Source organism: Vibrio sp. Of7-15 (assembly GCF_022347565.1).
Taxonomy (GTDB): Bacteria; Pseudomonadota; Gammaproteobacteria; order Enterobacterales; family Vibrionaceae; genus NORP241.
In genome coordinates, this window is sequence record NZ_JAKRGH010000010.1 from 1 (window position 1) to 115,343 (window position 115,343).

At 41.5% G+C, this 115,343-nt stretch carries 94 protein-coding genes, 2 tRNA genes, 3 pseudogenes and 1 riboswitch (1 of these 100 running past the window's edge); of the genes and pseudogenes, 47 read left to right on the forward strand and 52 right to left on the reverse strand.

The window, feature by feature from the left end; all coding sequences use genetic code 11:
- Position 1: 1 nt before the first annotated feature.
- The 4 genes from MHO82_RS12380 to treC form a co-directional block, all read right to left on the reverse strand.
- Positions 2-74: transfer RNA gene (locus MHO82_RS12380), tRNA-Gly, on the reverse strand.
- Between the two features lie 29 nt (positions 75-103).
- Positions 104-177: transfer RNA gene (locus MHO82_RS12385), tRNA-Cys, on the reverse strand.
- A 371-nt stretch (positions 178-548) separates the two neighbouring features.
- Entirely contained in the window at positions 549-1,022 is a 474-nt protein-coding gene (locus MHO82_RS12390) for a DUF2947 domain-containing protein (protein ID WP_239184266.1), read from the reverse strand.
- Positions 1,023-1,162: 140 nt separating this feature from the next.
- Positions 1,163-2,848: an alpha,alpha-phosphotrehalase gene (treC, locus tag MHO82_RS12395; RefSeq protein ID WP_239184267.1), complete on the reverse strand. Its 1,686-nt coding sequence runs from the start codon at positions 2,846-2,848 to the stop codon at positions 1,163-1,165.
- A gap of 335 nt (positions 2,849-3,183) precedes the next feature.
- Here treC and MHO82_RS12400 point away from each other — a divergent pair, with 335 nt between their 5' ends.
- Positions 3,184-4,332 (forward strand): DUF1887 family protein, encoded by a 1,149-nt coding sequence (locus MHO82_RS12400; protein WP_239184268.1) that lies wholly within the window; start codon positions 3,184-3,186, stop codon positions 4,330-4,332.
- Positions 4,333-4,479: 147 nt separating this feature from the next.
- Here the strand turns inward: MHO82_RS12400 and udp are convergent, their stop codons facing one another.
- The 8 genes from udp to torR all read right to left on the reverse strand — a co-directional run bounded on the left by udp (position 4,480) and on the right by torR (position 14,377).
- Complete coding sequence (gene udp / locus MHO82_RS12405; protein WP_239184406.1) at positions 4,480-5,244, reverse strand: uridine phosphorylase; 765 nt, start codon at positions 5,242-5,244, stop codon at positions 4,480-4,482.
- Positions 5,245-5,547: 303 nt separating this feature from the next.
- Positions 5,548-7,875 (reverse strand): zinc/cadmium/mercury/lead-transporting ATPase, encoded by a 2,328-nt coding sequence (locus MHO82_RS12410; RefSeq protein WP_239184269.1) that lies wholly within the window; start codon positions 7,873-7,875, stop codon positions 5,548-5,550.
- A 187-nt stretch (positions 7,876-8,062) separates the two neighbouring features.
- The gene (locus MHO82_RS12415; RefSeq protein ID WP_239184270.1) at positions 8,063-8,536 is read right to left on the reverse strand and encodes a response regulator; all 474 of its coding nucleotides are present in this window, start codon (positions 8,534-8,536) and stop codon (positions 8,063-8,065) included.
- The gene (locus tag MHO82_RS12420) at positions 8,523-9,878 is read right to left on the reverse strand and encodes an ATP-binding protein (protein WP_239184271.1); all 1,356 of its coding nucleotides are present in this window, start codon (positions 9,876-9,878) and stop codon (positions 8,523-8,525) included. The genes MHO82_RS12415 and MHO82_RS12420 overlap by 14 nt, the downstream gene beginning before the upstream one ends.
- A gap of 4 nt (positions 9,879-9,882) precedes the next feature.
- Positions 9,883-11,301 carry an SLC13 family permease gene (locus MHO82_RS12425; RefSeq protein WP_239184272.1) on the reverse strand — a complete coding sequence of 473 codons (1,419 nt, stop codon included), beginning with the start codon at positions 11,299-11,301 and terminating at the stop codon, positions 9,883-9,885.
- A 216-nt stretch (positions 11,302-11,517) separates the two neighbouring features.
- On the reverse strand, positions 11,518-12,990 hold the full coding sequence (locus MHO82_RS12430; protein WP_239184273.1) for an MATE family efflux transporter: 1,473 nt from the start codon (positions 12,988-12,990) through the stop codon (positions 11,518-11,520).
- Positions 12,991-13,069: 79 nt separating this feature from the next.
- Entirely contained in the window at positions 13,070-13,486 is a 417-nt protein-coding gene (locus tag MHO82_RS12435) for a CBS domain-containing protein (RefSeq protein WP_239184274.1), read from the reverse strand.
- A gap of 177 nt (positions 13,487-13,663) precedes the next feature.
- Positions 13,664-14,377 carry a two-component system response regulator TorR gene (gene torR, locus MHO82_RS12440; RefSeq protein WP_239184275.1) on the reverse strand — a complete coding sequence of 238 codons (714 nt, stop codon included), beginning with the start codon at positions 14,375-14,377 and terminating at the stop codon, positions 13,664-13,666.
- A 243-nt stretch (positions 14,378-14,620) separates the two neighbouring features.
- Here torR and MHO82_RS12445 point away from each other — a divergent pair, with 243 nt between their 5' ends.
- The 11 genes and pseudogenes from MHO82_RS12445 to MHO82_RS12495 all read left to right on the forward strand — a co-directional run bounded on the left by MHO82_RS12445 (position 14,621) and on the right by MHO82_RS12495 (position 26,237).
- Positions 14,621-15,223: a hypothetical protein gene (locus tag MHO82_RS12445; protein ID WP_239184276.1), complete on the forward strand. Its 603-nt coding sequence runs from the start codon at positions 14,621-14,623 to the stop codon at positions 15,221-15,223.
- A 219-nt stretch (positions 15,224-15,442) separates the two neighbouring features.
- Positions 15,443-16,090, forward strand: coding sequence for a molecular chaperone TorD (torD, locus tag MHO82_RS12450; protein WP_239184277.1), 648 nt, complete (start codon positions 15,443-15,445; stop codon positions 16,088-16,090).
- Positions 16,091-16,358: 268 nt separating this feature from the next.
- Positions 16,359-17,360, forward strand: coding sequence for a substrate-binding domain-containing protein (locus MHO82_RS12455; RefSeq protein WP_239184278.1), 1,002 nt, complete (start codon positions 16,359-16,361; stop codon positions 17,358-17,360).
- A gap of 210 nt (positions 17,361-17,570) precedes the next feature.
- A riboswitch (cyclic di-GMP riboswitch) is annotated at positions 17,571-17,673 on the forward strand.
- Positions 17,674-17,808: 135 nt separating this feature from the next.
- Positions 17,809-18,405 carry a TfoX/Sxy family DNA transformation protein gene (locus MHO82_RS12460; RefSeq protein ID WP_239184279.1) on the forward strand — a complete coding sequence of 199 codons (597 nt, stop codon included), beginning with the start codon at positions 17,809-17,811 and terminating at the stop codon, positions 18,403-18,405.
- Between the two features lie 315 nt (positions 18,406-18,720).
- A pseudogene (locus MHO82_RS12465) lies at positions 18,721-19,398 on the forward strand (TVP38/TMEM64 family protein); the annotation flags it as partial.
- Between the two features lie 118 nt (positions 19,399-19,516).
- Complete coding sequence (locus MHO82_RS12470; protein WP_239184280.1) at positions 19,517-20,665, forward strand: ABC transporter substrate-binding protein; 1,149 nt, start codon at positions 19,517-19,519, stop codon at positions 20,663-20,665.
- 59 nt (positions 20,666-20,724) lie between these two features.
- Positions 20,725-22,431, forward strand: coding sequence for a thiamine ABC transporter permease (locus MHO82_RS12475; protein ID WP_239184281.1), 1,707 nt, complete (start codon positions 20,725-20,727; stop codon positions 22,429-22,431).
- Entirely contained in the window at positions 22,397-23,050 is a 654-nt protein-coding gene (locus MHO82_RS12480; protein ID WP_239184282.1) for an ATP-binding cassette domain-containing protein, read from the forward strand. Before MHO82_RS12475 ends, MHO82_RS12480 begins: the two co-directional genes overlap by 35 nt.
- Positions 23,043-23,657 (forward strand): CDP-alcohol phosphatidyltransferase family protein, encoded by a 615-nt coding sequence (locus tag MHO82_RS12485; protein ID WP_239184283.1) that lies wholly within the window; start codon positions 23,043-23,045, stop codon positions 23,655-23,657. The genes MHO82_RS12480 and MHO82_RS12485 overlap by 8 nt, the downstream gene beginning before the upstream one ends.
- Before the next feature lie 1,139 nt (positions 23,658-24,796).
- On the forward strand, positions 24,797-25,864 hold the full coding sequence (locus MHO82_RS12490; protein WP_239184284.1) for a hypothetical protein: 1,068 nt from the start codon (positions 24,797-24,799) through the stop codon (positions 25,862-25,864).
- A gap of 10 nt (positions 25,865-25,874) precedes the next feature.
- Positions 25,875-26,237, forward strand: a complete 363-nt coding sequence (locus tag MHO82_RS12495) for a hypothetical protein (RefSeq protein ID WP_239184285.1) — start codon at positions 25,875-25,877, stop codon at positions 26,235-26,237.
- 119 nt (positions 26,238-26,356) lie between these two features.
- Here MHO82_RS12495 and punR read toward each other — a convergent pair whose 3' ends face one another.
- On the reverse strand, positions 26,357-27,259 hold the full coding sequence (punR, locus tag MHO82_RS12500) for a DNA-binding transcriptional activator PunR (RefSeq protein ID WP_239184286.1): 903 nt from the start codon (positions 27,257-27,259) through the stop codon (positions 26,357-26,359).
- A 100-nt stretch (positions 27,260-27,359) separates the two neighbouring features.
- On the opposite strand from punR, the gene punC reads away from it, so the two are divergent.
- The 3 genes from punC to MHO82_RS12515 all read left to right on the forward strand — a co-directional run bounded on the left by punC (position 27,360) and on the right by MHO82_RS12515 (position 29,988).
- On the forward strand, positions 27,360-28,568 hold the full coding sequence (gene punC / locus MHO82_RS12505) for a purine nucleoside transporter PunC (protein WP_239184287.1): 1,209 nt from the start codon (positions 27,360-27,362) through the stop codon (positions 28,566-28,568).
- Positions 28,569-28,856: 288 nt separating this feature from the next.
- Complete coding sequence (locus tag MHO82_RS12510; RefSeq protein WP_239184288.1) at positions 28,857-29,522, forward strand: Bax inhibitor-1/YccA family protein; 666 nt, start codon at positions 28,857-28,859, stop codon at positions 29,520-29,522.
- 136 nt (positions 29,523-29,658) lie between these two features.
- Positions 29,659-29,988, forward strand: a complete 330-nt coding sequence (locus tag MHO82_RS12515; RefSeq protein ID WP_239184289.1) for a TusE/DsrC/DsvC family sulfur relay protein — start codon at positions 29,659-29,661, stop codon at positions 29,986-29,988.
- 41 nt (positions 29,989-30,029) lie between these two features.
- Here the strand turns inward: MHO82_RS12515 and yccX are convergent, their stop codons facing one another.
- Entirely contained in the window at positions 30,030-30,302 is a 273-nt protein-coding gene (yccX, locus tag MHO82_RS12520; protein ID WP_239184290.1) for an acylphosphatase, read from the reverse strand.
- Positions 30,303-30,396: 94 nt separating this feature from the next.
- Between yccX and MHO82_RS12525 the strand changes: the two genes are divergently transcribed.
- Together MHO82_RS12525 and MHO82_RS12530 are read left to right on the forward strand one after the other, a co-directional pair.
- Complete coding sequence (locus MHO82_RS12525) at positions 30,397-31,812, forward strand: methyl-accepting chemotaxis protein (protein WP_239184291.1); 1,416 nt, start codon at positions 30,397-30,399, stop codon at positions 31,810-31,812.
- A 152-nt stretch (positions 31,813-31,964) separates the two neighbouring features.
- Entirely contained in the window at positions 31,965-33,155 is a 1,191-nt protein-coding gene (locus MHO82_RS12530) for a class I SAM-dependent methyltransferase (protein ID WP_239184292.1), read from the forward strand.
- 78 nt (positions 33,156-33,233) lie between these two features.
- Here the strand turns inward: MHO82_RS12530 and MHO82_RS12535 are convergent, their stop codons facing one another.
- The 5 genes and pseudogenes from MHO82_RS12535 to MHO82_RS12555 all read right to left on the reverse strand — a co-directional run bounded on the left by MHO82_RS12535 (position 33,234) and on the right by MHO82_RS12555 (position 36,020).
- Positions 33,234-33,692 (reverse strand): GNAT family N-acetyltransferase, encoded by a 459-nt coding sequence (locus tag MHO82_RS12535; RefSeq protein WP_239184293.1) that lies wholly within the window; start codon positions 33,690-33,692, stop codon positions 33,234-33,236.
- 115 nt (positions 33,693-33,807) lie between these two features.
- Positions 33,808-34,584, reverse strand: a complete 777-nt coding sequence (locus MHO82_RS12540; protein WP_239184294.1) for a nucleotidyltransferase domain-containing protein — start codon at positions 34,582-34,584, stop codon at positions 33,808-33,810.
- A gap of 108 nt (positions 34,585-34,692) precedes the next feature.
- Positions 34,693-35,163 carry a GNAT family N-acetyltransferase gene (locus MHO82_RS12545; protein WP_239184295.1) on the reverse strand — a complete coding sequence of 157 codons (471 nt, stop codon included), beginning with the start codon at positions 35,161-35,163 and terminating at the stop codon, positions 34,693-34,695.
- Between the two features lie 87 nt (positions 35,164-35,250).
- Positions 35,251-35,439, reverse strand: a pseudogene (locus tag MHO82_RS12550) (GNAT family protein); the annotation flags it as partial.
- Positions 35,440-35,502: 63 nt separating this feature from the next.
- Positions 35,503-36,020: pseudogene (locus MHO82_RS12555) on the reverse strand (GNAT family N-acetyltransferase).
- Positions 36,021-36,372: 352 nt separating this feature from the next.
- Here MHO82_RS12555 and MHO82_RS12560 point away from each other — a divergent pair.
- The 6 genes from MHO82_RS12560 (at position 36,373) to MHO82_RS12585 (ending at position 44,142) form a co-directional block, all read left to right on the forward strand.
- Positions 36,373-37,935, forward strand: a complete 1,563-nt coding sequence (locus MHO82_RS12560) for a PAS domain-containing methyl-accepting chemotaxis protein (RefSeq protein WP_239184407.1) — start codon at positions 36,373-36,375, stop codon at positions 37,933-37,935.
- A gap of 504 nt (positions 37,936-38,439) precedes the next feature.
- Positions 38,440-39,534 (forward strand): pyruvate dehydrogenase (acetyl-transferring) E1 component subunit alpha, encoded by a 1,095-nt coding sequence (gene pdhA / locus MHO82_RS12565; protein WP_239184296.1) that lies wholly within the window; start codon positions 38,440-38,442, stop codon positions 39,532-39,534.
- Entirely contained in the window at positions 39,527-40,510 is a 984-nt protein-coding gene (locus MHO82_RS12570) for an alpha-ketoacid dehydrogenase subunit beta (RefSeq protein WP_239184297.1), read from the forward strand. Before pdhA ends, MHO82_RS12570 begins: the two co-directional genes overlap by 8 nt.
- Positions 40,510-41,640: a dihydrolipoamide acetyltransferase family protein gene (locus tag MHO82_RS12575; RefSeq protein WP_239184298.1), complete on the forward strand. Its 1,131-nt coding sequence runs from the start codon at positions 40,510-40,512 to the stop codon at positions 41,638-41,640. The genes MHO82_RS12570 and MHO82_RS12575 overlap by 1 nt, the downstream gene beginning before the upstream one ends.
- A gap of 139 nt (positions 41,641-41,779) precedes the next feature.
- Positions 41,780-42,700 carry a LysR family transcriptional regulator gene (locus MHO82_RS12580; RefSeq protein WP_239184299.1) on the forward strand — a complete coding sequence of 307 codons (921 nt, stop codon included), beginning with the start codon at positions 41,780-41,782 and terminating at the stop codon, positions 42,698-42,700.
- Between the two features lie 224 nt (positions 42,701-42,924).
- Positions 42,925-44,142, forward strand: coding sequence for a NupC/NupG family nucleoside CNT transporter (locus MHO82_RS12585; RefSeq protein ID WP_239184300.1), 1,218 nt, complete (start codon positions 42,925-42,927; stop codon positions 44,140-44,142).
- Positions 44,143-44,197: 55 nt separating this feature from the next.
- Here MHO82_RS12585 and MHO82_RS12590 read toward each other — a convergent pair whose 3' ends face one another.
- Together MHO82_RS12590 and MHO82_RS12595 are read right to left on the reverse strand one after the other, a co-directional pair.
- Positions 44,198-45,136, reverse strand: coding sequence for an FAD-binding protein (locus tag MHO82_RS12590; protein ID WP_239184301.1), 939 nt, complete (start codon positions 45,134-45,136; stop codon positions 44,198-44,200).
- Between the two features lie 8 nt (positions 45,137-45,144).
- The gene (locus MHO82_RS12595; RefSeq protein WP_239184302.1) at positions 45,145-45,894 is read right to left on the reverse strand and encodes an electron transfer flavoprotein subunit beta/FixA family protein; all 750 of its coding nucleotides are present in this window, start codon (positions 45,892-45,894) and stop codon (positions 45,145-45,147) included.
- A gap of 163 nt (positions 45,895-46,057) precedes the next feature.
- Between MHO82_RS12595 and MHO82_RS12600 the strand changes: the two genes are divergently transcribed.
- Positions 46,058-47,674, forward strand: coding sequence for an electron transfer flavoprotein-ubiquinone oxidoreductase (locus MHO82_RS12600; RefSeq protein WP_239184408.1), 1,617 nt, complete (start codon positions 46,058-46,060; stop codon positions 47,672-47,674).
- A gap of 223 nt (positions 47,675-47,897) precedes the next feature.
- Here MHO82_RS12600 and MHO82_RS12605 read toward each other — a convergent pair whose 3' ends face one another.
- From MHO82_RS12605 to MHO82_RS12620, 4 genes are all read right to left on the reverse strand, one after another.
- Complete coding sequence (locus MHO82_RS12605) at positions 47,898-48,536, reverse strand: hypothetical protein (protein ID WP_239184303.1); 639 nt, start codon at positions 48,534-48,536, stop codon at positions 47,898-47,900.
- Between the two features lie 115 nt (positions 48,537-48,651).
- Positions 48,652-49,293, reverse strand: coding sequence for a hypothetical protein (locus MHO82_RS12610; protein WP_239184304.1), 642 nt, complete (start codon positions 49,291-49,293; stop codon positions 48,652-48,654).
- A 438-nt stretch (positions 49,294-49,731) separates the two neighbouring features.
- On the reverse strand, positions 49,732-50,361 hold the full coding sequence (locus tag MHO82_RS12615; RefSeq protein ID WP_239184305.1) for a hypothetical protein: 630 nt from the start codon (positions 50,359-50,361) through the stop codon (positions 49,732-49,734).
- Positions 50,362-50,371: 10 nt separating this feature from the next.
- Positions 50,372-52,570: a peptidoglycan DD-metalloendopeptidase family protein gene (locus tag MHO82_RS12620; protein ID WP_239184306.1), complete on the reverse strand. Its 2,199-nt coding sequence runs from the start codon at positions 52,568-52,570 to the stop codon at positions 50,372-50,374.
- Between the two features lie 832 nt (positions 52,571-53,402).
- On the opposite strand from MHO82_RS12620, the gene MHO82_RS12625 reads away from it, so the two are divergent.
- The 3 genes from MHO82_RS12625 (at position 53,403) to MHO82_RS12635 (ending at position 59,080) form a co-directional block, all read left to right on the forward strand.
- Entirely contained in the window at positions 53,403-55,577 is a 2,175-nt protein-coding gene (locus tag MHO82_RS12625) for a hypothetical protein (protein WP_239184307.1), read from the forward strand.
- Between the two features lie 830 nt (positions 55,578-56,407).
- Complete coding sequence (locus tag MHO82_RS12630) at positions 56,408-57,781, forward strand: EAL domain-containing protein (protein ID WP_239184308.1); 1,374 nt, start codon at positions 56,408-56,410, stop codon at positions 57,779-57,781.
- Positions 57,782-57,889: 108 nt separating this feature from the next.
- Positions 57,890-59,080: an aspartyl protease family protein gene (locus tag MHO82_RS12635; protein WP_239184309.1), complete on the forward strand. Its 1,191-nt coding sequence runs from the start codon at positions 57,890-57,892 to the stop codon at positions 59,078-59,080.
- Positions 59,081-59,163: 83 nt separating this feature from the next.
- Here the strand turns inward: MHO82_RS12635 and MHO82_RS12640 are convergent, their stop codons facing one another.
- The 3 genes from MHO82_RS12640 to MHO82_RS12650 all read right to left on the reverse strand — a co-directional run bounded on the left by MHO82_RS12640 (position 59,164) and on the right by MHO82_RS12650 (position 62,671).
- Positions 59,164-59,997 carry a DUF3626 domain-containing protein gene (locus MHO82_RS12640; protein ID WP_239184409.1) on the reverse strand — a complete coding sequence of 278 codons (834 nt, stop codon included), beginning with the start codon at positions 59,995-59,997 and terminating at the stop codon, positions 59,164-59,166.
- A gap of 226 nt (positions 59,998-60,223) precedes the next feature.
- Entirely contained in the window at positions 60,224-61,969 is a 1,746-nt protein-coding gene (locus MHO82_RS12645; protein WP_239184310.1) for a chromosome partitioning protein ParA, read from the reverse strand.
- A 264-nt stretch (positions 61,970-62,233) separates the two neighbouring features.
- Entirely contained in the window at positions 62,234-62,671 is a 438-nt protein-coding gene (locus MHO82_RS12650) for a GNAT family N-acetyltransferase (protein WP_239184410.1), read from the reverse strand.
- A 478-nt stretch (positions 62,672-63,149) separates the two neighbouring features.
- Between MHO82_RS12650 and pulA the strand changes: the two genes are divergently transcribed.
- Positions 63,150-66,797, forward strand: coding sequence for a pullulanase-type alpha-1,6-glucosidase (gene pulA / locus MHO82_RS12655; RefSeq protein WP_343299966.1), 3,648 nt, complete (start codon positions 63,150-63,152; stop codon positions 66,795-66,797).
- A gap of 93 nt (positions 66,798-66,890) precedes the next feature.
- Here pulA and MHO82_RS12660 read toward each other — a convergent pair whose 3' ends face one another.
- Entirely contained in the window at positions 66,891-68,801 is a 1,911-nt protein-coding gene (locus MHO82_RS12660; RefSeq protein WP_239184311.1) for a methyl-accepting chemotaxis protein, read from the reverse strand.
- 238 nt (positions 68,802-69,039) lie between these two features.
- Here MHO82_RS12660 and MHO82_RS12665 point away from each other — a divergent pair, with 238 nt between their 5' ends.
- Positions 69,040-70,497, forward strand: a complete 1,458-nt coding sequence (locus tag MHO82_RS12665) for a YdiU family protein (protein WP_239184312.1) — start codon at positions 69,040-69,042, stop codon at positions 70,495-70,497.
- Between the two features lie 104 nt (positions 70,498-70,601).
- Here the strand turns inward: MHO82_RS12665 and MHO82_RS12670 are convergent, their stop codons facing one another.
- Both MHO82_RS12670 and MHO82_RS12675 read right to left on the reverse strand, forming a co-directional pair.
- Positions 70,602-72,917, reverse strand: a complete 2,316-nt coding sequence (locus MHO82_RS12670) for a methyl-accepting chemotaxis protein (protein WP_239184313.1) — start codon at positions 72,915-72,917, stop codon at positions 70,602-70,604.
- Positions 72,918-73,214: 297 nt separating this feature from the next.
- On the reverse strand, positions 73,215-74,540 hold the full coding sequence (locus MHO82_RS12675) for a hypothetical protein (RefSeq protein WP_239184314.1): 1,326 nt from the start codon (positions 74,538-74,540) through the stop codon (positions 73,215-73,217).
- 262 nt (positions 74,541-74,802) lie between these two features.
- On the opposite strand from MHO82_RS12675, the gene MHO82_RS12680 reads away from it, so the two are divergent.
- The 7 genes from MHO82_RS12680 to MHO82_RS12710 all read left to right on the forward strand — a co-directional run bounded on the left by MHO82_RS12680 (position 74,803) and on the right by MHO82_RS12710 (position 81,199).
- Complete coding sequence (locus tag MHO82_RS12680; protein WP_239184315.1) at positions 74,803-75,489, forward strand: NAD/FAD-utilizing enzyme; 687 nt, start codon at positions 74,803-74,805, stop codon at positions 75,487-75,489.
- 121 nt (positions 75,490-75,610) lie between these two features.
- The gene (gene coxB, locus MHO82_RS12685) at positions 75,611-76,990 is read left to right on the forward strand and encodes a cytochrome c oxidase subunit II (RefSeq protein WP_239184316.1); all 1,380 of its coding nucleotides are present in this window, start codon (positions 75,611-75,613) and stop codon (positions 76,988-76,990) included.
- A gap of 58 nt (positions 76,991-77,048) precedes the next feature.
- Positions 77,049-78,809, forward strand: a complete 1,761-nt coding sequence (locus MHO82_RS12690; protein ID WP_239184317.1) for a cbb3-type cytochrome c oxidase subunit I — start codon at positions 77,049-77,051, stop codon at positions 78,807-78,809.
- The gene (locus tag MHO82_RS12695; RefSeq protein ID WP_239184318.1) at positions 78,809-79,486 is read left to right on the forward strand and encodes a cytochrome c oxidase subunit 3; all 678 of its coding nucleotides are present in this window, start codon (positions 78,809-78,811) and stop codon (positions 79,484-79,486) included. Before MHO82_RS12690 ends, MHO82_RS12695 begins: the two co-directional genes overlap by 1 nt.
- Positions 79,487-79,494: 8 nt before the next feature.
- Positions 79,495-80,166, forward strand: a complete 672-nt coding sequence (locus MHO82_RS12700) for a heme-copper oxidase subunit III family protein (protein ID WP_239184319.1) — start codon at positions 79,495-79,497, stop codon at positions 80,164-80,166.
- 9 nt (positions 80,167-80,175) lie between these two features.
- Positions 80,176-80,493: a cytochrome C oxidase subunit IV family protein gene (locus tag MHO82_RS12705; RefSeq protein ID WP_239184320.1), complete on the forward strand. Its 318-nt coding sequence runs from the start codon at positions 80,176-80,178 to the stop codon at positions 80,491-80,493.
- A gap of 28 nt (positions 80,494-80,521) precedes the next feature.
- Complete coding sequence (locus tag MHO82_RS12710; RefSeq protein ID WP_239184321.1) at positions 80,522-81,199, forward strand: SCO family protein; 678 nt, start codon at positions 80,522-80,524, stop codon at positions 81,197-81,199.
- Between the two features lie 49 nt (positions 81,200-81,248).
- Here the strand turns inward: MHO82_RS12710 and folE are convergent, their stop codons facing one another.
- Positions 81,249-81,902 carry a GTP cyclohydrolase I FolE gene (gene folE, locus MHO82_RS12715; RefSeq protein WP_239184322.1) on the reverse strand — a complete coding sequence of 218 codons (654 nt, stop codon included), beginning with the start codon at positions 81,900-81,902 and terminating at the stop codon, positions 81,249-81,251.
- A 267-nt stretch (positions 81,903-82,169) separates the two neighbouring features.
- Between folE and moeA the strand changes: the two genes are divergently transcribed.
- Both moeA and moeB read left to right on the forward strand, forming a co-directional pair.
- Positions 82,170-83,408 (forward strand): molybdopterin molybdotransferase MoeA, encoded by a 1,239-nt coding sequence (gene moeA / locus MHO82_RS12720; RefSeq protein ID WP_239184323.1) that lies wholly within the window; start codon positions 82,170-82,172, stop codon positions 83,406-83,408.
- 29 nt (positions 83,409-83,437) lie between these two features.
- Positions 83,438-84,190 (forward strand): molybdopterin-synthase adenylyltransferase MoeB, encoded by a 753-nt coding sequence (gene moeB / locus MHO82_RS12725; RefSeq protein WP_239184324.1) that lies wholly within the window; start codon positions 83,438-83,440, stop codon positions 84,188-84,190.
- A 62-nt stretch (positions 84,191-84,252) separates the two neighbouring features.
- Here moeB and MHO82_RS12730 read toward each other — a convergent pair whose 3' ends face one another.
- Together MHO82_RS12730 and MHO82_RS12735 are read right to left on the reverse strand one after the other, a co-directional pair.
- On the reverse strand, positions 84,253-86,376 hold the full coding sequence (locus MHO82_RS12730) for a sensor domain-containing diguanylate cyclase (RefSeq protein ID WP_239184325.1): 2,124 nt from the start codon (positions 86,374-86,376) through the stop codon (positions 84,253-84,255).
- A 284-nt stretch (positions 86,377-86,660) separates the two neighbouring features.
- Positions 86,661-88,292, reverse strand: a complete 1,632-nt coding sequence (locus tag MHO82_RS12735) for a methyl-accepting chemotaxis protein (RefSeq protein ID WP_239184326.1) — start codon at positions 88,290-88,292, stop codon at positions 86,661-86,663.
- Positions 88,293-88,840: 548 nt separating this feature from the next.
- On the opposite strand from MHO82_RS12735, the gene MHO82_RS12740 reads away from it, so the two are divergent.
- The 5 genes from MHO82_RS12740 to MHO82_RS12760 all read left to right on the forward strand — a co-directional run bounded on the left by MHO82_RS12740 (position 88,841) and on the right by MHO82_RS12760 (position 93,960).
- Positions 88,841-89,662 (forward strand): phosphate ABC transporter substrate-binding protein, encoded by an 822-nt coding sequence (locus MHO82_RS12740; RefSeq protein WP_239184327.1) that lies wholly within the window; start codon positions 88,841-88,843, stop codon positions 89,660-89,662.
- Between the two features lie 90 nt (positions 89,663-89,752).
- The gene (pstC, locus tag MHO82_RS12745; RefSeq protein WP_239184328.1) at positions 89,753-90,664 is read left to right on the forward strand and encodes a phosphate ABC transporter permease subunit PstC; all 912 of its coding nucleotides are present in this window, start codon (positions 89,753-89,755) and stop codon (positions 90,662-90,664) included.
- Positions 90,665-90,668: 4 nt separating this feature from the next.
- Positions 90,669-91,511, forward strand: coding sequence for a phosphate ABC transporter permease PstA (gene pstA, locus MHO82_RS12750; RefSeq protein ID WP_239184329.1), 843 nt, complete (start codon positions 90,669-90,671; stop codon positions 91,509-91,511).
- A gap of 24 nt (positions 91,512-91,535) precedes the next feature.
- A complete protein-coding gene (pstB, locus tag MHO82_RS12755; protein WP_239184330.1) occupies positions 91,536-92,285 on the forward strand; it encodes a phosphate ABC transporter ATP-binding protein PstB in 750 nt (249 codons plus the stop codon).
- Between the two features lie 649 nt (positions 92,286-92,934).
- A complete protein-coding gene (locus MHO82_RS12760; protein ID WP_239184331.1) occupies positions 92,935-93,960 on the forward strand; it encodes a hypothetical protein in 1,026 nt (341 codons plus the stop codon).
- A gap of 178 nt (positions 93,961-94,138) precedes the next feature.
- On the opposite strand, the gene MHO82_RS12765 is transcribed toward MHO82_RS12760, so the two are convergent.
- Positions 94,139-94,528, reverse strand: coding sequence for a hypothetical protein (locus MHO82_RS12765; RefSeq protein WP_239184332.1), 390 nt, complete (start codon positions 94,526-94,528; stop codon positions 94,139-94,141).
- A 386-nt stretch (positions 94,529-94,914) separates the two neighbouring features.
- Here MHO82_RS12765 and MHO82_RS12770 point away from each other — a divergent pair, with 386 nt between their 5' ends.
- The gene (locus tag MHO82_RS12770; protein WP_343299967.1) at positions 94,915-95,709 is read left to right on the forward strand and encodes a tyrosine-type recombinase/integrase; all 795 of its coding nucleotides are present in this window, start codon (positions 94,915-94,917) and stop codon (positions 95,707-95,709) included.
- Positions 95,710-95,774: 65 nt separating this feature from the next.
- On the opposite strand, the gene MHO82_RS12775 is transcribed toward MHO82_RS12770, so the two are convergent.
- Together MHO82_RS12775 and MHO82_RS12780 are read right to left on the reverse strand one after the other, a co-directional pair.
- Positions 95,775-96,593, reverse strand: a complete 819-nt coding sequence (locus tag MHO82_RS12775) for a hypothetical protein (protein ID WP_239184333.1) — start codon at positions 96,591-96,593, stop codon at positions 95,775-95,777.
- A 115-nt stretch (positions 96,594-96,708) separates the two neighbouring features.
- Complete coding sequence (locus MHO82_RS12780; RefSeq protein ID WP_239184334.1) at positions 96,709-97,092, reverse strand: hypothetical protein; 384 nt, start codon at positions 97,090-97,092, stop codon at positions 96,709-96,711.
- Positions 97,093-97,859: 767 nt separating this feature from the next.
- Between MHO82_RS12780 and MHO82_RS12785 the strand changes: the two genes are divergently transcribed.
- Positions 97,860-99,017, forward strand: a complete 1,158-nt coding sequence (locus MHO82_RS12785; protein ID WP_239184335.1) for an NHL repeat-containing protein — start codon at positions 97,860-97,862, stop codon at positions 99,015-99,017.
- Positions 99,018-99,107: 90 nt separating this feature from the next.
- On the forward strand, positions 99,108-99,353 hold the full coding sequence (locus MHO82_RS12790) for a hypothetical protein (RefSeq protein ID WP_239184336.1): 246 nt from the start codon (positions 99,108-99,110) through the stop codon (positions 99,351-99,353).
- Positions 99,354-99,666: 313 nt separating this feature from the next.
- Here MHO82_RS12790 and MHO82_RS12795 read toward each other — a convergent pair whose 3' ends face one another.
- Complete coding sequence (locus tag MHO82_RS12795; protein ID WP_239184337.1) at positions 99,667-100,356, reverse strand: putative adhesin; 690 nt, start codon at positions 100,354-100,356, stop codon at positions 99,667-99,669.
- Positions 100,357-100,958: 602 nt separating this feature from the next.
- On the opposite strand from MHO82_RS12795, the gene MHO82_RS12800 reads away from it, so the two are divergent.
- Positions 100,959-102,023 carry a putative phage abortive infection protein gene (locus MHO82_RS12800; RefSeq protein ID WP_239184338.1) on the forward strand — a complete coding sequence of 355 codons (1,065 nt, stop codon included), beginning with the start codon at positions 100,959-100,961 and terminating at the stop codon, positions 102,021-102,023.
- A 114-nt stretch (positions 102,024-102,137) separates the two neighbouring features.
- On the opposite strand, the gene MHO82_RS12805 is transcribed toward MHO82_RS12800, so the two are convergent.
- From MHO82_RS12805 to MHO82_RS12870, 14 genes are all read right to left on the reverse strand, one after another.
- Positions 102,138-102,611 carry a nuclear transport factor 2 family protein gene (locus MHO82_RS12805; RefSeq protein ID WP_239184339.1) on the reverse strand — a complete coding sequence of 158 codons (474 nt, stop codon included), beginning with the start codon at positions 102,609-102,611 and terminating at the stop codon, positions 102,138-102,140.
- A 391-nt stretch (positions 102,612-103,002) separates the two neighbouring features.
- Positions 103,003-103,200, reverse strand: a complete 198-nt coding sequence (locus MHO82_RS12810; RefSeq protein WP_239184340.1) for a hypothetical protein — start codon at positions 103,198-103,200, stop codon at positions 103,003-103,005.
- A gap of 1 nt (position 103,201) precedes the next feature.
- Entirely contained in the window at positions 103,202-104,833 is a 1,632-nt protein-coding gene (locus MHO82_RS12815) for a hypothetical protein (protein WP_239184341.1), read from the reverse strand.
- Positions 104,824-105,378: a hypothetical protein gene (locus MHO82_RS12820; RefSeq protein WP_239184342.1), complete on the reverse strand. Its 555-nt coding sequence runs from the start codon at positions 105,376-105,378 to the stop codon at positions 104,824-104,826. Before MHO82_RS12820 ends, MHO82_RS12815 begins: the two co-directional genes overlap by 10 nt.
- Entirely contained in the window at positions 105,375-106,268 is an 894-nt protein-coding gene (locus MHO82_RS12825) for a hypothetical protein (protein ID WP_239184343.1), read from the reverse strand. Before MHO82_RS12825 ends, MHO82_RS12820 begins: the two co-directional genes overlap by 4 nt.
- Positions 106,265-106,867: a hypothetical protein gene (locus MHO82_RS12830; protein ID WP_239184344.1), complete on the reverse strand. Its 603-nt coding sequence runs from the start codon at positions 106,865-106,867 to the stop codon at positions 106,265-106,267. Before MHO82_RS12830 ends, MHO82_RS12825 begins: the two co-directional genes overlap by 4 nt.
- A complete protein-coding gene (locus tag MHO82_RS12835; RefSeq protein WP_239184345.1) occupies positions 106,867-110,103 on the reverse strand; it encodes a phage tail protein in 3,237 nt (1,078 codons plus the stop codon). The genes MHO82_RS12830 and MHO82_RS12835 overlap by 1 nt, the downstream gene beginning before the upstream one ends.
- A gap of 2 nt (positions 110,104-110,105) precedes the next feature.
- Positions 110,106-110,702: a phage tail protein gene (locus MHO82_RS12840; protein WP_239184346.1), complete on the reverse strand. Its 597-nt coding sequence runs from the start codon at positions 110,700-110,702 to the stop codon at positions 110,106-110,108.
- On the reverse strand, positions 110,695-111,879 hold the full coding sequence (locus MHO82_RS12845; protein WP_239184347.1) for a baseplate J/gp47 family protein: 1,185 nt from the start codon (positions 111,877-111,879) through the stop codon (positions 110,695-110,697). Before MHO82_RS12845 ends, MHO82_RS12840 begins: the two co-directional genes overlap by 8 nt.
- 1 nt (position 111,880) lies before the next feature.
- Positions 111,881-112,204, reverse strand: coding sequence for a DUF2590 family protein (locus MHO82_RS12850; RefSeq protein WP_239184348.1), 324 nt, complete (start codon positions 112,202-112,204; stop codon positions 111,881-111,883).
- Positions 112,201-114,507 carry a phage tail tape measure protein gene (locus tag MHO82_RS12855; RefSeq protein WP_239184349.1) on the reverse strand — a complete coding sequence of 769 codons (2,307 nt, stop codon included), beginning with the start codon at positions 114,505-114,507 and terminating at the stop codon, positions 112,201-112,203. Before MHO82_RS12855 ends, MHO82_RS12850 begins: the two co-directional genes overlap by 4 nt.
- A 179-nt stretch (positions 114,508-114,686) precedes the next feature.
- Positions 114,687-114,947, reverse strand: coding sequence for a putative phage tail assembly chaperone (locus tag MHO82_RS12860; RefSeq protein ID WP_239184350.1), 261 nt, complete (start codon positions 114,945-114,947; stop codon positions 114,687-114,689).
- Position 114,948: 1 nt separating this feature from the next.
- Entirely contained in the window at positions 114,949-115,182 is a 234-nt protein-coding gene (locus MHO82_RS12865) for a hypothetical protein (RefSeq protein ID WP_239184351.1), read from the reverse strand.
- On the reverse strand, positions 115,164-115,343 hold the 3' portion of the coding sequence (locus MHO82_RS12870; protein WP_239184352.1) for a hypothetical protein. Its footprint extends 72 nt past the window's final position; 180 of the gene's 252 nt are visible here — the last part of the coding sequence; its start codon lies off the right edge, out of view; its stop codon occupies positions 115,164-115,166. The genes MHO82_RS12865 and MHO82_RS12870 overlap by 19 nt, the downstream gene beginning before the upstream one ends.

Sequence of the window (115,343 nt, forward strand, 5' to 3'; positions counted from 1 at the left end):
GAGCGACACACGAGGTTCGAACTCGTGACCTCAACCTTGGCAAGGTTGCGCTCTACCAGCTGAGCTAGTGTCGCAATATTCTTTAAGAGCTTAACTCTTAGAATGGAGGCGCGTCCCGGAGTCGAACCGAGGTCCACGGATTTGCAATCCGCTGCATAGCCACTCTGCCAACGCGCCATCTTTGTTACCATCATATAATCAAGAAGTTAATGTGCTTCTCTCTGGTACGCGGTGAATTCTACGGATTCAGAGGGGTGAGTCAACATAAAAAATGAAGTTATTGTTCAAGTGATTAATTAAAAGGCATACTGTAGTAAAAACAAACATATATCATGCCTAAACTCGTCCTTTATAGATTTTTTCTTAACATTGGCCTCTTCTTCATACCTCGAAGCCATTAGGTATTTAAAAGAAAAACAAGATAATCGCTCAAATAACAGACTAAAAAATGAAAAGTGCTAAGTGAAAACCTAAGCAAAGTGTGATCTAACAGAAATGTTCTTTGGTAAGAGGTGGCCTAAATCATTTTAAACCACCTTTATTAACGACTACCTACGATGCCCTAGTTTTACCTTGCCATCCGAGCTAAACCATAAAGCTTGCTCTTTCCTTTTACCAATAAGAAAAGGAAGATCGTCAAAGAATAAGAAGTTCTTCCAGCAGCGCTTAAAAACGCCCCACTTGGTTTCAACAATATTGTACTTTTCGTAACAGAAAAATACCGTTACATCGTCTTCCCAATTGATAAAATTAAGAACCTCTTCCGGCAGCTCAATGTCATCACTGTCCCAACAAGCTTGCCAGTCCACGGTTTCAACCCAATTAGATTCAATATTGGCCCAATCTTCTCTTAATAAACGTTCAGCATCTGGGCTTTGATTACTGACATGTTCGCGCCAAAGCTGAGCTGAACGAGCCTGAGTCAGCGGTTTAATCTTCTCCAAGTCATCATTAGATACTGGAATAGACTGGTGAGTAAAAATCCACTTACGGCTGTATTCATCTAGAGGGGTATAATTCATTAAAATTCCTAACTCAATGTCACAACGCACTTACATCGGTGCTGTTACCTCATTGTACTCTTTCTTGAATTATTGTTGCTATCTAAAATAAAAAAAGGCGTCCCTCAGACGCCAATTAGTGATAATTATAGAGATAAACGTTAGCCTGCTACGAAAAATGCCAGTGCTTGGTAAGGTTGCAACGTCATCGATTTATCCAGCAATACGTTTTCTGAGCAATTATTAACCAAGCATTCCGCGTGTTCGTAATTAAAGGAGGCCAGCTCTTTTGTTAAATCACAAGTGGCAGTTTGCCCATAAAAGTTACACAACACCAATAAACGCTGCTTCCCCCACTCCCTTGTATAAGCATGAATACTTTCATGTTGTGGCAAAATATCCCGATAAGCACCTTCTGTGATAATGGCTAACTGTTTACGAAGGGCAATTAGCTTCTGGTAAAAGTAAAAAACAGAATCAGGATCTTTTAGAGCCAACTCCGCATTCACTTCTTGGTAATTTTCAGCCACTTCTAACCAAGGAACTCCAGTTGTGAAACCAGCATTAACTTCATTATTCCACTGTACTGGCGTTCGTGAGTTATCTCGCGACTTCTGCCCAAGAACCGACAGTACTTCTGCTTCCGTTAGCCCTTGTTGTAACAAGAGTGAATACATATTATGGCTTTCAATATCTTGGTACTGCTCAATGGACTGGTAACCAGGGTTTGTCATACCGAACTCTTCACCTTGGTAGATGTATGGCGTACCTTGCATAAAGTGAACAGCAGCAGCTAACATTTTGGCTGATTCAACTCGGTATAGATCATCACAACCAAAACGACTGACAATTCTTGGCTGATCATGATTACACCAAAAAAGCGCATTCCAGCCTTTATTATGTAACCCTGCTTGCCAATCGCTAAATAGTTTTTTAAGTGCTAAAAAATCAAACGGCATTGCTGTCCATTTATCGCCATTTTTATAATCCACTTTCAAATGATGAAAATTAAAAACCATCGATAGCTCTTTTGCACTTTGATCAGAATACTGTTGGCAATGCTCAATACTGGTTGAGGACATCTCCCCTACCGTAACAACGCCGTATTTCTGAAAGACCGCTTCGCTGATCTCTTGTAGGTACTCGTGTACTCTTGGACCATCTGTATAAAATCGACGTCCATCTCCAATATCATCACTTGGAAAAGCCTGATCTTTAGAAATCAGATTGATCACATCCAGCCTGAAGCCATCCACACCCTTTTCAGCCCAAAAACTAATGACCTTTTTCACTTCATGGCGAACTTTTGGATTTTCCCAATTAAGATCCGCTTGCTCTTTAGCAAAAAGATGCAAATAGTATTGCTTACTTTTTTCATCATACTGCCATGCACTGCCACCAAATTTAGATTGCCAATTGTTTGGTGGCGTTTCTGGCTCTCCGTCTTTCCAAATATAGTAATCACGATACTCGCTATCAGGCCCTTCTAATGCAGATTGGAACCATTGATGATCCGTCGATGTATGGTTCACCACAATGTCCATGATGATCTTAATTCCACGCTCATGAGCTTGCTGTAATAATGAATCAAAATCTTCCATCGTGCCGTAGTCTGGGCTGATGTTGTAATAATCAGCAATATCGTAGCCATTATCTACTTGTGGTGAGCTGTATATAGGTGTTAACCAAATTGCTTCAATGCCTAATTTTTTTAAATAATCGAGCTTAGAGATGATCCCTTGGATGTCACCTGTTGCTTGCCCTTGGCTAGCACAAAAGCTTTTAGGGTAAATTTGATAAATTGAAGCGGAGTGCCACCACTGTCTAGCTTTTGATTCTGTCATCATAAGGAATCTCTACCAATGTGTTATTAACTCGATTTGGCTCTGATTTGCATGATCAGAACCACAAAAGGGACCGGTCCCATTATTACATAAAGAAAATATCATACAAAATAGGTGATTCCATACTGCGTGATCTTCTTCACAGTTAGAACGACGTTCAAACATTCTATTTTTATAGATTTACGGACTTCTTGCTTGAATTTGCGCTCAAAGAACCCAATGTAAAAAACCATACTGATAATAAATCACAAATACTTAGCACTACGGTTCACATCATTTTCCTCTGTTTTTGCCTCTTTAACTTGATGTGTTACCTGCTAGTTTCATAAGGATGTTATATGGCTATTCACGTTGGTATCATAGATCAAGACCCTGTAAGGTTGATCACCCCACTATTTGATGAAAGTGTCTCTGGCCAGCATATGGTTTTTATTGGTGATAAAGACCAATTCACCATGTATGAACGACTACACAGCATTCTTTCCAATCGTGAAATCTCTTCTGAGTTTTTTGAAATTCCATCGATTGTTAACACCGTTGTGATTAAAGAATCCGTTGAATCCTTAGCTCAAGATCTCAAACAACGTGGCGAAGAAATCAAATTTAACGCCAGCTGTGGTTTAAGGCACCGCCTACTTTCCGCCTATGAAGTCTTCCGAACTTACCACTGGCCCATTTTTGTTGTTGAACCTTTCAGCGACAAATTGTGCTGGCTCTACCCTAATGGAAGAGATCAACAACAAGTAGAAGATCGCATTCAATTAGAAGATTATCTGACGATTTTTGGCGCGCGTTGTGAAATCAGCGAAACTGAGCTTACCGACCAACTCGATAAACAGCTACGCGAATTAGGACAACGCTGGGCAAGTAATGCACTAGAGCTCGGCCCAGGTTTGGCTACCTTAAATTATTTAGCCACCACCTGTAGAAAAGAGCAGAAACTTGATGTTGAACTCAGTGAAAAACAACAAGGATACCGTGAATTAGATATGCTACTGGCGGATCTGGTAGATACGGGATTGGCAACATACGAAAATGGCATACTGACTTTTGATTGCGAAGATGCCCGCCGCTTTGCTAACGGAGAGTGGCTGGAAAACCTGGTTCACAGCACAGTAAAAGACATTCAAGATCAACTGCCTACCATTCAAGATCACTCACTTAATGTTCAAGTCTACCGCCAGATTGGTGAGCGTGAAGTGCGCAATGAACTGGATGTGGCTACCGTTGTTAATAACAAGCTCCACATTATCGAATGTAAAACAAAAGGCATGAGAGATGATGGTGATGATACGCTCTACAAACTAGAGTCATTACGTGATTTATTAGGCGGCCTTCAAGCCAGAGCCATGTTGGTTAGCTTCCGCCCTCTTCGCCATCATGACATCGTTCGAGCTCAAGACTTAGGCCTTGCTATTATTGGCCCAGATGAACTCGGTAACCTACAAGATTATCTATTTGATTGGTTTAAAGAAGCTGGCGGCTAATTCAGCCAGCAATTCTCCATTTGTATACACTGTTAAAGGCTTTCGCTCTAAGGTATAGAAAAACATAAGGTATATAAAAACACATAAGAAAAAGCCGCTTTACCCAATGGATAAAGCGGCTTTTTTAAGCCAACCGAACGTTGCTAATTATTTTTTTAGCATATTACGTGCAGCTTCAACCACAACTTTGATTGAACGTGCTTCAGTTACTTTTAGAGTATCGTGATTCGGTGTTTCTGTTTGTGTACGGTTAATAATTACACCAGCAACACAACCAGCTTTTAGGCCAGAGCTTGCACACATAGTTAGCAGCGTTGCTGATTCCATTTCAAAGTTCAGAACGCCCATGTCTTGCCACTCTTTCATGGAGCCTTGGAAGCGTTTAACCACTCGACCACTGAACGTATCGTAACGCTCTTGACCTGGGTAGAAAGTATCGCTCGATGCTGTTACACCCATATGAACTTTTGCACCTTCAGCTTCAACAGCTGATTTCATCGCCGTCGCTACTTCAAAATCAGCAACCGCAGGGAACTCCATTGGTGCAAAGTGTAGGCTTGCGCCATCTAAACGAACAGAGCCTGTAGAAACAATCATGTCGCCTACATTTACGTGTGGCTGAATCGCACCTGTCGTACCAACGCGTAGGAAAGTACGAACACCTAGCTGAGCCAGCTCTTCAACAGCAATAGACGTTGATGGACCACCGATACCAGTAGAACAAACCACAACAGTTTGGCCTTCAAGTTGTGCACGGTAAAGAGTGTATTCACGGTGACTTGCTAAAAACTCAGGGTTTTCCATTTGTTCAGCAATCTTAGCTACACGAGCAGGATCACCAGGAATAATCGCTAGCTCTGCACCTTGTAAATCTTCTTTTGTCACACCTAAATGGAATACTGCAGACATGATGTTCTCCTTTCTTATTTTGTTTATGTGACTCAATTGTAGGGCGAGGTCACATCAATAATTATATTGTTTAGACAATATTCACTATGTAAATACTCTCTGAACACCCAACCAATGTATCGAATTAGCTCGCATCTTAAAGTGATAAAAATCACATATTAAAAATAGATTTATATTACATTTGCAGTAAATATTGATATATATCACACTTAACTTTAGAGGCTGCCTAACTATCTTTACACCAATGATAAAAAAGGCCGCATCGGCGACCTTTTCGGTGTTTCACTGCTAGTACTAATGAAAATATTAATCTTCTTTGTATTTAAACTTAAGCAACCTTAATGCATTTAACGTAACCAATGCGGTTGCACCACTGTCTGCCAATACTGCAACCCATAAGCCCGTCACTCCAAAGAGTGTCGTGACCAAGAAGACCCCTTTTAAGCCTAGTGCTAAGAAAATGTTCTGACGAATATTACTCAATGTCGCACGAGATAATGCAATCATGGCTGGTAACTCAGCAACTCGATTATGAGTTAACGCCGCATCGGCAGTTTCCAATGCAACATCAGTCCCTCCTCCCATTGCAATACCAATAGAAGCGGCTTTCATAGCTGGTGCGTCATTAATACCGTCCCCTACCATGGCGACATGTTTATCTTTGGCTGAGTTTTCAACTTCTTTTACTTTATCTGCTGGCAATAAGCTGGCTCGGAACCCCATATTAAGTTCCCCAGCAATCGCCTTAGCTGCTCTCGGGTTATCACCAGTCAACATCACAGAGCTAACACCTAAATTAGATAATTGCTGCACTGCCGCTGCCGTATCTGAACGTAAACCATCTCGCCATGCTAGTAGCCCCACCACTTGATTGGAGAGAGTCGCAATTACTACGGTTTTACCTTGATTTTCTAGCTGAGCGACTTGAGATTGAGCATCATCAGATACTGGCATATCAGCTCTTGCTGGTGATTGTAAACTAAATATTTCTCCCTTTATTTCACCTTTCACACCGCTGCCTACCATCGTCTCACGATGCAGTGCTTCCACCACCTCGATTCCTTGATGTTCAGCGTGTGTCACCACGGCTTTTGCTAATGGGTGAGTAGAACCTATCTCCACAGCCGCCGCCAGTTTCAGTAACTCAGATTCTGTAAAAATCGCCTTATTTTCGAGTACAACAACATCTGTTACCGTAGGCTTTCCTTCAGTTAAAGTACCTGTTTTATCAAAGGCAACCACTTCTACTTTGCCCAGTTGCTCAAGCGCAGCCCCACCTTTAATTAAAGCCCCTCTTTTCGCAGCAGCGGCTAACCCAGAGGTTATTGCAGCTGGAGTAGAAATCACCAGAGCACATGGGCAAGCAATCAGAAGTAAGGCTAAACCACGATACACCCAAGTTTCCCAAGGCTGTGAAAATAACAGTGGCGGTGTAATGATCACTAACAGAGATAGCACCATCATCGCGGGGGTATACCAACGACTAAACTTATCTAAGAATCTTTCTAATGGCGCTTTGCGGGATTCCGCTTCTTCAATCAAATGTAGAATTCGATCAATGGCATTTTCACCCTGCTTTGATGTGATCGTCAGCTGCACAACTTTATCGGCAGCAACACAACCTGCCATCAACTGATCACCCTTTGATTTCTCAACAGGAACAGATTCTCCCGTTAGTGCGCTTTCATCAAAACTGGCATTCTTTGTCAGCAACACACCATCAGCAGGTAAACGCGATCCTGGCGCAACTTCAACTACATCACCAGGCTGTAATTCACCAGCATCGACACTTTCTCTGACTCCAGATTCTGAAATACGTACCGCTTGCTCTGGTACGAGCGCCATCAACGCTTTTACACCACTTCGAGCTCGTGAAGAGGCGTAAGCTTCTAAATGTTCACCAATCATGAACAGTAGAATGACCATGGCGGCTTCTACCGTTTCCCCAAGGTATAATGCCCCTACAGCCGCCACGCTCATTAACGTTTCGATGGCAAAAGGCGTACCGCTTTTCGCTAACTGTATGGCCTTGCGAGCAATTGGGATCAGTCCCCAAACAGTGGCAAGCGTGAAAGATAAATGGCCATACACTTCTGAAAATTGTTCAACGACTAACGACATGGCCATTAGTACTAACAAAATAAGTAAAGTGAGATTATTTTTCCAAAATGAGGGCTGTTCGACTGACGAACTGGCATTGGCTGCTTTTTGGGTCGATGTTAAAGGAAACCCCGTTTGTTCTGCTTTTTGTTCAACCAAAGTGCCGTGATTTGGTTCATCAATTTGAACCACCAGCTTTTCAGTTGCAAAAACAACACGTGCTTGCTGGACATTGGTCAGAGAGTTAATGGCAGTTTCAAGTTTACGAGCACAGCTTGGACAATCCATACCACTAACAAACCAGCTGAGAGTATGTGAAGAAGTTTTACTGACAAGGCTGGAATCACTGTCATCTGGATCATCAGCGGCACTATCACCACAACAGCTATCGGAACTGGTATCAGAAATAGTGCAACAACCATCACTGGTTATTGGCTTAATCGACGTGATTTTTGTTGTGCTGCAACATGAGCCACTTGGGTTATGTTTATGATCATGTTTATCTTTAAGCGAATGAGTGTGAGTTGAACACATATGAGCTCTCCTTGATAACGTTTGACTGTAATTTAGATCTTAATAATGTTGCTCTCTGCAACAAACTATAAACCTTGGACCTAACTCCAAGGTCAACCCACAAAGCCAAAGTTTTTATCCTCTGGCTTAAATATAGCCAAATCATCCTGATACAGCGGTAAAGCGAGGTCAAGTACCGCGTCGTTGATTACCGTAAACGCTGTAATACAATACGTTGATCAAGCACACTTTGATATTGCTGGTACTCCAAACCCTGATCGAAAATAAATTCAGTTAATAATGACTGGCAACGAAGAACAAGCTGTTCTGCCTGCCAAGGCTTTTCAAAATAACTCTCTACTCGTGCGCCATTAATAGCAGCAATCGTATCTTGATGCGTTGCTTGACCAGTAAGTAACACTTTTTTTGTTGCAACAAAGCGTGAATCCACTGAAATTTCCGTCAGTAACTCAACACCTGTTTTTCCTGGCATCACATGATCTGAAATAACCAATCCAATGAACTCACCTTCAGCATCCAGTTCATCCATTAGCTCTAAAGCCTCAGCCGCAGACTCACAATCTTCAATATTGAAATACGCTTTTAGTGGCGAGAGATCTTGCACCACAGCACTTAATACTTCGCGCTGATCATCCACACAGATAATATTAATTTTTTCCATAACCGTCCTCGACAGGCAGTTTAATCCTAAAAATGGTTTTTTCTGGCTCACTCTTCACGGCAATACTGCCGCCATAGCCATTAATAATGCGTTGCACAATAGAAAGCCCGAGTCCTAACCCAAAGGAGAGGCCACCTTTTTTGGTAGTGAAGTTGGGCTGAAATATTTTTCGCCTTGTTGCTTCATCAATTTCCTCCCCATTATTACTAATGGCCACAACAATCTTGTTTTTCACAGCTCTGGTTACGATTTCAATGTTGGCGTCAGTCGTATTCGACATAGCGTCGCAGGCATTTTTTATGATGTTGACCCATATCTGAACTAACTCGGTAGCACTAGCGCGAAGCAAAGGCAATTGAGCTGGGCTAAGCGTCACATTGACTCTTCGTAAATCACTTTGCAGTAATGAGATCGCTTTATTGATTGAGTCATTCACATCTAACCATTCATCGCTTTCCGTATCATTACGCCCAAGCTGTTTTACCGACTTCACAATGCCCACTGAGTGCTTGGACGCCAAACGCATGTCATGCAAATCGCGTCCGATCTCCCAGTACTTTATGGCTTGCAATGGATCATCCAACCAATGGGGTGGAATATCTCCTTCAGGGAGTGCTCTGGCAAGCTGCTTAGACGTTTCTCTATCAAGACCGTATACCTTTGAAATCCACTTTGCTCTAGCACGAACTTCAGAAGAACTGATGGTTTGGCCATACATGACACCTTGATCTAAAAACAAGCTGGCTTCCGGATGCAACTCTTCCAATTGCTCAAAAATCACCTCTTGCAGTCGCTCAGTTTTACTGCTCAATACACCCACTGCGTTATTCAACTCATGAGCAATACCCGCAGCCAACTGACCTAACGTTGTCATTTTCTCGGCGGTATACAGTTTTTGAATCGCTTTTTCTTTTTCAATTGCCTCTAAGCTGGCTCGCATTTGACGCCGAGCTAACTCGTTCACTATCACAGGTGTAAATTGTGCGGTTAAAGGCCCAAATTTTTCCACTTCAACCGCTTGAGTACTTTTGTCTATCCATGCCAGTTCACTACTTTCTTCTGCGATAACGGTTGTGGAGGCTTCCCAAGTTTGAGCAAAAAAACTGTGTACACCGATAAAAGTATTTTCTGTTGCTGTAAATACCTTAGTGGCTTTGCCTTCTTCAGAAAGTTCACGATTTTGATGAAAATAGCCTGTCAACTTTCCTTTCTTAACCCAATACAGGCGATCATTAAAATCCGCTTGATGAAAAACCGTTTCTCCCGCCTTCACGGTAATTTGACGCTCTGGTTGATTAAAATAAGCCTTAATCAAACGTTGTAATAACTGTTCTTGTTTCATCGGCTTAACCAATATGGCCAACAACATGAAGTAGCCACACCATCACAAAACTCAAAGCGACGCCCACCACACCCAAAATCACGCCCACCTTTGCCATTTGATTACTTTGTATATGGCCAGTGGCATGCGCTAACGCATTTGGCGGTGTACTGATTGGTAAAGACATACCAAGGGAAGCGGCAAAAGTGACCACCAAAATCAAAGTGATCTCGCCACCTAGCGGAGCCAATGTCGCCATAGAACTGCCTAAGGCCGCCATAATTGGCATCAACAAGTTTGCCGTGGCGGTATGAGACATAAAATTAGCCATCAACAAACACAAACCAGCAGCACCAAGTAAAACAACATAAGGGGAAAAACTATCGAAGGGGATGCTATGCACCATCAAACGTGCCAAACCGGTTTGATCTAACGCTAAACCAAGTGCAATACCACCAGACACAAGCCATAAAACATCCCATGATATTTTCTTCAAGTCTTCTTTGTTAATAATCCCTGTTAAAGAGAAGACCGCCACAGGGATCAAGGCCACCGTGTAAGAGTTCATACCATGCGCAGATCCCATCAACCATAAAATAATCGTCAGAGCGAACGTGATATAAACGGTAATGGCTTTTGGTGTTTTTAAGAACTTACCTTTTATATTGAGTTCAATGGTTTTCTGATCCGCAGGATAAAGGGCATTAATTAGGAACCAAGCCAGTGCCATCATCACAATCACAAATGGCACACCAAATACCATCCATTCACCAAAAGTAATCAAGTTATCCCCCACTAAGTATTTCAAGGCAATGGCATTTGGTGGAGTACCAATTGGTGTACCGATCCCGCCTATGTTGGCAGCAACAGGAATAGATAAAGCAAACGCGATTTTCCCAGGATCTTTTGCTCCAAATAGAGCGATAACTGGGGTGAGAATAGAAAGCATCATGGCTGTTGTGGCGGTATTTGACATGAACATTGAAAAAATACCGGTGATCAACATTAGCCCCAACATCACAAACCTAGGGTTCGTGCCAAAGGGTTTAAGTAGTACCCGAGCTAAGTTAACGTCAAGTCGATATTTTGTCGCCGCCATGGCCAGAAAAAAACCGCCGAGAAACAGCATGATGATCGGGCTGGAAAAGGTCGCCATTATCTCATTGTATTTTAAGAGTTCCCCAAAATGGGCATGCCCTTCATCAGCTCTAAATAAATAAATGCTTTTATCGGACAATAAGAGTAATTCAAGCACAATCACAACCACCGATGTGGCATAAATGGGAATAGGCTCAAATACCCAACATAAAGCCGCCAGTAAAAAAATTGCAATCACTCGCTGCTGAATAACCGTTAAGCCCTCAAATGGGAAAAAAGAGGTTGGCAACACCAAAATAAGCAACGGAATAGCAATGGGAATGAGATATTTTAAGTATGAACGCATAACACAACACTTCCTAAAACGATAAATGCTATTAGCCAATACACGTTACTGTTTGTCTTCATCGTTATTCGTAAACGTATACTGGAAAAGCAGCTGAATGGTCATCCAACTGCTTGATAATCGGTAAGGAAATATTATGTTACAAAGGTAAAAGCTAAGTTTGGTGTCAGATCAATAGTTAACCATAAAGTGGTAATTCGGTGCTATTCAGTGATCTCAGCCACTTAAATTCGATAAATCCGCAGGATCCTTTTTGGTTGGTACTTCTTGAATCATCACCGATTCAGAAGAGCAAAACGGAGTCATGTTCACACTGGTTGTTGCAGCCTCTTCTTCCTCGTGATCAAGCTGTACACACTCATGATTCGCCACCATTTCATTAATTTGTTGATTAACCATATAAATACCAATCAAACCAAATAAAATGGATCCTGCGGCTTGACCATAAAGTACGCCTTCAGCCCCGTAATACAATGCGCCAATATACACAAAAGGCAATGTACCTAAGGTCGCTTTGCCTAAATTCAACACAGTCGATAACAACGGTCGACCTAAGTTATTAAAGGACGTGTTAGCCACAAACAAAGCCCCATTAAACACAAAAGTAATAGCAACTACAGTACAAAATGCCACGATCATCTCACTTGCGCCCCCATCAAGCTTAAAGACATCAATGATCAACTGCTGTGAGTAATACAGCACCACTGCCACCAGCACACAATAAACGGTGGTAAAGATTAGCGCATTTTTTAAGGTATCTTTAACTCGGTCTAATCGTTCAGCCCCAAAGTTTTGACCAATAATTGGGCCCACAGCGCCAGATAGAGAAAATATCACCGCAAAAGACACGGGAATAATTCGCCCTATAACGGCAAAGCCTGCCACATAATCTTCACCAAATTGCGCAATGTGCGAAGTGACGATGGCATTGCCGATTGGCGTTGCGGTGTTGGTTATGATGGCAGGAAAAGCAATCGCAGCAACCATGGTGAAATCGTTCTTCACACTTGCAAGTGTTGGCAGAACAATCAGGTTATGAACTCGGATCAACCCCCAGAGTGAGAAAGCGAGCACCGACATTCTCGCTAATACGGATGCAATGGCAGCGCCTTCCACCCCCATGCCCAGCCCAAAAATAAAAATAGGATCGAAAACCGCATTAACAATACCGCCAGACAAGGTCGCATACATAGAGCGTTTAGCATCACCAACGGCTCTTAAGGCTGCCATGCCCGCCATTGCAGCGGCGATTAATGGGCTGCTTGGTAGTAAAATATACAAATAGTCCGCTGCTTTTTCCGCCGCTACTCCAGTCGCACCAATCATAGCCAACAGCTCGGGTAACCAATACAACATACTTGCAGAGACAAGAATGCTGATCACACACGAAATAAAAACCGTACTGGCCGCGATTCTTTTCGCACTATCGATTTGCTTCGCCCCCAACGCTTTTGAGACTAAAGCGCCCATCGCAATGGATGTACCAATAGAAACAGATGTGGAGAAAAAAACTAACGTGCCAGCAAACCCAATCGCCGCAGCAAGTTCGACTTGACCCAATAAGCTAATGAAGAACATATCGAGCAGATCGACCAAAAATAAAGCCATCAGCCCAATCGCGCCAGCACCTGACATTACAAAAATGTGCCGCATTGTCGATCCCTGTACAAATTTAGCCTGATCTGCCACGTCCCTCTCCCACTTTATTCTTTTTATACAAAAGGCGCTTTAACGCGCCTTTAATAATTACTTATAAATATATGGAACACTATACAGGATGTTTCGAACATTCACCAATTGAGCTACCAATTGCCCGTAGAACATCACGTCTCGTAATAATGCCAACCAAGCGAGAATCCACGGTTACTGGATAGACTTTTGGCTTTTGCCCTGACATCGCTTGGGCCAATTCAATCAAGGTATCATCTGGTGTTACTGTCAGTACGTCACGACGCATGCAATCACTCACAATATTGGTATCTTGACAATAGTAGCTGGCTTTAAGCAGCGTTTGAATCATGTCTTGCTCAGACAAAAAGCCGACAACATGTTCTTCATTATCAATAACAGGTCCACCTGTTTGATTGGATGCCAACAGTTTATCCAGTGCCGCTGAAAGTGACATGTCTGCCTTGAATGTCACCGGACGTGCGCTCATGTAGTCCTTAACTTTGAGAGAATCCATAAAGCCCCCTAAATGCATTATGTTGAATTTATTATTGTTTACCTCTTAAGTGTCGCTCATTTATTTCATTTTGCTAAATTGGAAATAACTATTTTATTCATAGCCTGTTCCTATCAGCAGACACAAAAAAGCCGAGAATCACTCTCGGCTCTTAAACATAAATGCGTTTAGAAACTATTAATCACCTGCAAACATGTACCCTTCACCATGAACGGTCACGAAAATTTGCGGGTTCTTTGGATCCACTTCCATTTTGGCACGCATGCGACGGATCAGAACATCAATCGTACGATCATTCGGAGCATCCACACGATGGCTGATCATATTCAAAATTCGCTCACGGCTTAACACTGTGTTTGGATAAGAAGAAAACGCCACCAACAACTCATATTCTGCTTTGGTTAATTTCACAGGTTCATCATTACGACTCAAGGCACGGCGGTTAATATCAAACGTCCACTCCCCAAAACGAATAACGTTATCTTCACTTTGCTCTTCAAGGGCAAGTTCTTTCGCTTTATCCGCTAAAGACATTCTCCACAGCAAGTTTTTCACTCTAACTAACAGCTCACGCAACTCAAATGGTTTCGTCACGTAATCGTCAGCCCCCATTTCAAGGCCAACAATACGGTCAATACTATCTGTACGTCCTGTAACAAGAATAATACCAATATCAGATTTACTGCGTAGAGCACGAGTCAGTAGTAGGCCATCTTCACCTGGAAGATTAATATCAAGCATAACCAGATCAATCTGCTGCTCAGCAATAATAGCGTGCATCTGCTCACCATTTTCTGCTTCACTCACCCGATAGCCTTCATTTTCAAAGTACCCAACTAGCTTTGCTCGGGTAACAATTTCATCTTCCACTACCAATATATGCTGACTCATCGCACTCTCATCTTTCTGTTTCTACTTGTTTGGGCCGCTATTCTATTCATATTTTGTCATAAATCTAGCGTAAATATCTCGAAGGCAAATATTTCAAGTACCAGCATGATCTAAAACAAGATTTGAGGTTCCTATTAACAAAGTGTCATAAGCTACCCTCGTTTGTTCATCCAAACACCTAACCGTATTCATACTTCAGCAATACAATATGCGTATCAATGCTCTTAATTGCATTTAGTCAGGATGACACACCTAAATATAAGCGTAGATACGATGAGAAGAATTTTGCAGGTTTCATGGGGTCAATTTAGAAAACATACCCTTCCCGCCATGATTTTATTGCTAAGTACACACACCCAAGCAAGCCCGCTTATGCAGTACACAGCTGTCAGTTCTGATCTCAGAACCTTAAGTACCAGCGGCTGCACCATAACTGAACCTTCATCTGCCAAGTCTATAAAAGAAAAAGCCTCTCTACTGTATTCTTTGGCTGAAAAGCCCCTTTTTTCTACCCCAAGCGCTAACGGTACTGTTCAGGGAAAACTCTTACCCGCATCAGATGTTTTGGTGATCGCTTGCGACAAAGAAATGCTCAAAGTGCAACTCACGGGATGGATTGAAAAAACAGGTAAAGGTGAGGTGTTAAGCCAGCAGATGGGCAATCGAACCTTTACTGCCACCATTCAAGGCGATATAAAAAACAAAAAACAAATCTTAGATGAGAAGGTCGACCATAACACCAAAATTGCTTGGCAATATGTCTCGGTCCAAGCTTGGGTTACAAAAGATAATTTAGCTGAAAGTATTCAACCTATATGGCGCTTTTCAACAGACAACACCATATAATCATTGTTTTCATACCATTACATATTGCCGCTCTTTCTTGGATAACCTTGTTAAAGATCATCAACTGGGTGCCTTATTAATGATAGAGTTAACGATAATAAGCTTAATTGAACCATTGTTGAGCAAACAAACTAAGATAATCACAAAGGCTATTCACATACATCATCAGACACGCGAAGATGTATGTGAATAACATTCTTTTTCTGGAGTAATAAAACCATGCAAGAGATCATTGCATTTAATGAACAACGTGCTGAAATCTACTGGTGGCTTTCAAGCTTGTTTGCCAAAGAGCTAACAAACGAAGATCTAGAACACTATCAAAGCTATGAAATCCGAACTTTTTTAGACGGTTTAGCACAAACTCCAGAATTATCTAAACCAATGGAAAACGTGAAAACGTCTCTTAATCAACTTCTTGATCGTGAAGAAGCGCAACTCGAACTTGCTGCGGATTTTTGCGGGTTATTTTTAAGTACACCAAAAACTGGTGCGTTGCCTTACGCCTCGATGTACGTTGGTGAAACTGGCTTATTAAACGATAAACCAGCTCAAGACATGGTGAAATTAATGTCTGAATATGGCATTAGTCAACGTAAAGAGTTTAATGAACCCGCTGATCACCTTGCTATTCAATTGGATTTTTTAGGTAATTTAATCATTCGTTCAAACGAACAAAAACAGCCAGAACAAACTGAAGAACTAATGCAAGCTCAACTGGCTTTCTTAAAACAACACCTATTAAATTGGCTTCCTGCTTTCGCAAAAGATTGCCAACAACGCGACAAATTTGGCTTTTACGCCGCGGTTTCTCAATTATTACTCGCTTTTTGTCAATTAGACGAAGCCTTCCTTATTGGCGAATAATATTTTATAACCCTCTAAAATTCCTAATTAAACCGGTCTGACCAGATCGGTTTTTTTATTATTCCGTACTTGATCCCAATCAAAAAATGCCGCCGTTGTACATTCAAACATTGTCACTTCTATAAGTTAGATATAAAATATGTGATCGCAAACGATTAACTATGTACGAAAAAAATAATTACAACATTTTACCGCTTTAGTAGCGGTTTTTTATTTTGTACAGCAAACAAGCTTGTTTATATTTCAAGCTTCCCTACAGGATTTTTATATGTCTACAATTAAAGACGTTGCCCGTCTCGCCGGTGTTTCTACCACAACGGTTTCGCACGTCATCAATAAAACTCGTTTTGTTGCTGAGGCCACTCAAAAGAAAGTCCAAGACGCTGTAGAAGAATTAAACTACGCCCCAAGTGCCGTTGCTCGAAGCTTAAAATGCAATACCACACGCACTATTGGCTTATTAGTCACTCAATCAACCAACCCATTTTTTGCTGAAGTGGTACATGGTGTTGAAAACTACTGCTATAAGCAGGGTTATACCCTGATCATGTGTAATACGGAAGGTAACATCACTAAACAACGTGATTACCTACGTATGCTTGCTGAAAAGCGTGTCGATGGCTTATTAGTGATGTGCTCAGATCTCACCTCCGATCTGCTTGCCTTACTAGAGCGCAAGACTGAACTGCCGATGGTGATTATGGATTGGGGTCCAGAAAGCCCACATACCGATAAAATAATCGATAACTCTGAAGAAGGCGGCTATTTAGCCACGAAATACTTACTGGATAATGGTCATAAAGACATTGCATGTTTAACAGGCCATATTGATAAAATGGCGTGTAAAGAGCGTATTCATGGCTACTACCGTGCACTGGCTGAATACAACGTTACTCCAAATGAAGATTGGATTTTGGAAGGTGACTTTGAATGTGAGCAAGCGATGAAGCTCGCTGAACAAGTGATAGCAATGGAAAAACGCCCTACCGCTATTTTCTGCTTTAATGACATCATGGCATTAGCAGTAATGAGTAAGTTTCAGCAAAGCGGCATAAGAGTGCCTGAAGATATTTCGGTTATTGGTTACGATAATATCGAGCTGGCTCCCTACTTCTCTCCACCATTAACAACGATTCACCAGCCAAAACGCCGTGTGGGTAAAACAGCTGTTGAAATCCTGCTAGAGAGAATTAAAGATAAAGATCACGAGAAGCGTACATTTGAAATGACACCAATTTTAGTAGAACGAAGTTCTGTTAAGAAAATCTAATCTTTATCTCTGATTCTATTTTGTAAATGCGATCTATCATGGTCGCATTTTTATTTTCTTCTCTTTGTATTCACTCACTTTTTTTGCGTGTTTTATAGGCACTACATATGAATCTTGATTACTAGTAAATATTCTATTTTATGGCTCAAGATCACACTTTTATTTTCCAATTCTAAATAAGTATCACAAAATTGTTATACACTTTGTCTGTCACGCACAGGGCAAACCATTTGAAAGAATGGGACGCAAAACTTCCGGCCTAAATAAATTACTCATACAAATGAGTACTTTATATGGTAGCGGGGTCGCCGATGGCAGGTATATACATTTCTTTGTAGATGTCTAACTTTTTATTAACATTGTTATGACATTCTCAATCAATTGCCTCGCTAATCTATCCTCTAGCTCTGAATGTTAGGTGACACAAATTCATTCACCGAGAAGCAGCATGGATAAACCAACACTTAAAAACTCATTAAAACTGTTTGACCACCTTGGCACCGTTAAATCTCGTTCTATGTTTGGCGGGTTTGGCATTTTTGTCGACGACACAATGTTTGCCTTAGTGGTTCAAGATCAACTTCATTTGCGAGCTAATGAAAAAAGCTCGACTTTGTTCAAAGAACAAGGGTTGAAGCCATATGTTTACAAAAAACGAGGCTTTCCTGTTACAACCAAGTACTTCGCTTTATCTGAAGACGCTTGGAATAATACCGATCAAATCTTAATTCAAGCTGAATACGCACTAACGAGTGCTCGCGAAGAAAAACAAGCACAAGCAGCTGCTGGCCCTAACCGTTTAAAAGATTTACCAAACCTTCGTTTAGGCACAGAGCGCATGCTTAAAAAAGCGGGAATTCAATCAGTAGAAGACTTATGTACTGCTGGTTCTATTCAAGCATTTTTAGCCGTTCAGCAGTCTCACACATCCAATGTGAGTGTTGATCTGTTATGGGCATTAGAAGGTGCTATATGTGGTAAGCACTGGTCTGTGATTCCACAAAACAGAAAAACAGAATTATTACAAAAGCTCGATCACGCATAATAACAATAATAAAACAACAAACGGTTCTGATGTCGGTATATCTATTCCAATAGAATACTGAGGCCGTTGTACCCTGCTGCCGATTAGGGTGCTCAAGAACTTTTGAGCTCCCTAATTCTTCAGTTTACTTTGTAAAGCATCAGTAATACAACACCCCACTCTCTTACTACCTGTATTGATACCTCTACTTACTTCTTCAAACGCACTTATCCATCGACTGTATTTTACTATTAAGACAAAATTAATTTTATTTGAAAGATTTCTTTTAAGAATCAGGTCAATCATCATTAATAGTTCTTTTTGTAGGAAAACAACATGGATAAGAAAAAAATTCTGGTTGCGATATTCATTGCGATTGTTGGGCTGTGGTTTGCCTTTGATCTTGGCCAATACCTGACCCTTGAAAATGCCAAGCTTCAGCAACAAGCACTGCAAGATACCATCGCCAGCCAACCATTACTTTCTAGCTTGGTCTATTTTGCCCTTTATATCAGTATTACCGCCCTTTCATTACCTGGTGCAGCCATCTTCACCCTACTCGGTGCCGCTCTTTTTGGCTTTTGGTGGAGTTTATTATTGGTTTCATTTGCCAGTACCATTGGAGCAACACTCGCCTTTTTGTTCAGCCGCTACTTACTAAAAGATTGGGTACAGAAGAAATTTGGTCAAAAGCTCGAAACCATTAACAAAGGCATTGAAAAAGATGGCCCATTTTATCTTTTTTCTTTACGCCTAATTCCAATCTTCCCATTCTTTTTAATTAACCTATTAATGGGGCTTACTCCTATAACCGCGAGCCGCTTCTATTTATTTAGCCAAATTGGCATGCTTCCTGGCACCATGGTCTACCTTAATGCAGGGACACAATTGGCTGAGATAGATAGCCTATCTGGCATTGTTTCCCCATCGGTACTGATTTCGCTTGCACTGCTTGGATTATTTCCTCTGATCGCGAAACACGTTATGGGCTTTATCAATAAACGTAAGGCCTATGGCAATCCATAGCAAATACAGTAAAATCAAAATCTTGATACCATAACAATACATATCCATTACGTTTTTCAACCATTATAAAATGAATCTTAACAGGGACTAACTTCAGGGAATCATGATGAAAAAATTGATCACCGCACTTAGCTTAATGCTATGCAGTCAATGGGCATTAGCAGAAACACCCAAGCATTGGGATGAAATTGAACGTAAGGCTCGTGGGCAAACGGTATATTTTAACGCTTGGGGCGGTAGTCAAGAAATTAACGCCTATTTACGTTGGGCTGGTAAACAGCTGAAATCGCGTTATGGCGTCACACTAAATCATGTAAAAGTCTCTGATATTTCAGAAACCACAACGCGCTTGCTCGCTGAAAAAACCAGTGGCAAGCACTCTGGTGGCAGCGTTGATATGGTTTGGATTAATGGTGAAAACTTTAAATCCATGAAGAACAGTAATTTACTTTTTGGTCCTTTTGTCAGTGATCTACCTAGCTGGCAATACGTTGATAAATCACTTCCAGTGGATGTGGATTTCACCGAGCCAACATTAGAATTAGAAGCTCCGTGGGGAGTTGGCCAACTTGTATTCATCCACGATAAAGCCACCTTAGCAAACCCACCGCAGACATTTACTGAAATGCTGAGTTTTGCGAAAGCATTCCCTGGTACACTGAGTTATCCTCGTCCACCAGCCTTCCACGGCACCAGCTTCCTAAAAGCGGTGTTACTTGAGCTAAGCTCGAACAAAGACGCGTTGTATCAACCCGTTGATGACGCAAACTTTGCTGCTGTCACTGCACCTCTTTGGCAGTACCTTGATGATTTTCATCAATACGCATGGCGCAAAGGTAAGCAATTTCCAACAGGCAGCACTCAGATGATGCAATTGCTTGACGATGGTGAATTACAACTTGCCATTACTTTTAATCCAAATTCAGTAAGCTCTGCTCAAGTTAGTGGCACATTGTCTGAAACTACCCAAGCTTATGCTATGGAATCCGGTGCGTTGTCCAATATTCACTTCTTAGCCATTCCTTGGAACGCTAATGCTAAAGCTGGCGCACAAGTTGCCATTAACTTTTTACTCAGCCCTGAAGCACAATCTCGTAAAGGCGATTTAAATATTTGGGGTGACCCAGCGGTATTAAAAACAAAACACCTTTCTGGCAGTGCAAAAGAAACCACGCTGTTTAAATCTATTGATGAACCACACCCTAGCTGGCAAGTGGCCATTGAAAATGAATGGCAACGCCGCTACGGCCAATAAGGCTACATTTTAATTTAACGTTAAGGCTCAATTCTTTGGGCCTTTCATCAAGGCTATTTATGTTCCGTCTGCTGTACCTGACGATGGTAGCAATTTGTTTATTACCACTAGTTCCTGGGGTACTAGGGCTCGTTTTCTCTTCATTTCATTACTTACCCCCTATTGGGTTTGAGAGCCCCTCTTTCGATGCTTTTAAGCAAGTTACTCAATGGCCTGGCGTGGAAAAATCCATCCTGTTAACCATTGTAACCAGTGTTTTTAGCACCATACTTGCTACCAGTATTACTTTTCTCATTTTAAGAGCAAGCTGGCACTCCAGTAAGTGGCAACGCATCGAGCTGTGGTTGTCTCCTCTACTGTCTCTGCCTCATGTCGCTTTTGCTATCGGGTTTGCATTTTTATTCACCCCAACCGGATTGATCGCCCGACTTATTGCATTTATCTTAGATGATCCCAGTATCAGCCAATGGAGTTTAATCAATGATCAGTACGGTATTGGCTTAATTATCGCGTTATCCATTAAAGAAGTCCCTTTTTTGCTGCTCATGAGTATTCCTGTACTTAAACAGTTAAATGTGCAGCAAACTTTAATTACTGCCAATAGCTTGGGGTACAATACCAAACAAACTTGGATGACCATCATCCTTCCTCAGTGGTTGCCTAAAATACGCTTCCCTTTATATGCCGTTATGGCTTATAGCATGTCTGTTGTGGATGTTGCTCTTATTCTTGGGCCAACAAACCCACCAACCTTTGCCGTGTTAGTTTGGCAGTGGTTCAACGATCCAGATTTAAACTTTCTACCAAGGGCCGCTGCAGGAGCAATGATTCTTTTCCTACTTTGCTCCCTATTGCTAATGTTAATACGAGCTTTTGAATTTCTATTCACAAAGCTGTGGCGAAAATGGCAATATAATGGCCACCACTCGTTGCACTGGCCCGGCACTGGTTTATTTAGCCTTATCGCCATCATTCCATTGCTGACTCTACCGCTCATGCTAGTGTGGTCGTTTGCACTGCGCTGGCGCTTCCCCGATTTAATGCCATCTCGTTTCAGCCTTCGTTTCTGGCAGCAGGAATGGGAGTTCATTCAAAGCGTCATCTTCATCAGCCTTAATATAGGACTGCTCAGTGGCTCTATCGCCTTATTACTGGCTTTGATCGCTCATGAATACCACCAGAAGCACAAAATTCGCGTCCCTAATTTTATTATTGCGCTGCCTATGCTGGCCCCTCAACTTTCCATTTTATTTGGTATCCAAATCGCCACGATTTTAGTACCTGGTGAGCATTACTCGTTATGGGTAATTTGGGCGCACGTTTTATTTGCGTTTCCCTATATTTATTTAGCTCTCGACGGGCCTTGGCGCAGCTTCGATATACGTTACGAAATGACCGCCCTGAGTTTAGGCATGTCGCCACTAAAAGTGTGGTGGAAAATTAAACGCCCAATTTTAATGCCAGCCATTTGGTTAGCATGGGCAGTCGGGATCAGTGTCAGCCTGACACAATACCTGCCAACTCTTATGCTGGGTGCCGGCCGTATCAGCACCCTAACCACCGAAGCAGTGGCGTTAGCAAGTGGGCAAGATCGCAGAGTCTCAGCCTTATACGCATTATGGCAAGCCGCTCTACCACTCGCCTTCTTTGTATTTGCTTTAGCAGCTAGTCGATTAGCTCAAGTCGATCGCGTTGGTTTAAAAACATCATCACCAAGGAGTACACTCGTCGATGAGTCTGTGCATAAAAAATCTCACAATCTCTGATCGTTCCCATACGCCACTGTTTAATACCGTGAGTTTTTGCATTGAACCGGGACAAATTTTAACCCTCATGGGGCCAAGTGGTTGTGGTAAATCAACATTACTAAGTGTGGTGGCGGGTCATCTGTCGCCAGAGTTTCACTTTAACGGCGAGATCACCTTAAACAATAAAGATCTTACGGATCTTCCTCCTGAAAAAAGACAAGTCGGGATCCTGTTTCAAGACGACTTACTCTTTCCACATTTATCGGTCTGGGAAAATTTAGCCCTTGCTTTGCCAGCTCGATTTAAGGGCATAAACCGGAAACAAAAAGCCCTAGAGACACTGGCTCAAATTGAACTACTTCACTTAGCTGATCATGCTCCATCACAAATATCTGGGGGCCAACGCGCTAGGATCAGCCTAATGCGCATGCTACTAGCCGAACCTGCTGCCATTTTATTGGATGAACCTTTCAGCAAGTTAGACAAATCACTACGTATGTCTTTTCGAAGTTGGGTGTTTTCTCAAATCATTGAGCGGAAAATACCGACCTTGATGGTGACACATGATGAAGATGACATTCCCGATAACAACCCTTGCCTAACTTGGCCTTGGTCACAGGACATAAACCATGCTTGATAGATACAGTATTAAACTCATTCGCTGGCCATTAACACAGATAGCTGCACTGCCTAACAAGCTTGGAATAACAGCTAACCATATTACATTAACTGGCTTTGTGATTGGTATGCTGGCGCTGCCTGCTTTAGCGTTTGAAGAATACCTATGGGCGTTGGCCTTTATTCTTATTAATCGCATTTTTGATGGGTTAGATGGTGCTGTAGCACGAATGCAGGGTATTACAGATTGTGGCGGTTTTTTAGATATCACACTGGATTTTCTGTTCTATTCCATGGTGCCATTTGGGTTTGTACTAGCGAACCCAGACGCCAACGGTATCGCTGGCGCTTTTTTGATTTTCTCTTTCATGGGGACAGGCTCTAGCTTTTTAGCTTTTGCCATCATGGCAGGTAAAAGACAAATAGATAACCCGGTGTATAAGAGTAAATCTTTGTATTATATAGGGGGTTTAACAGAAGGCACCGAAACCATCGCCTGCTTTGTGCTGTTTTGTTTACTGCCGCAACACTTCGCCACAATTGCCTTCATTTTTGGTGCCTTATGCTGGTTTACCACAGCGACACGAATTTGGGCGGGCTACCACACCTTAAAAGAAGATAGGTAATAATTAACCTAGCCTCGCCTCAGATCTGCATAAGAGATTGCTTTTCAAGCCGAGTAATTTTAATACTCGGCTTCTATTATTGAAAAGTGTAGGCAATTAATCCAGCTAAAAGATTAACCATGAAACCGATACAGCTTCGGTACCGAGTATGTTCTATTTGAGAAATATGTTTTAATTGGTCGAAGGCAGTCTCAATGATAAGTCTCTTTCTTAACATAAGCTTGTCCATACTTTCATAGCCTTCGGCTTCATACTTTTCCTTGTGTCGGTGATGAAATAGATATCTTTTTCCACCAATTCATCAGCTAATCTTTACGATATATAGCCCTTATCCCCGTAAATCTTGGCACATTTCCACAACAGGTTTTCGGTCATCCGCATTTCCAGTGGTTACTTTCACTGAAAGTAACCACTGGAAAACTATCTAAAAGCCTGAAGACAGAGTGGATGCCAGCAGCTGTCGACTTAACTATGAACCAAGCAAGAAAGGACTGATGGACTATGACAACTGGCAACAGCCACATCAAGAAAATGATGGGTTGTCGCCAGCCACTGCTGAAGATCGGCTTAAAGTAGTATCCAAAATTTGTTGAACACTACAAATGTCAGAAAGTGGAATTATAACCATCAATATCGTTTTTCATATACCACCTCAGTGATGATTTTAAAAACTTCTACCTCGACATCATTCATCGCTGTTACAAAAAACATTTTCCTACGTTACTGAGTGCGAGTTACTTAATCTCCCCTCAAAGCTGGTGCTTTAATCTTAATATGATTAAGGGAACAACGCCATAAACTCGCTGAATTAGATATGATTAAACTTGCTTCACACTATAACTCTTTAAGCCTACCTTCATTTAGGAGGAAACACCTAAAAAAACCCAATAATGACAATAAAGTTCATATGTAATGAACCAATCAAAATTAAATTAGTTGGTCAAACAATACACAAAAAATAGAAATACTAATAAAAATAACTATCATTTGCACTTTTATTTGATATTTATATTGACGACATATATTTAATTAAAGTACATTCCCACTGTGAATGGCCATTCATATAAGCTGAGCCCAATAATTAACTCAAATAGGTTTGTATGTTAAGAATAAATTATCAATTATTTTTCGGTTAAAATATGAAGTTTAATAAATATTTTAATAGTACTTTAATTGCTTTTCTAATTTCATTTAATTGTAATGCTACCGCTGAGGGAGCTAAAAAAAAAGAGGACTGCCTTTTTTTAGAAGAAGGAAAAATATATGAACACCACGATGTGAATGGTGAACTATGTTTTTATAGTGACTACCCATCAAACACTATAATTAAAAAAACATTAAAAATACAAGAGGCAGCTGACTCTTCTTATTTTAGACCTACCCACATGAAGTTAAGAGTGGTTCAATACCAAGATGATGGAAGTAAACTAGTTTCACGACATAGCAATAGTAAAAATGTTGGTCCTATATTTGGTTTAAAATCAAACTCAGCAATGTATATATTTAGAGTTGAAAATAAATTTACCGTTACCAGATGGGAACCTCTGCAAGCAAGGATGTCATATTGGTTGCTAAAAGAGTTTTCTGATCATGAAATCTTACTAGGCAATGAAAAGCCTTTAGGTGATAGATCAGAATTAAGTGCTGCCAATGTCAGTAGCGGGTATATTATATTAAAAGACTATGCAAAAGGCGTAATTAGTGCTGGTGTTGGCGGATACACAGGCAATCTAGCTGGAGGCTCAAATGTGCCAACATCAAATGTAGTCGCAGGCGTAGTTGGCGGCACAGTAACTGTTGTTGTATCACCGGTAGCTACACCTTTCGTCGGAGCCGTCGTTGGTGCCGCTGTCACTGGCTACATAACAGACGATATAAACAGTGGTCGAGTAAGCCTTGTGGACATCATGCCCATTCAACCAAACCCACCAGGACAACCACTTAAACCACTACCACGTCCTGGAGACAGTGATGGCGGCGGCGGCGGCATCGGCGGCATCGGCGGCGGCATCGGCGGCATCGGCGGCGGCATCGGCGGCGGCGGCGGCGGCGGCGGCATCAGCTTACCAGGAGACGTCATAATTATTGACAATGGTATCGGTAAAGAAGAATTACCGGATGGAACTGTTACTATTGGCACACCAATAATAACACATGTCTCTGCTGGGGGGAAAAAATGCACAGATTGTCACAAAGATAACGATTGATAGGATAAACATGTTAAAAAAAATTATTGTTCCACTGAGCCTTTTATTTACAGTTAGTGCTAGTGCCGAAGAATGTATTAAATTACAAGACAACCTTGTTTATGAACTCAAGCCATATGGTTTTCAGTGTTTCATAGGCGACAAGCAAACTAACGCCGTAAAGTCGACAAAAAGTAATAACTATGAATATCACTTAAAGCAAAATATCAATGGCGAAATAATTTATATTAATGCAGACAAGTTAATTTTGACAGGAAAAACTTTTTACCTAAAGACATTAAACGATGCTTATATTATTAAAAAAGGTTTAACCTATACTGTTGCTGATCAGCCAGATTATATTGAGGGATTTATTCCTCTTGAAAATAAATAGCACCATGCTGTTATTATAATAAATTAAGAGTCACTATCTACTTATGAAGGATTGTGACTCTTTTGTTTAAAAATTAGAAACTTATTCTACTTCAGAGCATATATCAACATAGTGATAACCTATTTCAACCACTCACGATGCAACTTCTCACTGTATCCTAGATAATCCAGTAACCAACTGAGTGCTGGGCCTAAACTGTCATTATTCCATGCTAAGCAACACAAACTGTCTGGGTGAGGCTGCGCTAATGGCTTGCGAACAAGCTCCCCTTTCTCAATTAATGCTTGAGCGCGGTGAGCTGGCATCACTCCAACGCCAAGCCCAGCTTTAAAACATTGCTCTGCACTGTGCCAATTAGGTACTACCAAACGACGCTGGTTATCCAGCAACCAAGTAGTCCGTTTTGTTAAGTTCCGAGACGTATCTTCCAAACAAATAGCCGGATACTGAACAAGTTCTGACTCTTCAAGCGGCTGAGTCGATGCTGCTAAAGGATGCTCGGGGCTTACCACAAACCACCATGACAATGATCCCATATCACGAAATGAGAAATTACCGCCCACAGGAATAGCCGTGGTTGCGCCAATGGCAATATCCGCACGTCCATCAGACAATGCGTCCCAAACCCCGTTAAACACATCCATAGTCAGTAGTAATTCAATATCAGGAAACTGATTATAAAAATCGCGTACTAATTGGTTAACACTGTCCTCACGCACAATATTATCCAAAGAAACAGAAATACTTTTTTGCCAACCATTCGCAACACGCTGGGTTTGTTGCCTAACCTCTTCCATCTGTTTTAATAACTTTCTCGCCTCTTCCACGAAAAAGTGCCCTGCGCTCGTCAATTCAACTTTTCGGTGCAACCGATTAAACAACGTAACCGCCAATTTATCTTCCACTGAGCGGATCGTATAACTGATTGCACTAGGTACTTTGTGCAATTCTTGGGCAGCCGCCGAAAAACTGCCCCGACGAGCAACAACATCAATAATGACTAATTCTTGGTGAGAAAACATACACATCAATTTTTTTGAAAGCAATTGATAAAATATACCGTTTCACAGCCCGAATTGACAGATATAGACTCTGCGCCGATAACACTATAGAGATCTACTTATGAAAAATAATAATCAATCAATTCCATATCTTTGGCTAGCTGGCTTAAGTATGCTTGGCTTTCTCGCAACAGATATGTACCTGCCTGCTTTTGACATCATCAAAGGCGATTTAGGCACATCTCAAAATTTGATCAGCTGGACACTAAGTGTGTTTCTTCTGGGTATGGCGCTGGGCCAATTAATCTATGGGCCGCTTTCTGAGCGTCATGGAAAAATCAAAACTCTATCTGCGGGTATGGGCTTATTCAGCATCAGCAGCCTAGTTTGTGCTTTTGCGCCAAACATTGAAACCCTATTAGTAGCAAGGTTCTTCCAAGCATTAGGGGCCTGTAGTGCAACCGTAATTTGGCAAGCTGTCGTTATTGATCGATACGATGGAAAAGTGTCACAGCGCATTTTTGCCACCATCATGCCTTTGGTTGCTTTATCGCCAGCATTGGCTCCTTTAGTTGGCGCAGCACTAGAAAAACACCTTGGTTGGTCAAGCATATTTTTAACGCTATCTGCTATTGGTGTGCTTCTGATTCTACGTAGCATGACGGAAAAAGAAGCTCCGAAAACAGAAGAAAATAACCAAAATATCATTCAGCAGCTAACCACAAACTACCGATTCATTCTCAAGTCAAATAGTTTCAAGGGTAATATGCTGATTTTTGCGGCATGTTCAGCAGCATTTTTTGCATGGCTAACAGGCTCGCCTTTCATCATGACTGAAATGGGTTACTCTGGTACCGACATCGGCCTTAGCTATGTACCTCAAACTATTGCATTTATTGTTGGTGGCTACGGCTGTCGCGCCCTACTGACCAAGTTTGAACCACAACAACTTCTGCCATGGTTACTAAAGCTATTTGTAGTAAGTGTATTAGTGATTTTCTTGGTAGCGTGGCGCACAGAACCAACCAGCATTATTCCACTGTTGATCCCATTCTGTTTCATGGCGGTAGCGAACGGTGCGATTTACCCAATCGTGGTAAACAGTGCATTAACAGAGTTCAAGTCATGCAGTGCATCTGCGGCTGGGTTATTAAACTTCTTACAAACCATGATTTGCTTCGGAGCAAGTGCGCTGGTGTCGGCACTAAGTCAATACGGTGTTTTTTCAATGTCTACCGTTATGCTCGTGCAAGGCGCGGTGGTTTTTGTGGGCTTAGTTTTGGTTTATAAAGCAAAACGTAACAATGAACAATTAGCCACAAATAGCTAATAAAATCATAGCTTCGCCGAATGTTATTAACACTTCGGCGAACTTTTTCTTCTTTTTCCCTCCTAGATAACACTTCCTAATCCCCTGTTTTTGCGTAAGAATAATCAGACTTGTAACACATAGTTACAACTTGACTGCAATAATCAGCAACCAATGTCGTAATATAGGCATTAATAAATTCACAAAATTTTGGTCGGAAAAAGTAGAATCAGAACTAGACTTGAATTTCTGAACTTTTACCTCCATATATGTCTTATAAAGAAATAATGGAACCCTAAGGGGAGAAATATGAACAACTCAATGTTTTCACAAGCTTCAACTCGTGAAAGTGCGCTACAAACAAACAAAGTTCTACGTAACACTTACTTCCTACTATCTATGACCCTAGTATGGTCTGCAGTAGTCGCTGGTGCAGCAATGGTATTTAACCTACCTCACCCAGGATTCATCATTACTCTAGTTGGTTTTTACGGCCTACTTTTCTTAACGGAAAAGAACCGTGATAACAGCATGGGTATTGTATTTACTTTCCTATTAACAGGCTTCATGGGATACACACTAGGCCCAATCCTAAATGCTTATTTAGGTGCTGGTATGGGTGACATGGTAGTAACCGCTCTTGGTGGTACTGCAATGGCCTTCCTAGGTGCTTCTGCATACGCGCTAACGACAAAACGTGACCTTTCATTCCTTAACGGTATGCTAATGGCTGGTTTTGTTGTTCTTCTTGTTGGTGTAATTGCAAACATCTTCCTACAGATGCCAATGCTATCACTGGCGATCAGCAGCATGTTCATCCTGTTCTCAACAGGTGTGATTCTACTTACAACGCAATCAATTGTTCGTGGCGGTGAAACTAACTACATCTCTGCAACAGTTAGCTTGTACGTATCTATCTACAACCTATTCATCAGCCTACTAAGCATCCTAGGCATCATGAACAGCGATGACTAATATCACCACTAAGTGATACTGTTTTAAGGCCTGCCATTTGTGCAGGCCTTTTTATTTTTCTTTCATTAGCACAAATACTTGCCAGTACTGCCCTTCCTTAATTATCCTTATACAGAACACATAATAGAGAACACTTATGTTTGAATACAAAGGCCAGCAAATTGAGACTGATGCTCAAGGCTATTTAAAAGATCATACCGTTTGGGATGAAGAGATGGTGCCCGTTTTAGCAGAACATGAAGGCATTGAATTAACAGAATCACACTGGGAAGTGATTTTATTTGTACGTAAATTCTATCTTGAGTTTAATACATCTCCTGCTGTTCGCATGTTGGTGAAAGCAATGGAAAAAGAACACGGCCCAGAAAAAGGCAACAGCAAATACCTATTTAAGTTGTTCAAGCAAGGTCCTGCAAAACAAGCAACCAAACTGGCTGGCTTGCCTAAACCCGTAAAATGCTTGTAATAACCACTTGAAAATACGAATAATAAGCAGGCCACACCTGCTTATTTTATTGTAAACCCAGAGCATTTTTGCCAAGGCTGCCACTCTAATTTCAAATTATCCACACGCGATGTCTTCGGGCCATGCTCTAGCCATTTTTCTAAAATCTTAAGTTTATCTTCACTACCGCAAGCGAACACTTCCACATCGCCCGTATCAAGGTTTTTAGCATATCCCGTTAAACCTAACTTTAACCCTTCATGAGTAGTGTGATACCGAAAACCGACCCCTTGCACCCTTCCTGATACCAACGCCTTAAAACATAATTGTGACATATGTCACCGCCTCGAATTTTTTATTACAAAGTTATCATTAAAAACTATCGACCAAGTTACAATGCATCGGCCTATAAAACAAATGGACTTAATTATGAAAGAAGTAGCATTCCGATGGATTGATAAGTATTTGATTCACATTAAACTGCAAGAGAAGTTCTATTTACTCTTTTTTCTTCCCTTGCTTGTTCTCATTATTCTAGCAGCCGTACTGGATAATGCTGCCGACTCTATTTTACAAGACACGATGAACAATCAGGTTCAAATTGTGGCACATGTTCTTGATAAATATAATGTTAGCCAAGCTGACGCAGCTCAAATTTTAAGTCAAACACCCGATCTGATGATCAACAGCAACAACAGTAACGCTATTTCAGCTCATGTTACTCAAGGCGATTACCGTATTTCGTCAGCACACGATTTCAGCCTTTGGTATGCCCTATCTGCCTTTCAAATCACATTGATCAGCATTGCTGTTGTCCTAGCTGGTATTGCTATTTATTACATCATGACCTTCATTGGCGGCGCCATGTTCACGATGAATAAGGCGCTTCAAGCTCTTTCTACTGGCGATTTGACTAACCGCATGAACTTCTTCCCCGTTCGTGATGAATTTAGCACCATTGCCATCACAATTGATAAAGTGTCTGAACGTGAACAAAAACTAGTGCTTGCCATGCAAGAATCTGTAGCTTTAATGCAGCAAATTAGCTCTGATTTATCCCAATCAGCTCAGCAAAGCAGCTCTATCTCTCATACTCAGCAAAGCCACCTAGACTCTTTAGCCAGCGCCACAGAGCAAATGGCATCAACAATTCGTGAAGTGGCGAGCCATGCTCACGATGCCTCTAGCCAAACGAATGAAGCCACCAATGCAGCGGAGTCTGGCAAAGGCAAGGTCAATGAAACAGTAACCTCTATTACCACTCTCAGTAATGAAATCAATTCTGCTGCTCAGGCCGTTGAAGAACTGGATGCCAATGCCGCACAAATTGATGATGTGGTCACCACCATCAGTTCTATTTCGGAACAAACCAACCTACTCGCTTTAAATGCAGCTATTGAAGCGGCTCGTGCTGGCGAACAGGGCCGTGGTTTTGCGGTAGTTGCCGACGAAGTCAGAACACTTGCTAGCCGAACACAACAAGCCACGGTTGAAATTCAAAATATGATTGAAGCTCTACAGAGTAACAGTAAATCACTAACGCAATTAATGACTCATACCGTGAGTAACGCTACCAACGGCCAGCAATTAATGGCATTAGTGAACGATGAAATTGGTAACATAGCGCTTCGAAATCAAAATATCTCTGATCGCAGCATTGAGATTGCCGCAGCGGCTGAAGAGCAAGGTGCTGTCGCCGATGAGATCGCCTCAAGTGTCGAGCAGGTGCGTAGCCAGTCTCAAGAGGTACATCACATGGTGCAGACATCAGTGCAAAACATCGAACAACTCAAACACCAAGCGAACGAGCTGGAATCTTTAATGAGTGGTTTAAAAGCCTCATAATAAGAAAAACACAAGCAGCCTAATACACTTGAACATTTAGGCTGCTCTTCCCCCCCCTACTGACTTTATTCATTTTATCTTCAATACAAATTGCTTTTCTGATCATCATCACAGAAAATACGCACCTTAATTTCTTATAAAAAGAGCATTTAATGACCGCTTCTATTTATCTAGTCAAAGGCCGTGATAAAGCCCTTCGTCGTCGCCACCCTTGGATTTTTTCTCGTGGTATTCAAAAAGTTGAAGGTAAACCAGGTCTGGGTGACACGGTTGAAATCTATGATCACCAAGGTCAATGGCTAGCCCGTGGTGCTTATTCTCCACAATCACAAATCCGTGCTCGTGTATGGACTTTCAAAAAGAAAGAAGCGGTTGATACACAGTTCTTCATCAATAAATTAAACCAAGCTCAAGCACTGCGAGATGTACTTGCTGAGCGTGATGGGTTAACAGGCTACCGCCTTATTGCCGCTGAATCTGATGGTTTACCAGGCATTACGATTGACCGTTACCAAAACTTTTTTGTTTGTCAGCTGCTAAGTGCGGGTGCTGAAGCACAAAAAGACAACTTAGTTGAAGCCCTAAAAGCCTGCTACCCAGATTGTAATATTTACGAACGCTCAGATGTGTCTGTTCGTAAAAAAGAAGGCTTAGAAGAACGCACTGGCGTATTACATGGTGAAGAGCCACCAGAGTCGGTTGTTATCGAAGAAAACGGTGTGAAAATCAGCGTAGATATCGTCAACGGCCATAAAACTGGTTTCTACTTAGATCAACGTGATAGCCGTGAGCGTGCAGCAAAATACGTAAAAGATAAGTCAGTACTAAACTGCTTCTCTTACACAGGTGGTTTTGGTTTATATGCCCTAAAAGGTGGTGCAGCCAAAGTAGTTAATGCTGATGTTTCGCAACTGGCTTTAGACAATGCGAAAAACAACGCAGAAATTAACGGCTTTGATGTGTCTAAAGCTGAGTTCCTAAATGCTGATGTATTTAAACTATTGCGTGAATACCGTGAAAATGGCACCAAGTTTGATGTTGTTATCATGGATCCACCAAAATTTGCCGAGTCTAAAGCTCAACTAAACGGTGCATGCCGTGGCTACAAAGACATCAACATGCTGGCCATGCAGATCTTAAAACCTGGTGGAACGCTATTAACCTATTCTTGCTCTGGTTTAATGGAACAGAATTTATTCCAAAAAATCATTGCCGATGCCGCGTTAGATGCTAACCGCACCGTGCAATTTATCGAGCGCTTTGAACAAGCCGCTGATCACCCAATTGACAGCGCCTACCCAGAAGGTTTCTACCTAAAAGGTTTTGCTTGCCACGTTAAATAAGTAGCCCCCCTACTTCAGCCAGCTTGAAGACCTTTCAGGCTGGCTACTTCCTCTTCAACACTGGCTTCACAAGGCACCTCATCGAGCCAAGTGTGTTCGTACTAACGACATTGGTACAAATCGAATCCCATTAAATTCAGCTTCATCGCCTGTGGTGACAAAACCATGATGACTATAGAAGCTCACCGAATTGACCGCCGAACGCAAGCTGATTTCACTAGCGTCAGTTGAGCCTAATAAATGATTAAGTAACTCACGACCTAAGCCAGCACCTTGAGCTTCCTTCGATATAAAGAGATGCGTTAAATAATTACCATCGCGCAACGCAGCAAAACCAAGCAATCTACCACCTGAAACAGCTTTTATCGCTAAGCAGTTTTCACCATTAAATGTAAGGCACAAGTCAGGAATAACTCGCTCACTAAACTCTTCCTTCCCTTGTGCATTAAGCAGTGGGAATATATCTATCTTTGACACTTCTGAAACAAGGCTTGCCACTGTATCTAAGTCTGTCGGTACAACTTTTTGAATATCCATATTTCCTCCAAGCCCAGAGTAACAATAACCGGATAAATTATTTTCAATAGGGTGAGCTTCAACATCATCTCTGATGAATAAAAACTAACCGCACCGAAAAATCATAACGTCCTTGTTAAATTACGCTGTCACGTAAAAGTGAATTTAGCGATTCTATGTACGATCTATCCAGCGCAGGAGAATCGTTATAATTTTCTAAACGATTTAGTTCAGTTTCTATGAAAAAGTTAAGCTCAGGTATAGCAGATACAAACTCTTTTTCTAAGCTCTTCTTTTTCCGCTCTAGTAAATCAGAGATTACTATATCTAAATCTGTCCCAGTGGCTATTAATGAGCGCAATGTATCAAACTCAATTGGAGCTGGTTCTTGGTATTTCTCCAGCCACATTATTGACAGTAAAGGACGCAGAACATAGAAGTATTTTTTAAGTGGTACATTTTTACCTTTGAGATAACCTCTGTAATTTGTTTTAGCCATACTCCTGTAGTGATAGATTCCTTTTTCTACAGAGTAAACATCGCCCAAGAGTTTTCTTGCACCTTGAGCAAAAACATTATCATCGACATACACAATAGGTGACTGAAGCCACTCAACAATTGCAGGGTTAGATTTCCTAAATAGCTGTAATGCTTTTCTTACATCCCACCCATTAATATCTATTTCATCTACTATCTCGTACTCAATAACATCACGTTTTAACTCCAAATCAACAGATAAATACCAATCTTTAGGGTGGGCATATATAAATCTTACATCATAGTCACTATTTGGAGATTCAAACCCCCAAGCCCTACTACCTGACTCTATTGCATATAAAACTTTTACATTGTGCTCTTTTTCAGCATTTTTAATTCTTCTAAGAATTTCTTTCTTTATATTTTCTTTTATCATAATTAGATCGTATACATTCCCACGAATGTTATTGTATTAAGCTAACGCCTATAAAAAGTATCCCAATATTAAACTCGCCAAGTGTAACGAGTCACCTTGATGACCTGATTAATTTTTTGTTCGTTTCGCCATGTTAATGCCTGTCGCTTTAAAACCCAGTTCCTTATAAAGCTTGAATGCACGCTCATTATCGTATGCAACCAATAATTCAACCTGATCTATGCCACTATCGGCCCATGAATGATTCAATGCCTGAAACACTTGGCTGCCATAACCTTTTCCTTGGTATTCGGGCAAGATCTGAAAATCATAAATAAACGCAGAGTTTTCGCTCAACAGATACCAAAAATAACCAAGCAAACGGGTTATCCCATTAAGCTCTACTTCAAAGCTAAGAAGAATATTGTTTTCCGTGTTTAGCCCCATAGGCAAGCATTCATCAAATTCCGTATTCGCTAACTGTATTCCCTCCATATAAGAGACATGTTTTGCGTCAGCTAACTCTTGGCCTCTAAACTCATTTGAATAGGCTCTGTAATCGATGAACTCTTCTTGGGTCATATTTCGATATGAAATCATTATTGCTTTCCTTAATTATCGTTTTTTAAGAAAGTTAACGCAGGACGAAGCTATAAACTAGCCTTGAACGATTCATTATTCGCTTTATTAATTGTCAGCAAGTAACCCATAAATCGCAGAGTCTGATACAACGCCACTAATTTCCCACCGCTGCTTCAAATGCCCTTCTTTTTCAAACCCTAGTCGCTCCAATGCCTTACCTGATGAAATATTATCTGGATCGATTTCAGCCTCGATTCGACGCAAGTGTAAAGAATTAAATGCGTAGTCAATTAGGCACCAGTTCTAAAACCAAAAATGCCGAGTTTAGTATATTATCTTAATTACTTTGTTATACCACTACTCGCACCTGACCCAATATCTTGCAATTGGATTAGGAAAGACTTTACCCATAACGATATTCTCAAACATACCGCCATTACCCTCAATGACTTTACGAGATGCAAGGTTATCTTCATCTGCTGTCACCAAAGCTTTCTTAATGCCTAATTCTTTAGCTTTAGTTAAAGCGAGTTTGAGCATAGTTTACCATGACCTTTTTTGCGGCGTGATGGAGCGATGTCATAACCAATATGCCCCGCTTCTAAGGTTAGAAATTCATTATCGATATTATGTCGGACACGGATTGCCCCCATAATCACACTTTCATCATTAACTAACCAAAAGTGGCTACAGGGAACATAACCTTCAGGGAGGTTAATGCCTTTCGCTTCATCGGATAATCGCTGAACATATGATGGGAAATCCTTTTTGCCAGGCGAGTAATACTCAGCATTTTCTACGTCTTTTTGAGCAAAATCGTCATAAAAATCGGCAAATGCAGATTCGAGATCTAACGATGGTTTAACTAATTCCATGAATTCTCTCCAATAATGTATCGCGACATACTATAATGCCTGAGAAGCATTTCTCCCTTACATTACGTGAAATATACGACTTAATCCGCATATCCAAGCCAATACAGCACGGTGGAAACCACTACCACATCAAAGCCTTACTAATTCCAAAATATCAGCGCATATGCACAGAATCTACGTTTGTTCCATTAGATTTTTTCACAAAAAACCTTCGTAACCGCTCAAAACAGAATAAATACGAGCACTGATATCTATTAATAGTTTTCTATTTTCTGTAATATCCAGCACAAAGCATCCGTGCTACTTATTAAAATAATCTACCCATTTAGTTTAGGATTGATACCCAGTGCTTATGAAGTCTAATGCGACTGTCAATCAAGAAGTCACTTTTTCTGCCGAACAACAACTCGTCTCAACAACGGATCTTAACGGTGTAATTACTTACTGCAACCAGGCTTTTTGTCAAGTCGCAGGCTATACCGAAGAAGAATTGCTTGGCCAAAACCATAATATTATTCGTCATCCAGACATGCCAAAAGCGGCTTTTGGTGATTTATGGGAACACCTGAAAAAAGGCAATGCTTGGCGTGGCATCGTAAAAAACAAATGTAAAGATGGCAGATACTACTGGGTGGATGCTTATGTCACTGCCATTTACGAACATGGCCGTGTGGTCGGCTACCAATCTGTTCGTGTTAAGCCAAAAGCCAATTACGTGAAAGTGGCAACAGCAGCATACAAAGCCCTTTTAAAAAACGAAAGGTCAGGTGGTGGCGCTTCTTTGTCATTACCCAAAGAACTGAAATACATTCTATTAGGGGCCGCTGTTTTATCAGCACCTATTGTAAGTACCTTCACTCACGGCTTTTCACTAAGCAGTATGCTCACTTTCGCTCCTATGGTTGCATTAGGCTTGTTTTTTAGACAAGAGCTGTTTACTACCCCAGGTAAACTCAGCCAGCTGAGCAATGAATACGACAGTATTTGCCGACTAATCTTTTCAGGTAACGATCAATACTCCGCAGTGGATTTTCATATAAAGTTACTGCGTGCTCGTATACGCACAGTACTGGGCAGAATGACAGATGCAGCAGAGCCATTACATGATTTATCCGATCACTTAAGTGATACCGCAACCCGCGTAAATAACTCTATTGCGGAGCAGAATGCCAACATTCACAATGTGGTATCTGCCATTACCCAAATGTCTCAATCGGCTCAAACCGTATCGGACAATGCCAATATCACCAATGAGCTGATCAGTGAAACACGCCTTAAATGTGAAGAAAGCCGCCAGAGCCTCACTGAAACCCAAACAAGTTTAGATGCCCTAGTTCAGCAAACAGAGCAAGCCAGTTCAGTGACCAACAAACTGATTGAAGATACGGAAAGTGTATCGGCGGCCATGTCTGAAATCAGTGGGATTGCAGACCAAACTAACTTATTGGCTTTAAACGCAGCCATTGAAGCCGCCCGTGCTGGCGAGCATGGTCGTGGTTTTGCAGTGGTTGCTGATGAAGTTCGTAGCTTGTCATCACGAACACAAAGTGCCACCGAACAGATTCAAGACAACATGGATCGCATGAAAGAAACCATCGATGAATGGCGGACCTTAATTGATGGCAACCAAACCACAACGCAGCATAGCCTAACCAGTTCGCAACAAAGCTTAGACCGCATGATGGATGTAGAAAGCAACATGCAAGATGTGCTGAAGCTAACAGAGCAAGTGTCTTTATCTTCTAAAGAGCAAGAAGAAGTGGCGTTAGAGATCCGTGATCGTGTCAGCCAAATTGCAGATACATCGGAAACGAACCTACAGGCAGTAAATGAAGTCGAACACTCAAGCGCGAAGCTCAAAACAAACGTCGATGAGTTCTATCACTTAGCAGAACGTTTCGAAAGCCACGCCTAAACATCGGCTCTGCGTCTTCTGAACTATAGAGGCGCAGAGCTCATTCACATTGTATCAAAATCACTGTCTACTTTACGTAATAGTTAGTTTTATTATCTTCAAACCAAAAAAATAACAGAATAAAGAGTCGTAGTTTCTTATCTAACAGAAAAACCCACTTTAACCTTATATATCAGTGTTCATTAATCGTTACAGTTAATGTTATCAACACTCTCTTTATTCCAACCGCTAAAGCTAGAATCATTTATTTTTCCTCACTGCCCTTCGAACCTAATATTTATTTAGTTAATATTTATCAATATGTTAGTAAGATAAACTCTATCTATCGAATGGATACTTACTCTTCTTAGTGCATTTCTTATCCTATCCATATTGCGCTTATTTTCCATCTTCAGCACTTTTTAACATTTTGATTACACTTATTAAATGTAGTGAAAACAATGTTATGTGTTTATTCATTTTGCCCTGCTGCTATCTCACGCACGGCATCATAAGGAGCTTGAGATGAATATTCAGGCCATACCATGTCATCGTTACCTGGATGAAAATGGCGAGCAAACCCGCCCATTACCCGATTGGGCAGACAAATCAACATTGCAGGGTTTCTACCGCGATATGGTGCTCACCCGCATGTACGATAAAAAAGCCGTAGCCTTACAACGAACCGGAAAACTAGGTACCTACCCTTCCCACATGGGTGCAGAAGCCATTGGCATTGCGGTAGGAAGAGCGTTAAAACAAGATGATGTATTTATTCCCTACTACCGTGACATGCCAGCCATGTGGGCTAGAGGGATCTGTATGGAAAAAAACCTTCAATATTGGGGAGGAGATGAGCGAGGCAGTGATTTTTACCATCATCAAGACGCACCTTGCCGAGATTTGCCTTTCTGTGTGCCCATTGCGACTCAATGTACCCATGCTGTCGGCGTTGCGTCTGCCATTAAGCTACGAGCAGAACACAATGCAGCCATCGTCACTTGCGGTGATGGCGCTACCTCAAAGGGTGATTTTTTAGAATCCATTAACTGCGCCGGCGCTTGGCAGCTACCCCTGGTGTTTGTGATCAATAACAACCAGTGGGCCATTTCTGTTCCTCGTAGCTTGCAGTGTGGTGCTGAGTTTCTTGCTGATAAAGCCAAAGGGGCTGGAATGCCGGGCATAGTGGTTGATGGTAATGACATTATTGCCATGTTCGACACCTTACTTTCCAGCTTGAAAAGAGCACGAGAAGATAAAGGCCCAACGCTTATTGAAGCCATCAGTTATCGGTTAAGCGATCACACCACCGCCGATGACGCCAGCCGTTATCGCAGTGAAGATGAGCTGCAACAAGCATGGCAATATGAACCAATAAAACGCTTAAAAGCCTTCCTAATTAACCAAAATTGGTGGACGGAAGAACAAGAAGTTCAATGGCATGATCACTGTAAAAGCTTAATAGAACAAGCCGTTGAAAATTACCAAGCCACCTTAAACCAACCACCAGAAACCGCTTTCGATTACCTCTACGAATCTTTGCCTCAAGAGCTACACGAGCAACGCGATCACATTATAAACCGCGCCATGCAACAGGCTAAAGGAGGTCAACATGGCTGAGTTAACCTTACTAGAAGCGGTCAATCTTGCTCTGCACTATGAAATGGAACATGATCCGAACGTAGTCGTGCTTGGTGAAGACGTGGGAGAAAACGGCGGCGTTTTTCGTGCAACTGTGGGATTAAAAGAGCAATTTGGCTTCAAAAGAGTGATCGATACGCCCCTTGCTGAAGCACTTATCGGTGGTGTCACTGTAGGCATGGCAAGCCAAGGTCTACGACCCATTGCAGAATTCCAATTTCAAGGTTTTGTTTTTCCAGCCCTTGAACATTTAATGTGCCATGCCGCACGAATGCGTAACAGAACTCGCGGGCGCTTAACCTGCCCTGCCGTTTTCAGAGCCCCATTTGGTGGCGGCATTCATGCTCCAGAGCACCACTCTGAAAGTGTAGAAGCTCTGTTTGCGCATACTCCCGGATTTCGTGTTGTTATCCCATCATCCCCACAACGTGCCTATGGCCTACTCCTGGCTTCTATCCGTAATAACGATCCAGTCATGTTTTTCGAACCTAAACGCATTTACCGCACTGTGAAATCCAATGTCGAAAATAACGGAGAAGCACTGCCTTTAGACACCTGCTTTACCCTTCGAAAAGGTCGCGATCTTACCTTAGTCACTTGGGGGGCTTGTGTCGTGGAATCCTTACAAGCCGCGCACACTTTATCTAAACTTGGTATAGAAGCAGAAGTCATCGATTTGGCCACCATTAAACCATTAGATATGGAGACCATCTTTAAATCACTATCTAAAACGGGGCGTTTACTCATCGTGCATGAGGCCAGCAAAACCTGCGGTGTAGGCGCTGAAATATTGGCAAGAGTTTCTGAAGAAGCTTTATGTTTACTGAAAGCACCACCGAAGCGGGTAACGGGTTATGACACTGTCATGCCTTATTATCGTAACGAAGATCATTGCTTGATCAACGAGACCGACATAGTCAATGCGGGTAAAACACTTATAGAGGGGTGGAAATAATGAAACTATTTACGCTACCAGATCTTGGTGAAGGCTTAGCCGACGCGGAAATCGTGGAATGGCATATTGAAGTTGGGTCAAAAGTCGAAGTCGATCAAGTCGTTTTAACCGTTGAAACCGCCAAGGCCCTCGTTGAAGTTCCCTCCCCCTGTAATGGCACCATTGCAAAACGTCACGGTGAAGAAGGTGACATTCTCAATATAGGGACGCTTTTACTTGAAATAGAAGATGGCGTGACAGCGTCACAGTCAGCTAAGAAAGAACAAGCAGCAACGGTCGTCGGTAACGTGTCTAACACCAGTCATGATGTCAATATTGATGAGTATTGGGTTGGCGGTAATCATATGTCACAAGAAACGAATTTGATTACGGCCATGCCTGCGGCCAGAAATTTAGCACAAAAGCTCGGTGTGGATATTAATGAAATAACAGGCTCTGGACCAAACGGCGCTATTTTAGAACAAGATGTCTACAACCAGTGTGACAAACAGCTCCCTGGCACCGAGGTTCTCAAGGGTGCACGCCGCACAATGGCTGGATCTATGGCCCAATCCCACCATGATATTGCTGCTGTGACCATTACAGAAGAAGCTGAGCTTGGCTCATGGAAAAAAGGAGAAGACGTTACTTGCCGAATCGTAAAAGCCATTGTAGACGCCTGTAAAAAAGAGCCCGCTCTTAACGCATGGTTTGATGCAGATACCCTCACTCGTTGTATCCACAATGCCGTGAATATTGGTGTCGCCGTAGACAGTAAACACGGTTTATATGTGCCAGTATTACGCCATGCCAATGACTACTCTGCCAAAGACGTTCGCAAGTGGTTAGATACAACCGTATCAGGTATCCGGGAGCGTAGAATCGGTCGAGATCAGCTTCAAAATGCCACCATCACGCTAACCAATTTTGGGGCGATTGCAGGTCTGTATGCAACCCCTGTGGTAACGGCTCCCCAAGTGGCGATTGTCGGTGTCGGGCGCATGATTTCTAAATTAGTCATGATAAAAGATCAAGTAACCGAAATTAAAGCTTTACCTATTTCGGTCACTTTCGATCACAGAGCATGTACAGGTGGTGAAGCGGCACGTTTTATTAAAGTCCTAGTAGAGAGTTTGCAGGCTAAAAAGTGACAATAAAACCGCACAAAATGTAATTAGAGATGCCTTTTTAATACGTGTCGGTTAGAATCCACCAAATTAGGCCTGTCAGTGACAGGTCTTTTTTATTTTAACTACACTCACATCATCTTGGTTGTATTTTAAGGTTTTCATGTTAAAAAAAGCCCAGCAAATGGTGGTTTTTAATACTCTGACGAAACAACAGAGTTTCACCCGCGCAGCCCAACTACTCAATATTTCAAGAACCCAAGTCAGCAAGCTTGTTCAGCAATTAGAGCATCGCCTTGGTGTACAGCTCGTGCAGAGAACGACTCGCTCTTTTTCCTTAACCGAAGCTGGCCGTCAGTTTGCTGTACACTGCGCCAATATTGTGGACGAAATACATGAAGCAGAAAGCGAATTAGAACATGATGCGGATCACCTACAAGGCTCACTACGTGTTGGGGTTGCCCAATCTTTCGCTCTGAACCACATTGGCCCATACATCTCTAAATTCCACGAAGAATACCCTCAGCTCGATCTCGAAATGAGCCTATTTGATCATAAAGTCGATCTCATTACAGAGCAGTTAGATTTATGGATTGGAATGATTGACTCCCCTCCTGAAGGCTTTGTTGCCCGACACCTAACTGATTGCCAATTTGTATTAGCAGCAAGCCCAGATTATTTAGCCAAAAATGGGATTCCCTATCACCCAAACGATCTAACACAACATAACTGCATTACTTATTGCAGCCGCGAACGTAAAGACAACCGCTGGAGTTTCAGTAAAGGGGATGAAGAGATCAAAGTGAAGGTGAAAGGGAATTACCGTGTTGATGCAGCTGATGCCATACGAGATGCAACCGTAACTGGTAATGGGATTGGCTATCTCGCGACCTACTTGCTCCGCGATGAATTGCGCGAAGGAAAGTTAATTCGACTGATGCCCGACTGGCACTTAAATCAATACTTACCTCTGTATGCCATTTACCCTAGGCATAAATTCTTGCCTGCTAAAGTCAATGTATTTATTGATTTTGTGCGTGATCACATTGGTCAGCCCGCGTATTGGGACAAGGATTTATTCTAATAACTAGACCGTAAAGCCACTTAATTGTCACCACAAATGACAATAGTATCCCCTATAGTGGCTAATCAGGCCAATTTCAGTACCTTTGATGATAAAACCATCAAAAACTATCTCATGTGTAGATAAAGTGTAAATATGAGTAACAATTTGAACCTTGTCACACTTTTTTTAACAGTTAAACTCCCGCCGCAATCGTTTACTCAAACTCACAATGGAGAATGGCCGTGAATTATTTGGTCAGCATCTTAGGTATTTTCACGCTTTTTGCGGTTGCAATTTTATTTTCTGAAAATCGTCGTGCAATCAGCTGGCGTGCTGTTGGCGGCGCTTTTGCTATTCAGCTGGCTTTTGCTGGTTTCATTCTTTATGTGCCAGTTGGGCGCGACATGCTCAACGTTGTTTCAACCGCGGTCTCCGGTGTAATTGACTACGGCCGAATTGGCTCTGAGTTCTTATTCGGTGATCTGGCTAAATTCAAAATTGGCTTCATCTTCGCGGTTAACGTGCTACCCACTATTGTTTTCTTCTCGGCACTGATTTCCGTACTGTACTACTTAGGCATCATGAGCTTAGTTATTCGTGGTATTGGCGGCTTACTACAGCGTTTACTTGGTACAAGCCGCACGGAATCCATGTCTGCCACTGCAAATATTTTTGTTGGCTCTGTAGAAGCACCTTTAGTAGTACGCCCGTACTTAGCCAAAATGAGCCGCTCTGAGCTTTTCGCGGTAATGGTAGGCGGTTTAGCTTCTGTTGCTGGCGGTACAATGGTTGGTTACGCAGGCCTTGGTGTCGAACTAAGCTACCTCATTGCAGCAAGTTTCATGTCGGCACCTGCTGGTTTGATGATGGCAAAAATCTTAGTCCCTCAAACAGAAACATTAACAGAAGAATCACAGCTGGAAGACGAAGAAGAAGACGCACCAGTGAATGTCATTGATGCGGCCTCTCGTGGCGCATTAAGTGGTCTGCAAATCGCAATGGCGGTTGGTGCTAGCTTACTGGCTATTATCAGTTTAATCGCTCTGATCAATGGTGGCTTAGGCCACATTGGTAACTGGACTGGCATCGAAAATCTAAGCTTGGAACTGTTCTTTGGCTATATTTTTGCCCCTGTTGCTTGGTTAATTGGCGTGCCATGGTCTGAAGCGACGGTCGCTGCAAGCTTGATTGGTAAAAAGATCGCCGTAAACGAATTTGTAGCGTTTGCTGATTTAATGAACGTGAAAGAGCAACTCAGCGAACATTCTCAAGCTATCGTTACTTTTGCCCTTTGTGGTTTTGCTAACCTAACCTCTATTGCCATGCTCATGGGTGGACTAGGTGGCGTTGTACCAAGCCGTCGACCAGATGTCGCTCGACTGGGCATGAAAGCCATTTTCGCGGCGACGCTTGCAAACCTAATGAGTGCAACCATCGCTGGTATTTTCCTTTCTTTCTAAATCTGAAAGCACCAAATACGATAAACGGCCCAGCATTCGCGGGCCGTTTTCTGTTTTAAGGTCTCGCCTCTAACTGAGTGATCAACTCAGGTAAAATCTCAAATAAATCCCCAACTAATCCATAGTCTGCCACCTCAAAAATCGGTGCTTCAGGATCGCTATTAATCGCCACAATCACTTTAGACTCTTTCATACCCGCAATGTGTTGAATCGCACCAGAAATGCCGACGGCGATATAAAGATCAGGTGCCACAATTTTACCCGTTTGACCCACCTGAAGATCATTAGAAACATAGCCTGCATCCACCGCAGCACGCGATGCGCCAATGGCTCCTCCAAGTGTATCAGCCAGTTTTTCCACCAACGCAAATTGCTCTGCACTGCCTAAGCCTCTACCACCCGATACCACCACTTTTGCCGAGCCTAATTCAGGACGATCTGATCTGGATTTCTCCTGACCAACAAATTCACTGTTGTCAGAAGCTAACTCAAGCCCAACCTTTTCAATATTACACGCTTCCTGACCACCAGCCTCATCAAACGCTGATGCTCGAATAGTCATTACCTTTATACTGTCGCTTGAGCGCACTTTTGCTAACGCATTACCCGCATAAATAGGCCGAATAACCGTATCTTCAGAGACAATTTCTATGACATCAGATAGCTGACCGACATCTAACAGCGCAGCGACTCTTGGTAAAATATTTTTTCCTGTTGTCGATGAACTCATTAAAATATGGCTATACTCCGTTGCTACCTCAACAATGGTTGAAGCCCAATTTTCAGCCAGCGTATGTTGATAAACATGAGACTCCACCAGCTTTACGCTCTCGACGCCATTAAGCTCTGAACATTGGGCAGCAACGCTCTGGCAATCATTACCAATAACGAGTACATCAATACCGCCTGCTAAGCTTTGTGCGGCTTTAGCGACTTTTAAGGTTTCACTCAACAGCGTGTTATTGTCATGCTCTGCGATAACTAATGTTTTCATAGTGCCCCCTATTTCAGAACGTTACGATGTTCAAGCTTTTCAACCAAGCTCGCCACACTCTCTAGCTGCTCTCCTCCACTACGTACAGGCGGTGACATAACCTCTAACACAGTCTGAGAAGCATTGATTTCAACACCTAATGAATCCGGCGTAATTTCATCCATCGGTTTCCTTTTCGCTTTCATAATATTTGGCAATGACGCATAACGGGGCTCATTAAGGCGCAAGTCTGTACTCACAATGGCGGGCAGTTTCAATGCTAGAGTTTCTAGGCCACCATCCACCTCTCGCGTTACTTCAATGTTTTCCTCTTTTACTACTACTTTGGAAGCAAAAGTCGCTTGTGGCCATGCCATTAACGCAGCCAACATTTGCGGCACTTGATTATTGTCGGAATCGATAGACTGCTTACCTAATAACACCAGATCGGTGCCTTGCTGTTCGATGATTTTTTTTAGAATCTTCGCCACACACAAGGGCTCCAGACTATTATCAGCATTCACATGAATGGCTCTATCAGCTCCTAAGGCTAATGCTGTTCGTAGCTGCTCTTGGCAGGAGGAATCACCTATTGAAACTACAATCACTTCCTCGGCCTGATTCGCTTCTTTTAGCCTTACCGCCTCTTCTACAGCAATTTCACAGAATGGGTTCATGGCCATTTTTACATTATCAGTCACAACACCACTACCATCTGGCTTTACCCTTATCTTCACATAAGGATCGATAACACGTTTAATAGCAATAAGTATTTTCACGATCTTTTCCTTTTAAAAACAGTAATTAACAATGAATAAGAAAGAACTACTGACTTCCATTGGTTCGATTGTTCACTTTTGCTCAAACTTTACGTTTACGTTAACTGCACTATATTAAATGTAGATTAGGAACATGGATCCGCAAGACAAGCAGGAGCACATGATGGAAAGAGAATACATGGAGTTTGATGTCGTGATTGTTGGCGCAGGGCCGGCAGGACTTTGTGCAGCATGTAAGCTAAAGCAGTTATCTCCCGATCTAAATATCTGCGTTGTTGAAAAAGGAGCCGAAGTTGGCGCGCATATTCTATCTGGTGCTGTATTTGAGCCAATAGCATTGAATGAATTGTTTCCCGACTGGCAGCAAGAAGCTCCAGTTCACACGCCCGTTACCGAAGACAAAACATACTATTTTCTTAATCACCTCAATGCATTAACCATTTCCCCTTGGCTAATTCCTAATACCATGAACAATGAAGGTAATTTCATTATTAGCCTTGCCAACTTATGCCGCTGGTTAGCGAAAAAAGCAGAAGATCTAGGCGTAGAAATTTACACCGGATTTTGCGCCCAAGAGTGCCTATATCAATCCGGGCAAATCGCAGGCATTGTAACGGGAGAAATGGGGGTCGATAAAGAAGGTAACCATAAAATCAACTATGTTGAGGCAATGGAACTGAGAGCAAACTACACGATTTTTGCAGAAGGCTCACACGGCCATTTAGGAAAACAACTTATCGCGCATTTTGCACTTAATAAACACTCAGAAACTCAGCATTACGCTTTGGGGATCAAAGAGCTGTGGCAAATCCCTCCAGAACAACATCAAGCAGGATTAGTAATTCATGGCACAGGTTGGCCCCTAAATTCTGGCAGTAGTGGCGGTAGTTTTTTGTATCACCTTGAAGATAACCATGTCGCCGTGGGGCTTATTGTGGATCTCAATTACAAAAACCCATATTTAAGCCCGTTTGATGAGTTTCAACAATGTAAACACCACCCGATATTTAAACAATATTTAGAAGGTGGAACTCGTGTAGCTTACGGCGCACGAGCCATTACCAAAGGTGGCCTAAACGCACTTCCTAAACAACAATTTCCCGGCGGCTTGCTCATAGGGTGTGACGCTGGCACATTAAACTTTGCCAAAATAAAAGGCAGCCATACTGCCATGAAATCTGGCATGCTCGCCGCAGAAGCCATCATCAATGCGCTCAATAATAAAAGCACCACCCCAGATTACGACGCTTTATTCAAGCAGTCATGGTTATTTGAGGAACTGAACCAAAGCCGAAATGTAGGGGCATATCTGCATCGCTTTGGCACCCTATTAGGTGGCGCTATCTCAACGGCTGAGCAAAACATATTTGGCCCGTTGCCTTTTAACATAAAAGATAAAACCTCAGATCATCTCAGCCTTGATCTTGCTAGTCACCACCACCCTATTTCATACCCCAAACCCGATGGAAAGATCAGTTTTGATAAACCTTCTTCTCTATATTTATCGGGCACCTTGCATGAAGAAGATCAGCCCTGCCATTTACATCTTGCCGATGACACCATCCCAATAACCAGTAACCTAGAAAAGTACGCTGAACCAAGCCAATATTACTGCCCTGCTGGTGTATATGAATTATTAGATACCGACAATGGTAAGGTACTGCAAATTAACAGCGCCAACTGTCTGCACTGCAAAACCTGCGACATTAAAGATCCAGCGCAAAACATAACATGGCAGCCCCCAGAAGGCAGCGGCGGCCCAAATTACCCGAATATGTAATATCCAAAACTTCATTAGTGATTTTTGCGGCCTCTCCCCACGGTAATGAGGCAGTTTGGCTTATTATCGTGGGCATTTGAAATAACGACCGAGCTAGCTGATGGTCACTTTAGGTACTTAATTTTCTTTACAAAGTGTACATGCCACCAGCATTTTTCAACAATTGGGATGATAATACCAGCTCTCACATGGGTTTAGCTGATATGAGCTTTGGATTTGATTATTATTCCGTGTATTCAGCCTTCTTCTTGCTTATCGCCTCATAGAAAGATATCCAATGTTGTTGATATTCTTTAAATGTCGTTTTTCCAACTTCATCTTGACAATTTAAATAATGTCCATCAACAGTCAGTTCCAATGTTCTGGAAACAGACGTTAACTCATCAGATTTCTCATCTCGTGAAAATAAAACACTAAAAAATAGAGCTTCTTTCATTATATTTGAATTATAAAACTCAAAGGATAAAGATAATCTTGAAGACGAATATGAATTCAAATCAGTTGCTATATTAATATTTTCATCTATATTATTTAAATCCGCACTGACCAATGTTTTATTGTTACTTTTAAATGTTAATAGTGAACCATTAATAGATACTTTATAATCGCGAATTAAAGATTCATCCAAAATAAAAACAGGATCTGGCCCCCAAGGATGGCTTGGAAGGTTTGAAGCAATACGAATACCTAATTCATTGAGATCTAATCCCGTTTCATAGTTTTCATACTTCATATAATTCGTTTGCTCAACAATTATATCTTGCGTGTAGTCAATTATACAGTGATATTCCAGTAGTTGACTTGCATTTACATGTTGAACTGAACTCAATGCAACTAGAGTAGAGAAAACTATATTTTTCATCACATTCCTTTTATTTTACGTACTAACTATTTTTTCTATGGCATAGATAAAATACTAATATAGAGCGCCACTACACAGGTAGATTATCCCTTTACTTTCACAATAATGTGATTTTTTATAAGTTAAAAGAATGAACACTACAGCTTTTTCCATATTTAGATTGGCTATAAATAGTAATTTTATTATCTTCTTTTACTACCGTTAAGTTTGACAAGTAATCTATCTCTTTTTCAGAAAAAACAATATTTTTAGCTAATTCATCATATTCATTTTTGCTAGACATCTCGACATCGAAAGTTCCTACATAGTCCAATTTACCTTTTTTATATAGATAAACCAGATGACTCTCACCTTCATGATAATAATAGACTTGAGTAGCTTCTGGTGGTAAATCGATTGATGTGAGAAGCATACTAGATAAAATCAATTCTCCTTGATTCTCCGGCATCGGGTATCTAGATACAGCAATGGTAACCTCACTATCATCCATAATTTGATTAATTGTATTGTATAACTTATTACCTATTTCGAATTTAACAGTGAACCCATCATTATCATAATATGGTATATATCTAAAATCATCATAACCGTAATAATTATCTTCACTGCTACCTAGTTTTTTGTTAGGTATTGGACTTAACGTGTTTTTAAACTCCTTACTATCCTGACATTCATTAGCAACATTCTCTTTTGCATGAACTAAAACAATATTGGAAAAGTAAAGTAGAGTCGTTAAAATAAAAATTATCTTTTTCATTATAATCCCTTATTATAATTATTTTCTAAATACTCACTTTTAAGTTTTTCTTACTGACGTTTATCATTTTCAGCTAACGAGCTTCCATATTTGGGCTTTATCCATAGTATAAGATTACATGCTGTCGAGTATCAAGAAGTGGATAAATTACCAAGAGCAAGATACAACATATTGACTATTAGGAAATAAAGCCCTTTGGAACCAATTTTAATGGCTTGTGCTTTGTGTACATACCAAAAGCGCTATCATCGAATGTGAATGAAACGACAAAACTCATGAAAGTCACGGCAGTGACTTTCATGAATCATCGATATTAAGAGCTTCATACTCAGATAACAGGAAGTCACAGAGTCCATGCCGCCAACGTTTTTCAATAATTGGAATGATATATACCATCTCTCACATGGGTTTAACTAATATGAGCCTTGGATTTGATTATTATTCCGTGTATTCAGCCTCCTTCTTGCTTATCGCTTCATAAAGAGATATCCAATGTTGTTGATATTCTTTAAATGTCGTTTTTCCAATTTCATCTTGGCAATCTAAATAATAATCATAAGTCCCTTTAAAACCCCAATGCCTAGCAACTAACTCATTATCAATTTTTCGATCGTCAAAGTATATTTGCAAATTTATTTCATTCTTCATGGTGTCTGGATTATAAAAATAAAAGTCCACGAATAAATAAGAAGGTGTATAAGATTGTATACTAGAGCTTACTTTAACTTTTCTTTCAAGATTAGTTAAATCTGTATTTATTAATGTTTTATTATTACTTTTAAGTGTTAACCGTGTTCCATTGATAGCGACGTTATAATCACGAATTAATGATTCATTAATATAAAAAAATCCTTCTTGATAATATGGGTCTTGATTTGATGCGACTTCAATCCCTAATTCATTAAAATCAAATGGAGTAGTATAATTTTTTCTCTGAATATATTTAGCTTGTTCATGCATTATTTCTTGCGTATAGTCAATTACACAACCATATTCCAGTAGTTGACTTGCATTCACACTTTGGATTACACTCAATGTAACTAGAGTAGATAAAATTATATTTTTCATCACATTCCTTCTATTTTTTACGTGCTTTTGCTTCTTTATCACGTGCATCTTTTTGTTGTTTTCTTTCATCCTCTGATTGTTGAGAGTAATCTTTAAATTTAACAAATAAAGATGGGTTACAACGGCCCATATCATTTCTCTTTATTACTTTTTTTGTTCTTACTTCAAAATGTAGATGCGGTGCATGTGTCCCATCAGAGATACCAGAAACGCCTGTTTTTCCTATGATATCACCAGATTTAACTTTTGATCCTACTTTTATATTACTATCAATGCTATCTAAATGGGCATACATTAAATAGAGCTGTTTACTTTTATTATATTCTTTTTCAAAGTCATCATATTGTTTAAGCTCGACCTTCGTTAAGTTCGTTCTCGGTTTGTATTCTCGCCTATTTTCCCACATTACTTCTGATTCATTAACAGCAAGAATAAGTACATTACCATAGCCTTTAACATAAGAATTATAAACTATTTTACTATCGACACAGGCATAAACATCCGTTCCAACTTCGGCAAACAGATCTAAACCATCATGCCTCCTCTTGCCTCTTATTTTTTTACCAAATAAGCCCCAAGCATAAGCTTTATTCTCCCCAGTACCTCCACTTTGCCAATAGTTGGTACTCATAGGGTTCAATAGCGGCTCATGCCACTGAAAAGGTGGGATCACTCTTTCCCATCCCGTAATCAGTGCTTCATCCAGTGCAAGTAAAGTGTTCTTACCCACAATGCCATCTGCACTGCCTGTTTTGTAGTCAGGGTGAATCGTATTGGTAGGTGCAAAATTCGTTTGAAACTTGATAACCGCTTCATGGGTTCCTTTGCCAAAATCACCATCTGCACGACCAATATTAAACTTCATTTTCAATAATGCTTCTTGGATCAGCTTCACTTCATCGCTTTTAGCCCCCTTTTTAATGACTTGTGCTTTTTTACCAGTAGCCATCTCATTGAGTTTTGTTGAAGGAAGGAACAGCTTGGATTGTAAGCAAATCGACCCGACATTAATGATAGGGGTGCTCCCTTTGATGTTCTTCGCTTCTAAAATAGGCATGTGAGCCAATTCAGGTAAGTTTTTATCGCCCTTTCCAACAATATTATGATGAGGGAATACCTTTTTATCCTGATTCAAATCAACTGGCAGAGGCTCTGTGACTGGCGGAGGGGTCTCTATATTTTCCGAACTCTCGGTCGGAGCTGGCTTTGGTGTTTCGCTTGTCAGTGCCTCGGCGGCTTGTTTCTTTAGGTAAATCGTATCGCCTGGATAAATAAAGGCAGTGTCTTTAATTTGTGGGTTTAAGGCTTTTAATTCCCCTGACGTTAAGTTATGTCTCTTTGCGATGGTACTAAAAAAATCACCCGGCTTAACCACATAGGTGTTTGGTTTGGTGCGCTCAAGTTGCTCTTCTCTGCTTGCCGCAACCACATCATCAGGGTTGAACAGACGCGCGTTTTCATCTAACCATTGTGCATCTATCTCACTAAGTTGTTCTTGGGTGATTTTTTCTACGGTATAGAGCAAATGCTGACGAGAAATAAGGATGTCATTGATTTTCCAAGGCAACAAAATAAAGCTGTATTCATGCTCAGATAATCTTTCGCTCGTAAGCGCTTTGTTTTTAGAGTGAGTGACTTTAAATGACCACTTATTACCGCCAGATAGTTGATATTCGTTCACCAAAACATCATCAATAAAATGGTAAAAAAAGCCGATTTTTGGCCAAGAAAGGCGTTCGTATACTTGTATCGAGGGTTTTATCGGTACAAACGAATCAATGGCAGCCACCGTGCCTTTTTTCACCGGTTGTACGTCATTAAATGTCATGCCCCCACTACTTGAAAGAAAGAACTCTCGGTATAAGGTTTTTGGCTCATTCACATATACATTGGCGGTTAATAACGTATGCCCTTCGTCGGTTTGTGTTTTGCTCCATGACGAAATGTTCGCCTCGGACTTGGTTTTTCCCAAAGAAAAAACACCGACTTGATAAGTATTGAGATCGCTTAACTCACAGGCGATTTCAATAGAGTATTCAAAATCGGCAACTGGTGCGGGCTTTTCTTTTATGGGGTCGTAATGCGGCTCATCGATATGACACTGCTGATCGGAAATCTCATGCCTTGGGAAATACGCATTTCGAAAGATAGGGTTGTTTGTCTGCTCCGGTAGTGGGCAGAACCCTTGTTCATCATCTCTACTGCTCATTATTATATATATCTAACCAGCTGAATATATTTATTAATTATGGTAAATGAAAACTGAGATGCGTTTTTACTGAAATAGAGGTTTAAAATAACTAAATCAATAGTGAACATGGCTGCTCGCATTTCTGTCAATACCCCGATTAACCCAGGCCTCTTAATTTTCTCTTTGAGTACAACAAAATCTGGCAACGTGTAATTGTGACTAACTCAACGCTTCAATATGGTCAGATGATGAAATCCTTTTTAAGAATGGACTCATTTGAATGTATTCTGTACGGCCTTTGCATAGGGTGGATCTAGCCAAAATCAGGATAATCGATAATTTGAGTGATATATATCATCTCTAACACGAGTTTAACTAATATCTAGAGTAATATTCCCAACAAATTAGCCACCTAAACCTTCAGAAGCTTCCACCGAACTACTTTGAAACCGCTAAATATTTAACCCCAAATCACCCACTTTTAATGGAATTAAAATCACATTATGTTATATCTATCTCAGCCTCTAAAACTGATTCATTACACAGGGTCGAAAATAAGTACCGCTAATTAATGAGCCTTACCTTTAAACCACTTTCAACTCAATTAAACAAAACCGAATAAAATACAGATCGTTAGTTGCTTTTAAAAGAGGTGTCTAAGCACAGACCCTACGTAGAGGTGAGCCAAACACAGCAATAAATCAGCCTTCTATTGTATAAATACGCTTCATTAAAAACCTATCGTTCATGGGGTAAATGTCCCCCTTTCATACATCATTCTCACGATATTTCTCACCATTCACCGCTGAGATACCCTTACCGATCAATAAATAATATTCTCAATTAAATTATGAAGCGGTCCTTATATAAACTTCCTTTGATACTGTCTGGCGTCATCTTCTTATCTGCTTGTGAAGGCGACATAACAGAACACCTTGGCTACCCTGCCGTCTACCGAATAGACGAAATCCCCTTGTATGAGACGGAAACAGACATCCAGCAGCGTGAACAAATGTTAGCCACTAAACACGCAAACTATGTTGAACAAATAGAGCAACAGATCAACAACAACGAAGGTGAAGGTGTCGTCAACGAGCTTATAGACGATATTAACCATTCCGATGGTTACTACCTTGTCGCTATGGATAACCTACTTTCTTTAAATAACACCTATCCATCATTAACTAGTTTTACGATTAATCGCTTCGTAGAAGAAACCGATGTGGCAAAAGCAGGAGCCATTACTGCGATTCATACCAGCCCTCATGGTCCCCAGATCCAAGATTTAGACACAGTCACACCCACCAGGCACTACCTTGATTATGTCTACGGATTATCTCAACTTGGCTTTTTTTCTAGCTCTCACCCGCAAAAGGCTCGAATAGTGAATGAGCTTGAAAACTTCATCGACACTTATATTGAGGATCAAGTTGGGTTTTATGATGGTGAATACCTAACCACCGGTTACAACAAAGAAGTGTTTGCACTGGACATTGCTTCAACGGTTTCTTTGCTGTATTCAGACTCTCCGGGTAAATACCAAAAAACAAAAGATTCATTTGAAAGCTTTTGGCATAACGTGATTTACCTTTCTTACGATGGTGATAACTCTCCCCATTACGATGCAGGTACAGGGTTCAATATCATCATGAGAATGGCCCTTCGTCATCAAAGGTTAGATGAAATCCAGCACTCTGAGCACATGAAAAGAATGATGGACAGAATGGCGCGCACGATCACCAGTAGTGGTCAATCGGCTAAATGGGGTAAGTCGATGGAAAAATCCACCAAGGTGGGTGAGATCCGAATATCTGCTGGCGGGCTGATGCCTTGGATGCTAATGATGGGGTACAAAGTATGGAGCGATCCGTATTATCTGTATGTCACAAGAAAGTACCAAGACTTCTATTTAACCAAAACCCAAACAGACAACGGGACTTTTTCAGAAGATCACTACCCACTTTTGTCACCTAGTGATATTAATGCCTTCTCCGTCACAGGTGTGACGCCCGATGCTGACCGCGATTTACCCACCAAAACCACACCCAGAATTACGTCTATCGACAAATATAATGGCCTCTTACTGGGGAGAGGAGATACCAACTATGAGCAAGTGCAAGACAAGCTCATGCTATCGACAGGCACTCACCCGCAATCGCCTTGGTTACTGATGGATTTAAGCTACACCCAACATAAAGCCGCACACGATCACCGCCAAGGTATTGATGTGTTTGCCGCTCATGGTGCCCACTTACTCACCCGCAAAGGGCGCTGGGCTGAAGCCAATAAAAATAACAGTATTTATATTGCTCCGGCCAAGTACGCCTACCCTCACGCCCCGTACACTTCCTACCATGCGGCCGATGCCAACATGTATAACAAAGAATTTATGGATGCGATGGAGTACAACCCCAGATTTGATTATGAAATAGCTGACTTTGGCACCCAAATACTCTCTCCCTACGCCAGCTATGGATTTGTGGGATATGACAAACATCAATATGATGGCATTTCATCAAACAGGCAAGTCATGTTGCTGAATAATGGTATTCTCGCAGTAAAAGATACCATTGAAACCGCCTCAACTTATTCTGGTGATCATAAAGGCGGCGTACTTTATCAGGTTCTGCCCCATTTTATTCAAGATCAAGGAGCTAATTGGGTATACATGGAAGGGCTAGCAGAGCAGATCCCTTCACAACCTTCCCCGCAAAGTACACGAGGGGTTTTAATTTATTTCCCATTCATCTCTGCTAACGAGGCTCAAGTTAACATTACCAACAACCCAGACGATCCTGAAAACGCCTATCGTAGCTGGTTTAACACTTATAAAACCTTAACCCCTTCGGAAAATTTCACCATGGTGTCGGTGATCATCCCCGTGAACGATAAAAGCCGACTTACCGAGCTGCTCGAAGAAATTCACTATGAGGAAGAACAGAGCTTACTCTCCATTCCATATACTCAAACACAATCAATATGGATGACACTCGATAAAAACAACCCTCAGTTCAAAATTGAATAACAATCAACCTGAACAAAAAGCGCCCCATGATCTCACGGGGCGCACTCCTCTATATTACAGTCGTAAGTAAAATAGAAAAGTAGCAATTAATTTAGAATAAATTTTTCAATCTTTACCCTATCAATTTTAGTTATTCTAGATAAAAACAGCATGGATAAAATAAAAATATAAAACCTACCCTATATCCATTTAAAATAGAATAACTTTTACAATGGTCATACCAGAGAGTATTTTAATCAGCATGAAAACCACGCTCTGACATAGATCTATTATGTCTTACCTCTTTATATTAAAAGTGGAAAAGTCATTTTCCTCATTTACAATAATCAAGACAAAAAACACTCAACAAAACGCATAATAGATATTATTTAAAATAGGAAAAACTTTATTTCCATATGAAAAAAACAATTAAAATCAAAGATATAAACCAAAACACCAAGATTGAATGACATATTGAAAAAATAGAAAAAAATATTTCCTCTTTTAAATCTCATTCATGAGAATTATGATTTTCAGCTTACCTAAATGAAGCTCTAATAAAAATATAACAAGATAGATGCTCTTCACCCATCTTATTTCATAAACAGAATAGAGATAAGATCAATCGTATTAATTTATATTTTATTTAATAAATTGAAACATTTTTTCATATTGATGCTGTACTTAACATGAATAAAACAATTAATAACCTAAAGATTTTTCTTTTATGGCTGACCACTTTATTTATCATTCTTTACATACTTGTTTTTACCATCGTCAATGCATGGTCTCATCATAAAAGAGCACTACTAGAAAAAATCGATACGATAACAATATCAATGGATCATGATATGGAAACGTATTTATATCCACTACACAAAAATAATACGTCACCCAATTGTGACCAAAGCGTGATTACTCTGATGAAGCAAGCAGACTTTCATGCAAAATATTTAACCAATTTTGCCATTGTTAAGAATGACACCATAATCTGTACCTCAGAGAATGGAAAAATAGATCCCCCTACTTTTTTATCTGGTGATATTTGGCCAGCTGAACCTGGTGTTAGCATTATCCAAGAGCAACCGATCCCACTCTTTGATGGCAAAGTAAAAGGTGCTGCCGTTAAATATGGTCACTTTCTTGCTTTTTTCGACTATCAAAAATCACAATTAGAAAGTAACTTTACCTGGCTAAAGTACATTCGATATGGAATACATAATAATAAAAAAACTTACAGCTTTGGAAGCTATGGCTTTATTGATGATCAGTTCACCAATTATGTAAAAAATTTGCAATGGTATGAAAAGGGCCACTGGTTATTCAGTAACTGTAAAAGCACGTCGTGCACGGTAATTGCTATTGATATTTTACAATATTTAAAAGAAGAAAAGACCGTCACACTCTGCTTAATCTTATTCATTACAACATTGACAATGGTTGTTACCTTCCTTGCTTCTTCCTTAAAGTATTGGCTGTATCATCACTTACCTAGACAAGTACGTATTGGGTTGAATTGTCAACAACTTAACCTTAATTACCAGCCTATTATCAATATCAGAAACAAAAAGGTTGTCGGGTATGAGGTACTGTGCCGGTGGCAAACACAAGGTGGGGATAGAATACCTCCAGAAAAATTTATTGATATTGTCGAAAAAAATAATCAAACCGAAGAGCTAACCAACCTCGTCATATCGAAATCCATTAATGAGCTCAAAGAAGCAGGGTTAATGGGGAACTTTAATATTGCGATTAATGTATTCCCAAACGATATCGCCTCAGGAAGACTAATAGAGCGATTTAAGAAGATTTTACCCTCAAAGTATTATTCATTCATAACCATTGAACTAACAGAAAGAAAGATTGATAACTTATCTGCACTATGTGAAGGAGTAAAGCAGCTGCGTGAATTGGGATTTTCTGTCGCTATTGATGACTTTGGTACTGGCTCATCAAACCTAGAAACACTGCGCGAGCTTCAAGCAGATAAACTAAAGATTGATAAAAGCTTTGTTTGGGGAGCAGAGAAACCTTGTTTAAAGCAAGATCTTATAAACCATATCGTGAACATAGCCAAATCTTTTCGGCTTTCCATCATAGCTGAAGGAGTAGAAACCACAGAACAACTCGACCTACTGCGGTCAATAGGGGTTGACTATAGCCAAGGTTACCTTCACAGCGAGCCTGTTTGTGTAAAGCAATTAGCAAACACAATAAATAAGTAGCACATAATTTTAATGGCCATTAATCGTTCAATATAGACCCAATGACACCTATATATTGGCTAACAACCATTCATTTTATTCATCAACAAAATAAGAAATAACATTATAATGAACTTTAAAAAATCAAAGTTATACGCTTTTCTGTCACTATCTTTAGGAATAATAACCCATGCTGAATTAGCATACTCCCAGCATGAATTTTATACGGATAAACACAATGTAATTCTGGATACTAATTTTGAAGAAAGTTTAATTATTCCTGTAACAATAGCGAATAAAACCTATTCCTTTATGGTAGATACTGGTGCCAGCGTCACCATCATTAATAGCCATATTGCTAACGAAATCACAGAACCAGTAAAATTAAACGCTCTGCCCGAGCACCATCAAAAAGACTTTGGAAACATAAGAGCCGTATCGGGAACGCTGCAACAAAATAGTATTCATTTTCTAAAACCAGTTCCAATATCTCTTGGTGAAAAAACCATTAGTGATCATGAAATTTGGATCGCAATAGATATGTCTCTTGTCTCACAAGCTGTTGGAACAGACATTGATGGTATCATAGGTATTGATACCTTTAGACAAATGAACTGGCTGGTAGATAACTCAACAAAACGCTTAACCATAACGAGTAGCGCCTTACCTTCTTCACAGTTTGATCAGTGTATTGGGTATTCAGATAACTATAATCGATCTCCAGTATTGAACCTCACGTATGCAAACGGTGAGGTGGCTATGAATGTCGATACTGGTGCGAGCAATGGCTATGTCGGGCAAGAATTTATTGATTACTTGTTACACAACACACAATTAGCGGAAAAAATTCCACACGCATCATTATCTGTTGATGCGATTGGTTTTAACCACACAGATGAATACGTTCTTAACGACCTAGAGTTTAATGGAATGCCACTTGGAGGACTTCAAATCAGTGGGAACCCTGGTGAGCAGTATGCCCTGGGTATGGACTTTTTCTCTCGTTTCCAGCAATACGCTTTCATGCCAAGTCGAATGCTGTTTTGCTACAATGCCGAAACCATTAAACAAAAGTGGCAAAAGCCACATCGAACCATTTATGTTCGCTACGCTAACGACAACCTTGAAGTTTTCTATAACGCCGAAGCGATGTTGGCTGACCATGGGCTTAAAAATGGGGATATTATTTTGAAAGCAAATGGAAAATCCTATAAGCCACCACAAATTGGCAAGCTAAACGACATTCTCTCTTACACGCCTAAAGGAGAGCTTTCACTCACCATCCAACGTGGCGAAGAAGTAAAAACGTTTCAGATTTAAAATTCATAACAAAAAGCAGAAAGTCGCCCTTTCTGCTTTTGCGTTTTAACACCCGTTGGATACTGCGTTTAAGTTACCTTATATCATTTATCAGGCTGATAGCCGTATTTGGCCAGATAGTGCCACACCTTTTTAATAGCTTGCTCATCACAACCCAATAGGTTAATGGCGTTGCCTAATATACGTGGGTTGATTTTGCCATTGATGGCGATTTCTGCCGCTAGATCGACAAACTCTTTTCCTCTGTAATCAGGGTATTTCGCCACCATCTCCACCGTCATTTGATAACCAGAATGCCACTCCACATTAACGCCAAGATCGTAGGCTTGTTGTTCTACTTCTGTGCCTTTATAAATAGGGTCTAATACAATGGCATCCACATCATTCAGTAATAATAATTCGCCGTGTATTTGCGCTTCAATGTAAGCATCAAGGTCGTCGACATCATCAGCTTGGGCTAGATTGATTAATGCTTCCATGTATTCGTGGGAAGCGAAGTGTTCTGGCTCAAAAAAGCTATCTGGGTAACAAAAAGTTGTTCTCTCTAATACTTCTGGTTTCAAGCGAAAATACGAAGAGCCAAAACGAGGAGCGGCACCATATTCAAACCTTTTGTAGTTCAGAGCCCCGTATTTAGGGCGTTGGGAAGGAATCGATTGATCGTATATGCCACCAAATACATTCTGTTCCCATTTCCATCTATCTCCTCCAGTAAAAGCCGTGAGCCCTCCATTACTGGTCCCAGATTCAAACTGTGATTTTATGCGCTTATCCTTCGCAATAGAAATAAGCAGAGGCACACCCTCTTTGGTATAACGATCAGGGTGAAAATTAATGGTCACTTCATGCTGAACTATTTGAGGCTTTCCAGTTGATTTAGAACGAATCTCCTCGATGGCTTGCCTATATAAGCTCATTTTTTCTTTCACTAAACTCACCTCGTAATTTTCAATCAAGAGCCTTACATAAAAAAGCACAGTCACATAAGAACTTACACTCATTCCCTCCATAGACATAAAAGCTAACGCGTTAAGTACAAAAAAGCCACTGCTTACCATCACTAGCACCAGAAATGCCGGATGAATATACAGTGGCTGAAGTCGATTAATGCTTAGTTAACGTCCGTATAAATACGGTTAACCATTATTTCTTTTGCATTAAGATTGTCGCAGTTTTGTTGCCAGCATCGTCTAGAGTGTCACGAACTAACACACCACGATCCCACTCTTTACCTGCTGGAATGTAGCTAAAGCGGTTGATCTTGAAGCTATCTTGCGTATCATCTTTATCTCTGTCGTTCCAACGAACAGTGGTGTTTAACTGATCTAATGTTGCTTTGGCATCGCCCGCTGCATTAGTCGTAAACCACCAGAAATCCATGGCCGCTAGATCTTTGTATGTGCTATATTCATTTACGCCACTCTTTATCTCACATTGGCCGCTAAACTCTTCGCCTGTTAAAGTTACGCCTTTCGCATCAAACACTAATGTTGATACAGCTGTTTTATCACAACTAGGGCGTGTTTCTGTCGCTGTCCATGTGCCAGTAAAATCAACATAACGATCTTGGCCAACCGCTTCTACTGGGTATAGGAAGCTGATGTTTTCACTAATACGGCCAGGGTAAGAAGACTGTGTTAGGTACTCTTTGCTTCGAGTTTGCACGTACACATCAGTGATTGGATCGTAAGAACCAGAAATCACTTCTTTTAGCATTTGTGAACCATCTGCATCATCAGAGTCATCACGCTCGATGGTTGAAAACTTGGTCATCGTTTGCTCTGAACAAGTCTTATCGGCCATACATGCATATGCGCCACCCATTTCTTTTACTTTATCCCAAGCGTAAGGTAAGTCTGCACTGCTTGTTGCTGTTGGATCCGTAAGCTCGTACTGGTATTGAGATCCATTCACAATAGCTGAAAACTCAGGAGCCACTGTTGCTGGTTCACCATTACAGTGGTAAGCATTTTGGCCATTGTTATCTTTGACTTTTGTAAACTCACCACTTGTACTCGCACACGTCATGTATTGAGCTGCGTAGTGACCACTGATAGCACCATCATTTGAGCCTTTACGCGTAATGAAGTTTCCATCCTGTAGAGTGTAGAAAGATGAAGATAATCCACCTGTTTTCTTAAATACATCTTCACTTAAGGTACGATCAGCATGAATCACAGATTGGAAGCCACTCGCTGCATTATTACGTACACGCTGAGTCGCTTCACGCTGTACAAACGTCCAGTTTGAACCTTTAGCCCAGTGAGTAAGGTTATCCGCAGAACCACGCGTTACGTCTTTCAGCGAGTTAGTCATGTGTGCGATAGCATTAGCTTCAGACACTAAGCTCGCAGGATCTACATTCAATGCAGTAAACAAAGCAGTAAATGTCGCAACATCATCCAGTTTAATCGCCTGTAGAGCGGTTTTAACTGCATCAGATGGGGTTTGAACTGCCGCAGGAATAACAATTTTACTGTCATCGCCAGCTTGTGTATCGATAGTTAGCAACAAACGAGACAAGTTAACAGCACGCTGATGTGTACCCATGGTTTCAAAAGGAGTACTGATGTGGCGTCCAGACACAGAGCCTAATAGTAAACCGTCTTCACCACCTAAATAGAAAGCAACGCTTGGGTTAGCCGCGTCAACTGTGTAGCCACCGTTTGCATCAGTAAGAGCTACAGTACTACCAGAGCGGTAATGTAAACCTTCTACCTTAGCATCGATGAACTCGCCTTTAGCCGGAACAGCAATCACTGGCTTATCTACTAGACCAGTATTCGGAGTGCTTGGAGTCGTTGTATCCGTATCTGAATCACTATTACAACCTGTTAACGCCAAAGCAGCCAGTAATGACGTGGCAATCAGTGTTTTATTGTACTTCATTTTTCCCTAACCTAACTGTAAATTAATAAAACATCATATTTTTCATTGAATTTCAACGATTTAATAAGCGGGCGAATACTATAGAACGAAGTACTGGATATCAATGCATATATTGATATTTCTGTGAGTTATGTCGCAGTGCATGAGCATGAATGAATAGATTGTGAGCAGTAAAACGAAAAACAGGAAAGAAAACAGTAAATTTAGTCGTCATAAGTGTAAAAAATTATTAAAAATCAGTTGGTAAAATTCATACCACCGATTTTAAAACATCATCCTTGGCTGCGTCATGTAGATGAACTCACTGGTTTGATGCGTCTCAACGAAACCAAACTTACGGTAAAGATCCCCTACCCAGTTACCTTGCAGATATAACAATTTACATGGCTTTTTAGTATGTACAGATAATTCATTAAGATGGTTTAACACCGCTTTACCCAACCCTCGCCCCTGAAACTGAGGCAGAATAAAGAATCGGCCAAAATACAAATGATCTGCCTTTTCTTGAATCAAAAAAGAGCCTACCCGTTCCCCCTCCAAAACCATGATCTGAGGTTTTGCTTCTTCCCATTCTTGCTGGTGCAGTTTCCTTTGCAGATCATCATCCCAGCCAAAAATGGCTTTGATATAGTGGTATTCTGCGGCTTTTTTTAGCTCATAAGCGAATTCATAGTCGCTTTCACAAGCCGTATAGTGCTCCATCATGTCCTCTTGCAGTCTTATTTCGACTAAGTAAGTTCGGGATAAATTAGGTAGCAGCACAAAAACGTGCTCAAGGTGCAATGAATATTTATAGAACTATCATCACAGAATGTGCAAATGGTTTTATGCGCAACAATAAACTCGCATTATCCACCAAATGAGATCTTAATCAACAGTACAAAGTATTTAAAAATTAATATCTTGTGTTAGCATTAAATTCTGTACGCAAAATAAGCTTCTAAGTATGAAGCTCATCAAACTCTGTAGAACTACATAATGTGACCGCGTGTAAAGAGTGCAACATTTTAAAGCCATATAGATAAAAAGAGTTTGTTCAATCACAGATTGTAGAGGTAGTGCCTGACTATTCTTTCTCAGCTTTTGGTAAAGCACACCTCTCGCTTTACCCCCTTAATTGCCATTAATGCAGCGTTTATTCATGGCAATGTTTATGGAAAAACTTTAACGGGAAAGAATTGTGAAACGACACCTACAAAATAAATCCTCTACACATCCAAACTATTCAACCCTAGCCAAAATCCTTATTCCTTTAATGTCATCGGCCGCCATTATTGGTTGTAATGACTCTTCCTCTGAAACCAGTACAACAACACCTTCAGGCAGCTTTGTGACACTTAATGACAATCAAGCTGCCATCTATTTAAAATTGGACCCAACTATCAACGCACAAAGTGCCAATAGCTCAGATCTCTATGATGGCTATACGCTACACATTTGGAATAATGAGAACTGTAATAGCTTCGCAGGTGCCGACACCGACTGGAACGCAGGACAACAACCCGATGGTATTGATGATACCTACGGCGCATATTGGCTTGTTAATTTAAAAGACGATCCAAGCCAATGTGTAAACTTTATTCCCCATAAAGGCAGTGAAAAGCCACTAGGTGACGTGGATGGAAAACTGGATTTAACCCAAGCACATCAAGAAGGTAACTACGTTTTCACTAAACAAGGCTCTGCTACTGTTTACCCGGAATTACCAGACAGCCTAGCGCCTAATACAACTCGCCTTTACCTTAATTTAGCCGATAATAATTACGCCGACATGACCTTACATGTTTGGAACAACGACAAATGCGCTAATTTCGATGGTAAAGATACCGATTGGGGAGCTGGCCTACCGATTACTGGCACCAGCAAAACGTACGGTGCTTATTGGGATATTGCTGTTAATAACGATGCCAGTCAATGTGTAAATGTGATCCCTCATCGTGGTGATGAAAAACCACTGATCAACGATACAAAAATAGAATTAGATAAGGCTGCCACCAACGACTACCTTGCATTCACATTCGGCGGTAACCCAACGGTTTATTACAAACCCCTTGCCAGTGCACCAAGTAATATTGAATTAAAAGGAGCCAGCGCCCATTGGATCAGTAAAGACGTTCTGGCCATGAAGCCCGGAGCCCAAAAAGTAGAACTTCTGTTCTCAGCTTCTGGAAAACTCAATTACGATGCAACAACCAAAACATTTACGGGTGTCGATACCACTGTCGCGACCACACAAGGTGGCGATGATGGATGGAAAACACACTACCGTCATTTAAATGGCCTTGAAGGATGGCAGCTCAACCTTGCAGACCTTGATCCTAAAACCCTACTAAAAGGCCAGCTATACGCGGTTGCTTATGATGCTGGCAATAACGTGAGTGAGCTAACCCAAGTGCAAATCGCAGGGGCACTCGACAGTTATTACACCACCAGCAACAATGATGGTAACGATCAACAATACGGCGCTATCATCAATGGCAGTAACACCACTTTCCGACTATGGGCTCCAACAGCTCAAACGGTTGAGTTAATACCGTATTCAAAAAACAAAATCGCAGGCACAGCTATTGCTATGGACTACGATGCGGCTTCTGGTGCTTGGTCAACCACAACCGATGCATTAACTCACGGGGATTACTTCCGTTACAAGATCTCTGTTTATCATCCGGCAGTGAATGAGTTCCGAAGCTATGAAGTGACGGATCCATATTCATTAAGCTTGTCTGTTAACTCTGAATTTAGCCAAGTCGTAAACCTAGATGCTCCTGAGCTAAAACCTGCGGGATGGGACTCCCTCAATGCCCCTATCAACCAAGCTAACCCAGCGGAATTTGTGATTTATGAGGCACAAGTCCGTGATTTCTCAGGTTTGGATGACTCTACAAGCCCTGAATTAAGAGGAAAATACGGTGCTTTTGGTCAAGCCGACAGCAAGCCTGTACAACACCTTAAATCCTTAACAGATAATGGCGTTACCCACCTTCACTTACTGCCTGTTTTTGATATTGCCACCATCAATGAAGATACTGGCCAAGTCGCTAACATTAATGAACCATTCACGAAGCTCTGCCAAGTGAACGCTGCGGTTAAAGAGTCCGAATTTGCCGCTCACTGTAATACAGATAAAACCATTTCAGCAGTATTCAACGAACTACTGCCAAGCGATTCACCACAAAACCCCGTAATACAAAAACTCAATAGCTATGTACGTGGTGTAGATGCCTTTAACTGGGGTTACGATCCTCTGCACTACACGGTGCCAGAAGGTTCTTATGCTACTAACCCAGAAGGTGTGGCTCGTATCTTACAGTTCCGTGAGATGGTCGCATCCGTTAAAAAAGACATTGGCATGAACGTCGTTATGGATGTGGTGTATAACCATACCAACGCCGCTGGGCCTGATTCTAAGTACTCAGTACTTGATAAAATTGTGCCTTGGTATTACCAACGCCTGAATGCTGAAACGGGCGCAGTTGAAACATCAACTTGTTGTTCAAATACCGCCCCAGAAAACGCCATGATGGCAAAACTGGTAAAAGACTCTTTAGTGATTTGGGCCAAAGACTACAAAATTGACTCTTTCCGCTTTGATTTAATGGGTCACCATCCAAAAGATCAAATCATGGAATCCCTTGCTGCGGTAAAAACTGTCGATCCAGACACCTACTTCTATGGTGAAGGCTGGAACTTTGGTGAAGTGGCTAACAATCAGCGCTTTGATCAAGCAATACAAGCCAACATGGCTGGAACCGGCGTAGGCACCTTCTCTGATCGACTGCGTGATGCCGTTCGAGGCGGTGGACCATTTGATGGTGCAGAAACACTTCGTAGTAACCAAGGCTTTGGTAATGGCGCTGCTGTACTGCCAAACGAGACCAATGGCACCAGCAAAGAAACCGCTCTGCATTTAGCGGATCTAACCCGCTTAGGCTTAACAGGTAATTTAAAAGACTTTGTTTTAATTGACAGTAAGGGCCAAACGAAAAAAGGCTCCCAGGTTGATTACAACGGTCAAGGCGCAGGTTACGCCAACGATCCAACTGAAATTCAGAACTATGTCTCTAAGCATGATAACCAAACCTTGTGGGATAACAATCAGTACAAAATCCCTTACAGCACGCCTGCTGAAACACGTACAAGAATGCAGGCGGTTTCACTTGCTACGGCACTATTAGGCCAAGGCGTACCTTTCACTCACATGGGCAGTGAACTATTACGTTCAAAATCCATGCAGCGAGACTCTTACGACTCGGGAGATTGGTACAACCTAGTGGATTTCACAAAACAAGATAACAACTGGGATAGAGGCCTACCTCGTGAAGACAAAGATGGTTCAAATTGGGCTGTGATCGACGCTGTGATTAAAAACGCCGCAGAGAATGCCAAGCCTCAACCTGAACACATCGAAATGATGAGCAACTTCTACAAAGAGCTCACTAGCCTTCGTAAATCTTCTTCTCTGATCACTCTCGGTACAGGAGAAAAGGTCATGGAACGAGTCGATTTTCATAATACGGGCGCAGATCAACAAGCAGGATTGATTGTCATGTCTATTGATGACGGCACATCGACCTCTCAAGATCTGGATTCTACTCGCGATGCGTTAGTGATTATTATCAATGCCACAGACAAAGCAGTGAACTTTAACAAACTAAGCGCAGAAGGCTTCACACTTCATTCGATTCACACTGCGAAAGGCCAAGCGTCATTAGCTTACGGTGCAAAAGTAGAAAACAATGCCTTTGTCATCCCAGTATGGTCGGCGGTTGTGTTTGAGCAATTACAAGGAAGTACACGCGGAAAAGGGGTTCCAGTTAGCCAAAAGTAATCAGCTAGAAAAACCAAAAGAAACTTCGCTAAATAAAAAACGCCAGCTCACGAAAGCTGGCGTTTTCTTTATAAGCCTTTATAAATCTGAGGATTAGATTTTAAAGCGCTGAACAATGCTGTTTAGCTGAGTATTTGAGTCTCCGATACGCTCTGTTACCGTTAAGATCTCAATACCGCTTCCTGCCAGCGTATCTGCAATCTCTTTGATGCTGTTGATGTTGGCACTGATCTCTTCCGTTACTGCGCGTTGCTCTTCTGCTGACGTCGCAATTTGCGCATTAACACCATCAATGGTCACAATCACATCGTTCATCGTGCTGATTGCCCCAATTACTTCGGCAGTACCTGCTACCGTTTCCTGACACTTAACTTGAGTCTGATCCATGGTATTCACCACCAGCTCAGAGCCATTGTTTAAGCGAGATAACATTTCATTAATTTCATTGGTGCTATCTTGTGTTCTTGCCGCTAACGCTCGTACTTCATCAGCAACCACAGCAAAACCACGCCCTTGCTCGCCCGCTCGCGCCGCTTCAATTGCCGCGTTAAGTGCCAGTAGGTTTGTTTGCTCAGCAATTGACTGGATAACTTCAAGAACTGTCGTGATCTTCACCGTGTCTTGGCTCATTTCGTTTACATGACCAGACGACACTTCTACTTCTTCAACCAAAGACTCCATGCTGTTCACTGTCACATCCACTAATCGGCGTGACTCAGTAACTTCGGTGCTAGCAGTACGCGCTAATTCTGCCGCTTCTGAAGCATTTTGCGCAACGGCTTCTGCTGTCGAGCTCATTTCAGTCACTGCAGAGGCCACTAACTCTGTTTCCGTCTGGTGAGACTGAAGTACCGTATTGTTATTATCAACTATGGTTTTAGCGTGTTGGGTATCTTGCTGAATTTGCTCAGAAGCCGTCGCTAGCTCAGTCACAATTTTCTGAAGATTAGCAATGAACGTATTAATTGACTGAGAAATTTCCGCTAACTCATCGTTACCATTTACTGGCAAACGCTGAGTCAGATCCGCATCACCCGCAGTTAAGCTTTTTGTGACTTGCTTTAAACGATTCACAGGCACAAATAAACAAGACAGCACAAAAATAATAATGCTACAGCCAACAACGATCATGATCAGCGCAGTAATAATGCTGTTGTTTAACACTTCATCAAGACGCTTGTATACATCGTCACGGCTCACTGCAATCAGCAATTGCCACGTTTTACCGCCGCCTAAGTCAATTTGATTAAAGTAACCAATTTTACTTACGCCATTGAGATTATAAGTAACCGTGCCTTTAGCTTGAGCGCGCATCGCTCCTTCTAAACCATCAAGTTCAGAACTAAATTGCGTTAACGTTTTGCCCACTTGGTCTGGGTTATAGCTGGCTAAAATTTCATGAGAAGAATCAATCAATAACGCACGGCCACCACTGAACTCAATATTAGAGACTTTTGTGAATAACTGATCTAAAGAAAGATCACCAAGTAAGACACTCTCTAATTGACCAGCACGATAAACAGGTACAGCGATACTGACTACCATGTTATCTGTTGATGCATCTTGGTATAAATCCGTGATGTGCGTTCCGCGCGCCGCAACCGCTCCCTGATACCAAGGACGTGTTCTTGGATCGTACTCTTCAAGACGATAAGTATGAAGTTTACCTTCCACACTGCCTAACGTGGTTCCATCAGGGTAAGCCACCAACACATTAAGCAGATCTAACGAATGATTTAATTGTAATAATTGGCTCTCGACTACGGCTTTGTCATTGCTCATTTGCAAAGGTAACACCGCAGACTCTAAGGCTTTTGTCTTCCCTACAAACCAATCACTGATACTACGAGACTCCATACGCAGCGTCAGCTCAGAGAGCTCAAGCACCTTGTCATCAATCGACGCTTTTTCTGCCTGATAACTCAAATAATTAGCAATAATCAATGACACGGAAAGAATCACAACAACACAAGCATAGATTCTCTCTTTCAAACCAAACTTCATACTTTCATTCCTAGGTAAACAAAACCTGCCAACAAACAACAATCGGCGGATACCTCACCACTTTCATATGTTATATTTTTTATAAAATAGCAAGGCGGCGAATTATTAATCATTGTGTTGTTTTTATCAATAAAGAATTTCCAAATCATTTACAAATAAAATACCCCTACAAACCCTGCCTATTAAGGTGTTTTCCAATGTGATATTTTGTTATCAAACAGTTATGTGGAGAAAAATAATGTCTGTATGGAATCGTGTAAACTTAAGCCAGAACTTTGCAGAACTTCCTGCGGCTTTTTATACCCATGTAACACCGACACCTCTTTCAAACCCACAATGGGTAATATGGAACGAAGATCTCGCCTGCGACCTTAATCTGCCTAATGATCCAAACTCAGAACCAGAGCTATTACATTCACTGTCAGGACAAACCGTGCCAGAGCAGTTTTCGCCATTAGCCATGAAATACGCAGGCCACCAATTTGGGGTATATAACCCACAGCTTGGTGATGGCCGTGGGCTGTGGTTAACGGAGATTACCGATAACAACCACACTCGGTTTGATATTCATATTAAAGGTGCAGGCACAACACCCTACTCTCGCCAGGGTGATGGCCGAGCGGTATTACGATCAACCATTCGAGAATATTTGTGCAGCGAAGCCATGCATGGGTTAGGCATTCCTACCACACGTGCATTAGGTATGATGAACAGTGAAACGCCCGTTTACCGCGAGCAAGTAGAGTCTGGTGCCATGTTGGTTCGGCTGGCGGAAACCCATATTCGATTTGGTCACTTTGAGCACTTTTTTTACACCCAGCAACTCGCCGAGCAAAAGTTATTGGCTGATAAAGTCATTGAGTGGCATTTTCCTGAATGTGCAGACAGCCCTACACCTTATTTAGCGTTGTTTGAACAAATCGTCATAAAAACCGCAGAGTTGCTCGCCTACTGGCAAGCGTATGGTTTTGCACACGGTGTAATGAACACAGACAACATGTCGATTCTGGGGCAAACCTTTGATTACGGACCTTACGCTTTCTTAGATGACTACGAGCCAAGCTTCATTTGCAACCATTCCGATTACCAAGGGCGATATGCGTTTAACCAGCAGCCCAACATTGCACTATGGAACTTATCGGCTCTCGCTCACTCTTTTTCTGCTTTGGTAGAGAAACCTGAGCTGGAAGAAGCCCTGTCATTATACGAACCAACACTGAGCCAACACTACAGTCGTTTAATGCGTGCCAAAATTGGCTTAGAAACATCACAAAGTGGTGATTCAGAGTTATTCCAAACCATGTTTAATGTGCTGACCCAAAACCACGTGGATCATACCCGCTTCTTCCGTCAGTTGTCGGAGCTAGACCGTGCGGATATCAGTACCGTCAGTGATTTATTCTTAGATAGAATCACAGCCAACCAATGGTTAAACCAATACATTGAGCGATGCAGCCTTGAATCGGCGGATACTAAAACCCGTTGCCAAAAAATGAGAACCGTGAACCCTAAATACATTCTTCGTAATTACCTAGCTCAAGAAGCCATAGAACAAGCCGAGCAAGGCAACTTTGACAAAGTAGAAACGCTGGCTCAATTACTCAAACGACCTTTTGATGAGCAACCTGAATTTGAAGACTATGCGAAGCTGCCACCAGAATGGGGAAAGAAAATGGAAATCAGCTGCTCGTCATAATGTTTTATTAAATGCACAACATTAACTCCAAAGGCGCAAATCCAACTCGATTTGCGCCTTCTCGTTTCCTGTGGTGTTTCTCCGCTAATCTAACTAACCAAAACTCAGAACTTGAATTGATCAACTTTCTGGTGCAGTTCAACGGATTGTTCCGATAATTGCCCAACTACCTCATCAATACTTTGCGTTTTTTCCGAAACCTGAACAGCAGAGTCGGCAATAGCGGTAATACTGCCACTGATCTCTTCAGTTACAGAAGATTGCTCTTCGGCTGCGGTAGCAATTTGTGTACTCATTTCATTAATATTGATGATCATTTCTGTCATCTGTTGCAGCATCGCGCCATTATCTTCTACCCGCTTAGTACCTTTCGTAACGGATTGGTTTGCCACATCAATGTAACCCACCGCTTCACGCGTTTCTTTTTGTAGAGCTTCAATTTTGGTTCGGATCTCTTCCGTTGAGGCCTGAGTTCGACTGGCCAGCGAACGTACTTCATCGGCTACCACAGCGAAACCACGCCCTTGCTCACCCGCCCTTGCAGCTTCAATGGCGGCATTCAACGCCAATAGGTTAGTTTGCTCGGCAATGCTTTGGATCACATCCAAAACTTCACCGATGGATTCACTCTCTTTGCTCAAACGCTCAATAGAGCTGGTTGCCTGAGCCATTTGTTCAAGTAGCTGCCCCATTTCGGTCCCTAATTCTTCCCCTACTTTGCTACTTGTCATACTCAGATCTTCTGCCTGTTGAACAGTAGTAGAGGCGCTACCAGCAAATTGCGCCACTTCTTGAACAGAGGCCGCCATTTCATTCACTGCCGTAGCAACTGAATCTGCTTGGGTTGATTGCTCCGTCGTCACCACACTCGATTCACTCATGTCTTTAGAAATGTCTTGAGCAGACTTATTCAGTACATCCGCTGCACTTGCAAAGTCCGCCATGATATTTTGCAACAAGCCAAATAAGCCGTTTAACGATCGGCCTAAAGAGGACATTTCATCTTTTCCTTGATCCGGTAAACGCAGCGTTAGATCCTTGTTGTCACTGATCTGGATGATCCTATCGATCATAGCTTGTACAGGCTTACTGATGCTGCCCCCAAGGAAATAAGCCGCAATCGCCGCCACAAATACCAAGCCAATACAAATCATCAGCAATGATGTCAGCATAGACTCCCGAAGCGTTACTAGATCTTTTAATGCTTCATCTTTATCAATTTCACTCATTAATGCCCAGCGGTGGCCAAAGAGATCAATCGGTGTATAAGCCGACATCACCTCCACACCCCGATAGTCAGTGAGGATATCGACCCCTGTTTGTCCTGACAACGCCGCCAACACGCCTGATGTTTCCAACTTCTGTAACCCTATCGCACTTTCTTTTGATTCAATGGCAGAACGTTCTGCGCTACTGTAACCAGCCTCTGACAGCATGTTTAAATAGCCTGTTTTATCTTCTAATAAAAACCTTGGCTGACTGCGCATGTATTTATCATCACCCACTAAATAGGTTTCCCCAGAATTCCCCAATCCTGCGCTCGTCCAACGGCCCGAAAAAGTCATCATGTCATTAATTCGATCCACTGGCATTTGAAACACCAACACACCAGCCACACCACCACGATGATCATCAATAGGCGAGGCCATAAAAGAAGCAGCGCTTTCATAGGAAGGATAATAGGGTTTGAAATCAATCATCGCTGACTGACCGGGAGACATATTTCGGGCTTGCTGAAAGGCTTCGGCTAAACCGCTGTTAGCATAAGGGCCAGTTAATAAATTCGTACCATAATCGAGCTCTTTGAAAACGGAATAAACAATATCACCGTCAAGAGTCACCAAAAAAATGTCGTAATAACCAAACGCCTCTAAAAAATGCCGAATAGACGCATGATACTCTTTATGAACATCATGGTATCCTGCCCCACCTTCCGCTCTATCAAGTAAATGCTTAGAACCCAGTGGATTTGAATTTTTACCTATGTAGATGGCCTGTAAAATTTTACCACTCTCAGAGACTCGGTTTAACCTATCTAATGCATTAGCTGATCTTTGTTGGTTTGAATCTCGATAAACCCGTGAAAACTCGTTGGTATAATAATTTTTTAACGCCCTTTCACCCTCAGCACCAACTTCAGACTCCGGCACTTTATCAAACTCATGTTCAAATTCTTGCATCGCGTTGATGATCATCACATCATCTGCAAACGTCATGAGCTGCTCACTAATATCACGAAAATATTTACTGACTTGATCTTTTTTAATTTCCCGAACAGAGATCAGCTGACTTGCAGCTCTATCGGCAATGGCCTGTTCAGACAACGTGCTAGCACGCCACGCAACGAACCCACCACTGGTTATCACACCTGCAGCACATAACATGACACACGCTAAGATGATTCTTGTTCCAATCTTCATACATACCCCGCCAAGACTAAAACGAATTATTTAGCCCGCCGAATATCAAATACGAAGCAAAACCCAGAGGCTAATTTCGATGTATTTATATTGCACATTCATAAAATAAATGAACCTTCAATAAATATGCCATCTAGGAGTAATATTAAGTGATTGTTTTATAAAGATAGGAAATAAAAGAAAGAGGAGGTTTTGCAAAAGTATTCTCAAAATAAGAAGGCAATTCCCATTTTGAAATAAGGGCTTTGTCATAATGCAAAGCCCTTAATAAAATAATATCGTTTTATAAATTAAATATTATTCGACAGCTGCGGTTGCAGTTGGAGTAATTACTTCTTCAACGGCTTCAGCTACTTGCTCAGCTACTGGTTTTTCTGCAGCTTTCACTTTAGCAGCCGCAGTTTTTGTTGGAGCAACCTTACCATTACCACCATTTTCATAACTCGCAATCACTTTATTTAAACGAGCAACGTGATCTTCGTTCAATTTAATTTGTTTTTCTAACAAATCAATTTTTTCATCGGTTGCATTTTTTTGCTCATTAGAAAGTGCCAAACTTTCATCCGCTTGTTTTAATGACGCTTCAAGTTCTGCAATTTTCTTTTCTAATATATCGGTGTTGTTATCACCATGCATTTGCTCAATTTGCTCAACAATACGTTCTGTTTGAACACGAATTGGCTGATCACGGAAATCTGAGCCATCCACCGCTTTCGAAATATCTAGCAGCTTATTTTCCATTTGCAAAATAACAGATTCATATTTTCTTGAATCCGTTGCTTTTAGACGTTTCACTTCACCTGCAATATTCGTTACGTGTGCAATTTCAAATTTCACTTTTGCAACAGATTGCTCGATCAGATCCGTATCACGAGGGTTGGCTTTTACAGAACTTGTTGCCGAGGCTAACACAGCTTTTGCTTGTGCATAACTGATCGCAGCAAGGGATTTAAAGCCTTTATTGTTTAGCTGACGAATCTCTTTTTCTAGTGGAGAAATATGCACTTTAAGCACAGTTTTCACTTCTAGCTTCTTAGCGTCACGCAAGAAGACAGCTTGAGCCGTTTGAGCGTCATCAATATCGCCATCAGCGACGTATTCAAAGAGGTATTTGTATTTATTCGCTAGACGGCTGTAATCTGATTTAAAGTGGCTTTTGGCATTAATTTGGTTCAGGTACTCCATTTGAGCAATAGAATCGGCCAATAATGAATCTGCTTTCTCTTTTAGTGCCAATAGCGCTTTATGCTGTTTTTCTACTGTGGCAATTTCGGCATTAAATTTCTGTGCGTAGCTGCCTGACGAGAACAGAGAGTATTCTTCTGTTGCTTTTGATGGATCATCAGAGAAATCTTCATAAATGTCGACCGCTTCTGACCACGCTTCTAGAAGGTCATCGTAGCGATCTTCTGAATACAATTTCAGAGATTTTGCATCTTTTAATGTGACTAACCACTGTTCGTAGGTTTGTTTTGATTGTTCATACACAGCCAAACTATCAACACTTTTTTCTGCTTTATTGGTTGCTGCGCTTTCAATCTCTCTTGGCTCACTGGTGCTCTGACAAGCAGACACAGACAGTAAAGCGCCTGTAACTACTGCTAACTTCATGTATTTATTCATATTGTATTCCCTAACACAACCTGACCGATTTAAACCAGCAATATATAAATGTAAGAAATTGCCGACACTTATTGTTTATTTACATTACAAGCGACTAAATGACAACCCAAATACAACAACAACCACACAACTCTACGCTATATATAACGTAAACAAATGAATACTAAGTATAAACCAAAATGAATATTTCACACTTTTGCCAAACACGATTCATATAGGCAAATAACATCGATAATAGGCGTATTATTAGTAAAAGGTTGTGGTGTATTCATCGTCCAAAGCTACTTCTGCTATACTTTATAAATTTATCAATATAAATCAACTGGTATCCATAAATAATTTGTATTATTTAGCCGTACTGTTGTTGTCTTTGCTTGTAAAGGAGCAGGATATGGTCAGGCATTATTACGTTACTGACGATTTAAATGATTTAGAACATGTGGAATATGAGCTGGAAAGAAAAGGAATTATAAAACCACAAGTCCATGTTTTAAGTGAAGATGATAAAGGACTAGAAGAACACCATTTACACGCTGTTGATCCTTTTTTAAAACAAGATATCGTTCATTCCACTGAAGTTTTTTCTATTATTGGTTTCGTTATTGCCATTATCAGCCTAATTATTGCAGGTTTGATGGGGTGGACAAATAGCGCCGTAGGTTGGCTTCCTTTTATATTTCTTGCCGTTATTATTTTTTGTTTTTTTATATGGGAAGGCGGTTTAGTTGGCATTCAAACCACTAACATTCATTTTGTCCGATTTCAAGAATTGCTCCATCAAGGTAAACACATTTTATTTATTGATGTGACACCGAGCCAAGAACGCCAAGTAGAATTTGTCGTCAAGTGCCACCCACAGCTTCATCCTGCGGGAACAGGATCAGCCACACCCTACTGGGTAATTGTTGCTCAAGACAAACTCAAACGCTTTATGAAGTTGATGCCCTAAAGATTTATAGTCTATTTTAAATAAGTAAATTAACAATAAGGTGCTTGGCATCGAACAGAACCAATGAAAAGAGCCAGCACCATAATCACTTCCGTAATCGTAATGCGGAGTGGGATAGCTTATGGCAGTAGCGATTGTAATTCTCTTGCTTGTTATTGGATCTCTGGTTTTTCATTTTATTAGCCCTTGGTGGTTTACACCGCTCGCTTCTAACTGGAGCACCATAGATACCACGATTAACATTACTTTCTGGGTAACCGGGATTGTCTTTGTTGCTGTCAATGGTTTTCTTGCCTATGTGGTATTTCGTTACCGCTATAACAAAAACCGACGTTCAAATTATGAGCCTGAAAATAAGAAACTAGAAGGTTGGTTAACCCTTGCGACGACTGTAGGGGTAGTTGCTATGTTGGCCCCAGGGCTATTTGTTTGGGCTCAATTTGTCTCTGTTCCTGAAGAGGCGCACACCGTCGAAGCCATTGGCCAACAATGGTATTGGAGCTACCGCCTACCAGGGGAAGATAAACAATTAGGGCGTACTGCGGTTGCTTTAGTCAGTGAAGAAAACCCCTTTGGTATCGACCCAAACGATCCATTTGGACAAGATGATGTGTTAATTGCTAGCAATGAAATTCACCTTCCTGTCAACCGTCCAACAAAAGTGCTGTTACGCTCTCATGATGTACTGCACAACTTCGCTGTACCACAGTTTCGCGTAAAAATGGACTTAGTGCCCGGCATCGTGTCCTACCTTTGGTTTACTCCAACCAAATTAGGACAATTCGACATTCTTTGTGAAGAACTCTGTGGAATGGCTCATTACACCATGCGTGGGCGTGTTGTGGTGGAAGAAGAAGAAAACTACCAAACTTGGCTTAACCAGCAAACAACCTTTGCACAGCTTCTTGCCACACCACCAGCGGATCTTACTGCCGGGAAGGCCTTATACACGGCATGTGCTGCTTGCCATGGCGTAAATGGTGAAGGCAATAAAAACTTACACGCCCCCCAACTAGCAGGCCAAGCCGCTTGGTATCTTGAGCGACAGCTTTCTTACTATAAAAACAAAATTCGCGGTACTCACAAAGACGATACCTATGGCCAACAAATGGCCGCAATGTCGGCAGTGTTACCGGATAAAACAGCCATCCGCAATGTGTCTGCTTACATACACTCTCTTGCCGTTCCTTCTAGTTTCGTAAAGGATAAAACCCAAACAGGGGATGCTGAAAGAGGTGAAAAAGTGTTCCGAAATTGCGCCCTTTGCCACGGTTCACATGGTGAAGGTAACCGTGCAATGAATGCACCTAATATCGCACAACAACACGACTGGTATTTAAAACAGCAAATAAAGAATTACCAGTCAAACATCCGAGGAAACCATTCTGGTGATATTTACGGTGCTCAGATGATTCTAATGTCGAAGCTACTTCAAGATGACCAATCTATCGATGATTTACTCGCTTACATGAACGCCTTACCCACACCGGATAATCCCTGATCTCATTCAACGTACAATGCAAAAAGCTGTCTCCAAACCCAAATATTAGGTGATAACCATGGCGCACCAAAATATGACAGATACCGACGATAACCACCCTGCTCCTTCGAGTTTTATAACAAAATACATTTGGAGCCAAGATCACAAAGTGATCGCCATACAATATTCAATTACTGCCATCGCTGTTGGCCTAATTGCACTTGTGCTCTCGGTATTAATGCGCCTACAACTTGGTTTTCCGGATCAATTTTCATTTATCGACCCAAGCGATTACCTTCAATTTGTCACCATGCACGGCATTATTATGGTGATTTATTTACTCACCGCCTTGCTACTAGGTGGCTTTGGGAACTACCTCATCCCTCTGATGATAGGGGCTAGAGATATGGTGTTTCCTTATTTGAACATGCTCAGCTACTGGACCTATTTACTGTCTGTTATTGTGTTGGTCGCCAGCTTTTTTGTCACTGGTGGCCCTTCTGGTGCAGGTTGGACTCTTTACCCTCCACAAGCGGTGTTAGACGGGACTCCCGGTAACGACGGTGGGATCATTTTAATGCTCATCTCCCTCGCCATTTTTATTATCGCTTTCACTATGGGCGGGCTCAACTACGTAACCACTATCCTGCAAGCCCGAACCAAAGGCATGACATTAATGCGCATGCCACTGACCATTTGGGGTATTTTTGTCGCGACGATATTGGGTCTGCTGGCTTTCCCTGCTCTGCTAGTAAGTGCGATCATGATGATGTTTGATAAGCTACTCGGCACCAGTTTCTTCATGCCCGCCCTGCTATCTCTCGGGGAAAATCTCGATTATGGCGGTGGTAGCCCCATTTTATTTCAGCATCTGTTTTGGTTCTTTGGCCACCCAGAAGTGTACATCGTAGCCTTACCCGCATTTGGTATGGTGTCGGATGTCATTGCCACTCATGCTCGTAAAAACATTTTTGGCTATCGAATGATGGTATGGGCCATCGTCGCCATTGGTGGACTCAGTTTTGTGGTGTGGGCACACCACATGTACGTCAGTGGCATGAACCCTTATTTTGGTTTCTTTTTTGCTACGACCACCTTAATCATTGCGGTACCGACAGCAATAAAAGTGTACAACTGGCTCCTAACCCTATGGCAAGGAAACATTCATTTAACCGTGCCCATGCTGTTTTCCATTGGCTTCATTTTTACCTTCACCCATGGCGGATTAACCGGATTATTTTTAGGAAACGTGGTGGTGGATCTTCCTCTATCCGACACCTTTTTTGTGGTGGCCCACTTTCACATGGTGATGGGTGTTTCCCCAATCATGGTACTGTTCGCCGCCATTTATCACTGGTTCCCCAAAGTTACTGGCAAAATGATGCACACAGGCATGGGTAAATTTCATTTTTGGGGAACCTTTTTAGGCACTTACGCCGTCTATTTGCCCATGCATTACTTAGGCTTTCTTGGGGTGCCAAGACGCTACTTCGCTCTAGGCTCGACGGATTTTATTCCAGAATCCACCCTGTCTTTAAACGCCAGTATTACTGTATCGGCTATCATTGTTGCGCTCGTTCAGCTCATTTTTATCATCAACCTTATTTGGAGTCTCTTTAAAGGTAAACCCGCTGGAAGCAACCCGTGGCAGGCCACTACTCTAGAATGGCAAACACCAGAAACGCCACCAATTCATGGCAATTGGGGAGAACGGATCCCCACTGTTTATCGCTGGGCCTACGACTACAGCGTGCCCGATGTGAAAGATGACTTTATTCCGCAAAACTTTTCACTGGCTCAAGTGGAAATGAATCCGCCACATAAACATGGAGGCGAATAATGAACCTATTCCAAAAAATTACGGAAAAGCCTTGGACTTCTGAAGCGAGTCAGCCACCTGTCAGTGAAGCGTTGCAAACACAGCGCAACCCGGCGCAAATTGCCCTATTTTTTTTCTTAGCCGTCATTACTGTGCTGTTTCTTTTATTCACGATCACTTTTTTGTCTCGATCACAATCCCCTGATTTTCAAGCTTTATCAGGCGCGCCTTGGTTGCCTCTGAACCAACCAACACTGCTTTGGTGGAACACGGTAATACTCCTTTTCGCCTGTGGTTTTATGCATTGGTCTGTTAATAAAGCCAAAATTGAACAACATCGCTTGGCCTTATGGCTGCTATTTTTAAGCGGTGCATTAACCCTCGCCTTTGCTTATGGGCAAGTTTACGTTTGGTTGCAGTTAACCAGTCAGGGCTATTTACTGAATTCAAACCCTGCCAATAGCTACTTTTACCTGCTTACCGGAATACATGGCCTGCATTTAATTGGCGGCATTTTTGTGCTGCTCAAGGTTCTTTTCAAGCTGAATCAAACCCATGACCACCATTCCTTTCACCGTAGCTTAACGTTGTGCACTTGGTATTGGCATTACTTATTTGGTGTGTGGTTGTTCCTATTTGCTTTATTAACAGCCTCACCTGAAACCTACAAAAACATCGCCCAATTGTGCGGTTTTTAGGAGGAAAAATGACTTCTAAAAAAACTCATTCCCCTCAAAGCTGGCAAAGTGTTGTGGATGATTGGTCTGCGGATCAACAAGCTTTTGCTATGCCGTGGGGTAAATTGATGATGTGGGTATTTCTGCTCAGCGATACCTTCATCTTCAGTATCTTTTTAACCAGTTACATGAGTGCAAGAATGAGCACAACAGAAAGCTGGCCACTTTCTAGTGAAATTTTTGCAATGGTCATTGCCGGGCAACACCTCCCATTAATTTTAATCGCCATCATGACGTTTATTCTGATCACCAGTAGTGGAACCATGGCAATGGCGGTTAATTATGCGTACAGAGGTAAAACCAAAGCCGCCGTTTATCTAATGGTTATCACCGCATTATTGGGAGCATCATTTGTTGGCCTGCAAGCCTTCGAGTGGAGCAAATTAATTGTGGAAGAAGGGGTCAGGCCGTGGGGAAACCCTATGGGAGCGGCTCAGTTTGGGGCTGCCTTCTTTATGATCACTGGGTTTCATGGCGTACATGTCACTGCGGGCGTGGTCCTACTGCTTATTATGGCCAAGCGTATTAATGACAATAAGTACCAAAGTAAAGAAGGGGAAATTGTCGAAATTACCGGGCTGTACTGGCACTTTGTTGATCTGGTGTGGGTATTTATTTTTGCGTTCTTTTACCTATGGTGAGGTGGAACCATGAATCAAGAAACAGAGCAACACCCTATTAGCCTGTACCTTAAAGTATGGGGGCTACTTTTTGTTTTAAGTACCTTTTCCTATTTAGTCGATTATTTTCATGTACAAGGCTATACAAGGTGGTCATTGATCATCATCTTCATGCTACTAAAAGCTGGCGCTATCTTATCCATTTTCATGCACGTTTCATGGGAGCGATTGTCACTCAAATTAGTACTGTTTGTGCCTCCTATTAGCATCGTCATTTTTGTCATTATGATGGCCATCGAATCAGACTATGTAATGCTAAATCGGCTTTTTTCTTTTATTCAATCATGACCCTAGATACAGGCTAAAAGGAAACAGTATGATCAAATCACTGCACCTTAAAGTATTCTTAACGGTCGTATTGTGTTTATTTTTAATCACAGCGGCAGCTTTTCAACTGCACACTAACAAGGTGTATGCTCCGAAGATCATGGGGGTAACACTGGTTAACGCTGAGCCACTTGGCAATTTCACGTTAAACGATCATAACAATACGCCTTTTACAGCAAGCAGCTTGCGGGGAAAATGGCATGTCATCTCTTATGGATATACTCATTGCCCCGATATTTGTCCCCTCACGTTAGTAACCATGACCCAGTTTTCAAACCTACTGAATGAAAATAACATCAACAATGTGCAGTTTGCATTCTATACCGTTGATCCATATCGAGACACCGCCTCTCACATTAAAGAGTACCTTGCTTATTTTAACCCTGATTTTTTAGGGCTACGCAATGAAGAGAAACAAGAAACGTCCACATTTGAAAACAAACTGGGCATGAAAATACATATTGAAGAGAAAGAAAAAGAAACAAACCCTAATTACAGCGTGAGTCACGGATTAGAGATTTTTTTGATCAACCCAGACGCCAAACTACAAGCGGTTTTACAACCCAATCGACATCCATCTGGGTTTGTTGGCTACTCGGCACAGCACGCGTACAACGATTTTTTACATGTAAAAAGATTCTACGAACAACAGAGCATTTTCAGGTAATAAAAAAGGCCCTACGAAGGACCTTTTTCACACAATATTTTATTATCGGCTAGCGAATACCGTGTAAGAACTCATGACGAGTAGCAGGATTACGCTTAAAGATACCACCTAGTGCAGTTGTGGTTGTGGTGCTGGTTGCATCCATCACACCACGAGACTTCACACAGTAATGCGTTGCATCCATGGTAATGGCAACATCCTCACTTTCAAGCAAAGTCTGCAATGCAACCAAGATTTGCTGAGTCATGCGCTCTTGTACTTGAGGGCGCTGCGCAAAGAAACGAACAATGCGGTTAATTTTTGATAAACCAATGATTTTGCCACGTGGAATATAAGCCACCGTAGCTAAACCATCTATCGTCACTAAATGGTGCTCACAAGTACTGGTCAGAGTAATGTCTTTTACTCGTACCATTTCATCGCAGCCCATCTTATTTTCAATGACGGTAATTTTAGGGAAGTTCGCATAATCTAGCCCAGAGAATATTTCATCCACATACATTTTCGCAATGCGATGCGGTGTTTCTTCAAGGCTATCATCACTAAGATCAAGAGACAGTAAGGTTAAGATTTCACGCATATGGTGTTCAATCTTTTCCTTTTTCTCGTCACGGCAGATCTCATTTGGCTTCATTGGTGTTTCTAAACCACGAGCCACAAGAGCATCTCTAACCTTAATTGCGGCTTCGCTTAATGCTGGCATTATCTTCCCTCTAACTACAACGACTAACCAAATATACAAGCGTTATTGTAATTTGAAGAAAGCCCACGATTACAATAACAAAAAATTCTAGGTGGCAAGGATACTCCCTATTTAGGGTAATTACACCTCGAATTTGATGTGGATATTAACAGTAAAGGGCGACGATGTGGTAATGTGCCACTACAATATACCTGCCAAATTACTCATAAAACGACATCGTGCAGGTAATAAACTCTATAAATCGACAAAATAACAATGGGAATACATATGGGTTGTTGTGACGCACCGGGCCTAATGCCAATTGAAACTGCAATGGAAAAAATCCTCGCAAATATCACTCCTATCACCACTACAATTGATACCCCTTTACCAGAAGCCATTGGCTACGTTGTCGCTGAAGATGTTCGCTCTCCTATTAACGTACCGCCATTCGCAAACTCCGCCATGGACGGTTACGCCATTCGCCGGGCTGATCTAAAAACAACAGATACATTAACCGTTGCAGGAAAATCCTTTGCTGGCATCCCATTTGAAGGTGAATGGCCAACGGGCAGCTGCATTCGCATCATGACTGGCGCAAAAATTCCAGAAGGCTGCGATGCTGTGGTGATGCAAGAGCAAACAGAGCAAACGGATACTGGCGTAAAGTTTTTAAACACAGACATTGAAGATCAAAATAACATCCGTCCGATCGGTGATGATCTTCATCAAGGCGACACGGTCATTAAAAAAGGTGTACGCTTAACTCCGCGCGACATTCCTTTGTTAGCATCATTGGGCGTAGCGACGGTCAGCGTGTATGCCAAACCCAAAGTGGCCTTTTTCTCAACGGGTGATGAACTTCGCTCATTAGGCGAAACTTTGGAAGATGGCCAAATCTACGACAGTAACCGTTATGGCATTAAAGCGCTGGTTGAAAATTTTGGCTGCGAACCCGTTGATCTCGGCATTATTCCCGATTGCTTCGAAACGCTAAAACAAACATTTGTGGAAGCACAAAGTAAAGCCGACGTGGTGATCACCTCAGGTGGTGTTAGTGTGGGTGAAGCCGACTATATTAAAGATATTTTAGAAGAAATCGGGGAAATTGGTTTTTGGAAACTGGCCATCAAACCAGGTAAACCTTTTGCGTTTGGTTCATTGGATGATGCTTGGTTCTGTGGATTACCGGGTAACCCAGTCTCTGCAATGCTTACCATGTACGTACTGGTTCAACCAATGCTGGCGAAATTATCTGGCCATACAGAGTGGAAAGCTATGGAATCGATTCCCGCCACCGCCACCAGCCGCTTCAAAAAAGTGCCAGGACGCACCGACTACCAACGCGGTATTTACAGCATTAATGAGCAAGGCCAATTTGAAGTGTCCACTACAGGTAATCAAGGCTCAGGTGCATTCAGCTCCATGAGCATAGCTAACTGCTTTGTGGTGCTAGAGCGTGAGCGTGGCCGTGTGGAAGCGGGCGAAAAAGTAAATATCCAATTATTCAACCACACTCTTTTTTAAGCAAAACGATTATTTAAAAGGAAATGATAGTGCAAGAACTGTCAGATCAAGAAATGCTTCGCTATAACCGCCAGATCATTTTGCGCCAATTTGATTTTGACGGCCAAGAAGCATTAAAAAACAGCTCGGTTCTGATCTTAGGTGCAGGTGGATTAGGCTGTGCTGCTAGCCAGTATTTAGTTTCAGCTGGTATAGGCAATGTTACCCTGATCGACGATGATGTGATTGAGCTTTCCAACTTACAACGCCAAGTACTTCACAATGATGCCAGCATTGGAATGAAAAAAGTGGCTTCTGCGGCCAGCTCATTACAAAAAATAAATCCACACACCAACATCAGCACCATTGATAAGCGTTTGGATGATGATGAGCTGTTAGAGCTAATAGCGCAACATGATGCCGTTTTAGATGGTAGCGACAACGTTGAAACCAGAAACCAGCTCAACCGTTTATGTTTTAAAACGAAAACACCGTTAATATCTGGTGCCGCAATTCGCATGGAAGGCCAAGTCAGCGTTTATACCTACCAAGATGACAATGAACCCTGTTATCAGTGTTTGAGTGCCCTCTTTGGACAACAAGCATTAACTTGCGTAGAAGCGGGGATCATGGCTCCAGTCGTGGGTATTATTGGCGCGGTTCAAGCATTAGAAACCATTAAAGTAATAGCAAACATGGGACAAACCATCTCTGGAAAACTTTTAATGTTGGATGCCATGTCCATGTCTTGGCGTGAAATGAAGCTGCCTAAGCAACCAAAATGCTCGGTTTGCAGTCAATAACGATCCAAGTCGTTCCTATCTTCTTAGGCCCTTATATGGCTAAGCGGCTAAGAAGCTAAAAACTAAGAAAGTGAAGTGGCTATTGCTTCTAATTTGGTCCACTTCACTTTGTTTCTGCCCTGTTTTTTCGCATCATAAAGCGCTTTATCTGCTCGCTCTAGCAATTCACACGACGTATCTTGCTCTGTGGGGAACATCTGTGCAAAGCCAATAGACACTGTAATATTTGAACTCGGTAACCCACCTTTATGGTAGATTTTTTCCTTTTCAATTTTCCAGCGTATCTCTTCAGCTAACGCGTAAAGCTGCTCACAAGTTTTATTTGGTAATAAAGCGGCAAACTCTTCACCACCATAACGACAAAAGATATTACTCGACCCGTAACAATAATGGCGTAGAATATCCGCCACCGCTTTAAGCACCAAATCCCCTTTCGGGTGACCATAAAAGTCGTTAAATTGCTTGAAATGGTCGACATCAATCATCATTACCGCCAAAGACTGTTTCGCCTCACAGGCATCTTGCCACGAACTCTGATACAAACGATCAAAGCAGCGCCGATTACCCAACTTTGTTAACGCATCTTGATTGGATAGCAATTCCAATTTTTTATTCGCGTTTTCCAACTCCTTAGTACGGCGTTTTACTTCACCTTCTAAATTTTGATTAAGTTGAGTGATTTTTTCCTGCGCTAGCGTCCGCTGCAACACTTCGGCTAAATTTGAGGCAAACAGACGCAATAATTCTCGATTCTGGCTGGTTAACGCCCGCCTTCTTAATAAGTTATCAGCGGCGATAAAAGCAATAGGCTCTGAGGAGGAGTTAGAGATCAATGTCATTGCCGTCCAGCCAAAACCGACAATATCCGTGTCGTGATATAAAGGTACTGAGTCTGCGTACACTACTTTTCCCGGTGTTTTCATTGCATTAAGTACTAAGGGCTGATCTAAACGATCACTTTCAAAATAGGATTCATCAATCACTTGGCCTTGTAAATCCGTGCCCCAAGTTCCTTTTAACACCGTACAGTTTTCATTCGTTAAAAATACCGCCATACGATCAATGCCCAAATGAGTAATGGCAAAAGAAACAGCGCTCTTACATACATCACTTACAGTGTAACAACGCGAGAGATCCACCATGCTGGCATGCAATAGCTTCATATTTTGCTCTTGGCGTTTACGAATGTAGATCTGTGAGAGTAATAGACTAAAAGAGCGTAACATCTCTTTTTGATAACTGGTTATGGGCTTACGGCTGATAAAATTATCAATGGACATCCATCCAATTGGTTCCTGCTCATCACGTAAGATCAGCATCCCATTCCACCCTTCTCCCACTACTTCACCGGCGGTATACAGAGGCACGTTATCAAGCACAACTAACGAAGTGTCTTGACTGCTTAGACCATCAATATAAGCTTCTTCCAACTGATGTAAATCATAGCTTGTGTCATGTTCTGTTACTGTTTCACCTTGCTCATTAGTGCCATAGGTGCCAATGAAAGAACGCTTTTTTAAGTCTAGTAGCATGAAAACAGCGCGATCAAAACCCATTTGGTCTCGAACCGCTTCGACTGCCGCTTTATAAAGATCATCCAGCGATTCTGGCTTTGATAAATCCACCGCTAAATTTTGAACAACCTTCATTTTTTCAATAAACGCTTCTCGATACTTTAATTCATCAAGATATTTTGCAGACTTAATGTCATGATTTTTTTGCTCTTCAGCGGCTTGCTTTTCGGCTCGTAAACACTGCCAACGAGAAACGGCAATGTAAATAAAGTCTAGAAAGCTGTCATGATTAAATTGCTGAGCTTCTTTTTTATTTATCCCTTCGATCAATAAATAAGTACGTGATAAAGAGTGGTTATCCACCACCAAAAGGTAAGAATCAGGTTGTAAAAGTTGAGAATCGTCCCATCCGCATGTGTTTATCGCGATGGGGATAAGAGCGTCATTAAAGTCAAATTGTTCCGCCCACGTCCAAAAAGTATGCGGGATCTGATGAAGATCAATATCAGCACCATAGCTGCATTGAGGCTCAGGAAGGAATTGAGCATTACGTTCAGTAACAAAGAGCAAGGAGCGTGGAGAAAGCCAGTGTGTAAGGTATTGAAACACGCAGTCTGCCACTACACGCTTATCATGGCATACCATCACTGTCTTGATTAACTGTTTTGACATTACAGCCCCTAAGCATTCAACGGATCAATATCCGTACCCTCATCACTCAACAAAATTCGAGAAGAAAATAATCTTATACTTATAGAAAATATGACACATGTTGTACAGTTGATATTACGTCATATATTGATTATGTGAGTGATATAGCATTTGGGGTTGTTAATAGTCTTATCAGAATCATAGTTGAGACAATAAGAGCTTTCTTAGGTTATGTACTGAACATAAAAAAGCGCCCATTACCCTAGAATGGATAATGAGCGCTACAAGTTAAAAATAAGAGTGACTTACAGTTTAAAGTAAGCTAACTGCTGCTTTTGCTGCTCAGCGAGTGTCGATAATTCTTGGCTAGCCGCTGCACTCTGCGTAATGCCCGTTACGTTTTGGCTTACAATTTCATGAATATTCGTAATATTACGGTTAATATCTTGAGTCACTTGGCTCTGCTCTTCTGCTGCTGTAGCCACTTGAGTATTCAAAGCGGTAATATCACCCACCGATTCCGTAATACCATTTAGAGCTTCATTCACTTGTGCCGCCATCTCTTGGCTCTGTTCAAGCATTTGCAAACTTGACTGCATACTTTCATTCGCCATACCCGACTGTGACTGAAGTTCCTCAATGATCACTTGAATCTCTTCAGTCGACTCCTGAGTGCGTGCCGCAAGCATGCGTACTTCATCAGCCACCACAGCAAAACCACGACCGCTTTCGCCCGCACGAGCAGCTTCAATCGCTGCGTTTAAAGCAAGTAAGTTCGTTTGTTCAGAAATACTCTGAATCACTTCAATCACTTTACCGATTTGCTCGGATTGCTCTTTCAAACCACCAACAACGTCCGCAGCATTACTTAACTGGCTCGACATTTTTTCACTGGCTTGATTACTTTCTTTAAACAGTTTTAAGCCGTGTAATGCCATTTCATCCGTTTGATGAGCGGTTGTGTCTGCGCTCACCGCACTGCTATTAACATTATCTGCCGTGCTTGAAAGCTGATTCACCGCAGACGCAACTTGTTCAATTTCTTGTTTCTCTTGATCTGAGTTAACCGTTGCCTGCACCATCACTGCCGCTAATTCTGTAGAAGCGGAAGCAACATCTTCACTACTACGAACCAATGAGTCGACCGTGGTTCGTAACTGCCCAACAGTCGTGTTAATGTCGCGACTTAAAGCAGTCAGTTCATTATTGCCTTCTTCTTCAACGCGAACGCTCAATTCGCCTTTCGCGACTTGCTGCATCGCTGCTTGTAATCTTGCTACTGGGCTAACAATAACGCCTGCTAACCACCACGCAAGTAATAGCGCAACCACTAGTAATGCAAAAATAGAGTAAATGGCCATGTTTAACACATCATTATGCGAAGCCACTTCTTTATCGATTTTCGCTTTTACCAATACATTTAATTTGTTTTGTAACTGTTCAATAGCCTGAATCATGTCTACACCCGCAGCACGGTATAGAGCCGATGCCGCTGTGTATTCTTGTTCATTCCATGTGCCATCGTGTCTTTGCTTAAATAATGGGATCATGGTGTTGTGGCTGTAACTGATGTAATGGTTCATGGCACGAGACATTTCGTCCACTTCGCGCTCTAAGCCTTCCACTTTTCTTAGCCCCATCAAAATCTGTTCGTTGAGACGTTTACCTTTATCAAGTGCAGCAGGTAATTTCTTAACATCATCAGATTCATAAATACTGTAGATGGCACTAATGCGCATGCCATAAATATTATTAATTAAAGAGGCAAGCTGATCTTTATTCACGCTAACTTCATGCGTTGCATCAGACATTTCACCCATCGCTTCTTCTAAACCATTACGTTCAAGAATAAGACCGATAGACACAAACAACGCCAAAAATAAAACAGGTACAATCACCTGCACTTTAATGGATAAACCATTAAGGAGCTTACGCATTTAGAAACCTCATATAACACTCTACACGTCTGAAACTAAAGAAAAATAATCTACAAACTTTATTTTAATATAAATATCATTATCTACGTTTGTTGGATTAATTGATAGTATTAACTGCAACTTATTCTCACTCAAACATTAACGGCTATAACCTTTTTTAAAAACAGATCACATAAATAAGTGGTCGCATTTCACAACTATTCACATAGCTCGCTTTCTAATCAGGTAGATACAAAGTGTGATTTATATATTTTTTCTATATTTGTATTTTTATAAGCAATCATTGGATGAAATAAGATTAACATTTGCTTACAAATTAACCACCAAACATACACTTTGACTTAATATGAAATATTTTGACTTATCTTTGAATGGCCTACAAATAAAGGGCTCAGCTCTTTTTAGCATCGTAATTTTGCAATATAGAGAGAATTAACAATGTCATAGAGTGTTCAAGTTTCTGAAACACAAATGTCATATAACTCTCCTAAAGTTGGCAGCGTCTTAGTTAAACACAACGGCAATAAAGCCAACTTAAGGATATCGAGATGAAGAAAACAGTTATTGGTGCATTAGCAATTCTAAGCGCACTAGCAGTTAACACAGCATCAGCAAAAGAAACCATTTCTGTTGTCGGTTCAAACACTGTAACTGTATTAATGGAAGTGTATTCAGAAGTTTATAACAAGAAAAACCCAGACGTATTCATCGAAGTTCAAGGGCCAGGTTCTTCTGCGGGCATTAAAGCGGCAAAGAATGGTTCTGCGGACCTAGGTATGGCTTCTCGCTCTCTAAAAGACTCAGAAAAAGAGCCAACCTTGAAAGAAGTGGTTATCGCTCGTGACGGTATCGCAGTTGTCGTAAACAACAACAACTCAGTAAAAGATCTAACTAAAGAACAAATCAGCAAAATCTACAAAGGCGAAATCAACAACTGGAGCCAAGTTGGCGGCGAAAACAAGCCAATCGTTGTAGTAACTCGTGATACGGCCTCTGGTACTCGTGGTGCATTCGAAGACATCATGAAACTGAAAAAGAAAATTGCTGGTAAAAAAGTATCTGCGATTTCACAACGTGCGCAAGTGGCTAACGGCAACGGCGCAATCAAAACTATCGTAGCAAGCAACCCACTTGCTATCGGTTACATCTCTTTAGGTACGGTTGATAACAGCCTAAAAGCATTGGATGTAAATGGCGTTCCAGCAAGTGTGGCGAACGTGAAAGCTGGTAAATACGAAGTGGCTCGCCCGTTCCTAATCCTTTACCGCGATGGCAAACCATCAACAGCAACAGAAGGCTTCCTAAGCTGGATGACATCTAACGAAGGTCAAGCAATCGTAGAGAAGAAAGGCTACATCTCTGTTAACTAATCCAACTATTAACCTTTGCTCGGAGCTGTCATGGCTCCGAGATTTTTAAATCCATATCAGAAAACTCTTCTGTATATTGGAGTGAGTATTATGACCATCGCAACTCAGCAAGAGTCCGTAGTAGCAACTACCTCTCTGAAAAGAAAAGCAAACATTGATTGGAAAGAAAAATTCTTTCACATCTTATTTCTTACGAGTGCCGTTTTTGGCGTTCTTTCTCTAGCAACCATTGGCTACTTCATCATTGCAGAAAGTATCCCTGCATTCCAAGAAGCTGGCGTAAGCGGCATTGTTTTTGGTGTTGATTGGCTACCACCAGCCCTTTATGGTGTCTTCACCATGATCGTAGCGTCCATTGCTTCCACAGCCGGAGCAGTCGCATTAGGTGTGCCAGTTGGTGTTCTAACTGCGGTTTTCATTGCAGAAATCGCCCCTAAATGGCTTGCCAATATTATTCGCCCAGCAGTGGAGCTGTTAGCCGGTATCCCCTCTGTTGTTTACGGTTTCTTTGGCTTAGTCATTATCGTGCCATTGATCCAAACTACTTTTAATGTTCCTGCTGGTAACACGCTTTTAGCCGGTATTATTGTTTTAGCGGTAATGATCCTTCCAACGGTAATCACCGTTTCAGAAACCTCATTACGCGCCGTACCAAGAACATACAAAGAAGGCTCTTTAGCTCTTGGTGCTTCCCCTATCTTCACTATTTTTAAATTACTGATCCCGGCTGCTCGTTCGGGTATCATGACAGGTGTTATTTTAGGTATCGCACGCGCTCTTGGTGAAACCATGGCCATCATAATGGTAATGGGTAACGCATCGGCCATGCCAGAAGGACTGCTTGATTCAGCTCGTACACTAACGGCAAACATCGCCCTTGAAATGTCTTACGCAAGTGGTGTTCACGCCAACGCTCTATACGCTACTGGCGTTATTCTTCTGGTATTCATAATGGTTCTAAATGGTGCTCTTCTTTATCTAAACCGTGAGCGCGCGAGGTAATATCATGTCACGTCAAATGCAAGATAACATCGCCAAAGCATTCATTTGGCTAGCTGCAAGCTTCACGGTAGGCTTCTTATTCTGGATTGTTTGGTACATTCTTTCTAACGGTCTGCGTTTTGTAGATTGGGAATTTGTATCGACTCTTTATACACGTACAGGTGAAGAGCACGGTATTTTACCGATGATCATCTCTACGATTTATATGGTTCTGGCTTCTATTGCTATTGCAGCACCCGTTGGGATCATGACCGCTATCTACCTAACCGAATACGCTCAGGTAGGTAGCAAACTAGTAAAAGTGATTCGTTTTTGTACGGAATCATTAGCGGGTATTCCATCGATTATCTTTGGTTTATTCGGTATGACTTTCTTTGTTGGTGTTCTGGGCTTAGGTTTCTCTATCCTGTCTGGTGCATTAACACTGAGTATCCTAATTCTTCCAGTCATCATTCGTACGACAGAAGAAGCATTAATGGCCGTTCCCCACGCTTTCCGTGAAGGTTCATATGGCTTAGGTGCTTCTAAAATCTACACCATTTGGCGTTTAATCTTGCCAAGTGCAATGCCTGGAATTATCACGTCGATCATCCTTAGTACTGGTCGTGTTATTGGTGAATCTGCCCCGGTGTTCTTAACCGCTGGTATGGTTGCGCGCATTCCTGAGTCTCTATTAGATTCTGGCCGTACCCTAACCGTTCACCTTTATAAGTTGACTACTGAGCTCTACACACAAGATGAATGGAACCAAGCCTACGCAACGGCCACCGTTTTGATTGTGCTGGTGCTTGTACTCAACATGATCACCAAACTGATTGCGAAAAAATTCAATACTGCAACTTACTAATTGACCAGATTTTAGGATACGACCATGAACAAATTTAACATTGACAACCTGAACCTTTTCTACGGCGAAAACCAAGCCCTGAAGAACATCTGCTTACCTATTCCGGCTCGCCAAGTAACCGCATTAATCGGCCCTTCAGGTTGTGGTAAGTCCACCCTGCTTCGTTGCTTAAACCGCATGAACGATTTAATCGAAGGTGTAAAGATCGACGGCGGTTTAACCATGGATAACGAAGACGTTTACGGCAACATTGACGTTGCCAACCTTCGCATCAAAGTCGGTATGGTTTTCCAAAAGCCGAACCCATTCCCAATGAGCATTTATGAAAATGTGGCGTACGGCCTTCGCGCTCAAGGGGTAAAAGACAAGAAAAAACTGGATGATGTGGTAGAGAAATCCCTGCGCGGTGCAGCACTGTGGGATGAAGTAAAAGATCGCTTAAAATCACACGCATTTGGTTTATCTGGTGGTCAGCAGCAACGTTTGTGTATTGCCCGCACCATTGCTATGAAGCCAGACGTGATCTTGATGGATGAACCAACCTCTGCCCTTGATCCAATTGCAACCAACAAAATTGAAGATCTGATGGAGTCTCTGAAAAAAGAGTACACCATTGTTATCGTAACCCACTCAATGCAGCAAGCACGCCGCATTTCAGACCGCACTGCCTTCTTCTTAATGGGAGAATTGGTTGAGCACGACGACACACACGCCATTTTCAGCAACCCACAAGATGATCGTACTCGTGGCTACGTAAATGGTGACTTTGGCTAAATATTTACTGGCTTATATCGAATAATAATAGCGATGGTACTACTTGCCCCTAATTACTAGGGGCTTTTTTTCATTTAATATCAATAACTAAAAAAGAAAAACAACGAAATTAAGTAACTCAAGGGCCGATAGCTTTTACATAACGAAGAAGTGTTCAAAAAATGAGACTGACAAATTCCGTTTTATGAGACTTTGGTCTTAGGTGTTAATTACACATATGAAACGATATGCATAAAAGGTATCATTATTACCAATTCCTAAAACCCTAACCTTTGTATTTGCCGATGAGCTGGCCGCCCATCGGCGTTTTTTTATATAGAGAACTGGAATATCTTCCCCATATAAAAAAGGCGACAAGAATAATCTAATCGCCATCAAATAAAAACACTAAAAATAATACAGTTTTCCAATGTTGCTATTGAGCAACTCCAAAGCTTTTTTTACTTGATTACTTAATGCCATAATTAACTCCTTTAACCTATGCTATATCTCGTTAAAAGCCTGAATTCGCGGTATAGCTCCTCTGTTCTGTATGCCACTGTAATTGAATGCAATATTTTCCTGTGAATTAATCTTTTATCGACTAAGGTAAAGTGTCTCTTGGTTGTTAAAACTAGCGCCGAGTTAATTGAAAAGGAAGATATTGATTATGGACATTAAAAAATATACTGGTGTTATACCTGGTTGGCAGGGAGGATTTGAACAATCAAATCCTGATTTTGCATATCCGAATCCAAACCTAACCTCATTGCCGATGTTGGACAATATGGCGAATATTGATCTGCTCCAACGTCAACAAGCGGTGAAGTGGCCAGAGTTCAGTTGGGAGACGGAGAAAGACAGTCAAAACCCTAAACGCTGTTTTCAGATGTTCGCCCCCGATATATCCAGACTTGGATACACAGATACAGGTAGAGTTTATTCCATTATCTGCCCTCAACAGGGGATCTGTTCACCATCATTGGGGACCTTAAATGTTGAGGTAACAGTGACTGGTCAGCGAGGTTGGGTTGATGAGACAGATCGTGAACTCGCAGCAGATATGAGTGTGGTTGGCAAAATTTGGTTTAGCCCAAGTGCAATGCAAAAGCCCATTGTTAAGTTATTATGGTCTCATTTTGAAAAGAGTAAACAACCTTTTCCTTTTGAGAAGTCTAAAGCGATTGTCGTTTATACCCACAAAGTTGATCAAGCTGATGAGCCTATATTCCCTCTGTTAAGCGGTGAAAGTACCGGATTCGATGTTCCTGATTTTGCTAAACATCCACAAGCATGGAGCGTGGGACATTTAGGTGTAAAGATTGGGGGGCCCATAAAGACCGGGTACCCGGTGGTTGATGAGTTTAACAAGCTTATTATGGATGTGTTTAATTTAGGTTCAGGTAATATGCTGCAAGTGGGTAATGTGCTGACTTGGAATGTTTGGTTTACTGAACCTGAGCTGGTAGATACTGAAGAGTGGAGAAGCCACGCCCAAAGGTGGCGTGAATCTATCGATGCGGATCATGGTTCTCCAGATGGGCCTGGAACCGAAGCTAAATATTTTGATGGTACCCCGTTTAAACCTAATTTCGATCTTATTAAAGAGCTAGAGAAGGGAAAAATAGGTGACTTCCTAGCTCACTTGGAGGGGGATATAAAAGAGGGTATAAGCGAGTGCCTAAAAGATATCTAGTCTGTTTTGTTGGCATAGCGTTTAAAAACTAATGGTGAATAGCCCGATACTCTCCAGTTAGGTTTGTATTATCACGCCACCCTCTCTGGTGGCGTGACTTTCAATTATTGTCCAGCTAGATCAACTAGGTCTTTATCCGTGTATACAGAACAAACAAAGACAGAAAAATCAGATTAAACTATGACTCCATCGATGACCGAGGCCAAGGAAAAACGTCAGATGAGATCGTTTGTGCATCTACACTACATTTAGTATCGGATAATAAAACCTCTACCTTATTTGTAGAAGAGTGGACTCTTATGCCAGTAATCCAGTCTTCAAGCTGAATTTTCCCAATACCCTCTATCGGGGAAATCACCAACAAAACGAACCCTGATGGAGCTGTAGCGATAAAGTCGAAATCAAGAATCCCATCTTGTGGTTGATCTACATATGTCCAAGGAATAAGCTTACCACCTGACCAGCCGCTTGAGTTGACCTTCCCTACCCCATGAACTATAAGCTGAGCAGGATGGCTTTTATTGATATGAAAGCAAACACTGTCTACGGAATAAATTTTAGCACTCACAAATTTTCTCCTAACATAATAATAAAGCGACATATTCAGTTAAATCCCAACACCCCACCACCACCTAAATAACAAAATAAACAATAAAGACTTATACAAAGTAAAGCACAGTTTTTTTGACAGTGGTGTCAATTTTTTATTCCTAAAATGTTCTAGCTTATAACTACTTCAAACCCTGTTTTTCTACCTAATTGAAAAACCTTGCATTACGTTGAATACAAACTAGAGTGCACTGTATATAAAAACAGTTAAAATATTTTTATGTCAGTGAGAAAACAGCAAGATGGAAGCTGGATGTGTGAGTGTTATCCTCACGGTCGTAGTGGTAAACGGGTTAGAAAGAAGTTCCCAACGAAAGGCAAAGCTACCTCATCGAACGCCATATCATGCAGGAAGTGGCCGATAAGCCCTGGCTAGCAGAAAAAGAAGACAAACGTCGCTTATCTGAATTAGTCGACCTTTGGTATGAGCACCACGGTAAAACCATCAAAACAGGTGAAATGTACTATAGGCGTTTACTCTACATTGCTGAAATGATGGGGAACCCTATCGCGGCAAAATGCAGTAGCCGGGACTTTACTCGCTACCGAGTATCCCGAACCAATGCTGTCACAAAAAGTGAAAAAAGCTTATCCCCTAAAACTCAGAATTTAGAGTTAACACTGCTTAAATCTGTCTTTAATGAGCTTATTCGTTTAAAAGAGTGGCGCTTACCTAACCCATTTGGCGATATTAGAAAAATCAATGTCACTGAAAATGAGCTTTCTTTTCTCACTTCAGAGCAAATTAAAGAGATGTTTACCTTTATGGCTCAAACCCAAAATGGCGATGAAGTTGTGAAGGTTTTAAAAATTTGCTTAGCCACTGGTGCGCGAATTATGGAAGCAGCCAATTTGAAAGGCTCACAGCTTTCTAAGTACAAAATCACTTTTACCCAAACCAAAGGGAAGAAGAACCGTACTGTTCCTATCTTCTCCGAGCTTTATCACGAGTTATACCAACAAGACAGTGGCCCACTTTTTACCCTCAGCTATATACAAATTTATACTCGCATTAAAAACTGCTTTCCTGATCTGCCTGCTAGGCAAGCCACCCATGTTTTACGCCACACGTTCGCCAGCCACTTTGCACCCGATCATCTGCAAGATGCCGTTACGAAAAACCCTTTAAATTCGTTATAACTGAAACCTATTGCTGCTTAGCCTATTTGCTAAGCAGCAATACACCTGAATTACACACTCACGTTTTATTTAAACAAACCTAACGTGTGGGCTCTTAATTGTTTCTCAATACCAACATGCGCCTCTACAGTGCTCGAAGAGCCATTAGGCCATACTTTAACTTCTTTTTTCGCAGTATGACCTACAAGCTCAGGATTGCTCAGTAAATTAACGTACATATCTACCATTACGAAATATGTCACTCCATCTTTAACCATAGAAGGTGCATAATCAAAGGAAAAAGAGCCGCTACCAGATCCTTTAGATGAAACAGAAATTAATTCACCAAACGAAACCATAGTCTTATCTGTTATGGTAAAACCCACACCAAAATCAGCTTTATCGGCAGAACTTAACCTATAAGAGTAATCAACCGTAAAAGTTGTTAGCTCACCTTCAATCGCTTCTTTTGGTGAATAATAGGTAATTTCTATTGCATCACCATCACAAGAATCAGGAATAGTATCTTGCTTTGTAAGTACTACAGCTCCTGACGGCCATGCATATCCTGGCGGTAAAACGCTATCTAAATCGTAGGAAAGCACTAACTGTGTTCCTTCCTTTTTAAGCTCCAGAGTACTTGAAAAAGAGCCCCCCTCCACCAAGGTAGATAACTTATTCCCAGCTAATTTATAAGAAGCTCCTTCTTCAGCAGTATAGCCATCATTAAGTGAACAAGTGCGTAATAACACAACACCCGGCTCTTTAATCTCTAAGTAAGAGTCACTTTTTTCTTCATACCAGAGCCCTGTAAAATTGTCGTCTTGTTTTTTTTCTGAGCTTGTACCTGACTCACCATTACAAGCTGCTAAAAGTAATAAACAAAGCAATGACAACATTCTCATTTTTAATTTCGACCTTAGCTAAATATTTAGATATAAAAGAAAAAAGCACCAACCACGTGGCGCTTTAAATATATTTGGAAAAGTTGCTCTATATTTAAGCGAGCATTTAGACTATTTATTGTGCTGTATGCCTAACCCATACATAACTACCAAATAGCGTTAACGGTATTAATGTAATAAGACCAATCACATCGAACCACACTGGCTCATAGATAGGAAACATTAACGAAAATGCCATTCCTATCAATGAAAGTACCAATGCATTTTTGTATGGGGCTTCTTTGCCATATTTAGCAGAGATATAACCAGTTAAGACACAAGTAAAACTACTAACAACTGAGATAAAAATAAGGAAATCGGTTTGGAACCATAAAGCATCAATAGCCCCAGGGGACATCGACTCTGCAAAGAAGAATATAGAACCGATGCCTACGATGACAGATAAAACTATCCCGATGACTAGGGCTATAATGATTCCTTTAATATTGATATCTTTCATCTTATAAATCTTTCCGAACAGGCGTAGAACAAAAACAACATGCGTTATTTTTTACAACAATGGCTATGTAATATTCATATTTATGATAACACAACACATATGAATAACTTCATTATAAAAGTGCCATTTTTATAAAAAAGTAATCAATATCAATTGTATAAAAAACAACCTAAAAATAGTTCATTTGTACAAGCGCCTAGAAAAGAGATGGCGACAAAGTGGCGGCAGAGGTGAACAACATAGCTCTAAATGGTTGAATATGGCACAAACATAGTAATTAGTAAGTTATTGACTTAAAAATAAATCATTGATTATATTAAAAAATTCAAACCAATACCGGAATAACGATGGTACTACTTGCCCCTAATTACTAGGGGCTTTTTTCATTTGATATCAATGACTAAAAAAGAAAAACAACGAAATTAAGTAACTCAAGGGCCGATAGCTTTTACATAACGAAGAAGTGTTCAAAAAATGATACTGATAGATTCCGTTTTATGAGACTTTAGTCTTAGGTGTTAATCACACATATGATACATGAAGCATAGTTAGTATCATTCTTACCAATTCCTAAAACCCTAACCTTTGTATTTGCCGATGAGCTGGCCGCCCATCGGCGTTTTTTATATAGAAAGAAAATATCTCTCCCAAAAATCCACCTGCTACATAAGCTAATATATTAGAGCTACTCTTGAAGAAACTACCTAACTTTTACTCCACAGGTCGCTTCAATAGTTACTGTCTTAGCAACCATAAAGGTGAGCGATGTGAGAGGTTTATACTTATTTATGACATGTGCCTGCTGTTTAGTCGGCTGTAATGGCTCAGCCAATGACACTTCCTCTTCAAGTAATAGTCAATGGAACGTCAAAGTAACTAAAATTGGGAATTCAGAGATCACGTCAATTTTAGGCTTTAAAGGGCCCTACGGACTAACACTATCTGATGATGCAAAACTCTATGTTCCTGATATAAGAGACGGTAAAGTTATCCGGTTTTCTGATTTATTTGAAGCAGAGTCTTGGCTAGGTTATTCATTGGAAGCTCAAAAATCCGGTTGGTTCGATGAATCTTATTCCGTTGATATTTCCAATAAAGAATCTTTAAAAGGAGCCCATTCCGTTACATTTAATTCACGAGGACAAATTATCATTGCCGATTTCTTTAACAAAACAGTAAATTTATACGATTCATCAGGCAAGTTCCTCTCTTTTATTAATTCATCTCCTTCAGATACATCATTAAAATTTGAAGGCCCTGCCAATGCTCATATAGACCAAAATGGAAATTTATGGGTTTCAGACTGGACCTCTCACCGTGTTTATAAGTTTGATTCTGACTTTAATTTCATTGGATGGCTAGGTGCAACTGCCACTGGCTCTACAAATGGTTTTGTTCAAACAGGGAAAGCTATCAGTAGTAATAATCTCGGCGGCTTTAATAAGCCACATATGATAAAAGTCGATAGTGAGGGTTTTTTATATGTAGTTGAAACAGGAAATCACAGAGTACAAAAATTTACACCTCTTGGAGAATCTCTTGGTTGGATTGGGGCGAAACAATCTGGTGGGATCACAAGTCATTTTGAAGTGACTGGCAGTCCCATTAGCTCTCCTGCTCTTGGCGGATTTAATCAACCCGTCTCGCTTAGTATTTTTAATAATGAAAAGCTAATTATTGCAGATAACGGAAATAACAGAGTCCAATCATTTGATTTAAATGGTAAGTTCATTGGTTGGGTTGGAGGTAGTAATTCTGATGTTTTTTTCAACTGGACTAAAGTAAATACTTCACCTGTCGGCGGTAAAGCAACAGGATATTTACTTGCCCCTTTTGAAGCGATACAAGTTGAGAATAGACTATATATTGCAGATGGGCATAATAATAGAGTTCAAATATATAAGGTAGATCCTGAATTCAGATAATAAATGTAATATTCATAGGTAAACCGTGAAGAAAGGCCAATCGTTAACAGTGGTGTGCTTTATCATCGCCAAAACCAAAGCGGAATTACTATGATTTATCTGCAGCTGACCAAAAGTCAAAGATATCACATTTCAGTACCTTTTGCTGAAAGTTACTCACAAGAAAAAATAGCTGATAAAGTAGGTGTTCATCGTCCAACTATTTCTTGTGAGCCAAAGCTTCTTGTGAGCCAAAGCGGAATACAGATGGCAAACGTTATGAACCAGCTCAGGCTCATAACAATGCTCTTAAAAGGCGAACTCAAACGGCATGGGGTATTGCACTTGGTAGTTTAATTCACGATTTCAATATTTGGTAAAAATCGCAGCTGCAAACACTACGTAGACTATAAAATACTAGGTAGTATAAAACCAGAAATCAAAAAATAATGGTTAATCAATACTAAGCCCTTTGAGAATGCATGTATATCAAAGATCCGATTCTCTATCACGTTTTTATAATAGACTCCCATTAAAAAATCGGTGACTGGAATGATTCAGTCACCGATTAATAAAAAATTAGGTCCTATGTGGCATATAAATGCTGCAGAAATATATCGAGTTCATGTCTAGCGAATTCTGGCTGTTTCAGAAACCCGATATAAGTTGGTCAAGTAACCGGTACAGCGTCAGAATAATCACCACCAACAGGTAACATCGAAATTAGTGAGCTCATTACTGTGTTACGACAAAATAGACAATCGATAATATCAAACTGGTAACCATTTTCTTGAAGTGTATCAATCACCCATTTTAAATTGACACCACCATGAGGCATTCTATTTCTTATCGTCAAAATACATGAAGGTTCGACAGATAGTGTATCCATGGCTTGCTTTATCAACATCGTTTTCATTCCGTCAGGAATATCAGCCCCTAACTTTTCCAAATCAGCAAGTGCTTTTGCTCCCTCTGAAGCATAGTCATGTTTCACCATGTCATTGATGCTATCGTAAGTCTCATTATTTTTATTATGACTGGAATTTTGTGCGCTATTTGTATACTTACTCAGAGAGTAATTGTAACACGAACGTCCCCTTATAATTGTTTCTTTAGGAGTGGCATGGCCTCGATAGAACTTTTTTAACCCAGGGTCTTCGACACTATTTTTGTCATCTGAATAGAAATTTAGGATCCCATCGTAATTTAAAATAAACTTGCTACCCGTCGCTCTTATGCCGTGCGCGGTTATTATCAGTCGCTTCGGATGTCTTCCTGGTGGTGTCCACAAATAAGCCTTACCACCCAAATCAATACATTCGAAATTTCCATTTTCTATTTGTGATTTTGATTGAAACATATCAGCCTTTACTTTTTGTTTTATAACATCTTTAAGTAAGGGTTTAGAAATATCTATCCCCGTGTGCAAGCTAGGGAGTAAAATTGCTCCCCAAAAGTCGTATTTTTAGCAGTCATCACCTAACCTTTATAAAGCACGTATCACAATTTAACTCCGCACTTTGCTAATAGCTCCTTGATATCACGGTAGTTAAGCTTGTAAGCTACGTACCAGCGAGCCAATATAAAAACAGTGGCACAAAGAAATTGTTTTTTGGCAAAGTAAAGTGTAATTTATTGCGCTCAAAGCCAGATAAAATTACAAACTAAATAACGAGTATGTCCCTCCTCTAGATGAAACGCAACACTTAGTCATCTCATATTCGCTAAGTATCCCACTTTCAAGTGATATATTTATTCATAACCTTAATACGGTATAAAAGACAAAGTGTTTCGTTTCATATAGTTAATGATGCTTTAAATACCATGCTGTTGCCCATTTATTTCTGCAACTATAACACCGTCACATTTAATCAATCGTGAAGAGAAAGACAACTTCTGTGAGACATTCCATTGATATAGAAGTAAAATTCACCTCACAAATACTAACGGATTCAATAGTAGGTGAATAAATTGCAAGCAGGAAAAACAACAAAGAATATAACTCAGAAGCTAAAATATGCCGGTGTTCCATTTTTTCTCATCTTTTTAGCATTAGTTGCGAATGAAGCTTATGACCTATTTAATACGGCGGTAGAAATAAATAGTGATAGCTGGGATGTAGAAACATTTAATAATTTCGGCAGTTATTTTGGTGGCACATTTGGCACTATATTGAACTCATTCTCCGTCTTCTTTTTATTATTAGCTCTTTATTACCAAGTAAAACAAACTCGTATTTCTACACACGAATTAGCTCAAGCAAGTGAGCAAATGAAGCGCTCTGCAGATGCTCAAGCAAAAGCAGAAAAAGCGCTTAACCAACAAGCGCTAGAAAATACCTTCTTTAATTTATTGAACTTACACAATGAAATTATTCAATCGTTAGAATATACATACCAGCCTCAAAAACAATCTCGGTTCTTACGCAATCAAGAACCGATGAGTGTGAATGGCAGAGCCGTATTCCCCCAAATTATTTCGTCGTTAGCACCTGAGGGGGCCTTAGCTACAGAAGTAACAGCGAACTATCAGGCGCTACAAACTGAACAGAATCATATTCTTGGGCATTACTTTAGGAACTTGTATCAGATCATAACGTACATTGATGAGTATCCACACATTGAAGACAACACCAAAGAAAGGTACATGAAGCTACTACGTGGGCAGCTATCTAGCTCAGAACTCATCTTGTTATATTTAAATTGCATCGATTTATCAGTAGATGGTGGGGAATTCAGAGGGCTTGTTATTAAGTATTCACTGCTTCAAGCTCTTCCTTTCAAAAACTATGGTGTAAATTCAGCGTTCGATGAATATAGGAAATCATTGGCAAATGAACCCATTATCCCTGGTATCAAAGGCGCTTTTGATCTGTATCTAGGCGACTTGGCTAAGTATATTTATTTTGATAAATACAACCATGTTGTGATATCAGCATTTGGTGATAACCGCAGTTTCAAACAATACGCAGCTTATAAAGTACTTGATGGTATAGACTCGAAAGATAAACAATATATTGATAAATAAAGATTAATTAAAACCAAGCTCTTTGAGAATGTATTTATAACAAGTTTCTAATGAAAAATTTGGCGACAGAAGAAATTCAGTCGCCAATTAATAAAAATTAAAAATATTATGGTGTTACATTTTCATTTCTGAATATATTACACCTTCAGTCAACAGAAGCTTCCCGTTGATCAGCTCCACTGTAAAGTTCTCTTTTGATTCAGATGTGATAGCTCTGCCTTGTACAGTCATTGATTCGCGACTATTGGACTTTACCATTGCTTTATTATTTCCTAAAAGAGTCACAGCTAAATCGGTAGTTGTGTACGTATAACCACTATACACATCTAAGTTTTGCTTCATTGCTTCTAAATATTCTTGTTTGTTTATTGTCAGAGTATTTGTTGTGCCATGAAAGCTCACATGTGCCGTAATTTCCACATCATCACTTAATAAAGCCCCAACAGCATCAACGTCTAACGCCAACGCCGAGCTTTCAAACTTAGTAGCAAAGTCTCTCACTTGCTTTTCTGTTAACTCTGCTGCGTGTCCGGTAAAAGAGACAATAAGACAGAAAGCCATAATAAATGAACGTAATGCAGTAACCATAATTAGCCTAATTTAAATTTATATACTTCAACAAATAAATAGGGAATTCTATTTAATTCGCGGATGCTACAGGAAACAAGTCCATTAATCCAGATTGACTCCAACAGCCAAAGCATCACCAGAGTAAATGCAACAAGTGTATTAAAATCCCCAAGGATGCATGACAAAGTGATAGGTACCACTCCTTAATAGTTAATATATCAATAAGTTGTGTAACCCCACCGCTTTATACTACTCCGCGCATCAACTGCCTTTTATTGAAAATAAAATGAAAGGATATTCTCCTTTATGATAACAACTAAAAATGGCGATAAAATATTTAGTGTATTTTAAATTGATCTAGCCAATAAGCTGGACTGAAGAGTACAGCTCATCGGCGTTTTTTTGTTTACTATAAAATACTGTAACTTCCAGCGGAGCTTCCGCTGGCAACAACCACTTGGCCATTTTGAGTGATTTCATCAACCACCGCATTCGCGACAGCAATGGCAATAATACTGGCTCTCGCATGTTCGCCATCTAACACAATACCTTGCGCTTTAAGTTCAGCTTCAATTTTAGATTTTAACGAGTCTTTATTCAGTGCCATATTATTTCCCTGCAAATACGGTGGTTGAACCATCCACGTGTGGCTTTCCTGTAAACGGGCAAATGCTCTCACAGGTAATCACGCCAGTACCGCCATTAAGCTTAATGGTGTCAGCATCCTCTGTGATATTTTGAGCTTGGATAATTCTGTCTTTGGTAATGGTGATTTGCTGCTGCCCCCCTACTGTTAGCGTGTCGTTTTGCTCGATAGTATGAATCCGATCTTTCAGCACGGTGACTTGATCATTTAAACCAATCACCATATCCCGCAGTTGGCCGATAACTTGAACATAATCCCCTGCGGTTACTTGGTGCATGTTACCCAATGAGCCTAGTGCTAAATCATCTCCCGCCATCACCTCGAAGCTGCCTAAGGTTTCTGTTAATTTCTGCCCTGCAATGTGTTCTTTACTATGCTGGCTAACCTGAATTTCATGGCTACCAAACTCCCCTACGTAGCGATCGATATCATCAAGCTGCTCAAATGCCTGAACATGCCTTTGCTGATCGGTCATTTGGGTGTGATTACCTGCGGCATCGGTTTTGCTCAACACTTCCGCCCGTTGTTGGATTAGCTGTTCATCTGGTTCCGTATTTGGTAATGACCACCCTTCCCCAAAAACAGTACGAATAAAAGGCTTATCACTACGGCCATAAGCAAAAGCAATTTCCACAATACTGCCTTCTTTGGGTGTCGCAAACAGCCCTTGCTCCGCTCCGCCACTTACAACAGGCAAAGGCACTGCGCGGTATAACGGTACAAGCTCATCAACGTGGCCATCTTCATTCAGTAGCTGAACATCCACCGTATAACGTGGCCGAAAAGGGTTGTTTTCATGGCCCGCTTCGCTTTCATCAGCCACAGCGATGACTTTTCCAAATGAAGGTAGATGATGCCCTGCGGCTAACTCTGGATATAAATAATTAAGCCTACGTTTTTCCGTTTCTTCACCCGATTGCCAATAGAGCGTCATGCTGTCTTTTTCAAACATCACCTCGGTAATGCGATGGCCATTAACAAGCGTACCTGGGCGAACAGAAGGCATGACACTTAGCATCATGCTTTGGCCTCCTAAATGCTGTGACGCTAATTTATTATCTATAGACACGGGGCGATCAACCCATCGACTGTCACAAAAACTGCCGATGAAGATTTGCCCATTGGTTTGTTGATACCAGCAAAAATTAGGAATATTAAACGCCCGCCCTAAATGATTGAGCAACTGATAGCCGGTTCCCTGAGACGTAAAATTAGGAATACGTGTTGTCATGTATTCTGCCTGCTCTGGGTAAACAAACGTTAGCCCTGTATCAAAGCTGAGCTGTTCTAATACTTCTGATGCCGTTGGGTGCTGAATGCTTAATGGCCATCGCACTGCCAGCAACCCAGAGCGCTCTCTCGCAATAATACGACTATGGCCATTTTCAGCAGGTTGAGACTTAGTCACAAAGCCATCAAAATAACGATGGTACTTTCCCTCATAACCAATGTGTAATTCAACAAGCTGATTTTTTGTCACTTCTCCTTCAACCACGAAAGTCGCACGGCCACCAGCAGACAATTCGAGTACTACCTGCTCAAAAGACAAATTACGAACTTCGCCATCAATGAACAGTCGTTTGTTTAGCCGCATGTCAATGCCTCCTCCGTCCGCTTGAGCGCTTCTTCAAACTTAGTTTGCTGCTTGGTTTCTTCACTATTCGTCACAGCAGCATGCGCTTTAGGCTCAGCAGGTGTGGTATTTTCAGTGGTTTCCGTTTGCTCATCGCCCTGTTTTTCATCTTCTCGCTGCTCTTTCACTTCCGAAACCGACAAATACTCCCGCAACTGAAAACTGACCTTCCACGCCATGAGGCTTTCTTGCTCATCTGCCGTCACTCGGCCCACAAAACGCACTTGTCGTATCGTCATCGCTTGCGCAAGCTCGTTACCAATTCGGTAGATTTTTCGCTTACACTCTTCTTTCTGACGAGAAAGCACCATTAAACGTTTGAGCACACTTGGTTGTTTAAAAGGGATTAGGCCACTGACCGTTAACATCATGCCTTTATCACCTTGTTCACTACCATTCGTGCCCGAGCTTTGACCGCTCATATCTTGCTCTTTTAGCTCCATCGCTAAATTGATACGAGGCGATTTCATTGGGATGATTTCACCATCCAGAGCCAGTATTGTCATGCAAATACCTCCGATAAAAACGTAAGTGGCTGATCACTAATAAATAAGGTCGCAAACGTAAAGTTATTTGCACGATCTGGCGGCTGAGATTGCTTTAGCGCTGTTGCCAGAACATCTGCACTCCCCTCCGCTTCAAATTTAAATAACTCAGCATTACTGTGCTTTAAATCATTAATGGCTTGCTGCCACTGCGCTAATTGCTGACCACGCTTTTGTGCCAGTAGCTTTAGCTTCGTCACAGGTGTTTGTTTATCCGACGCGAGGCTTTCTAGCTGCGCGAGCTGCCCCCCTTGCCAAAAAAGAGCATCACGCAATGGCTGCTGATTTATGTTTGCTGTGGGTTTAAACCTTGGTTGAACAATACAGTTTGGCTTAGTGAACTTATCGGTTTGTAAGCTTTGCTCACGCTCTAATCTTCTGACTACCATTCCGAGTTCAGGAATATTCACCGCGTTAAACAATGCCCTACTCGCCAGAACAAAATCCGCCAGTGAACTTTTCGCTAACATCCACCCGACCATGTATAAATCACCATTGGGTTTATGTTTATCGTTCGAGTCCAAAAGTTTATTACTTAACACTTCTATTGCGTTTTCGGGGGATAAATGATGGCCAGCTTCAGCCTGGCTCCCAACTTGAAATTGATAAGGATGAACCGATAATACTTGCCCCCGACACAACAAACTTTCCAGCTGTTCTCGCAACACTAACAGTGATTCTGACTCTTGACTTAACGAGTGGCGATTAAAACCGACTTTGCCAGATACTTTTTCTAATCGCGTTGTAGATTCAGTGGTAATTGTTGGAATTTGCTTGGTTACCGATTCACTTTGCTCTTGTATGGCCTGCGTACAGGCAGGCCATTGGTACGATGCTGATTGCCAACTCATGTAGCTAACCCTGATAATGTAGGCCGCTCTCCAAATGGAAAGCCTTCACACTGTGGGTAGTCGCTCAGCAACTTTCTGTCTTTCAGCAAATTTAAAAAGGCGTCTTCACTGTTAATAGGTGAAGTTCTCAGCTCAGCAGGGTAATTCTTATCTTTTTCGTATTGATCAATACGGCTTAAGACCTTAAGAAGCTCTGCGTCTCGCCATGCTGTTTCTTGTACTGACTTAACGGGTAGCTCACGCTCTTTGTCGTATTGCCATTGCTGTTTTTTAACACACCAAGAATCAAACTCTTTTGGCTGCTGTAAAGTATGGGTAGTTGGTAGCTCCCCAAACTCTTCAATAGTATAGTTATCTTCATGCTCACGACTTTTTGCGTACGCCACTTGCCCGCGGCTATCACTTAATGCTTGCCATTTTCCGTCACGAAACACCGCCGTTTGATTATCTAGTAATTCAGGCAGCTCGTCTGTTGTACTTTGTGCTGGTAACCCAAAATTGGCTACGATTAATAACGACTGAGAAGATAAATACACTCCTTCGTGATCAAAGTGGTGAACGGTTAGTGTTCGATCTGTATCTGAAAATTTAAACGTCATTATGCTGCTCTCACTATGTACATAAAGGCAATATTACGGGGACGAGTTTCAGTGCCACCTTCTTCGCCGGTTTTAACATTACTATTACCTGAAGAACCATTAATGCCCCACACATAAGATCCACCAGACCTCTCGTTGTACCATCGTCGATTAATCGCATGACTATGAGTTTTAAACTCATCAGCCTGCTCAGACATAATATCGCGTCCTGGATCTACACCTCGCTTGTTATCCCAACCTCGAATAAACTCACCACGTAAGTTTGGTAAATACCCACTCGGATACACTTTAGCTAGCTCAGGGTACGCAGATTTAACAAATGAATTTCCACTACATTCAACAAAACCTTCTGGAGGTATCTCGTGAGGCCAAGGTAATGGCACGCCAACTGGGCAAGCTTTCGCTAAATCATCTGTATAAGCAAATGATTTCCAGCCCCCCCAACTGGTCTCACTAGTTGCAATACGATGCTTTACCCTATCGCCCGTGTACGCAATTTGTTCCTGACGATGGGCGTGTGCATAACTCAGCCATTTGGCAATTGTATGAACTGCGTTCCACGGGTCTCCCCCTGCCCCTGTGTCATCTCTGTTCTGAAAATCCCAGCTAACATATCTATCGGGATAATAGTTTGGTAATCGACTTACTCCACGAGTGTCTTCAATAAGCACCTGCTTTGAACTCAGAATGGTATCGTATTTTGTTAACGCGCCTTCTATATCACTGACCTTTGGAGGGTGTTTATCAGTAAAGACCTGAGTCCAATTTTCTTCAAAACCCACAAGGTCACGCGCTGATTTAATCCACATGCCTCCATTTCTATAATTAAATCGTATTTGAGCTGCAGGCGTTGAACCTCCACCTTTAAATTGGGCGACTAATGAGCCAGCACCAGGGTAGGTTCCTGTATAAACACCTGTGTTAGAAGTCCAAGGAACATTGTCTACGTCGTAACTAGCCATAGGGCCACTGGCTTTCACATAACGTGAAGATAGCTTTTGATTCTGTTCATACATATCACCTGATGTCCAAATGTGATCACCAATCGCTGATTTTGTCTTCCCTGCACTGCAAAAAATGGCATGATGCCCTGATATTTTTTTTGCTTCAGGGTCGGGGTTATTACTGTGGGCCCAACCTATACCGTAGAAGTTATGTAGGCGCACACCATCAGCGGACATTGTATAGCGTGTTGAACCATCTGAACTGAGCCCCATGCTAAACACATTTTGAAAACGTTCAGAATGATAAAGGCCAACAACTCCTAACCCGTGATTATTTACGGTGAGGTTTTGGTGCAGGTTAACCTCACCGTTGAATTGCTGATTTCTTTCGTTAACGACAGTTTCTACGGCTGAAAATGATGGAATCACAGTTTTTGGCAGATCCTCAAAAAGGTAGCACTGGCTTATACCTGGCGGGTTCGCACCTACAGGCATAAATGCTGTGGTAAGCTTAACTGCACATCGATTGTAATTAGTTTGCTCCACAAAAATAGAGACATATTTATTGTTGCCACTAACCGTAACCGGATCACTAACAGTAAGCTTCTCTTTATTCGCTTGCCCGAAAGCTTCCACAAGCTCAACTACAGCATGTGATTGACCATAACCCCATTTGACAATGTATTTTTGATATCCGCCATGGGTGTAGTGAGTATTAAACAACTCAACAATAATAATGTTATTAGAAGCCCAATTAGCTGTATCTATCGTAAATCGACCGATCTCATAACGTTGATTTTCATTTGCTGACTGTGTCCCTGCCCATACTCGGGTATGCAAGCCTCCTTCCGACTTTTTCATGAAGTCAGAAGAATCTAGCCCATCCAACTTATCCGAATCGGCAGCTTTACCTTGTATTGGCAGATACTTACTCGATAGTGTTTCACCATTTTCATACAAGGTTTTGCCATGAACAGTATTAAATGGCCAACTTGATGTACCAAGGCTTGAAGCACCACCAGCAGCATAAGGCAATAAACCATGAGACGTGGTTCGAATCCAGTTTACCGTGTCACCCGCCACTCCCATGCCTTCCAAGCCATTGGCGTAGTGCGCTTGTATGTAATCAGAACCATCTCGGCCATCCAATTTATCTGAATCAGCAGCTTTGGCGGTTTTGTCTAACTTTTCAGCCAGTTTTGAATCTACTTGGGGCTGCTTGTAATACGTATCATCATGGTGGTGTGATGTGCCAGATTTTGTAGCCAACCCTTCTTTTAACGCTTTTTCAGTGACGGCCAAGTCCGTGCGAGAACCCGTATGGCTGTTGCTTAGCAGGTTTGACAAAGAGCGCCACAGTTGTGGTAATTTCACATGCTTTTTCTGATCTGATTTACCATCAATTTCCGCATCAGTGGCTGCATTTTCAATGCGCTCATATTCTGCAAAGCCTTCAATAGATCGGCAATCAACCACTGAGCCATCGGCTTTAATTTCTGCAATTTTCGTCACAAAGTGTGGATAGCCATCGTCCCCAATATGATCGGTTAATTCGTCAGCACTGACTTTAAACGAAAATACAGTGTGCCATTGGCTGGTTAGCTCACCCTGCCAGCTAGCATCCAGATAAACGTGCTGACCTTTGACGGCATTATCAAGCGTTACATTTTTTTCCAATGCACAACGTAAACCACCTACATAGCCACGGCCCGCTTTTGCAATGTATTGCTCACCCGACTTTTCAACTTGAAAGCCATCGGCTAAAAAAGCGCTGTGCCCGTATACATCTTCATTGGCTAAACGGGCGGATTCATCCATTCCGGACAAACGAGCGGTAAAGTCAATTTGCCAAGTAGACGCATCAACCGTGATACCTGTTGCTTGCTGCGCACCTTCATAACTCATTAAAATTGAACGAGTTACAGAGTTACCATTTTGTACCCCAACGACCGATTTAAACTTTTGAATCGTCGGAATATGAAGAATGGCCGCCAGTACGCCACTTTCTTTATTACGCAAGCCAACCCAGTTGAAGTCAAAATCTCCCACCCGGGTGTCCATAATTAGTGAATACACCACCGCATTTGGGTTCACAAACCCATTTTGACTGACCTCAGCGGTGTACACGATCTGCTCTTGTGGTGGCAGTGCTTCGTTACGATCAATCGGCTGACTTGGATCTTGATTTGGTACTAACGCCAGAACGAATTCGTTTAGTTCCACAGGGGTGGACGTGGCTTCTTGTTGTGCCTTGTAGGTCTCAAAAGCTAAAGTAATGATACTCTGTGCCATGATTACTCCTCTAATACAGCCACTACGCATTGGTGATCCCAATCCAGTGGTGATGCGGTGAAATTGAGTTGAGTTGGGCTGATCACTTGATATTCATAACGGCGGCAAGTGCGGCCATATTGTTGGATCAACTCTTCTAATAAATCGTAATTTTCAGATAACTGTGAATCGCTTAATCGAATGGTGATGATGTCCCAGTCTCGCTCGGGCACTCGCTCATCAATTTCCACTAGCCCAACACCTAAGCGATTAAAAATTCGAATAAACCCAGCTTTTTCCCCCGCATCTTTCGCGTTGATAAAAGCAAATTTCACTCGTTTTCGAAATAGCTCTGTGGGCTCGTCTTTAAAGCGGTGAATGTCTCTGTCCCATGCCAGCACAGCCAAAAGTTTTTCACTGCATGTCATTGGATCAAGCTGAGCTAAGGGGTATAGCAACCACCCCTTTACTTTTTTCCAAAACCCCATCACTCCATTCGCTAAAAAATGAGGCTCTTTTAGCTGCGTTGCTATGGTTTGGCCATCCATCCACCAAGGTACATTTTTATCGGGCAGTTCTGGGGCTAATTTACTGTGGTCCACAGCATCCGTTTTATCCATGGCGAACCTCAACCTGGCTTAACCTTGGAATATTTAACGTGCTCACAATATCTGTATTCTCAAACTGTAAGCTCATTAAATCTTCACTCAGTTCTTGGTGGATTTGGGCCGTAAGCAAACTGAATGAAAAAGTCGACTTCGGGTACGTTCTTGTGACTTGCTGGTACGAATCACTTTCTCGAAACGCCGCACGGATCATATTTTCAATCTGTGTTGTTAAGGCTTCTTTTCTTTCATCACTGATATTCGGCTTCGCCCATACCGTAACTTTGATTGCATGAGTCGTTTCTGGCAGAGCAAGACATAAAATATCATCTCCGTGGCCATGGTTGCCCTCTGCCATTACGTAATCATTCAGCTGTTCTAGCAAATGACTAGGCGTTGCGCCTACATCTAATAATATATAGGCATTTGCCGTACCCGGACCTCTTGGGGCATCGTGCAAAAAGTAAATTTGATCGGTGCGAACCCCAGCCACCGCCGCCAGCATAGAACGGTATATGGCATCGATGTGATACCGACCTACTACACTAAATTGATTCCGAATACGCAGAGATAACTCTTCGTCGTCTTCGGTATCCGCTCCTGTGGTTGTGATCCAATCGTTCTGGTTTTCTGCATGAGTGATCCCAAATACCCCAACAGGCAGAACCGAGTAATAACCCGCAGGCAAGTTATAACCAGCCCCTGCTTGTTCCGCTTCACACAGAACGAGCCCACTTTTCTGATTAGCCGCAATCAAAACATCTTCTACCACAATTAAGCGATACACTTTATCTTCAATGCGCGCCGTTTCTACCACTGTTCCTTTCGGTATTACGATTGGGTTTTCAGGTTTATCTTTAAAAAACGCCACCACACCGCGTGTTTTACTGGCCGCTTTTCGTTCTAAATCCACATCCCATGCTTTTAGATCTAAGTACATACCTTGTGCTGTCGCGGCAAACGTATTAGGCAATACGTGATTAGCTAACAGCTTATCGATCAGCCATTCTGTTGGGGTGACCGCAATGGCTTTAACCAAACGCCAAAATGGTGACATACGATTATCATTGCTGACTTTACTGCCTGCTGCTTTTACCTCCTTTTCAAGCTCTATGGCAATGGCTTCTTCGGTTGTTGGGATCCCTTCTGAAGCAATCACCTCTTTAAAATTCACTGTTGGTCGATTATTCATACTATGTGACCTCCACTCTTATTTCCCTGTAATCGACAGTTTGGGCAAACAGCCAAAGGGCACCAGATTCTTGCTCGTTAACTTCGGCGGTTCCGGGCTCAATGCGCTCGTCCACTTCAATCAACATTTCAATGCGGGTAAGTACATCCGCTCGAAGGGTTCGATTGCGTTCTGCTTGTAACTCCCGTAGTAACCCACTTTCCATAATGGCGTGTTTAATATCTTGGGCGATGCTGTTGCGATCGGCGGTATAAATTGGCTGCTGCCCTGCATCAAAGTCGATACCGCCATCTGTCACTAACAGATCGACATAGTTTTCACTCATGGCGTATTCATCTCCATCCATTCTGCGAGTTGTGCTGGCGTAAACGGCTGCTGTTGGTTGATATGCACATCCCCAACATGCTGAGTTCGGCTGTTGTCCGTTGTACAACCAGTGCTCTCTTTTAGCTGTTCAGCTACTGGCTTCTGATTTCTTGCTCCGGGGCGTAAGTAATCATTAATTGGCTGATTGATCCGCTCTGCTCGTTCTGGCTCAAGTTCAGTTGTTGGTACTTTTGTTCCTGGCACCAAAGCACCGTAATTCACTGCGCCATTAATGACGGGTAAATCAGTCTGCTGTGAACGCTGGTCATAGTAATGGTGCTGACCTTGAGAACCAGCTTCTTTTGATACCGAAAGTGCCGATGACAAAGCTGGGTCATTTGCTGCTACACTGGTGTGATGTGTTCCTTGTAAAGGCAATGGTTGCTGAGACCCACTTACTGGATAGTTTTCCCACACTTGGTAACCACCTGTACCGACAGAAGGGCCATAATCCATTGGCATGTTTGGCATTCCAGAATTAGCAACAATGCCTTGGGTTTGTAACGGTAACTTAGCAGCCCCAGAACTGTGCATTGGCTCTGAAGTCATTTTCCCTGTTAAGTATGGAGACTCACCGACTGATTGTTGCTTAATATGAGTATTAACTATGGCTTCATCTGGAAGATTTGGCTCAGGTATCGAGTTATCATCCGTTTTAATATTAATAAACGGTATCATATTTAACTTATCGATTAACCAGTCAATCTTCTCTCCTACAGTATCAAGAGAGGTGAAATCAGCCAAAGCTGCTTTTAAGTCATCCCAGAAATAAATTAGAGCAGCAACAACCCCAATTACTGCCAGAAGGCCTAGAGCCACAGGCAACATAGCAAGGTTAAGGGTATGCATTATCATCACAAAACCTAAGCATGATAAACGCGCGGCTCTCATCAAAGTAGTATAAAGTGAAACTGCTTTCGCCCATCCTCCCATCATAAGTTGAGAAAAGGCCACGATCATGTTCCAAGCAATTAAAGCTCCAATTACTCCTATAATTGCTAACGTTATTCCCCCCAAAATCTGAGCCAGAATAGGAAATTCTTGAGTCCAACCAACCACTTTCATTACACCATCGGCCATCACTCCCACTACAGCAGTAATGGCAGGTAATACTGAACCAAACACGACAGCTTGCATGGCAAACCAGCTGGATTCTAAACGCTGAAATTGATCGACTGTAGCACTAGCCATATCGTTCATTTCTTCAAAGCCACTAAGCTTTCCAAGCTCCCCTGCTTCTTTCAGAGCACCTGAAACGTCTGATGTAGCTTTAACTTCAGGTATTTGGAGCTTAACCTGAGTTTTATTCAGCAGCTCTGTTTGACCAATTAACGCGTTGATCACCTCCATTGCATTTGCACCACTTGAAGGGCCGGATCCCGCTACAGTGAAAGCTGCTGTGATCTTACTCATGTCTGCCGCATTAAGCTCACCATACTTTCCTTTGATGGCTTCTAAGATCTCGTACATTGGGAGCAACTTTCCGCTTTGATCAGTAAATGTTAGATCAAGCTCTCCAGCTGCCCTCAAAGCCCCATTTAAAAAAGCTTCGTATTTCTCACCAGATTCCACCCCTGGCATTGTGCTACCCAACATGCCAAGTACTGCGATCTGCTCTGACATATCAATGCCATGAGCCGAGCCTGCATTATCTAGCCCCTGAATGCCTAACGTTAAACTTTGTGCAGATGCACCGGTTAACTTCGTTGCTTGTGCGGTCATACCAGCCAATTGCTTCGACCAATCTAAAACCCCGATTTTATCCGCGCTTTCTTTAAACGTTGAATACATGGTACTCATGTACTGAGCGGCTTCTTGGGTATCACTTTTAATGGCCACCGCCAGAACAGCAGACACATCGGTGATCCCAATCAGATCTTCATTGGTCAGCTTGGCCGCTTCTCCCATGCTCGTTTTCATGTGATAAGAAGCAACAAGAAACTCTTCCGATGTTTTTCCATATTTGCCTGCAAATTCATGGGCCTTTTGCGTTAGCTGTTCGAGATCGTCTTTTACCACGCCAAGCGATTTCATGTCCCCCATGACTCTGTCCATTTGAATAGCGGGCGTTAAAATAGACTGCAACCCGGCAACCAAAGAACTCGCATCGCTGGCCATTTGTCCCCAGGTTTTTTGACTTTCTTTCGCGGTATTCTGAAATGACAGCCTAAGATCATCCATGGATTTACTTATCTGTGAAGTCGCTGTGGTTACCTGGTTAATGGCTGACGTTTGCATCCAAACATCCATACATGTGCTCACTGATGACTACTCCTTACTAAAAGCGAGTGCAATTCCGCTCGCAACAATCTCGGCGTGGTGCTTATCCAGCCACAACGCACGAGCTAAGTTTTCTGTGGTATCGGGTTGCTGAGGTAAATAATGGGCCCTGAGCGTTAAGGCCTGCTCTAGCCCATTATTTTCAATCGCTTTGGCGTGTTTTATGAGTTTTTTACTTCGATATCCAAATCACCTTCAAAAATCTCATTCACCTTAGCAATCAGACGCAAGACTGCACCAGGGAGTTTCAGTACTTCGTCTAACTTGGCTTTATCGTCTTTATGTACGATACGGCGTAAATAGTTCGTAGAAGGTGCCACTTTGTCATTCGGCATCATTTCATTAATGTATTTGTTGTACGCTGACAGTTCTGGTTGAAAACGAAGTTCTTGGCCTGCTGCTGTTAATACGATGTTTTTCATGTTATTTCTCTTTTTTAAGTAATTCAGATAAGCGGTCAAACCCAGATTCCATCTGGCGTTCAACACGTACGGTTAAGTCTTTTAATTCATTTTTAGTTGCCATATAACGAGCAACGTGAAGTTTGTGATCAGATAACTCTTTAGAGAGCCTAAATAAATAGCCAATCAAGATGCTAGATAGCAACGTTAAAAACGATGCCACTCCCACTAAAGCGTTTATCCAGCTTGGATCCATGGCTTCTCCTTCTGTGGAATTTCTTTAAGCCCTTTTCCTTGCAATGAGGCAATCACATCATCGACAGTGCCTTGCACAACATCGTTGGTGGTGAGCTTTTTCAAGGTTTCTAGCCCCCACACCACCGAACGAGTCGCAAAACGCTCTAAAACTACTTTCCA

Excerpts from the sequence above, each read along its gene's own strand:
- MHO82_RS12390 (WP_239184266.1), bottom strand. The coding sequence starts at position 1,022 with ATGAATTATACCCCTCTAGATGAATACAGCCGTAAGTGGATTTTTACT.
- treC (WP_239184267.1), bottom strand. The coding sequence starts at position 2,848 with ATGATGACAGAATCAAAAGCTAGACAGTGGTGGCACTCCGCTTCAATT.
- MHO82_RS12400 (WP_239184268.1), top strand. The coding sequence starts at position 3,184 with ATGGCTATTCACGTTGGTATCATAGATCAAGACCCTGTAAGGTTGATC.
- MHO82_RS12410 (WP_239184269.1), bottom strand. The coding sequence starts at position 7,875 with ATGTGTTCAACTCACACTCATTCGCTTAAAGATAAACATGATCATAAA.
- MHO82_RS12415 (WP_239184270.1), bottom strand. The coding sequence starts at position 8,536 with ATGGAAAAAATTAATATTATCTGTGTGGATGATCAGCGCGAAGTATTA.
- MHO82_RS12420 (WP_239184271.1), bottom strand. The coding sequence starts at position 9,878 with ATGAAACAAGAACAGTTATTACAACGTTTGATTAAGGCTTATTTTAAT.
- MHO82_RS12425 (WP_239184272.1), bottom strand. The coding sequence starts at position 11,301 with ATGCGTTCATACTTAAAATATCTCATTCCCATTGCTATTCCGTTGCTT.
- MHO82_RS12435 (WP_239184274.1), bottom strand. The coding sequence starts at position 13,486 with ATGGATTCTCTCAAAGTTAAGGACTACATGAGCGCACGTCCGGTGACA.
- torR (WP_239184275.1), bottom strand. The coding sequence starts at position 14,377 with ATGAGTCAGCATATATTGGTAGTGGAAGATGAAATTGTTACCCGAGCA.
- MHO82_RS12445 (WP_239184276.1), top strand. The coding sequence starts at position 14,621 with ATGACACACCTAAATATAAGCGTAGATACGATGAGAAGAATTTTGCAG.
- torD (WP_239184277.1), top strand. The coding sequence starts at position 15,443 with ATGCAAGAGATCATTGCATTTAATGAACAACGTGCTGAAATCTACTGG.
- MHO82_RS12455 (WP_239184278.1), top strand. The coding sequence starts at position 16,359 with ATGTCTACAATTAAAGACGTTGCCCGTCTCGCCGGTGTTTCTACCACA.
- MHO82_RS12460 (WP_239184279.1), top strand. The coding sequence starts at position 17,809 with ATGGATAAACCAACACTTAAAAACTCATTAAAACTGTTTGACCACCTT.
- MHO82_RS12470 (WP_239184280.1), top strand. The coding sequence starts at position 19,517 with ATGAAAAAATTGATCACCGCACTTAGCTTAATGCTATGCAGTCAATGG.
- MHO82_RS12475 (WP_239184281.1), top strand. The coding sequence starts at position 20,725 with ATGTTCCGTCTGCTGTACCTGACGATGGTAGCAATTTGTTTATTACCA.
- MHO82_RS12480 (WP_239184282.1), top strand. The coding sequence starts at position 22,397 with ATGAGTCTGTGCATAAAAAATCTCACAATCTCTGATCGTTCCCATACG.
- MHO82_RS12485 (WP_239184283.1), top strand. The coding sequence starts at position 23,043 with ATGCTTGATAGATACAGTATTAAACTCATTCGCTGGCCATTAACACAG.
- MHO82_RS12490 (WP_239184284.1), top strand. The coding sequence starts at position 24,797 with ATGAAGTTTAATAAATATTTTAATAGTACTTTAATTGCTTTTCTAATT.
- MHO82_RS12495 (WP_239184285.1), top strand. The coding sequence starts at position 25,875 with ATGTTAAAAAAAATTATTGTTCCACTGAGCCTTTTATTTACAGTTAGT.
- punR (WP_239184286.1), bottom strand. The coding sequence starts at position 27,259 with ATGTTTTCTCACCAAGAATTAGTCATTATTGATGTTGTTGCTCGTCGG.
- punC (WP_239184287.1), top strand. The coding sequence starts at position 27,360 with ATGAAAAATAATAATCAATCAATTCCATATCTTTGGCTAGCTGGCTTA.
- MHO82_RS12510 (WP_239184288.1), top strand. The coding sequence starts at position 28,857 with ATGAACAACTCAATGTTTTCACAAGCTTCAACTCGTGAAAGTGCGCTA.
- MHO82_RS12515 (WP_239184289.1), top strand. The coding sequence starts at position 29,659 with ATGTTTGAATACAAAGGCCAGCAAATTGAGACTGATGCTCAAGGCTAT.
- yccX (WP_239184290.1), bottom strand. The coding sequence starts at position 30,302 with ATGTCACAATTATGTTTTAAGGCGTTGGTATCAGGAAGGGTGCAAGGG.
- MHO82_RS12525 (WP_239184291.1), top strand. The coding sequence starts at position 30,397 with ATGAAAGAAGTAGCATTCCGATGGATTGATAAGTATTTGATTCACATT.
- MHO82_RS12530 (WP_239184292.1), top strand. The coding sequence starts at position 31,965 with ATGACCGCTTCTATTTATCTAGTCAAAGGCCGTGATAAAGCCCTTCGT.
- MHO82_RS12535 (WP_239184293.1), bottom strand. The coding sequence starts at position 33,692 with ATGGATATTCAAAAAGTTGTACCGACAGACTTAGATACAGTGGCAAGC.
- MHO82_RS12540 (WP_239184294.1), bottom strand. The coding sequence starts at position 34,584 with ATGATAAAAGAAAATATAAAGAAAGAAATTCTTAGAAGAATTAAAAAT.
- MHO82_RS12545 (WP_239184295.1), bottom strand. The coding sequence starts at position 35,163 with ATGATTTCATATCGAAATATGACCCAAGAAGAGTTCATCGATTACAGA.
- MHO82_RS12560 (WP_239184407.1), top strand. The coding sequence starts at position 36,373 with ATGAAGTCTAATGCGACTGTCAATCAAGAAGTCACTTTTTCTGCCGAA.
- pdhA (WP_239184296.1), top strand. The coding sequence starts at position 38,440 with ATGAATATTCAGGCCATACCATGTCATCGTTACCTGGATGAAAATGGC.
- MHO82_RS12570 (WP_239184297.1), top strand. The coding sequence starts at position 39,527 with ATGGCTGAGTTAACCTTACTAGAAGCGGTCAATCTTGCTCTGCACTAT.
- MHO82_RS12575 (WP_239184298.1), top strand. The coding sequence starts at position 40,510 with ATGAAACTATTTACGCTACCAGATCTTGGTGAAGGCTTAGCCGACGCG.
- MHO82_RS12580 (WP_239184299.1), top strand. The coding sequence starts at position 41,780 with ATGTTAAAAAAAGCCCAGCAAATGGTGGTTTTTAATACTCTGACGAAA.
- MHO82_RS12590 (WP_239184301.1), bottom strand. The coding sequence starts at position 45,136 with ATGAAAACATTAGTTATCGCAGAGCATGACAATAACACGCTGTTGAGT.
- MHO82_RS12600 (WP_239184408.1), top strand. The coding sequence starts at position 46,058 with ATGGAAAGAGAATACATGGAGTTTGATGTCGTGATTGTTGGCGCAGGG.
- MHO82_RS12605 (WP_239184303.1), bottom strand. The coding sequence starts at position 48,536 with ATGAAAAATATAGTTTTCTCTACTCTAGTTGCATTGAGTTCAGTTCAA.
- MHO82_RS12610 (WP_239184304.1), bottom strand. The coding sequence starts at position 49,293 with ATGAAAAAGATAATTTTTATTTTAACGACTCTACTTTACTTTTCCAAT.
- MHO82_RS12615 (WP_239184305.1), bottom strand. The coding sequence starts at position 50,361 with ATGAAAAATATAATTTTATCTACTCTAGTTACATTGAGTGTAATCCAA.
- MHO82_RS12620 (WP_239184306.1), bottom strand. The coding sequence starts at position 52,570 with ATGAGCAGTAGAGATGATGAACAAGGGTTCTGCCCACTACCGGAGCAG.
- MHO82_RS12625 (WP_239184307.1), top strand. The coding sequence starts at position 53,403 with ATGAAGCGGTCCTTATATAAACTTCCTTTGATACTGTCTGGCGTCATC.
- MHO82_RS12630 (WP_239184308.1), top strand. The coding sequence starts at position 56,408 with ATGGAAACGTATTTATATCCACTACACAAAAATAATACGTCACCCAAT.
- MHO82_RS12635 (WP_239184309.1), top strand. The coding sequence starts at position 57,890 with ATGAACTTTAAAAAATCAAAGTTATACGCTTTTCTGTCACTATCTTTA.
- MHO82_RS12640 (WP_239184409.1), bottom strand. The coding sequence starts at position 59,997 with ATGAGCTTATATAGGCAAGCCATCGAGGAGATTCGTTCTAAATCAACT.
- MHO82_RS12645 (WP_239184310.1), bottom strand. The coding sequence starts at position 61,969 with ATGAAGTACAATAAAACACTGATTGCCACGTCATTACTGGCTGCTTTG.
- MHO82_RS12650 (WP_239184410.1), bottom strand. The coding sequence starts at position 62,671 with ATGGAGCACTATACGGCTTGTGAAAGCGACTATGAATTCGCTTATGAG.
- MHO82_RS12660 (WP_239184311.1), bottom strand. The coding sequence starts at position 68,801 with ATGAAGTTTGGTTTGAAAGAGAGAATCTATGCTTGTGTTGTTGTGATT.
- MHO82_RS12665 (WP_239184312.1), top strand. The coding sequence starts at position 69,040 with ATGTCTGTATGGAATCGTGTAAACTTAAGCCAGAACTTTGCAGAACTT.
- MHO82_RS12670 (WP_239184313.1), bottom strand. The coding sequence starts at position 72,917 with ATGAAGATTGGAACAAGAATCATCTTAGCGTGTGTCATGTTATGTGCT.
- MHO82_RS12675 (WP_239184314.1), bottom strand. The coding sequence starts at position 74,540 with ATGAATAAATACATGAAGTTAGCAGTAGTTACAGGCGCTTTACTGTCT.
- coxB (WP_239184316.1), top strand. The coding sequence starts at position 75,611 with ATGGCAGTAGCGATTGTAATTCTCTTGCTTGTTATTGGATCTCTGGTT.
- MHO82_RS12690 (WP_239184317.1), top strand. The coding sequence starts at position 77,049 with ATGGCGCACCAAAATATGACAGATACCGACGATAACCACCCTGCTCCT.
- MHO82_RS12695 (WP_239184318.1), top strand. The coding sequence starts at position 78,809 with ATGAACCTATTCCAAAAAATTACGGAAAAGCCTTGGACTTCTGAAGCG.
- MHO82_RS12700 (WP_239184319.1), top strand. The coding sequence starts at position 79,495 with ATGACTTCTAAAAAAACTCATTCCCCTCAAAGCTGGCAAAGTGTTGTG.
- MHO82_RS12705 (WP_239184320.1), top strand. The coding sequence starts at position 80,176 with ATGAATCAAGAAACAGAGCAACACCCTATTAGCCTGTACCTTAAAGTA.
- MHO82_RS12710 (WP_239184321.1), top strand. The coding sequence starts at position 80,522 with ATGATCAAATCACTGCACCTTAAAGTATTCTTAACGGTCGTATTGTGT.
- folE (WP_239184322.1), bottom strand. The coding sequence starts at position 81,902 with ATGCCAGCATTAAGCGAAGCCGCAATTAAGGTTAGAGATGCTCTTGTG.
- moeA (WP_239184323.1), top strand. The coding sequence starts at position 82,170 with ATGGGTTGTTGTGACGCACCGGGCCTAATGCCAATTGAAACTGCAATG.
- MHO82_RS12730 (WP_239184325.1), bottom strand. The coding sequence starts at position 86,376 with ATGTCAAAACAGTTAATCAAGACAGTGATGGTATGCCATGATAAGCGT.
- MHO82_RS12735 (WP_239184326.1), bottom strand. The coding sequence starts at position 88,292 with ATGCGTAAGCTCCTTAATGGTTTATCCATTAAAGTGCAGGTGATTGTA.
- MHO82_RS12740 (WP_239184327.1), top strand. The coding sequence starts at position 88,841 with ATGAAGAAAACAGTTATTGGTGCATTAGCAATTCTAAGCGCACTAGCA.
- pstC (WP_239184328.1), top strand. The coding sequence starts at position 89,753 with ATGACCATCGCAACTCAGCAAGAGTCCGTAGTAGCAACTACCTCTCTG.
- pstA (WP_239184329.1), top strand. The coding sequence starts at position 90,669 with ATGTCACGTCAAATGCAAGATAACATCGCCAAAGCATTCATTTGGCTA.
- pstB (WP_239184330.1), top strand. The coding sequence starts at position 91,536 with ATGAACAAATTTAACATTGACAACCTGAACCTTTTCTACGGCGAAAAC.
- MHO82_RS12760 (WP_239184331.1), top strand. The coding sequence starts at position 92,935 with ATGGACATTAAAAAATATACTGGTGTTATACCTGGTTGGCAGGGAGGA.
- MHO82_RS12770 (WP_343299967.1), top strand. The coding sequence starts at position 94,915 with ATGCAGGAAGTGGCCGATAAGCCCTGGCTAGCAGAAAAAGAAGACAAA.
- MHO82_RS12775 (WP_239184333.1), bottom strand. The coding sequence starts at position 96,593 with ATGAGAATGTTGTCATTGCTTTGTTTATTACTTTTAGCAGCTTGTAAT.
- MHO82_RS12780 (WP_239184334.1), bottom strand. The coding sequence starts at position 97,092 with ATGAAAGATATCAATATTAAAGGAATCATTATAGCCCTAGTCATCGGG.
- MHO82_RS12790 (WP_239184336.1), top strand. The coding sequence starts at position 99,108 with ATGATTTATCTGCAGCTGACCAAAAGTCAAAGATATCACATTTCAGTA.
- MHO82_RS12795 (WP_239184337.1), bottom strand. The coding sequence starts at position 100,356 with ATGTTTCAATCAAAATCACAAATAGAAAATGGAAATTTCGAATGTATT.
- MHO82_RS12805 (WP_239184339.1), bottom strand. The coding sequence starts at position 102,611 with ATGGTTACTGCATTACGTTCATTTATTATGGCTTTCTGTCTTATTGTC.
- MHO82_RS12810 (WP_239184340.1), bottom strand. The coding sequence starts at position 103,200 with ATGGCACTGAATAAAGACTCGTTAAAATCTAAAATTGAAGCTGAACTT.
- MHO82_RS12815 (WP_239184341.1), bottom strand. The coding sequence starts at position 104,833 with ATGCGGCTAAACAAACGACTGTTCATTGATGGCGAAGTTCGTAATTTG.
- MHO82_RS12820 (WP_239184342.1), bottom strand. The coding sequence starts at position 105,378 with ATGACAATACTGGCTCTGGATGGTGAAATCATCCCAATGAAATCGCCT.
- MHO82_RS12825 (WP_239184343.1), bottom strand. The coding sequence starts at position 106,268 with ATGAGTTGGCAATCAGCATCGTACCAATGGCCTGCCTGTACGCAGGCC.
- MHO82_RS12830 (WP_239184344.1), bottom strand. The coding sequence starts at position 106,867 with ATGACGTTTAAATTTTCAGATACAGATCGAACACTAACCGTTCACCAC.
- MHO82_RS12835 (WP_239184345.1), bottom strand. The coding sequence starts at position 110,103 with ATGGCACAGAGTATCATTACTTTAGCTTTTGAGACCTACAAGGCACAA.
- MHO82_RS12840 (WP_239184346.1), bottom strand. The coding sequence starts at position 110,702 with ATGGATAAAACGGATGCTGTGGACCACAGTAAATTAGCCCCAGAACTG.
- MHO82_RS12845 (WP_239184347.1), bottom strand. The coding sequence starts at position 111,879 with ATGAATAATCGACCAACAGTGAATTTTAAAGAGGTGATTGCTTCAGAA.
- MHO82_RS12850 (WP_239184348.1), bottom strand. The coding sequence starts at position 112,204 with ATGAGTGAAAACTATGTCGATCTGTTAGTGACAGATGGCGGTATCGAC.
- MHO82_RS12860 (WP_239184350.1), bottom strand. The coding sequence starts at position 114,947 with ATGAAAAACATCGTATTAACAGCAGCAGGCCAAGAACTTCGTTTTCAA.
- MHO82_RS12865 (WP_239184351.1), bottom strand. The coding sequence starts at position 115,182 with ATGGATCCAAGCTGGATAAACGCTTTAGTGGGAGTGGCATCGTTTTTA.